The sequence below is a fragment of the Lentibacillus jeotgali genome (assembly GCF_000224785.1).
In the GTDB taxonomy this organism is placed as follows: Bacteria; Bacillota; Bacilli; order Bacillales; family Amphibacillaceae; genus Lentibacillus; species Lentibacillus jeotgali.
The window spans coordinates 173015-288357 of the sequence record NZ_AGAV01000018.1; the positions used below are offsets into that span (position 1 = coordinate 173015).

Annotated in this window: 98 protein-coding genes and 2 pseudogenes (2 of these 100 running past the window's edge); 75 read left to right on the forward strand and 25 right to left on the reverse strand. The window is 43.1% G+C overall.

Features of this window, described 5'->3' with window-relative positions; genetic code table 11:
• The 12 genes from cysI to ON01_RS15005 form a co-directional block, all read left to right on the forward strand.
• On the forward strand, window positions 1-1696 hold the 3' portion of the coding sequence (gene cysI, locus ON01_RS14950) for an assimilatory sulfite reductase (NADPH) hemoprotein subunit (RefSeq protein WP_010531882.1). Its footprint begins 32 nt before the window's first position; 1696 of the gene's 1728 nt are visible here — the last part of the coding sequence; the start codon falls outside the window, past its left edge; it ends in the stop codon at window positions 1694-1696.
• 68 nt (window positions 1697-1764) lie between these two features.
• On the forward strand, window positions 1765-2535 hold the full coding sequence (gene cobA, locus ON01_RS14955) for a uroporphyrinogen-III C-methyltransferase (protein WP_010531883.1): 771 nt from the start codon (window positions 1765-1767) through the stop codon (window positions 2533-2535).
• 258 nt (window positions 2536-2793) lie between these two features.
• A complete protein-coding gene (locus ON01_RS14960) occupies window positions 2794-3555 on the forward strand; it encodes a sirohydrochlorin chelatase (protein ID WP_010531884.1) in 762 nt (253 codons plus the stop codon).
• Between the two features lie 6 nt (window positions 3556-3561).
• Entirely contained in the window at window positions 3562-4191 is a 630-nt protein-coding gene (locus ON01_RS14965) for an NAD(P)-binding protein (RefSeq protein WP_010531885.1), read from the forward strand.
• Window positions 4188-4979 carry a uroporphyrinogen-III synthase gene (locus ON01_RS14970; protein WP_010531886.1) on the forward strand — a complete coding sequence of 264 codons (792 nt, stop codon included), beginning with the start codon at window positions 4188-4190 and terminating at the stop codon, window positions 4977-4979. The genes ON01_RS14965 and ON01_RS14970 overlap by 4 nt, the downstream gene beginning before the upstream one ends.
• A gap of 198 nt (window positions 4980-5177) precedes the next feature.
• On the forward strand, window positions 5178-6329 hold the full coding sequence (sat, locus tag ON01_RS14975) for a sulfate adenylyltransferase (RefSeq protein ID WP_010531887.1): 1152 nt from the start codon (window positions 5178-5180) through the stop codon (window positions 6327-6329).
• A 70-nt stretch (window positions 6330-6399) separates the two neighbouring features.
• Window positions 6400-8178 carry an SLC13 family permease gene (locus ON01_RS14980; RefSeq protein ID WP_010531888.1) on the forward strand — a complete coding sequence of 593 codons (1779 nt, stop codon included), beginning with the start codon at window positions 6400-6402 and terminating at the stop codon, window positions 8176-8178.
• Window positions 8179-8190: 12 nt separating this feature from the next.
• The gene (cysC, locus tag ON01_RS14985) at window positions 8191-8793 is read left to right on the forward strand and encodes an adenylyl-sulfate kinase (RefSeq protein ID WP_010531889.1); all 603 of its coding nucleotides are present in this window, start codon (window positions 8191-8193) and stop codon (window positions 8791-8793) included.
• Window positions 8793-9596 (forward strand): 3'(2'),5'-bisphosphate nucleotidase CysQ, encoded by an 804-nt coding sequence (gene cysQ, locus ON01_RS14990; protein ID WP_010531890.1) that lies wholly within the window; start codon window positions 8793-8795, stop codon window positions 9594-9596. Before cysC ends, cysQ begins: the two co-directional genes overlap by 1 nt.
• A 692-nt stretch (window positions 9597-10288) precedes the next feature.
• Window positions 10289-10525: an AbrB/MazE/SpoVT family DNA-binding domain-containing protein gene (locus ON01_RS14995; protein WP_040912575.1), complete on the forward strand. Its 237-nt coding sequence runs from the start codon at window positions 10289-10291 to the stop codon at window positions 10523-10525.
• Complete coding sequence (locus ON01_RS15000; protein WP_010531892.1) at window positions 10525-10863, forward strand: type II toxin-antitoxin system PemK/MazF family toxin; 339 nt, start codon at window positions 10525-10527, stop codon at window positions 10861-10863. Before ON01_RS14995 ends, ON01_RS15000 begins: the two co-directional genes overlap by 1 nt.
• A 688-nt stretch (window positions 10864-11551) precedes the next feature.
• Complete coding sequence (locus ON01_RS15005) at window positions 11552-14983, forward strand: hypothetical protein (protein ID WP_010531893.1); 3432 nt, start codon at window positions 11552-11554, stop codon at window positions 14981-14983.
• Between the two features lie 79 nt (window positions 14984-15062).
• Here the strand turns inward: ON01_RS15005 and ON01_RS15010 are convergent, their stop codons facing one another.
• Together ON01_RS15010 and ON01_RS15015 are read right to left on the reverse strand one after the other, a co-directional pair.
• Complete coding sequence (locus ON01_RS15010) at window positions 15063-16049, reverse strand: hypothetical protein (RefSeq protein WP_010531894.1); 987 nt, start codon at window positions 16047-16049, stop codon at window positions 15063-15065.
• Between the two features lie 18 nt (window positions 16050-16067).
• A complete protein-coding gene (locus tag ON01_RS15015) occupies window positions 16068-18095 on the reverse strand; it encodes a DEAD/DEAH box helicase (RefSeq protein WP_245545018.1) in 2028 nt (675 codons plus the stop codon).
• 210 nt (window positions 18096-18305) lie between these two features.
• On the opposite strand from ON01_RS15015, the gene ON01_RS15020 reads away from it, so the two are divergent.
• Complete coding sequence (locus tag ON01_RS15020; protein ID WP_010531896.1) at window positions 18306-19838, forward strand: BCCT family transporter; 1533 nt, start codon at window positions 18306-18308, stop codon at window positions 19836-19838.
• A gap of 147 nt (window positions 19839-19985) precedes the next feature.
• On the opposite strand, the gene ON01_RS15025 is transcribed toward ON01_RS15020, so the two are convergent.
• Window positions 19986-20822 (reverse strand): YitT family protein, encoded by an 837-nt coding sequence (locus ON01_RS15025; protein WP_010531897.1) that lies wholly within the window; start codon window positions 20820-20822, stop codon window positions 19986-19988.
• A gap of 318 nt (window positions 20823-21140) precedes the next feature.
• Here ON01_RS15025 and ON01_RS15030 point away from each other — a divergent pair, with 318 nt between their 5' ends.
• Window positions 21141-22334: a M14 family zinc carboxypeptidase gene (locus ON01_RS15030; protein WP_010531899.1), complete on the forward strand. Its 1194-nt coding sequence runs from the start codon at window positions 21141-21143 to the stop codon at window positions 22332-22334.
• 476 nt (window positions 22335-22810) lie between these two features.
• Complete coding sequence (locus ON01_RS15035) at window positions 22811-24445, forward strand: M14 family metallopeptidase (RefSeq protein WP_010531900.1); 1635 nt, start codon at window positions 22811-22813, stop codon at window positions 24443-24445.
• Window positions 24446-24524: 79 nt separating this feature from the next.
• Here the strand turns inward: ON01_RS15035 and ON01_RS15040 are convergent, their stop codons facing one another.
• The gene (locus ON01_RS15040) at window positions 24525-24932 is read right to left on the reverse strand and encodes a DUF2569 family protein (protein WP_138919816.1); all 408 of its coding nucleotides are present in this window, start codon (window positions 24930-24932) and stop codon (window positions 24525-24527) included.
• Between the two features lie 193 nt (window positions 24933-25125).
• On the opposite strand from ON01_RS15040, the gene ON01_RS15045 reads away from it, so the two are divergent.
• Together ON01_RS15045 and ON01_RS15050 are read left to right on the forward strand one after the other, a co-directional pair.
• On the forward strand, window positions 25126-25401 hold the full coding sequence (locus ON01_RS15045; RefSeq protein WP_010531902.1) for a hypothetical protein: 276 nt from the start codon (window positions 25126-25128) through the stop codon (window positions 25399-25401).
• A gap of 6 nt (window positions 25402-25407) precedes the next feature.
• Entirely contained in the window at window positions 25408-25695 is a 288-nt protein-coding gene (locus tag ON01_RS15050; protein WP_010531903.1) for a hypothetical protein, read from the forward strand.
• Between the two features lie 149 nt (window positions 25696-25844).
• Here ON01_RS15050 and ON01_RS15055 read toward each other — a convergent pair whose 3' ends face one another.
• Window positions 25845-26714 (reverse strand): LysR family transcriptional regulator, encoded by an 870-nt coding sequence (locus ON01_RS15055; RefSeq protein WP_010531904.1) that lies wholly within the window; start codon window positions 26712-26714, stop codon window positions 25845-25847.
• A 190-nt stretch (window positions 26715-26904) separates the two neighbouring features.
• Here ON01_RS15055 and mmgD point away from each other — a divergent pair, with 190 nt between their 5' ends.
• From mmgD to ON01_RS19965, 4 genes are all read left to right on the forward strand, one after another.
• Window positions 26905-28014, forward strand: a complete 1110-nt coding sequence (mmgD, locus tag ON01_RS15060; RefSeq protein WP_029329153.1) for a citrate synthase — start codon at window positions 26905-26907, stop codon at window positions 28012-28014.
• A 72-nt stretch (window positions 28015-28086) separates the two neighbouring features.
• On the forward strand, window positions 28087-29523 hold the full coding sequence (locus tag ON01_RS15065; protein WP_010531906.1) for a bifunctional 2-methylcitrate dehydratase/aconitate hydratase: 1437 nt from the start codon (window positions 28087-28089) through the stop codon (window positions 29521-29523).
• A 17-nt stretch (window positions 29524-29540) separates the two neighbouring features.
• Entirely contained in the window at window positions 29541-30446 is a 906-nt protein-coding gene (prpB, locus tag ON01_RS15070; protein ID WP_010531907.1) for a methylisocitrate lyase, read from the forward strand.
• Between the two features lie 174 nt (window positions 30447-30620).
• On the forward strand, window positions 30621-30776 hold the full coding sequence (locus ON01_RS19965) for an SDR family oxidoreductase (protein WP_280990995.1): 156 nt from the start codon (window positions 30621-30623) through the stop codon (window positions 30774-30776).
• Window positions 30777-30855: 79 nt separating this feature from the next.
• Here ON01_RS19965 and ON01_RS15075 read toward each other — a convergent pair whose 3' ends face one another.
• From ON01_RS15075 to ON01_RS15085, 3 genes are read right to left on the reverse strand one after another with little or no spacing between them, the layout of a single operon-like run.
• Entirely contained in the window at window positions 30856-32778 is a 1923-nt protein-coding gene (locus tag ON01_RS15075) for a glucose PTS transporter subunit IIA (protein ID WP_010531908.1), read from the reverse strand.
• Window positions 32771-33697 (reverse strand): N-acetylmuramic acid 6-phosphate etherase, encoded by a 927-nt coding sequence (gene murQ, locus ON01_RS15080; RefSeq protein WP_010531909.1) that lies wholly within the window; start codon window positions 33695-33697, stop codon window positions 32771-32773. The genes ON01_RS15075 and murQ overlap by 8 nt, the downstream gene beginning before the upstream one ends.
• Complete coding sequence (locus ON01_RS15085) at window positions 33672-34556, reverse strand: MurR/RpiR family transcriptional regulator (RefSeq protein ID WP_010531910.1); 885 nt, start codon at window positions 34554-34556, stop codon at window positions 33672-33674. Before ON01_RS15085 ends, murQ begins: the two co-directional genes overlap by 26 nt.
• Before the next feature lie 191 nt (window positions 34557-34747).
• On the opposite strand from ON01_RS15085, the pseudogene ON01_RS20255 reads away from it, so the two are divergent.
• Window positions 34748-34870, forward strand: a pseudogene (locus ON01_RS20255) (FadR/GntR family transcriptional regulator); the annotation flags it as partial.
• Window positions 34871-34873: 3 nt separating this feature from the next.
• On the opposite strand, the gene ON01_RS15090 reads toward ON01_RS20255, so the two are convergent.
• Together ON01_RS15090 and ON01_RS15095 are read right to left on the reverse strand one after the other, a co-directional pair.
• Entirely contained in the window at window positions 34874-35797 is a 924-nt protein-coding gene (locus tag ON01_RS15090; RefSeq protein WP_010531911.1) for an AEC family transporter, read from the reverse strand.
• Between the two features lie 308 nt (window positions 35798-36105).
• Window positions 36106-37335 (reverse strand): IS256 family transposase, encoded by a 1230-nt coding sequence (locus tag ON01_RS15095; protein WP_010531912.1) that lies wholly within the window; start codon window positions 37333-37335, stop codon window positions 36106-36108.
• A 284-nt stretch (window positions 37336-37619) separates the two neighbouring features.
• On the opposite strand from ON01_RS15095, the gene ON01_RS15100 reads away from it, so the two are divergent.
• From ON01_RS15100 to ON01_RS15165, 14 genes are all read left to right on the forward strand, one after another.
• Window positions 37620-38342 (forward strand): GntR family transcriptional regulator, encoded by a 723-nt coding sequence (locus ON01_RS15100; protein ID WP_010531913.1) that lies wholly within the window; start codon window positions 37620-37622, stop codon window positions 38340-38342.
• 211 nt (window positions 38343-38553) lie between these two features.
• The gene (gene ald, locus ON01_RS15105) at window positions 38554-39687 is read left to right on the forward strand and encodes an alanine dehydrogenase (protein WP_010531914.1); all 1134 of its coding nucleotides are present in this window, start codon (window positions 38554-38556) and stop codon (window positions 39685-39687) included.
• Window positions 39688-39711: 24 nt separating this feature from the next.
• Entirely contained in the window at window positions 39712-41067 is a 1356-nt protein-coding gene (locus ON01_RS15110; RefSeq protein ID WP_010531915.1) for an aminotransferase, read from the forward strand.
• Window positions 41068-41111: 44 nt separating this feature from the next.
• Window positions 41112-42059, forward strand: coding sequence for a selenium metabolism-associated LysR family transcriptional regulator (locus ON01_RS15115; protein WP_010531916.1), 948 nt, complete (start codon window positions 41112-41114; stop codon window positions 42057-42059).
• Between the two features lie 15 nt (window positions 42060-42074).
• Entirely contained in the window at window positions 42075-43850 is a 1776-nt protein-coding gene (gene xsc, locus ON01_RS15120) for a sulfoacetaldehyde acetyltransferase (protein ID WP_010531917.1), read from the forward strand.
• 328 nt (window positions 43851-44178) lie between these two features.
• Window positions 44179-45666, forward strand: a complete 1488-nt coding sequence (locus ON01_RS15125; RefSeq protein ID WP_010531918.1) for an APC family permease — start codon at window positions 44179-44181, stop codon at window positions 45664-45666.
• Window positions 45667-46085: 419 nt separating this feature from the next.
• A complete protein-coding gene (locus tag ON01_RS15130; protein ID WP_010531919.1) occupies window positions 46086-46808 on the forward strand; it encodes a GntR family transcriptional regulator in 723 nt (240 codons plus the stop codon).
• 282 nt (window positions 46809-47090) lie between these two features.
• The gene (locus ON01_RS15135) at window positions 47091-47414 is read left to right on the forward strand and encodes a (2Fe-2S)-binding protein (RefSeq protein WP_010531920.1); all 324 of its coding nucleotides are present in this window, start codon (window positions 47091-47093) and stop codon (window positions 47412-47414) included.
• On the forward strand, window positions 47404-48516 hold the full coding sequence (locus ON01_RS15140; protein WP_010531921.1) for an NAD(P)/FAD-dependent oxidoreductase: 1113 nt from the start codon (window positions 47404-47406) through the stop codon (window positions 48514-48516). Before ON01_RS15135 ends, ON01_RS15140 begins: the two co-directional genes overlap by 11 nt.
• Window positions 48509-48844 (forward strand): (2Fe-2S)-binding protein, encoded by a 336-nt coding sequence (locus ON01_RS15145; protein ID WP_010531922.1) that lies wholly within the window; start codon window positions 48509-48511, stop codon window positions 48842-48844. Before ON01_RS15140 ends, ON01_RS15145 begins: the two co-directional genes overlap by 8 nt.
• The gene (locus ON01_RS15150) at window positions 48828-49919 is read left to right on the forward strand and encodes an NAD(P)/FAD-dependent oxidoreductase (RefSeq protein ID WP_010531923.1); all 1092 of its coding nucleotides are present in this window, start codon (window positions 48828-48830) and stop codon (window positions 49917-49919) included. The genes ON01_RS15145 and ON01_RS15150 overlap by 17 nt, the downstream gene beginning before the upstream one ends.
• A 154-nt stretch (window positions 49920-50073) precedes the next feature.
• Window positions 50074-51501, forward strand: coding sequence for a sodium:solute symporter family protein (locus tag ON01_RS15155; RefSeq protein WP_010531924.1), 1428 nt, complete (start codon window positions 50074-50076; stop codon window positions 51499-51501).
• 50 nt (window positions 51502-51551) lie between these two features.
• Window positions 51552-52682 (forward strand): N-methyl-L-tryptophan oxidase, encoded by a 1131-nt coding sequence (gene solA / locus ON01_RS15160; RefSeq protein ID WP_010531925.1) that lies wholly within the window; start codon window positions 51552-51554, stop codon window positions 52680-52682.
• 414 nt (window positions 52683-53096) lie between these two features.
• Window positions 53097-54080: a P1 family peptidase gene (locus tag ON01_RS15165; RefSeq protein WP_010531926.1), complete on the forward strand. Its 984-nt coding sequence runs from the start codon at window positions 53097-53099 to the stop codon at window positions 54078-54080.
• A gap of 290 nt (window positions 54081-54370) precedes the next feature.
• On the opposite strand, the gene ON01_RS15170 is transcribed toward ON01_RS15165, so the two are convergent.
• A complete protein-coding gene (locus ON01_RS15170; protein ID WP_010531927.1) occupies window positions 54371-55069 on the reverse strand; it encodes a FadR/GntR family transcriptional regulator in 699 nt (232 codons plus the stop codon).
• Window positions 55070-55320: 251 nt separating this feature from the next.
• Here ON01_RS15170 and ON01_RS15175 point away from each other — a divergent pair, with 251 nt between their 5' ends.
• The 18 genes from ON01_RS15175 (at window position 55321) to ON01_RS15255 (ending at window position 76115) form a co-directional block, all read left to right on the forward strand.
• The gene (locus tag ON01_RS15175; RefSeq protein WP_010531928.1) at window positions 55321-55617 is read left to right on the forward strand and encodes a YhdT family protein; all 297 of its coding nucleotides are present in this window, start codon (window positions 55321-55323) and stop codon (window positions 55615-55617) included.
• A complete protein-coding gene (gene panF, locus ON01_RS15180) occupies window positions 55614-57083 on the forward strand; it encodes a sodium/pantothenate symporter (protein ID WP_010531929.1) in 1470 nt (489 codons plus the stop codon). The genes ON01_RS15175 and panF overlap by 4 nt, the downstream gene beginning before the upstream one ends.
• A 13-nt stretch (window positions 57084-57096) precedes the next feature.
• Entirely contained in the window at window positions 57097-58332 is a 1236-nt protein-coding gene (locus ON01_RS15185) for a M20 family metallopeptidase (protein WP_010531930.1), read from the forward strand.
• Window positions 58310-59401 carry an isocitrate/isopropylmalate dehydrogenase family protein gene (locus ON01_RS15190; RefSeq protein WP_138919810.1) on the forward strand — a complete coding sequence of 364 codons (1092 nt, stop codon included), beginning with the start codon at window positions 58310-58312 and terminating at the stop codon, window positions 59399-59401. Before ON01_RS15185 ends, ON01_RS15190 begins: the two co-directional genes overlap by 23 nt.
• A complete protein-coding gene (locus tag ON01_RS15195) occupies window positions 59398-60147 on the forward strand; it encodes an SDR family NAD(P)-dependent oxidoreductase (RefSeq protein WP_010531932.1) in 750 nt (249 codons plus the stop codon). The genes ON01_RS15190 and ON01_RS15195 overlap by 4 nt, the downstream gene beginning before the upstream one ends.
• A gap of 31 nt (window positions 60148-60178) precedes the next feature.
• Entirely contained in the window at window positions 60179-61621 is a 1443-nt protein-coding gene (locus ON01_RS15200; protein ID WP_010531933.1) for an aldehyde dehydrogenase family protein, read from the forward strand.
• A gap of 470 nt (window positions 61622-62091) precedes the next feature.
• Window positions 62092-63519, forward strand: coding sequence for a dihydropyrimidinase (gene hydA / locus ON01_RS15205; protein ID WP_010531934.1), 1428 nt, complete (start codon window positions 62092-62094; stop codon window positions 63517-63519).
• 98 nt (window positions 63520-63617) lie between these two features.
• Window positions 63618-64991 (forward strand): NAD(P)-dependent oxidoreductase, encoded by a 1374-nt coding sequence (locus ON01_RS15210; protein WP_010531935.1) that lies wholly within the window; start codon window positions 63618-63620, stop codon window positions 64989-64991.
• Between the two features lie 30 nt (window positions 64992-65021).
• Window positions 65022-66290, forward strand: a complete 1269-nt coding sequence (gene preA, locus ON01_RS15215) for an NAD-dependent dihydropyrimidine dehydrogenase subunit PreA (protein WP_010531936.1) — start codon at window positions 65022-65024, stop codon at window positions 66288-66290.
• 142 nt (window positions 66291-66432) lie between these two features.
• Window positions 66433-67905, forward strand: a complete 1473-nt coding sequence (locus tag ON01_RS15220; RefSeq protein WP_010531937.1) for an NCS1 family transporter — start codon at window positions 66433-66435, stop codon at window positions 67903-67905.
• A 19-nt stretch (window positions 67906-67924) separates the two neighbouring features.
• Window positions 67925-68146 carry a hypothetical protein gene (locus ON01_RS15225; RefSeq protein WP_010531938.1) on the forward strand — a complete coding sequence of 74 codons (222 nt, stop codon included), beginning with the start codon at window positions 67925-67927 and terminating at the stop codon, window positions 68144-68146.
• Window positions 68147-68180: 34 nt separating this feature from the next.
• Complete coding sequence (locus ON01_RS15230; RefSeq protein ID WP_010531939.1) at window positions 68181-69416, forward strand: Zn-dependent hydrolase; 1236 nt, start codon at window positions 68181-68183, stop codon at window positions 69414-69416.
• A 553-nt stretch (window positions 69417-69969) separates the two neighbouring features.
• Window positions 69970-70188: a hypothetical protein gene (locus ON01_RS15235; RefSeq protein WP_010531940.1), complete on the forward strand. Its 219-nt coding sequence runs from the start codon at window positions 69970-69972 to the stop codon at window positions 70186-70188.
• A gap of 27 nt (window positions 70189-70215) precedes the next feature.
• The gene (locus tag ON01_RS15240) at window positions 70216-71721 is read left to right on the forward strand and encodes a sodium:solute symporter family protein (RefSeq protein WP_010531941.1); all 1506 of its coding nucleotides are present in this window, start codon (window positions 70216-70218) and stop codon (window positions 71719-71721) included.
• Between the two features lie 105 nt (window positions 71722-71826).
• Window positions 71827-73431 (forward strand): amidohydrolase, encoded by a 1605-nt coding sequence (locus ON01_RS15245; RefSeq protein WP_010531942.1) that lies wholly within the window; start codon window positions 71827-71829, stop codon window positions 73429-73431.
• A gap of 364 nt (window positions 73432-73795) precedes the next feature.
• Window positions 73796-73921, forward strand: a complete 126-nt coding sequence (locus tag ON01_RS20110; protein WP_280990994.1) for a hypothetical protein — start codon at window positions 73796-73798, stop codon at window positions 73919-73921.
• 33 nt (window positions 73922-73954) lie between these two features.
• Window positions 73955-75625, forward strand: coding sequence for a sodium/proline symporter (locus ON01_RS15250; RefSeq protein ID WP_010531943.1), 1671 nt, complete (start codon window positions 73955-73957; stop codon window positions 75623-75625).
• A 4-nt stretch (window positions 75626-75629) separates the two neighbouring features.
• Window positions 75630-76115, forward strand: a complete 486-nt coding sequence (locus tag ON01_RS15255; RefSeq protein ID WP_010531944.1) for a hypothetical protein — start codon at window positions 75630-75632, stop codon at window positions 76113-76115.
• 70 nt (window positions 76116-76185) lie between these two features.
• Here the strand turns inward: ON01_RS15255 and ON01_RS15260 are convergent, their stop codons facing one another.
• A complete protein-coding gene (locus ON01_RS15260) occupies window positions 76186-77811 on the reverse strand; it encodes a PucR family transcriptional regulator (protein WP_010531945.1) in 1626 nt (541 codons plus the stop codon).
• 240 nt (window positions 77812-78051) lie between these two features.
• Between ON01_RS15260 and ON01_RS15265 the strand changes: the two genes are divergently transcribed.
• From ON01_RS15265 to ON01_RS15275, 3 genes are read left to right on the forward strand one after another with little or no spacing between them, the layout of a single operon-like run.
• Complete coding sequence (locus tag ON01_RS15265; protein ID WP_010531946.1) at window positions 78052-79413, forward strand: aspartate aminotransferase family protein; 1362 nt, start codon at window positions 78052-78054, stop codon at window positions 79411-79413.
• A 44-nt stretch (window positions 79414-79457) separates the two neighbouring features.
• Window positions 79458-80594 carry an alanine dehydrogenase gene (gene ald / locus ON01_RS15270; RefSeq protein WP_010531947.1) on the forward strand — a complete coding sequence of 379 codons (1137 nt, stop codon included), beginning with the start codon at window positions 79458-79460 and terminating at the stop codon, window positions 80592-80594.
• A 22-nt stretch (window positions 80595-80616) separates the two neighbouring features.
• Window positions 80617-82083 (forward strand): CoA-acylating methylmalonate-semialdehyde dehydrogenase, encoded by a 1467-nt coding sequence (locus tag ON01_RS15275; protein ID WP_010531948.1) that lies wholly within the window; start codon window positions 80617-80619, stop codon window positions 82081-82083.
• A 372-nt stretch (window positions 82084-82455) separates the two neighbouring features.
• Here ON01_RS15275 and ON01_RS15280 read toward each other — a convergent pair whose 3' ends face one another.
• On the reverse strand, window positions 82456-83343 hold the full coding sequence (locus tag ON01_RS15280; RefSeq protein WP_010531949.1) for a fructose bisphosphate aldolase: 888 nt from the start codon (window positions 83341-83343) through the stop codon (window positions 82456-82458).
• A gap of 209 nt (window positions 83344-83552) precedes the next feature.
• Window positions 83553-84611 (reverse strand): YeiH family protein, encoded by a 1059-nt coding sequence (locus ON01_RS15285; protein ID WP_010531950.1) that lies wholly within the window; start codon window positions 84609-84611, stop codon window positions 83553-83555.
• Between the two features lie 132 nt (window positions 84612-84743).
• Between ON01_RS15285 and ON01_RS15290 the strand changes: the two genes are divergently transcribed.
• Window positions 84744-85640 (forward strand): LysR family transcriptional regulator, encoded by an 897-nt coding sequence (locus ON01_RS15290; RefSeq protein WP_010531951.1) that lies wholly within the window; start codon window positions 84744-84746, stop codon window positions 85638-85640.
• Between the two features lie 152 nt (window positions 85641-85792).
• A complete protein-coding gene (locus ON01_RS15295; RefSeq protein WP_010531952.1) occupies window positions 85793-86683 on the forward strand; it encodes a DMT family transporter in 891 nt (296 codons plus the stop codon).
• Between the two features lie 91 nt (window positions 86684-86774).
• Here the strand turns inward: ON01_RS15295 and ON01_RS15300 are convergent, their stop codons facing one another.
• Window positions 86775-87884 carry a glycerol dehydrogenase gene (locus ON01_RS15300; protein ID WP_010531953.1) on the reverse strand — a complete coding sequence of 370 codons (1110 nt, stop codon included), beginning with the start codon at window positions 87882-87884 and terminating at the stop codon, window positions 86775-86777.
• A gap of 536 nt (window positions 87885-88420) precedes the next feature.
• Between ON01_RS15300 and ON01_RS15305 the strand changes: the two genes are divergently transcribed.
• Window positions 88421-90964, forward strand: a complete 2544-nt coding sequence (locus ON01_RS15305; RefSeq protein ID WP_010531954.1) for a glycoside hydrolase family 84 protein — start codon at window positions 88421-88423, stop codon at window positions 90962-90964.
• A 262-nt stretch (window positions 90965-91226) separates the two neighbouring features.
• Here ON01_RS15305 and ON01_RS15310 read toward each other — a convergent pair whose 3' ends face one another.
• Window positions 91227-91589, reverse strand: coding sequence for an IclR family transcriptional regulator (locus tag ON01_RS15310; RefSeq protein WP_010531955.1), 363 nt, complete (start codon window positions 91587-91589; stop codon window positions 91227-91229).
• Window positions 91590-91628: 39 nt separating this feature from the next.
• Between ON01_RS15310 and ON01_RS15315 the strand changes: the two genes are divergently transcribed.
• Together ON01_RS15315 and ON01_RS15320 are read left to right on the forward strand one after the other, a co-directional pair.
• The gene (locus tag ON01_RS15315) at window positions 91629-91937 is read left to right on the forward strand and encodes an MFS transporter (protein WP_010531956.1); all 309 of its coding nucleotides are present in this window, start codon (window positions 91629-91631) and stop codon (window positions 91935-91937) included.
• Window positions 91938-92325: 388 nt separating this feature from the next.
• On the forward strand, window positions 92326-93231 hold the full coding sequence (locus tag ON01_RS15320) for a glycine betaine ABC transporter substrate-binding protein (RefSeq protein ID WP_050901132.1): 906 nt from the start codon (window positions 92326-92328) through the stop codon (window positions 93229-93231).
• 415 nt (window positions 93232-93646) lie between these two features.
• Here the strand turns inward: ON01_RS15320 and ON01_RS15325 are convergent, their stop codons facing one another.
• Window positions 93647-94192: an NADPH-dependent FMN reductase gene (locus tag ON01_RS15325; RefSeq protein WP_010531958.1), complete on the reverse strand. Its 546-nt coding sequence runs from the start codon at window positions 94190-94192 to the stop codon at window positions 93647-93649.
• Between the two features lie 262 nt (window positions 94193-94454).
• Here ON01_RS15325 and ON01_RS15330 point away from each other — a divergent pair, with 262 nt between their 5' ends.
• Entirely contained in the window at window positions 94455-95408 is a 954-nt protein-coding gene (locus ON01_RS15330) for a hydroxyacid dehydrogenase (protein ID WP_010531959.1), read from the forward strand.
• A gap of 83 nt (window positions 95409-95491) precedes the next feature.
• Here the strand turns inward: ON01_RS15330 and rraA are convergent, their stop codons facing one another.
• The 3 genes and pseudogenes from rraA to ON01_RS15345 form a co-directional block, all read right to left on the reverse strand.
• The gene (gene rraA, locus ON01_RS15335; protein ID WP_010531960.1) at window positions 95492-95971 is read right to left on the reverse strand and encodes a ribonuclease E activity regulator RraA; all 480 of its coding nucleotides are present in this window, start codon (window positions 95969-95971) and stop codon (window positions 95492-95494) included.
• A 162-nt stretch (window positions 95972-96133) separates the two neighbouring features.
• Window positions 96134-97678, reverse strand: coding sequence for a multicopper oxidase family protein (locus ON01_RS15340; protein ID WP_010531961.1), 1545 nt, complete (start codon window positions 97676-97678; stop codon window positions 96134-96136).
• A gap of 115 nt (window positions 97679-97793) precedes the next feature.
• A pseudogene (locus ON01_RS15345) lies at window positions 97794-98660 on the reverse strand (SDR family oxidoreductase).
• 311 nt (window positions 98661-98971) lie between these two features.
• Between ON01_RS15345 and ON01_RS15350 the strand changes: the two are divergent.
• Entirely contained in the window at window positions 98972-99901 is a 930-nt protein-coding gene (locus ON01_RS15350) for an LCP family glycopolymer transferase (protein WP_010531964.1), read from the forward strand.
• A gap of 170 nt (window positions 99902-100071) precedes the next feature.
• A complete protein-coding gene (locus ON01_RS15355; RefSeq protein ID WP_010531965.1) occupies window positions 100072-100491 on the forward strand; it encodes a hypothetical protein in 420 nt (139 codons plus the stop codon).
• A gap of 81 nt (window positions 100492-100572) precedes the next feature.
• On the opposite strand, the gene ON01_RS15360 is transcribed toward ON01_RS15355, so the two are convergent.
• Window positions 100573-100767: a hypothetical protein gene (locus ON01_RS15360; RefSeq protein WP_040912579.1), complete on the reverse strand. Its 195-nt coding sequence runs from the start codon at window positions 100765-100767 to the stop codon at window positions 100573-100575.
• Window positions 100768-100888: 121 nt separating this feature from the next.
• Between ON01_RS15360 and ON01_RS19625 the strand changes: the two genes are divergently transcribed.
• Window positions 100889-101026: a hypothetical protein gene (locus ON01_RS19625; RefSeq protein ID WP_175284968.1), complete on the forward strand. Its 138-nt coding sequence runs from the start codon at window positions 100889-100891 to the stop codon at window positions 101024-101026.
• 24 nt (window positions 101027-101050) lie between these two features.
• Here the strand turns inward: ON01_RS19625 and ON01_RS15365 are convergent, their stop codons facing one another.
• From ON01_RS15365 to ON01_RS15375, 3 genes are all read right to left on the reverse strand, one after another.
• Complete coding sequence (locus ON01_RS15365) at window positions 101051-101836, reverse strand: ABC transporter ATP-binding protein (protein WP_010531967.1); 786 nt, start codon at window positions 101834-101836, stop codon at window positions 101051-101053.
• A 3-nt stretch (window positions 101837-101839) separates the two neighbouring features.
• Complete coding sequence (locus tag ON01_RS15370; protein ID WP_010531968.1) at window positions 101840-103027, reverse strand: pyridoxal phosphate-dependent aminotransferase; 1188 nt, start codon at window positions 103025-103027, stop codon at window positions 101840-101842.
• Window positions 103028-103263: 236 nt separating this feature from the next.
• On the reverse strand, window positions 103264-104262 hold the full coding sequence (locus ON01_RS15375; protein WP_010531969.1) for a LacI family DNA-binding transcriptional regulator: 999 nt from the start codon (window positions 104260-104262) through the stop codon (window positions 103264-103266).
• A 208-nt stretch (window positions 104263-104470) separates the two neighbouring features.
• Between ON01_RS15375 and ON01_RS15380 the strand changes: the two genes are divergently transcribed.
• From ON01_RS15380 to ON01_RS15405, 6 genes are all read left to right on the forward strand, one after another.
• On the forward strand, window positions 104471-105319 hold the full coding sequence (locus ON01_RS15380) for a transketolase (RefSeq protein WP_010531970.1): 849 nt from the start codon (window positions 104471-104473) through the stop codon (window positions 105317-105319).
• A 3-nt stretch (window positions 105320-105322) separates the two neighbouring features.
• Complete coding sequence (locus ON01_RS15385; RefSeq protein WP_010531971.1) at window positions 105323-106315, forward strand: transketolase family protein; 993 nt, start codon at window positions 105323-105325, stop codon at window positions 106313-106315.
• 98 nt (window positions 106316-106413) lie between these two features.
• A complete protein-coding gene (locus ON01_RS15390) occupies window positions 106414-107175 on the forward strand; it encodes an SDR family NAD(P)-dependent oxidoreductase (protein WP_010531972.1) in 762 nt (253 codons plus the stop codon).
• A 159-nt stretch (window positions 107176-107334) separates the two neighbouring features.
• The gene (locus ON01_RS15395; protein WP_010531973.1) at window positions 107335-108333 is read left to right on the forward strand and encodes a TRAP transporter substrate-binding protein; all 999 of its coding nucleotides are present in this window, start codon (window positions 107335-107337) and stop codon (window positions 108331-108333) included.
• A 27-nt stretch (window positions 108334-108360) separates the two neighbouring features.
• Window positions 108361-108873, forward strand: coding sequence for a TRAP transporter small permease (locus ON01_RS15400; protein ID WP_010531974.1), 513 nt, complete (start codon window positions 108361-108363; stop codon window positions 108871-108873).
• A gap of 2 nt (window positions 108874-108875) precedes the next feature.
• On the forward strand, window positions 108876-110144 hold the full coding sequence (locus ON01_RS15405; RefSeq protein ID WP_029329160.1) for a TRAP transporter large permease: 1269 nt from the start codon (window positions 108876-108878) through the stop codon (window positions 110142-110144).
• 88 nt (window positions 110145-110232) lie between these two features.
• Here the strand turns inward: ON01_RS15405 and ON01_RS15410 are convergent, their stop codons facing one another.
• Window positions 110233-111819 carry an amidohydrolase gene (locus ON01_RS15410; protein WP_010531976.1) on the reverse strand — a complete coding sequence of 529 codons (1587 nt, stop codon included), beginning with the start codon at window positions 111817-111819 and terminating at the stop codon, window positions 110233-110235.
• A gap of 477 nt (window positions 111820-112296) precedes the next feature.
• On the opposite strand from ON01_RS15410, the gene ON01_RS15415 reads away from it, so the two are divergent.
• The 3 genes in view from ON01_RS15415 to ON01_RS15425 are tightly spaced (at most 13 nt apart) and all read left to right on the forward strand, a layout consistent with a single transcriptional unit that may run on beyond the window.
• Window positions 112297-113046, forward strand: a complete 750-nt coding sequence (locus ON01_RS15415) for a DeoR/GlpR family DNA-binding transcription regulator (protein ID WP_010531977.1) — start codon at window positions 112297-112299, stop codon at window positions 113044-113046.
• Window positions 113043-113960: a 1-phosphofructokinase gene (gene pfkB, locus ON01_RS15420; RefSeq protein ID WP_010531978.1), complete on the forward strand. Its 918-nt coding sequence runs from the start codon at window positions 113043-113045 to the stop codon at window positions 113958-113960. Before ON01_RS15415 ends, pfkB begins: the two co-directional genes overlap by 4 nt.
• Before the next feature lie 13 nt (window positions 113961-113973).
• Window positions 113974-115343 carry the 5' portion of a PTS fructose transporter subunit IIABC gene (locus ON01_RS15425; protein WP_010531979.1) on the forward strand. Its footprint extends 508 nt past the window's final position, so the window shows 1370 of its 1878 coding nt (coding positions 1-1370); it begins with the start codon at window positions 113974-113976; the stop codon falls past the right edge of the window.

Sequence of the window (115343 nt, forward strand, 5' to 3'; positions counted from 1 at the left end):
ACCGCTGGACGTGATGGAACAGATCAAAACTGACAGCAATTATCTGCGAGGGACGATTAAGGAAGGGCTTGAAGACCGGATTACCGCAGCCATTTCTGAGGAAGATACCAAACTATTAAAATTTCACGGCAGCTATCAGCAGGACGATAGGGATGTTCGGAATGACCGGCGGCGCAAGAAATTGGAACCGGCTTACCAATTCATGATTCGTGTGCGCGCGCCCGGTGGTGTGGCAACACCTGAGCAATGGCTTACCTTGGATGATCTTGCCGGGAAGTATGCGAATGGGACGTTGAAATTGACCACCAGGCAGTCGTTTCAATTTCATGGGGTTTTAAAATGGAATCTGAAACAGACGATGCAGGAAATTAATGGCTCGTTAATGGATACGCTGGCTGCGTGCGGGGATGTGAACCGGAATGTCATGTGTAATCCAAATCCTTACCAATCCGAGGTGCATTCGGAGGTGTATGAATGGTCGAAGAAACTCAGTGAGCATCTTTCGCCAAAGACTAATGCCTACCATGAAATCTGGCTGCATGATGAAAAGGTTCTGGATAGCAAGGAGGAGACAGAGCCAATATATGGATCCGCCTATCTGCCGCGGAAGTTCAAAATAGGTATCGCTGTTCCGCCATCAAATGATGTGGATATTTATTCGCATGATCTAGGGTTTATTGCGATTATGGAGGAGGGTGAGTTAAAAGGGTTCAATGTTGCGGTTGGCGGCGGTATGGGCATGACACATGGTGATACAAACACATACCCGCAGGTTGCCCGGGTGATCGGCTTCACGCCGGCCGACAGAATCATCGAAGTAGCGGAAAAGGTGGTAACGATTCAGCGGGATTTCGGAAATCGTTCCAATCGGAAGAACGCCCGGTTTAAGTACACGATCGATGCCGGCGGAATTGACTGGTTTAAAGATGAACTCAATGAACGATTAGGATGGGATCTGGAGGAAGCGCGTACCTTTAACTTTGAACATAACGGTGACCGGTATGGTTGGGTGAAAGGCAATGGCAGATATCATTATACCATGTTCATTCAAAACGGCCGCATCAGTGATACCGAGGATTATCCACTGATGACTGGGCTTCGGGAAATTGCGAAAATCCACACAGGCGATTTTCGTCTGACGCCGAACCAGAACCTGATAATTGCCAATGTAACCGGTCAAAAGAAGAAAAAGATTGATGCACTAATCGACGAATACGGTATTACAGAAGGAAAAGAGTATTCCGCACTCAAGCGTAATTCCATGGCCTGTGTGGCTTTTCCAACATGTGGGCTGGCAATGGCTGAATCGGAACGCTATCTCCCTTCATTGCTTGAAAAAATTGAGAATATTCTCGATGAGGCTGGCCTTAATGAAGAGGAAATTACCATTCGTATGACAGGATGCCCGAATGGGTGTGCACGTCCAGGCCTTGCGGAGATTGCTTTTATCGGCAAAGCTCCTGGAAAGTATAACATGTATCTTGGTGGCGGCTTTGCTGGTCAGCGCCTGAACAAATTATACCGGGAGAATATCGGAGAAGAAGAAATCCTGAGTAACCTTCGTCCGATTTTGATTCAATATGCAAAAGAACGGCAGGAAGGTGAGCATTTTGGTGATTATGTCATACGTGCCGGTTACGTTGACGAGGTTCACTCGGGGCTTGATTTTCACACGACAAATTTAGTTGAAAAATGATATGGAGTTTTAGACCTGTTGGTGCCATGGCACAAGCAGTCAGGCTATACAAAAGAGGTGTAACAACAATGGGAAAGGTTTATTTGACAGGTGCTGGCCCCGGCGACCCGGACCTAATCACGGTGAAAGCATTAAAAGCTATTCAGCAGGCGGATGTGATTTTATTTGACCGTTTAATTAATGAGGGATTGCTGGAACATGCTAAGGCAGGCGCGGAATTGATCTATTGTGGGAAACTTCCCGACCGCCACTCACTGACACAAGATGAAATAAATGAACTGCTCTGTCAATTTGCCAACGAAGGAAAAACAGTAACACGGCTGAAAGGCGGGGATCCGTTTATATTCGGAAGAGGCGGCGAGGAAGCGGACGTGTTAAGGCAGCAGGGCATCTGTTTTGAGATTATTCCGGGAATCACTGCTGGCTCTGCTGCGCCCGCTTATGCAGGCATCCCGTTAACACACCGCGATTACAGCTCATCGGTTGCCTTTGTCTCAGGTGTCAGCAAAACAGATTCCGAACAATACTGGAAGCATCTCGCACAGGGAGTCGATACACTTTGTATTTACATGGGTGTGAAAAATCTTCCTGATATTTGCAGCCGTCTCATCCGCTATGGACGGGGGGAAGAAACGCCAATTGCGCTTGTGCATTGGGGCACAACCGACAACCAGCAAACCGTGACCGGCACACTGGGCAATATTGTTGAACGGTCATCAGCGGTAAAAAACCCATCTATGATTATTGTCGGAGAAGTCGTGCGGCTAAGAGAGAAGCTTCAGTGGTTTGAAAAAAATACAATTGATGAGCGAACGCTGGTTAAGGCAATTACAGGTTAAAGTGCCACTTAATTCGAACTAACCAAAATTAAGGTTTAAGCATATAACTCGCTTCGGAAATATACTCCGCGCACCTTAGGGCGGCTGGTGAGCCTCCTCGTGCTTCGCTCTGGGGGGTCTCACCTATGCCTTTCCTCCCGCAGGAGTCTGCGTATATTTCCTCCGCTAAGACGTGTACTGTTCGTCTTAGTTATATCCCAGCTTCATTTGTTGAACATAAGCGAACGTTACATAATGATAAACTTTGGGGGGTTTGACATGCAGGGAATACTATATGTCAGTCATGGCAGTCGTATCGGGGAAGCAACAGCTGAGGCAGTCGCATGTATCCAATCAGTCATTCAGCAGGTTGATTTTCCCCTTCAGGAAATTTCCTTTCTGGAGCTGGCAGATCCAACGGTCGAACAGGGTATTGATCGTCTCGTCAACCAGGGAGCTTCAACCATTTCCGTTGTACCTGTTCTGCTGTTAAGTGCCGGACACTATTACCAGGACATACCGGATGAAATACGCGCCGCAAAGTCCAAATACCCTGATATTCGATTGACGTATGGGGAGCCGCTCGGTGTGCAGGATCGCTTTATCAACATTTTGATCGAACGAATGAAAGAGACAAATATACCGGTCAATTCTGATGCGAAGATTCTCCTTGTTGGCCGTGGCAGTCGCAATCCCGATACCATAAGGGATATTAAGGCGATCGGAGGAAAGCTAGAACGGCAATCAGGCATCGATCAAGTCGATATATGCTTTTTAGCTGCCTGTGATCCTTCTTTTGATGACGGATTGCAGAATTCCCTGAAAGAGGAACATTCTCAGGTGTTTGTCATGCCCTATTTATGGTTCACCGGGGTACTCATGCGCTCGATTAGAGAAAAAATAAGTGCTCTGGACGTATCGGATAAGCAAATTATATGCTGCAATCAACTTGGCGGGCATGCCGTGATGAAACAGGCGTTGACGGAACGCGTTTATGAATCAATCCACCATGAAGCATTCGCTTCACCGGAAGGAGCTTGAGCGATTATGGCTGGAATTCCGCTCATGATCGACTTAACTGATAAACACGTGATTGTTGTCGGAGGCGGGGCTGTAGCTGAGCGTAGAATCCGTGCCACTCTGGAGGGGGGTGCCAATCTAACAGTGATCAGTCCTGAGATCACAGAAGGCATTCATTCCCTATGGCTTGACGGCGATTTGACCTGGAGGAAGAAGCGTGTGGCACCTGGAGATCTTGCTGATGCGTTTCTGGTTATAGCGGCAACCAATGACGTACAGGTGAATCAATCGATTGTTCAGGCATCCCCAAGCAATGCGTTAATAAACGATGCTTCGGATGCTGAAAAGGGGGATTTAGCATTTCCTTCCTTTTTCAAACGGGGGCTATTGTCTATTAGTGTATCAACCAATGGCGCTAGCCCGATGCTTGCTGCAAAAATAAAGCAAGATCTTCAAGCGGCATATGACAATAGCTATACAGATTACGTGGATTTTTTATATGAATGCCGGAAGCAGTTGAAACAATCTGCCCTTTCTAAACATGAACAGCGCTTAATTTTGCAGGCGATTCTGTCGGACAAATTCCTCAATAAGGAGCATCAACAAAAAGGGCTCGACTGGTTGGCAGGCTTGGCTGAAAGGGGATATACACGATGAGCGGCATGGATGGCAAACGGATCGGCATTGCGGCCGCCCGAAACCGTGAAGCCATTGGGAAACTGATTCAAAATAATGGCGGCACACCACTCGTTTTCTCCATTCAAGGGGAGCAACTATTAAATGAAACGATCAGCAGGCAAAATATACTAGATTTTGTCCGTGAACCGTTTGATAACGTGCTTTTAACAACAGGCATTGGAGCAGAGGCACTGGAAAAGGCGGCAAACGACTTGGATTGCCATTCTGATTTTATCGGGAAGCTCAGGAACTCGACACTGGCTGTCCGCGGGAGTAAAACAGTGAATTGGCTGAAGAAACATGCACTCGCTGCCGAACTGGTATCTGACGATGGCACCATGGAAAATTTGCTGGCCAAACTGGGTGATGGCAGGGATAAGCGTATGTTTTTACAGGCTTACAGTCAGGATGATGCGGCGGTAGAGGAGCAGCTGGAACGTCAAGGACACGCTGTTTATCTTTCCAAACTGTATCACTATAAGGAACCGGATCATACAATAGTAACTGACTTAAGGGAGCGGATCATCAGTCAGTCTCTCGATGCAGTCGTGTTTACCAGCAAGACGCAGGTCCGGAATCTTTTTAAAGAGAGCAGTGAAGCGAAGGAAATGACGGCTGTCTTTAATGATAGTATTTTGGCGGCTGGGGTGGGAAAAGTAACCGCAGCCGAACTGAAAAAGAATGGAATAACGACTGTTTTTCACCCGGAAAAGCAGAAAATGGGAGCTATGGTCGTCGAATTGGGCAACTATTTTTTAGGTTCTTAAAGAAAGGTTGTTCAAAAAGTCAGGTAACAATGGCATATCGAATTTCGTCGTTGGCGTGTTTCCCCGCGGCTCATGTATCTAATTGCATACATTCCGCTTTTCGAAACTGCGCGCGCCTCGAACTTCTCGGTCTTTGTTATTCTCCTTTTTGAACACGCACTTATAGTGTATGAAAACTAGAACACGGAGGGATTAAGTATGGTCAATCAACCACATGGCGGCAGATTAATCAGCCGTGAATTAACAGGACAGGAACGACAAGAGGCAATCAAGAATGCTGAGAAACTCCAGTCACTGACGGTTAATTCCTGGGTCGTTTCGGATATTGAACTGATTGGAATCGGGGGATTCAGCCCACTGACAGGCTTTATGGGGCAGGCTGACTATGAGAGTGTTGTTGAGAATACACGTCTGGTCGATGGCACGATCTGGAGTATTCCGATTACGTTGCCGGTAACCGAAGAACAGGCAACTAAATGTAACATTGGTGAACAGATCGCCCTTAAAGGGGAAAATGGCGTCATTTATGGAACGATTACTTTGGAAGAAAAGTATACATATGACGCGAAGAAGGAAGCGCAAAATGTTTATGGGACGACTGAAGGTGCGCATCCCGGCGTGAAGAAAGTATACGAGAAGGGCAATGTCTATTTAGGCGGAGCGATTACGCTCTTGAACCGTCCGGACCACAGCCAGTTTGCAGCATATTACATGGATCCGGCGGAAACGCGTCAAATGTTTGAAGATGCCGGGTGGAAAACAATCGTTGGCTTCCAGACACGCAATCCGGTTCACCGCGCGCATGAGCATATTCAAAAGACGGCGCTTGAAGCAGTGGATGGCTTGCTGTTGAATCCGCTTGTCGGTGAAACCAAGTCTGATGATATTCCGGCAGATGTTCGGATGGAAAGCTATGAAACAATTCTTAAAAACTATTATGTGAAGGATCGAGTACGCTTGGTCATCTATCCGGCAGCGATGCGCTATGCCGGGCCGAAAGAGGCGATTTTGCATGCGATTGTCCGCAAAAACTATGGCTGCACACACTTCATTGTCGGCCGTGATCATGCTGGTGTCGGCGATTACTACGGTACGTATGAAGCCCAGCAGCTGATTGCGCAGTATGAAGAGGAGCTCGGCATTCAGATTTTCAAATTTGAGCATGCCTTCTACTGCACGGTCTGTGAAAACATGGCATCGGCGAAAACATGCCCGCATGATAAGGAAAATCATGTGCATCTGAGCGGTACCAAAGTGCGTGAACTGTTGCGGAAGGGCGAGCGTCCGCCGAAAGAATTTTCACGTCCGGAAGTTGCTGATGTGCTGATTAAAGGTATGAAAGAAAACTAAGTGGTTCGGTTCAGTAAAGCTTGATCTTGACGCGGCTTCTGGACACATATTAAAGGGGATCTGATATCCCATGACGTTTGACATGATGTTTGTACTGATTCTGATACTGGCCATGCTTGCCGGGCTGATGTTTGAAATCGCCCGGCCTGACATGGTTATTTTTTCAGTACTGGTGTTACTGCTGCTGAGCGGTATTTTGACAGTCGATGAGGCGTTAAGCGGTTTTTCCAATGAGGGCATGCTGACCGTTGCGTTATTGTTTGTTGTTGCAGGTGCCGTGCAGAAAAGCGGTCTGATTGATCGGATGATGGAAAAGTGGCTCCAGAACAGTAAATCGCATACCGGCTCGATGGCCCGCTTCTTTGTTCCAACCTCAGCATTTTCGGCGTTTTTGAACAATACGCCGATCGTTGTGACATTTACGCCCATCGTTAAAAAGTGGTGTGAAGACCGCGGAATCGCCCCGTCCAAGTTTTTGATACCCCTGTCTTATGCGACGATTCTGGGCGGCACGATAACGTTGATGGGAACGTCCACTAATTTAGTCGTGCACGGGCTGTTGCTTGATTTTGGTCTGGAAGGGTTTTCCTTGTTTACATTGGCAGTTGTCGGGATTCCGTCTGCACTTATCGGACTTATTTATCTATTCACCATTGGCTACAAGCTTTTACCGGATAATAAGGGATTCAGCCAGCAGGTTAAGGAAGATTCCAAGAAATATATGGCCGAAATGCAGGTGACGCCGGCGTTTGAGTATCTTGATAAAAGTGTCAAAAATGCCGGGCTGCGTGACTTGAAAGGTCTCTATCTGATTGAGATTATCCGCGGTGATGAACGCATTTCACCGGTGCGGTCGACCATGGTGATTCAAAGTGGCGACCGGTTGATTTTTACCGGACTGATTTCAACGATTGCCGATTTGCAGAAGGTTAAGGGCCTGCAGCTGGAAACCGGCACGAATATTGACCTGGACGATTTGAAAAACGGGACGACCGATTTAGTCGAAGCGGTCGTGTCGGATCAGTCGTCACTTTTATTCAAGTCGATTAAACAATCGCAGTTCCGCTCGCGCTATGATGCAGGGGTTATCGCAGTACACCGGAATAATGAGCGGATTCAGAGCAAGGTCGGGGATATCGTCTTGAAGCCGGGAGATTCGTTGTTACTGTTGGCAGGGGCGGATTTTGTCGAGAAATATCAGCAGTCGAATGACTTTTTCGTTGTATCGTCCTTGGACACACCGGAAACGTTGAATCAGAGTCCGGCAAAAGGCTGGTTCTCCATTATTGTGCTCCTTGCGATGATAGCGCTGGTGACACTGGGCTGGCTGAGCATGTTCAAGGCAATGGCTTTGGCTGTGGTGATCTTTCTGGCGACGAGAGTTATCACCCCGCAGGAAGCGAAGAAATATATCCACTTCAATGTACTACTGTTAATTGCCAGTGCGCTTGGAATCGGTGTTGCCATGCGGAAGACAGGGCTTGCGGAATGGATTGCAGGCGGTTTGCTGGCGTTTGGCGAGCCACTGGGCTTGATAGCTGTGTTGTTTATGATTTATCTTCTGACCAATATATTTACCGAACTGATCACCAATAGTGCGGCAGCTGTCCTGATGCTGCCGATCGGGCTTGAAATAGCACAAACGCTTTCGGTTGATTCGATGGGAATAGCGGTTGTGGTCGCAATCGCTGCCTCAGCAAGCTTCATCACACCGATTGGCTATCAGACAAACCTGATCGTATACGGCCCCGGCGGTTATAAGTTCACGGATTATATGAAGGTTGGGCTTCCGCTCAGTCTAATCGTTATGGTTACATCCGTTTCAATTATTTATAATGTATGGTATTAGGAGGAATGGTTTATGGCTAAATCAGAAAATATTGTATGGCATGACTCGAAAGTAACAAAAGAAGACCGGTGGCAGTTGAACCATCATAAGAGTGCCGTCATTTGGTTCACCGGCTTATCCGGATCCGGCAAGTCGACGATTTCAGTGGAGCTGGAAAAGGAATTGTATAACCAGGGTGTGCGGACGTATCGTTTGGATGGTGACAATATCCGCCACGGCTTGAATAAAAACCTTGGCTTCAGCCCGGAAGACCGGAAAGAAAATATCCGCCGCATCGGTGAAGTTTCCAAGCTGATGGTTGAGGCAGGGCTGTTTACATTGTCTGCGTTCATTTCACCGTATCGCGAGGACCGTGATGACGTTCGCGAGCTGATGGAAGACGGCGAGTTCATCGAGGTATTTGTTGATGCCAGCGTGGAAACGTGCGAATCACGCGATCCAAAAGGGCTTTATAAGAAAGCGCGCGCCGGTGAGATTAAAGGCTTTACGGGTATTGATGCACCGTATGAAGCACCGGTCAATCCAGAGGTCACGGTTGATACCGATAAGCAGAGCCTTGAAGAGTCTGTTCAGACGATTGTGGCGCATTTGAAAGCGAAAGGATACCTGACATAATGGCTGATGTGAGTTTGAAGACGCTGTTGGATATTTCATTGAAAGCCGGCCGCGAGATTCTAGATGTGTATAAGCGGGATTTTTCCGTTGAGACAAAAGATGATGACTCACCGCTGACCGAGGCTGACCAGCGTGCGCATCAGACAATTAAGCGCGGGTTGCAGGAAGCCTATGAGTCAGTGCCGATATTGAGCGAAGAGGGTAGCGAAATCCCGTATGCGGAACGGAAAGACTGGAAGGCGTTTTTTCTCGTCGACCCGCTTGATGGCACGAAAGAGTTCATCAAGAAAAACGGCGAGTTCACGGTTAATATTGCATTGATTGAAGACGGCTACCCGGTGATGGGTGTCATCTATGCACCGGCACTTGATACATTCTACTTTGGCCGCACCGGTCTGGGTGCGTTTAAGCTGGAGGAGGCATCACAGGCTACGGTGGCTGATGAAGATGGACTGGTTGGTGCGAGTGTGCAGCTGCCGGAAGTTGAGTCAGGTGATGTCATCAATGTTGTTGCGAGTCGGTCGCATATGTCTGAAGAAACGGAAGCCTTTATTGACGGACTGCGCAGCGGTGAGCGTGAAGTTGATGTCGTCTCAGCCGGAAGCTCTCTGAAATTTTGCCTCGTGGCAGAAGGCAAAGCCAACTATTATCCGCGCTATGCCCCAACGATGGAATGGGATACCGGCGCCGGCCAGGCGATTGTCGAAGCTGCAGGTGAAACAGTGCTGAGGTATGAAGATAATGAGCGATTTTACTATAACCGTGAGGATTTGAAGAACGGCTGGTTTTTGGTGAAACGATAGAGTGCTTTTGCAGATGGTGGTATGGAAAGTTTTCCATGCCACACGAGCACCTGGTCGATTTCATGGTCTGCTTGATCGAAATGCCCGTATCCTCGCTCGATTTCGAAGTCCCCCCAATTGAATACTTAGCCGTGGCAAAATTGTACAGATATTTCCCGCCCCCCCCACTTCCAATATCACACATAAACTTTATAAAGAACAAAGGTGTTGTTAATTTTTTAAATTCAGGGTTTACAAACAGGCGAAAAAGCATTATTACTTACTAAATGTTCTTTATAATGAACATAACCTTGCTGGGTTTTTATCAAATGATAACGGGGAGGGGTTTGGTGAAAACAGCTATTGATATTGAGGAAAAAGTCGCTATTACTGAATAGACTGGAGCCCAGCCAACAAATAACGGATGACATAAGAAGTATCCCGAAAATCAAAAGCACTTATATGAAACCAAGAATTGCTGGTGGGAGGCGTCCATCGTCATGATACGAAAGGCAACACAAAATATATGCTGAAATCGATTTAATCAAAAGTGATATGTACGATAGTTAGCCTAGCGGATACGTTAGGCTTCTTTTTTTCGGCACAAAAATCCAGTTTATGCATAAAATTTGCAAAGAATATATATAATGATATATACAATGTAATTACGAGGTGATAGAATGGAATCAAACAGGAAAAGGGAAGGGGTTCATATGACAACTGTTCAAAAATGGGGCGGCAGTTTAGGCGTGAGAATACCTAAAAGCGTCGCAGATCAATTCAGTTTGGAAAATGGCTCGAAAGTAGAAGTCAAAGCAGATCGCAAAGGCATCTTTGTGAAGCCAGTTGATGAAGTACCAACACTTGAAGAATTGTTGGCAGGCATCACAGACGAAAACCGTCATGAAGAAATCGATTGGGGTAAGCCAGAAGGAAAGGAAGTTTGGTGATGCAGATTCCAGAGCAAGGCGATCTGGTTTTTACGAATTTCAACCCGCAAGTGGGCCGTGAGCAGGCAGGATATCGTCCTGGCATTGTGTTATCACCGAAAGCATTTAATCGGGATACACATTTTGCAGCGGTCTGCCCGATAACAAGTAAGAAAAAAGGTTATCCCTTTGAAGTAGATCTGCCAGAGGGATTGAGCATAGAAGGGGTAATCCTTACAGATCAAGTAAGGACAATTGATTGGCGTTCAAGGCTTCTATCTATCAAAGACAAAGCACCAGAGGAAGTTTTGGAGTCGTGCATCAACCGAGTTCATGCCTATATTCCGTTCCCAGAATAAATAAACGGCAGCCATGGACAAAGGTAGCCTTCTTCTTGCCGAGCAGATGATCCACATAGCGAAAGCCTTTATACGTTTCTTCATTTTCACTGATAAACCCGGTCTCAACAGACGAATACAAATGAGCACTGGAATGGGATGTTTCGTCTCAGGGGAGATTGCGATCATATTGGTTGTCCAGTCACCGTCCTCGATATTGCCAGTCGTTCTGTCCTTGACACGTCCCAGTGCTTCCATTTTTGAGGAAGCAGGTTTCACAATTTCAGAAGTACCCACAAGAATTAAATTATCCTCTTCCTCATATAAGTTTCACGATATCTTCATAGTTTTCCAGCAGATTGTCTAGCAGGCACGAAATTCGATCGCGCCTATCCCCCTTATTACTCACCCATCAATTATTGTAATGAGTGTATTTTCATATAGATACATTATGCTATCAATTGGTTTTCACTCGAAATACCGAGATGCTAACCTGAGCTTACAAATAAATAAGAAAGGGTTTCACTGGGCACCAATACATTATTTTTTCCTCTTCATCGTCACATATGTGTGATAGAATTAGAATTGAATTTTAAAGACCAAATTTTGGCATTATTTACATATACATAGAATGACTTGTGAGAAATTCCGGATCAATACCACACTCAAAAGCCGGAGTGAAAAGGGTCGACGGAGAGGAGGAAGACTCATGGACCATTCAGAGACCAGGTCACGACAGCAGCGAACCGTTAAGGAAGAACTGGAAAAGCTTGAGAATGCTCATTACATATCATCTGACGTGTCGGCACAAGTTGTGGAGGCGCATGATCGGTATTATGCAGATCTTGAACAACAGGAAAAAGAAGCGGAAAAAGCAAGGCAAGATATGGCGGTGCCAGATAAGAACGAGGTGATAGACTCTCAGAAAAAGAAGCCGGTTAAAGAAAAGAAACCGTTATCTCCAAAAGAAATACGGGATCGCAATATTACCTGGTCGTTAAATCTTGGTGTCATTCTGCTTTTGATCGGGGGTCTGGTGCTGGCGACGAGTACATGGGAGACGCTTGCCAACTGGATGAAGTCAGGCATGATTGCACTTGTATCCCTGCTATTTTTTGGTCTTGCCATATTTACGGAGCGTGTTTTAAAAATCGAAAAAACGGCATTCGCCTTTTATGTGCTTGGCGGCTTGTTTTTGCCGATTGCGATTCTTTCTGTCGGCTTTTTTGAATTACTCGGTCCCTATTTTTCATTTACTGGTGATGGACGCTACTTATTTGGGGCAGCCGGCAGTTTAGTTATACTGCCAATCTATATTACGCTTGCCGATAAACTGTCATCGCGGCTGTTTGTCTGGTTTTCCTATATTACAATAACAGTTATGGCAGGGTTTCTGCTGGCTGCGTTATATTTTCCGGTAGATGGCTTTTATCTTGGTATCATGTTGTTTAATGGACTGCTTATATTAGTCTACGCACAGTTCAAGGATAAGCAGCGCATCATGTTGTTTATGAAAGAATTTGTGCTCTATATTCAATGCAGTCTGGTTCTGTCGACATTGCTGATGCTCGTTTTTTATGATCATGAGGTGCTGTACGGCTTTAATGTGCTGCTCACCGCGGTGCTTTATTTTGCGATGATATATGTGACCGAGCATAAGGAATATAGCTTTATTTTCAGTGCGATGCTTGTTTATGGCGCTTATCAGCTGATTGAGTTTTCGGCGGTGGATGATGCCAGTGCTGTTGTTTATGCTTTGCTTGGGTTTGTCTTTTTGGCGATTCCAAAATTCATTGAAGACGATCATATATTAAAACGAATCTTTCGTTATACAAGTGCTGTTGTGTCGGCGTGTGCATTTTTGTACATCAGTCTGGAGGGGCTCGTTCTGAGAATGAATGAGCCATCGTTTGTTCTGCTGCTGGCATATGTGCTGATCGCACTGAATTTCGCGTTCCTGGCTAACCTGACAAAACGGGTGTTGTTTGCTTACTTGAGTCCTGTCTTTTTGATGAGCGCCTTATACGAAGTTGCTTTGTTTGGCCGGGAATGGTTCGGTTATGACGGGTTCATGCTGCCGCTTTTTGTCATGGGGCTACTCCTTTATGTCGTTTTTGGCTGTTTGCTGGAAATGGCCTTTTTCCAGAAGATGAAGGCAGGTTCCCGGGATGTTGGCGGCGTTGTCATGCTATTGGCCGTTTTGGGGGATTTTGTCATCCTGAACTGGTGGCAGGCAGGGACGATGCTGCTCGCCGTAAGCGTAACGGCCATGCTCATGAAACGGTGCGAATTTAGAACCGCTTTGAGGAAAAGTGCCACATGGATTCATGCGGTATCGATGGGACTTGCTCTTATGATGCTCTATACTCAAGTGTATGCTGATCGTGCTTTATATGGCCAAACCCCAATGCAAGCAGAGAGTTTTGTGGTGGCAGGTCTTGTTGTCCTGTTGGCAAGTTTTGTATGGAAGCAAGCCCATTATCACGCTTTTGCGGCGCATGCATTTTTCACTTCATATGTATTCTACGGGCTGGGCATATGGCTGACATTCAGCTTTGAATTTGATGCTGTACTGCGTGCGGTAATCATGCTGGGCGGCGTGGCAATGGCTTATTTGCTTTATCGGAAAACAAAATGGGTAGCCGTCCCGTATGTTATCAGTGGCATGTCCTTACTGTTTTACATGACTGTTCTTTATGCAGTTCATTCGGAAATGACGATTCAGTCGGATCTTTTCCAATCACTGCAGCTTGTGATTGGTGCGGTATTGCTTCTGGTTGCGGGTGTTGTGTGCGGCAGATATGACACTAATCTCATGAAAGGTTTCGGGTGGACAGGACACCTTTTCCTGCCGTTCGCGCTGCTTATCAGCTTACTGTTCTTTGAGGAAATAACGGTCTGGGCATTTTTCATAGGTGCTGCCGTTTATGGCATAAGCCTGCGCTGGGCTAGGGCGGAATGGCTGATTTTAAGCTTTTTATATGGCGGTATCACGGTGTTTTGGATCGGCGTCGTTCAAGGGTTTGTGTTGTTTGATGTGACAGAGCCCATTCAATATGCGGCACTGCTCACAAGTGTCTTGATAGCTATTGGCTGGTATGTCAGTAAAGGGGCATGGATGCGACGAGTTGCATTTTACGTAATCCCCTTTTCTGTATTTGGCATGCTTTTATTCACACTCGTACCGGATTTTGATTTGCGGCTATTTGTTGTGACACTGCTTTATGCTGTGATGACGCTGTTTATGATGCATCGGCAAAAGTGGGATGTATTTGCTGCGGTGCCGCTTGCTCTTGTCTATAGTGTACTATGGCTGTATGATGGTGTGATGCTGTTAGAGGATTACGTCATGCTGGTCAGGCTTGTGGCGCTTGCCGGAGTTCTTGTGGCGGCCGGTTTGCTTATGTATCCGGTGATCTATCAGGAGCAAAAGAACTGGGAAATCCCGCTCAGGGTTGATTGGTATTCGATTGTCAGTTTCGTTGCCCTGTGCAGTTTATACGTCGTCACGGCAGAAGCCCTCTGGTCAAAACTACTTCCCGGCATGCTGATTTCGCTTTATTTGATAATGCAGCGTAAACGCATTCCATATGTCCCGGCAAAAGGGATCGTCTTTGTTGCGTGTATCTATCTTCTCCAGCCGTATTATGTGCTGCTTGGCGATATTCAGATAGCGGAATTAATCGAACGGGAGCTGTATGTATTGCCATGGGTTGCTGCTGTTATTTTCCTGAAAAGAATCTCGGCCGGGAAGTATAATAGGCTTGTTAACTATATGCAGTGGGCGGTTCTCGTTATTGTTTCGCTCCTGCTAATCCAGGACGGGATGGCAAGCTCAACGATTTATGATGCGTTGATTGTAGGTGGGCTTTCCCTTGCCTCAATGCTTGGCGGGATGGCCTATCAGCGGAAAGCTTTCTTCTTTGTCGGTGCAGGCGTATTGCTGCTGAACGTTTTTCTGCAAACCCGACCCTACTGGGGAAACCTGCCATGGTGGGCTTACCTCCTGATTACCGGGTCCATTTTAATTGCGGTGGCCAGCTACAATGAATGGCACAAGCAGAAGACAGCGGATGGCAGAACAACACTTGCTTCCAAGTTTTATCAAAAGGTGGTACAGAAGATAAAACGGTGGGAGTGAATGACGGGGTGCATAGAAATGAACTTGTTCTTACCGACAGGTGCCCATAAAACGAACATAAGTTCATTTTATGGGCACCTCAAATCGAATGGGACAGCGACCCCGCCCTTTTGTCCCAGTATTTGAAAAAGTTTTTTGAGATGGGATTGTAATAGAGAGTGATCTGTTTCTCATTTCCTCTAAAGTGGTGGTTTATTGTATACTCCAATAGTGGAATGAAATATAGAATAGCGTTTTCGAGATTGATTTCTATTTCGCCATTTGCTTTTTTATAGATTTCGTTGAGCTGTTTGTCTCGTTCAAGTTTAATGGTGTCTTTCTTAGCAAGGATTTCCTGTTGTTTGGCTTCACTCAGACCTTTCCGTTTTGCGCGTTTGTCGTTTTCAGCAAGGAGTGCATTATAGTAATGATTGATTCGTTCGATGTCTTTTTCGATTTGGCGCTTGTCGATTTGGGCGTTCTTTTGCTGTTCATTTATTTCTCTGACGTGTGCCGTTGCATGCTGGAATGCACTGTCCATATCAAGTTTAACCGGGACCGGATAGGTATGCGGGGACTGCTGCTGGTACATAATGTAGTTTTGTTTTTGTTTCATCACAGAATCACATTCATTTGTCAGCATGTTGATCCAAACCTGTTCTGTGTTTTCCGTTTTTTCGTCTGCTATGATGGCCGTATGGTATTGAAAAACAGCCCAGACACCAAGCACAGGCTTTTCGGACTCGATTGCCAGACTGCCTTGTTCATCGTGTAAAAACGTTTCAATCTTCTGTTGCGGGTTTCCGAGAGCCAGCCGGTCCACCTCGGCATAACGTATGGTAGTTGCTGTTTTTTCGTGAATCAGGTTCAGCAATTGCTCCAGTACGTAACTTCCAAAGGTGACGAACTCGGAATCGGGGTTTTCCTGGGCAACTTCAAAATCAAAGCTAAGCCTAAGCTCTGTTTTATTCTGAAAATACGATGCATAATCTTCCGGAATAAGCACATCGCATAAAGCATACTCAAGCGGCATGACCATCCCGCCGAGATTTTCGATTGTTTCTGACACAAATTGCTGCAGATGCATAGTGGTTTGTCACCTCGATTAAAATAAAGTATCGTCCAGATGTCGCTGTTTAATCAATTTTTGCTTGTTCTTCAGCATGGCTTCGCCGATATCATCCAGTCCGCTTTCCACTTCTTCGTCGCTGTCCGCATCAACCCAAGCTTTCATCACCATTTCGGAAAAGTCTTCTTTTTCTTCCATATCCCCAAGAATGGCATCAACTTCTCCGACAACCAGCTCAAACATATTGATTTTGCGATCGAGCAAATTGAGAATGTAATATTCAATCGTATCTTCGGCAACCAGATTATAAACAAATACATCCTGCTGCTGTCCAATCCGATGAATACGGCCAATTCGCTGTTCGATTGCCATGGGATTCCAGGGCAAGTCATAGTTGATCATCCCGTTGCAAAATTGCAGATTCCGTCCCTCGCCGCCGACCTCAGTGCTGACCAGCACATCGGCTTTGTCACGGAAATAGGCAACCTGTTCTTCCTTGTCTTTGCGGCGTAGACCGCCATGAAATTCGGCAACCTTAAATCCGTGATCCAGCAGGTAATCAGATAAGTAACGCTGGGTGGTGGAGAATTTGGTGAAAACAATCATCTTTCCATTAAACTCCCACAGGATAGCTGCCACTTCTTTCGCTTTCTTATCACCTGCCGTATCTTCCTTGGCAATCTCACGTGCCTCATTCAGGAACCGCTGCATCATTTTCCTTTCAAATTCCGTTAATTTTTCATTGGCGGAAAGCGTCTCCAGGGATGGAATAATGGCGGTGATATTACTGCCAATCTGCTCCTGAAGGTTTTTTAATCGAAAACGGTTTAAGACACTATGCTGTTGCGTGTAGTTGTTCCGGATGAATGTGCTCAAATGATTGTATAGCTGTTTTTCCTGCCGGGGGAGGGTCACTGTTCTGGTATAGGCCGTTCGTTTCGTGAATGTTACGTCAACATTGTTTCGTTTATTACGCACCATCACATCATCCAGCAATCCTTTCAGTTTGTCGACATTTTTCGCCTCAATGCCTTCTTTGCCGTCAACAAAATTTTTCCGGAAATAGCTGTAGGTGCTCAGTTGACCAGGCTTCAAGAGTGTAATGAGATTGTATAGCTCCTCTAGATGGTTTTGCACCGGTGTAGCCGTCAACAGAAAGATATACTTTTTATTGATAGCATTCACGAACTGCCACTTTTGCGTTCGCCTGTTTTTTAAATGATGCGCTTCATCGGCAATGACCAGGTCATAGTACTGCTCACTAATGGCATTGCGGTGATTTTTACGTTTTGCGGTATCAATCGATGCAATGACTTTTTGATAGTGGCCCCAGGCGGCTTCACCCATTTTTTTAAACTCTGGAGCATCCGCTCGCACGAAGTCCTGATTAAATTTGCGTTTCATTTCATTTTCCCATTGCTGCACCAATGAAGGCGGCACTAGAATCAGGATGCGCCGCGCAAGCCCCCGCATGATATATTCCAGCATGGCCATACCCGCTTCAACGGTTTTACCCAGTCCAACCTCATCACTGAGCATGACACGTCCCTTGAAATGGCCCAGAACGGACTTGACCGTCTTTACCTGATAGTCAAATGTCTCCATTTCACGAATGTACGGCAGGCAAAGCAGCTCATTGTTATCAGGGGTGATCTGGAATTTCTCAGCAGACTGATAGAGCTGAAACCATGTATCGTCTTGAACGCGGAAGTTGGTCAGTTCCTGCAGTATCGCCGTTGCGTGTTCCTGGTTATGCAAATTGTTCCCTGAAGCTGCTTCTTCCTGTGCAGCAACTTGTATTTGCCCATCTTCTGTTTGCCTAATCCATAGGTATGCTGCATCATAACTAGAGAAAAAACCTTTAATGCCCCTCCCCTGAAGCAACCGTTCCTCCCAGTTGATGGTGAACTTTCGTTTCATTCCCTTGTCATTTTCCATTTCAAATTTATCTTCTGATAGATTCATATTTTGAAAGAATGCATATAACGCATCATCCATCTCCATCGCCTGCAGTTCCAAAAGTTGTTTATCCAGTTTGAATAGGTACTGTTCCAATGGATACACCAGCCTCATTTTAGAATCATCACGATAATTCTATCACACGTGAACAGAGGTTGGAATTGAAAAGGGGACATGTGAGTTATTTGACACGTCTTATTAAACCCTGTATTCTGACACATTGTGTGTTATTTAATACTTGTTCTCACAAGCGTATGCCTGCTTAGGTAAAAGCATTTATGCGTTGTGAGTTCTTAAAATAGGAGGAACTCATTTTTGACGAATTTAAGTAAGAATAAGAACGGTCAAACCATTGATAGACCTGTTCTTTTTCTGAGTGGAGGAGCACTGCTGGCATTTGTGGTTCTCGCTTTGATTAATCAGGATATGGTTACAGATAGTGTGAATTATTTATTTAATTTGTCCGCAACTTATTTTGGAGCCATTTATCAATTTCTGTTGTTGGGGACATTTTTTATTGCGTTATTTCTGGGGTATTCAAAGTATGGGAAGATTCGCTTAGGTAAATTGGACAAACCGGAAATGAGCAATTTTAAATGGATTTCCATCATTATGTGTACACTATTGGCGGCCGGCGGTGTGTTTTGGGCTGCCGCTGAACCGTTAAGTCACTTTTTAACGGTGCCGCCGCATTTTTCCGGTATAGAGGCTGGTACGGCTGAGGCGGTTTCACCTGCACTTGCTACCAGTTTCGTCGACTGGGGTTTTCTTGCATGGGCGATACTTGGTACGCTTGGCACTTTTGTACTGATGTATGCCCATTATCACCGCGGGACGCCGCTAAAGCCGAGAGCATTACTTTATCCGATTCTTGGCGATAAAATTTTGAAGAAAAGTGTGCTTGGTACCTTTGTGGATGTATTCTCGGTTATCTCGGTAGCTGCTGGCACAATAGGGCCGATCGGATTTCTTGGCTTGCAGGCCGGCTATGGGCTGAGTGCCTTGTTTGGTGTTCCTGATAATCTATTGGTGCAATCATTAATCATTATTGTTGTTGTGGTGGTGGCAGGGATTTCTGCCGCTACAGGGATTCATAAGGGGATCCAGATCATGAGCAGTTATAATGTTATTCTGTCTCTCGTTATCGTTGGGGCTATTCTTGTACTTGGTCCAGCGCTATTTATATTCGATTCTTATCTGGAGTCATTCGGCTTATATGTCCAAAATTTCATCAGTATGAGTACGTTCCGCGGTGACGGGGCTTGGCTTGGCGGATGGACCGTCTTCTTCTTTGCCTGGTTCCTTGGTTATGCGCCAATGATGGCTATGTTTGTCAGCCGTATTTCCAGAGGGCGTACGATTCGGGAAATTGTGACGGCTGTTGCGGTCATTGCACCTGTTGTCACGACGTTCTGGTTTACAATCGTTGGTGGGACAGGAATCTTTGAGGAAATACAAAATCCAGGTTCTGTTTCCGAAGCACTAGGTAACGCTGGCCCGCCAGCAGCGATGATTGCCATTGCGGAACAATTGCCACTTGGAACGATTATTGGATTTCTGCTGCTATTGACAACCATTATTTTCGTTCTGACAACAACCGATTCGATGTCATTGACGATTTCAATGGCCATTACTGGAAGTGGCGATCCGTCTAAATCATTGCGTGTTTTCTGGGCTTTCCTGATGGGTCTTGTAGCCACTGTCCTGATCGTCGTTGGCGAATCCAGTATCGATGCGTTACAATCCTTTATCGTGGTGACAGCCGTTCCTGTATCTTTACTGATGCTGACCACATTCTGGACCGCTCCAAGGGTATGTCAAAATCTCTTCAAAGAGCAGAAGCTGTAGAAAGTGCTGAATAGGCGTTCCGATTCTTTGAATTGACAGTATACTAAACAAAAACTTGGCTTTCACTGCAGATTTACTGAAAGCCAAGTTTTTTATAGTGATGAAGATATGATATTAAGCAACGTCTCAATTCAAGTGAGTCCGCCATCATTTTTTTGCCCAAGAGAAACTGCCGCCGAATACGTCGCGGACGTCGTGAATGACAACAAAAGCTCTGTCATCAACATCGTTTATGATGCGTTTGAGTTTCATGATCTGGTATTTATTAATAATGATATAGGCCATATCGGCACTGTCTTTCATGTAGCCGCCGTAGCCCTCAAATACCGTTGCGCTTGTTTTCATTTGCTGAACGACTTCATCGGTAATTTCCGGCGCATAGGCGGAGATAACGCTGACCGCCTTGCGTGTGTCAAGCCCTTCTAGAATGATGTCTGTCGCTTTCTTGCCGATAAATAATGAAACGATCGTATACATCGTATTGAGCGGTCCGATGATCAACAGTCCGGACGATACAATCATTGCGTCAAGCGCAAAGTTCGTCCGTGTCAGATCCCAGCCGAAGTTGTGGTGCAGCATGCGTGCAATAACACTCGTTCCGCCCATGGAACTGCCGGTTCGCAGGATAAGTCCGGCACCGATGCCAATGAAGAAACCGGCGAAAATAGCTGAAACAAGCGGGTCCCCCAAAGATTCAACTTGTTGTTCTGTTATAAAGATGAAAAATGAGAGGAGCGGTGCTGTTATCACGGTCAGGAATATGGTCCGCCTTGGCAGCACCCGGTAGCCAATCATTAAAATAATGGATGCCAATATAAAGTTGACGATCCCAGGCGACCACCCGAATGCATAGAACAAGATTAATGACATGCCGGGCAGCCCGCCGTCTGCAAGATTGTTCGGGATTGCCAGAAAAGTCAGTGCCAAAGCATAAAGCAATGCGCCCGCCACAATCATAGCCAAATCCTTTGCCAGTTTTATCATTTCCTCTCAACTCCCTTGTTTAGCTGTGGAAGCTATCAACCTGATTCTATATTGGACACAGTTTAGCATGTTTTATTTTGAGTCAGCAATCCAAGAAATACTAATGAGAAAAGGCATGGTTACGATGGTGGCTGTGTCTTTTCTTATTAAAGTAAAGTTCCTGCGTTTAAACGCTACTTTTGACTTATTCAAATCATCCCCAAACGACCTTACATCAGGGTACTTAGGTTCATTTTTTGGTTTTTTAAAGGGATTCAATTATTTGAAAAAGAATAGATAACAGTGGGTTATTAAATAAACACTAGGAGGGAGTTTTGGATGAAGAAAAAGAAGAAACTTACATTGGCTTGCAGCGCTGTATTGTTAAGCGCAGGGATGTTGGCTCCAACGTTTGATGCACCGGTAAAGGCAGAATCTAATCCTGTTACCATGAACAAACCACCTATATCTGGTTTTATAAGCCACAATGAACTATCCAAGAAATTAAACCAGATCGAGAAATCCAGTCAGGGTAATGTTGAGGTGGAAGTTGCCGGTCATTCCAATCAAGGCCGGGAAATCTACAAAGCAACGATTGGTTCAGGGGACAAAGTTGTGATGATTCAAAGCGAAATTCACGGTAATGAGAAAGTCGGTACAAAAGCACTATTAAAAATGATCCAAAAAATCGGGTCTAATAATTCTCCTGAAATGAGACAGCTCAGGGAAGAATTAACAATTGTTGCCATGCCTATGATCAACCCGGATGCGACCGAATTGAACCGCCGCGGGACTGACATGACTTGGGACGAAGTGACAGCTGCATTCCCGCAGCTCGAAAATGCCGAGCCTTCCTGGAACTATTACACGTATAAGAATCAATATTGGGATTATGAATTCAAACCAGGTTTTGACATGAATCGAGACTTCAATCCTGATTTGGATTACACACCGCAGCCGGAGGATTTTCCGGGCTCATCATCCGAACCGGGCTGGTATATCACGCCTGAAGCGCAAACAGTCCGGGATGTTTATAAAGATTTGCAGGATCAATTTGGCACGGTAGATGTTTTCGTTGATCTGCACCATCAGGGGGAATATGTCATCGAGGGCACGGATAAGCCGGTTACATTCTCACTTTCCGGCGTGTTCGTACCACATCCGGACACTAAAGAGGGTGAAAAATATAGCGAATATGCAGATCAGTATAATGTTGAATACTCCAAGCAATTGAATGTCGCTGCATATGATGCCCTGCAGCAAATGGGCAATTCGCCATTCGGCAACATCTCGCTATACCCGCAAGATCTGGACCTGCCGGGAACAGCTCTCGGTTCTTTTGCACTGAATGGAAGCGGCGCTGTTCTATTTGAAATCACCGGACAAACGCAAGACTTCGGACAAAAGAAAATGGGGCAGTTGCGAAAAGCAGTCGAAACCGGTGTGTTCGGAATTTTAAATGGCGTTGCTACTGGAGAGGTGAGTGAATTGGACGCTGAAAGGTATGATGATATACCGCTGACGGATAGGTAGATGAGAATTTGTTGTGGGAAATCGTAAAGAGATCAGACATTGAATAAGACATCCCGTGTCACTTGTACAGTGGTGCGGGATGTTTTGCTAAATATGAAATGATATTGCCTCGAGTTTTATTGACCGCATCGGTGAATTAACCGTTCTGCCGCTTGGAACATCACAGGGGGTTTACGATTCCCCAGAGGTTAAAGGTTCGCCGGGATGCTTTAAGGTGCTCACGGCAGTTTGCATGAGGATGAAATGATGGTACCTTGTTTGATGTGGAGGAGTTGAGCCACCTGGGCTTTCAGAGATTTAAGTTTAATATGATTACCACAGAGAACAATCATTTAGTTGATTGTCTCTTTTTGATTCCTCTTGTATAGTGCCAGAATACCTATTGATTAAAATATTCCCCCATGATAATATAAATGAAATTATTCCCATATAATTAGTGTGAATTAATTTCAACATTTTTGGAAAGGGGTTATTTTGTGAGGAATGTATTGTTAATTTTTAGCTCAATCTTACTTTCTGCTTCTTTATTGATTCCAGTGGCAGCCTCAGCTGAGCCATATTATGGAAAGGAATACTCCCAATCAAAACAAGTGTTGGATCTTTATCCTAATCCAGATGCAGATTTTGAGACACCGGCTTTTACGACAGAGGGGAAAAGTTTTACATCCCAGGAAGAAATGATGGATTATGTTCGTAATTTGGATGAAGAAAATAGTTACATAGAAATGTCTATCATCGGGGAATCGATTGAAGGAAGAAAAGTCCCGATGCTTGAGTTTGAAAAAGGGAATAACCCAAAACAAAAACCAACTGTTTGGATACACAGCCAAATTCATGGCAATGAGCCTGCAGCAGGTGAGACGGCGTTAGTTATGGCCAACAATTTGGCGGGTGCACATGGTGAAGACATTCTCGAAAAGATCAATGTTGTTATTGTGCCCAGGGTCAATGTCGATGGTTCTTATCATTTCCAGCGACAGAATGTAAACGGGTTAGACTTGAACCGCGACCACACCAAATTGGAATCATCGGTCATTCAAGCGGTCCATAAAGCTTTTAACGACAAGCAGCCTGAGGTATCAATTGTCGGACACGAATACGGTGTAAAACACAACAGTGAGGCTTTTAAAGACATTGGGAAACAAGGGTCGCTTGCGTATCATGATATTTTATTGCAATCGGGCAGAAATCTTGGCATACCGGAACAAATTCGGGACATGTCATTTGATCTCTTTATTTCAAATGCCAGAGACAAATTGACAGAACGTGGTTTTTCCAATGGCATTTATTATACAGTTGCAGGACGTAATGATGAAGGACAGCTTGTCATCAACGAACCTACCTATGGAGCGGATAGAGGTCCGAGTAATCTAGGCCTGCAGCCCGCGATTTCATTTATTACTGAAACAAGAGGGATTGGCATCGGAAGAGAGTCATTCGAAAGACGTGTTGCATCAGCTGTGACGGCACAAATGAGTATATTAGAAACAACAGCACAGAATTCAAAAATGGTAAAAAAAGTGGTTGAAAATGCACGAAAGGATACTGTGAAAAATGGAAGAAAAGCAGACGCCGATGATAAAGTTGCCATAACGATGAAAAGGAAACAGATGAGTGACCAAAATTTCACGGTCACTGACATTGCAACAGGGAAGCCTAAGAACCTGAAAGTTGAATATTTGAGCTCAACAGAAGCTATTCCAACCTTGGAAAGAGTACGTCCGACTAAGTATATTATGCCTCCCGTATATGACGATCTGGCAGAGAAGTTTGAATTAATGGGTGTCGATGTTGCAAAAACAAAGCGACCTATGAAACTCGAAGTGGAAAAATATACTGTGACAGATAAAGAAGTGGATGAATATGAATTTGAAGGCGTTCACCAAGTTCATGTTGAAACGGAAGTTACTTCACAAAATGTTGAAATACCCGAAGGAAGCTATGTTTATTCCATGGCTCAACCGACAGCTAATAAACTTCCTGTAACTCTTGAGCCGGAATCGCCAGCCAGTTTTGTAACATGGGACTATATTCAAAGTGAAGTTGGGGAAACCTTACCGATTTACCGCTTTATGAAGCAACGGGCACTGCCGGTAGATCCATTGAGATAACAAATAATAAAAAAGGCCCCCATCCATAAATAAGGTGGGGGTTTAAAATTGACTAAGAGATGCCAAAAAGTGCCTTCCATCAGTTGACGAACGTTGCCTTGACGCGTTTGGACCTGATAAAATACCCGATCCAAATGGCACTGAATAGTATATAAACCCAGTCAATTCCCGCCCCAGCAAATATCACGGGCAGGTACAGCAAAATGTCGATGGTGAAATTTGCTATCATTAGCTTTGGCAGGATTCGTTTCCGTTTGACCCATGTGTATATAATGAAACCATAAAATATAGCGAGAATGATATCCGATATGTATATAAATAGATCGTAACCGCTCAAATCAGCCGGGTTAAACGTAAAGACAACAAACATTACCGCAGCTAAATTGAAAAGGATCATCACTGCCGGGATAATGAGCCATCCAGCTACGATCGCATAACGATGGCCGGTTTCAAATTCAGGTTGATTTTTTGCTATTTCTTCGCTCATCATTACATTCCCTTCTTTTACAATTAAACTCAGTATAGCAAATCCGGATTATTCCTTCTACTTTTCAATCCTTTCAATAGCCATAGTGTTTTGCAGGATAAAGCTTCCCTGCTGATTGAAGTTTCACTTTAGTGTAGAAAGATTCGTGTGGTCTGAGATTTGCCAGACACTAACAACAAGAAGGGGAAGTAAGATGAACTACATACGAGCATTTTTATCTGTTTCACTGCTGCTTTTGCTCGTCTTGACCGCCTGCAGCGGGGAGAGACAAGAAGAAACAGCGAACGAAGGAGATTCCGGCGGGGAGGAAGAGAAAGTAGTCCATTTGAGTGCGCCTGGTGTGATTCCCGTCCTGAATCCAACAATGGCTGATAATGACTTTAGCTTTAATGTGCCGCCCGAGCAAATTGTGGATGCTAACAATCAAAATTACGAGCTGATTTTAACGGGGTGGGGCGGCGACTATTAGGGCCCGATGACTTATTTGAACCTGTTTATCACCGACAGTCCGGGCAATCATACGGAGTATTCAGACGAAGAATATGACAAACTGGTTCTTGACTCGAAATCCTCGTTGGCAGACAAGCCGATGAAGCGCTGGAATGCCCTATTAAAAGCTGAGCGATTGCTGATTGAAGAGAGCTCGGTGTTCGTCCCGCTCTATCAATCCGGGACGGCCTATTTGCAAAAAGATGATGTGACGAATCTGATTGCCTATCAGATCAGTGCGGACAACTATAAATGGGTTGATGTGGAGGAATAGCAGGAAGTGGAGGCTGTGCTATGGGAGGGAGACCCTATAGTACAGCCTTTCTTGTAGGATGATTGTATGGCCTGGAAAGGACGCTTATGAAAACAGCCAAATAACGCATTCTGTCATTTTGACGTAATGTGCGGTGATTTTAAATACCCTTAAAGCTCCTTCATGTCAAGCGTCCGGATAAAATGAACAAACGCATGGACAATGTTTATCTGCAGTGAATCCTCGTGGTAGTACATCCAGGTCTTGCGTGTGATGGCTTCACCTGAGGGGAGGTACAGCGGTTTGGTCACAAGCTCCGGGTGTGGCCGCACGACAAGGTTGGCCAATATGGCATAACCAAGTCCATTAATAATCATTTCTTTGCACGTTTCCACCTGGTTGACCTGAATATTGATATTGGGCTGTTGTTTGTAGTTGTTGTACCACCAGCTGTCGACGATTTGCCGCATTTTTTCATCCGTATTGTAATCGATGCGTGGTAAGGCGGGCAAAGTGTCCCACGTGAATTCCCATGGGGACGCAATGCATATTTCTTCCTCATAAAGCAGCTCTTTGTTGTCTTTCCAGCTGTAATCACCTTTAATAAAGCTGATGTGAACATCATGATTCAGAATACGCCGGTACATTTCACTGCTCCAGCCGGTCACAACCTGGAATTCGACATTCGGATATTGTTGTTTAAACAAGCGCAGTAACTTGGGCATTTTATTCAGTGCGAAGAAATTGGAGACCCCAACCCGCAATGTGCCGGCAACTTGCTCCTTCATGTTGTCCAGTGTTTCCTCAATTTTTAATTGTTCACTAAGCATTTTTCGTGCATGCCGGGCCAGTGTTTCTCCCTCGGGCGTAAACGTAATCCCTCTTTGTTTCCTGATGACCAATTTCACGCCGTAATAATCTTCGAGACTTCTAATTCTCGACGTTAGTGTTGGCTGTGACAGAAAAAGGCGTTTTGCCGCTTGCGTTATGTTTTCTGTGGCATATAAGGCATTCAGCATTTCCCAATCTTGAAATTTCATGATCGGCCGTCCCTTCATGGCATTATAGTTTTGTCTGGTATTGAAATTATCTATGTCTAATAATTAAAATTATATATTTTTATAATTTTTAAATCAAATTTATAATAGACTTAAAGAAAAAAATAATTCCCGGGATTTATTTTTAAAATGATATGAAAGTGGTTTCAATGAGGAATAGATGAGGAGGTTCATGATAATGGAAGAAACATTTGTACCGGGTCTTGAAGGGGTTGTTGCGTCCGAAACGGGTATTTCCCTTTTGGACACAGAACAGGAAAAAATTATTATCAGAGGTTATGATTTGATAGACTTATCGACAAGGAAAACGTATGCCGATATCGTATATCTGTTATTAGAGGGGACATTGCCCTCAGATGCTGAGCGGCAAGCTGTTGAGGTGAAACTGAAAGATAATTATCAAATTCCCGCCACTGTTATGGATATTCTCAAATTATTGCCAAAAGAAACACACCCAATGGATGGACAGCGGACAGCCATATCAGTCTCAGCAGGTTATGATCAAGCGCTTAATGACCGCTCGCTTGAGGCGAATAATCGCCGGGCATACGAAATTTTGGGGCAGCTACCGGCGATCACGGTGAACAGCTACCGGATTCTTAATAACCAGGAACCGGTCGAACCGGATCCCGAACTTCCATATAGCGCGAACTTTTTGTACATGATAACAGGTCAAGAACCAACTGAATTGGAAGCAGAAATCTTTGATCGTTCACTGCTACTATATAGTGAACATGAGATGCCGAATTCAACATTTACATCACGTGTGATTGCCTCCACACATTCAGATATGTACGGGGCGCTGACGGGTGCTGTTGCATCATTAAAAGGAAATTTGCATGGCGGTGCGAATGAAGCAGTCATGTATATGCTGAATGATGCCAGCTCAGTTGATGAATTTGAGAAAATACTTGAGAAAAAACTGCAGCGCAAAGAAAAGATTATGGGGTTCGGGCATCGCGTCTATATGAAGAAAATGGATCCGAGAGCTGCGATGATGAAAGAATCCCTGAAGCAGCTTTGTGACCTTAAAGGTGACTCACTACTGCTTGACATGTGTGAAGCTGGGGAAAAGATTATGGCACAGGAAAAAGGATTGTATCCAAATCTGGATTACTATGCGGCTCCTGTTTACTGGATGCTCGAGATTCCTATTCCGTTATACACACCAATCTTTTTCAGTTCCAGGACGGCGGGACTGTGTGCACACATTATTGAACAGCATGAAAACAATCGTCTGTTCAGGCCGAGGGTGAAATACATCGGCGAGCGAACTCAGTAAGCGCGGTCGATTACAATTCAAAGTAATAAAGTTGAAATCGAAAACTTCGGGCAAAAGGAAAGGAAGTTGATGATGGTAAAATTGGAAGAGAAAAAAACAGCCGATGCGGTTTTAGAGGAAATTGCCGATTATGTGCTGACTAAAGAGATTACAAGCGATGAAGCCTTCTCAACCGCACATTATGTGCTGATTGATACATTGGGGTGCGGGATTCTGGCACTGAACTATCCGGAATGTACAAAGCTCCTTGGGCCGGTTGTGCCCGGTACAGTTGTTCCAAACGGCACGCGTGTACCTGGGACATCTCATGTGCTTGATCCGGTAGATGGTGCGTTCAATATAGGAGCCATGATTCGCTGGCTCGACTATAATGATACATGGCTTGCCGCTGAATGGGGACACCCTTCCGATAATCTAGGCGGTATTCTTGCTGTTGCGGACTATGTCAGTCAGGAACGTCTGTCTAAAGGCCAGGAACCTGTTAAGATAGAAGAAGTTTTGGAAATGATGATTAAAGCTCATGAAATACAGGGAACCCTTGCCCTGGAAAACAGCCTGAATCGTGTCGGGCTTGATCATGTATTATACGTTAAAGTAGCTACTACGGCAGTGGTAACGAAAATGCTGGGCGGTGGACGTGACGAAATTATCAATGCATTGTCAAACGCTTGGATTGATAATTCCAGTTTACGCACTTACCGGCATGCACCGAATGCCGGTTCACGAAAATCATGGGCCGCAGGAGATGCCACCAGCAGGGGTGTTCGTCTGGCCATGATGGCAGTCAATGGCGAAATGGGTTACGCAACGGCCTTAAGTGCGCCAGGATGGGGCTTTCAGGATGTTCTGTTTAACAAGCAGGAGCTCGTGCTCAGCCAGCCGCTTGATAGTTATGTCATGGAAAATGTCTTATTCAAGGTTTCCTTTCCGGCGGAATTCCATGCACAGACAGCTGCAGAGGCTGCAGTAGAGCTGCATCCGGAAGTGAAGGACCGTCTGGACGAAATTGATCAGATCACCATTACGACACATGAGTCCGCCATTCGGATTATCGATAAAAAAGGACGGCTTTATAACCCGGCAGATCGCGATCACTGCATCCAATACATTACCGCAATCGGACTCTTAAAAGGTGGTATCATAGCAGAGGATTATGAGGATGAAGCGGCTGCTGATCCGGTAATCGATGAATTGCGTGATAAAATGGTTTTGCTGGAAAATGAAGCCTACACGAAAGATTACCTTGATCCGGACAAACGTTCCATCGCCAATGCGGTTCAGATCCATTTTAAAGACGGTACTTCAACCGAGAATGTGGATTGCGAATACCCATTGGGTCACCGATTCCGCAGGCAAGAAGCAATGCCGCAAATCCGCAAAAAATACGTGAATAATCTATCAACCAACTATGCGAAAAAGCAATTGCAGGACATAACAGACGTCAGTTTTGATTATCAAACATTAGCGGCAATGAATGTGAATGAATTTGTGGCGTTATTTGTCCAATAAGAAGGAGGACCCTATGTATGGCATGGATTGTCGATCAGTCATCAACACAGGAAGAATTAGCGAAACAGTTTAAGGAGCTTATCAGGAAGGATGATATTTTACAAATCCCTGGTGCTCATGATGCCATGGCGGCACTCGTAGCAAAAAAAGAAGGTTTTTCATCCTTGTACTTATCAGGTGGTGCTTACACAGCAAGCCTTGGACTGCCTGACCTGGGGATTGTGACATCAACCGAAATGGCGGATCGCGCGAAGGAATTAGTCCGAGCTGCCAATCTGCCGGTACTTGTTGATATCGATACTGGATTCGGCGGGGTTTTGAATGTCGCCCGCACTGCCGCCGAAATGGTTGAAGCAAAAGTGGCGGCTGTTCAAATTGAAGATCAGCAGCTCCCGAAAAAGTGCGGCCATCTGAACGGGAAGCAGCTCGTCCCAAAAGAGGAATTGGCACAAAAAATCAAGGCAATTAAAGAAGTCGCCCCATCCCTAGTTGTTGTGGCACGTACTGATGCGAAAGCAGTTGAAGGCATTGATTCAGCGGTTGAACGGGCTGAATTTTATGTGGAAGCTGGTGCAGATGCCGTTTTCCCGGAGGCACTGCAGACAGAAGAGGAGTTTCGGTTATTTTCCGCGAAGCTGGATGCCCCGCTGCTTGCTAACATGACGGAATTCGGCAAGACGCCGTATTTCAGTGCACAGGAATTTCAGGATATGGGCTTCAGTATAGTGATTTATCCGGTTACTTCCTTAAGGGTTGCTGCAAAAGCCTATGAGCGAATATTTAAGCTCATAATGGAAGAGGGCACCCAGAAAGAAGGACTTTCTGATATGCAAACACGACAAGAGTTGTATGATATTAATTCTTTAGCTGAATTTGAAGAATTGGATGGGAATATTGCCAAGACTGTTTTGGGTGACGAATGACAGGGATTGCATGATAGTAAAAAACAAATGTTGAAGAGGCGCCAGTAATTGATGCTGGTGTCTTTTTATTGCAGAAATTAATGGTTTATACATTATCTTCCATATCACGTTGATCTGAAAGGTACAGCGCTTTGCCTGAAATATGAACTGCAGCAGCTGATTGAACAATTTGGTCTGACACCTGAAGAGTATGCACCACAGCTTAGTTTGTTGGACCGGTTTGGTCAGGCTGATGAGATTGCGGAGGCAAGCCTTTGGTTAGCTTCAGATCAGTCATCCTATGTTACTGGAACAACCATTCATGCTGATGCTGGGTATACGAGCCGGTAAGTCTGCAAAACAGATACAGGAGCATTTAGATTAGAAAATTAATAAAACGGGAACAGGGCGCACCTTGTTCCCGCTTTTTCTATTTTACTGACATCAATCTATCCCCAGCCTCAATTTGTTTCCGGCTGACAGGTGTAATCGTTTCATAGGCATCAGAATTGGTAATGACAATAGGGGAGGCCAAATCAAATCCTTTATTGCTGATCGCATCCATATCAAATGAACATAAGAGCTGACCCTTTTCAACGTCTTCATCTTTTGCCACGTTTAATTCAAATACCTTTTCTTTAATATCAACGGTATCCAGTCCGATATGCAGCAGTATTTCCACACCACTGCCAGTTGTTATTCCGATGGCATGTCCAGTTGGGAAAACGGTTGTCACTTTGCCATTGGCAGGAGCGTACAATTTACCTTCACTTGGATAAATGGCAACACCTTTACCAACCGCTTTCGTTGCAAAAACTTCATCGCTTAGTTCATTTAACGGACGCAATTCTCCAGATAATGGACTAGCGATATGCGTTTTTTCCTCATGGTCTTGCCCGCCACCTTCATCTGCTTTTTTCGTTTCACCAGCTGTTTCACCATAAAGCTTGTAGACCATTTCTTCTTTGTAGCCGAATAGATAGGTCAGGACAAATCCGCCGATATACGAAATGACAAGTCCGATAATATAGAGCAAATATTGATTGTTTGCTATCAGTGGAATCATGACGATGCCGGATGGCCCGACTGTAATAGCCCCCACTTCAAACAGGGATAAGAACGCACCACCGAATCCTGCGCCGAGACACGCTGTGATAAACGGGCGCCCAAGCGGCAAGCTGACACCATAAATAAGCGGTTCACCGATACCGAGAAATCCGACAGGCAGGACACTTGCGACAGTATTTTTCAAACGTTTATTTTTGGCTTTAATATAAATGGCAATCATGGCACCAACTTGTCCACCGCCTGCCATGGCAAGGATAGGGAGCAATGTCGTTGAGCCGAATTGATTAATTAACTCCAGATGCACAGGAATTAATCCCTGGTGCATGCCAACGGTTACCAGCGGCAGGAATGTTGCTGCAAGCACATATCCGCCAATGATACCGCCTGCTTCAAGCATGATATCAACCAGGAACCACGTAATCCCGTCCATCAGCAAGCCTGCAATTGGCTGGATCACCACAATTGTCAAAATGGAACCGACCATGACGGTAATCAGTGGTGTTAGAATGAGATCGAGACTGTCGATGACACGCTTACGAATAAATTTTTCAATTTGTGTAAACAGATAGGCAGCTATAATAACACCCAACAGACCGCCAAGACCGGAGCTGAGTTTCAAATCCAGGCCAAATAGATTCAAGGAGCCTACATCACCTAAAACAGGTGCATAAATCAGTAATCCTGCGATACCGCCGAGAACCATTGTACCGCCAAATTCTCTTGCGGTATTAATACCGACAAATACACCGAGCGACCCAAACAGGAGATTCCCGATTGCCTGCAGCAGCATGTACCAGTCTGACTCAAGAACTGCCGGGTCCAATATGCCGGCGTCAGGATTGGCCAGGTTTGTAATGAGGTTGGCGATTCCCAGCATCAATCCTGAGGCGACCAGGCCTGGTACAATTGGAACAAAAATATTGCCGATATGCCTGAATAATTGCTGGAACGTTGATGTTTGCCTGGCTTTATAAGCTGCCTTTGTATCAGATGCCATATCAAATTCATCGTCGTCATCGTCGCCCTCAACATCAACGTTAATTGTTGTACTTTCGTGTATCTCGTTGGCAACCTTTGTTACTTTGCCGGGACCGAGGACAATTTGAATCGTCCCCTGATCGATGACACTCAGGACGCCTTCTAATTGTTTGATAGCTTCCAAATCTATATTATTGCGTGATTTGAGGTCAATCCGCAACCGTGTTATACAATTGGTGAGATTGGTGATGTTGTTTTCACCGCCAAGGTTCTCAACGATTGACTGTGCCAATTTTTGATTATTCATTGTTGGTTTCACCATCCTTGTCGTTTGCTATCCTGATAGCTTCACGCACAAATCCGTTTGACTGTTCAAGGAATTGTTTCGCTTTTTCATAGCTGCACTGCCGTTTGATCATAATAATCGCTGCCTTTGGATTCTGGTGGGATTTTTCCAAATAAGCTGAAGCAGTATCATAATTAACCTGGGCGGCAAGAGAAATAATATTTTTGGCCCGTTCGACGAGTTTTTTATTGGTTAATTGGACGTCCACCATCAGATTTTTATAGACTTTGCCGATGCCAATCATGGCACTTGTTGAAATCATGTTTGCGACGAGTTTTTGGGCAGTCCCTGCTTTTAATCGGGTTGACCCTGTTAAAATTTCGGGGCCTACCTCAACCTCGATCGGGATGTCCGCATAACGGCTGGACTGGGCATTTTTATTGCAGCTGACTGAAGCTGTCTTGGCACCCACACGCTTGCTGTATTCCAAACCGCCGATAACATAAGGGGTGCGTCCGCTGGCGGCAAGGCCAATGACGGTATCCTTTTCATTTAAATTCAATTCTTTCAGGTCGGCAGCAGCCAATTCAGGATCATCTTCAGCACCTTCAACAGCTTTCATGATGGCATCCTGATCGCCAGCGATAAGTCCCTGGACTTTTTCAGGATCTGTTCCAAATGTCGGCGGACACTCAACTGCATCCAGAATCCCCAGACGGCCGCTTGTACCGGCTCCAATATAAATGAGCCTGCCACCTTTAGTGAACGAATCAATGACCGCTGAAGCAGCTTGTTCAATTTGTTTAATTTCCTTATTAACTGCGTCTGGAACACTTTTATCTTCCTGGTTCATCACTTGTAAAATGTTATGGGTACTCATTTCATCCAAATTCATGGTTTTTTCATTACGTTTTTCAGTTGTTCTTGTTGTTTCGGGCATTCCTGGCATCCTCCCTCTGGCTTTGCTGTATGATGTCATACGTTTGGTTTAAATGGGCTAAGGAACTGTCATAATCCTCATATGCGCAAGCTGTATAGAGCATGTCAATCACATTTAATGAAGCAATCCGCGATGACATGGCAGCACTGCGGAATTCATCTTCCTGGGCAGCGACAAATAGTACAGCATCGGCTATCGCACGTAAATGCGAATCTGCGTATTTCGTAATCGCTATCACTTTTGCGCTTTTAGACTGGGCAATTTTGACACAATCAATGATTTGCTGCGTTTCACCAGAGTATGAAATAGCCACGACCACATCATCTTCATTTAGATTGACAGCCGATACTTTTTGCATATGAAAATCACTGTAAGCTGTACAAGCTTTATTGATGCGCATGAATTTTTGAATGGCATCATAGGCAATCAAAAAACTGGAGCCAACACCATAGAAGTCAATTTTCTTTGCGTTCATCAGATATTCATATGCTGTTTCAATTTGGTCTTTTTGGATTAGTTGCAGCGAACTATACAGTGACTGAATATTTGTGTTGGTGATGACCGCCATCATTTTATCGATTGAGTCATCGGGTAACAACGTTTCCTGTTCCAAATCGTGTAAATTGATCACCGCCAGATCGCCGGATAATTTTAATTTAAAATCCTTAAAGCCGTTATAGCCAAGCGAATGACAGTAGCGCATAACCGCAGAAGGACTGGCATAACTGGCATCGGCAAGCTGGCTGACGGTCATTGAGACTGCCTTTTCCGGATTCTTTAAAATATATTCCGCTACAGCACCCTCTGATGGTTTAACATAGCTAAGTGATTCCCTTACTTTGTAAAGAACACCTTCCAATTATGAACACCCCCAACCCATTAACGTTAACGCTTTCACGTTTATAGTATCCTTTGTGGTATAAAAAATCAATTAGATGATTTGTTTTGGTACAGAGTTTCAGATTTTGGAATATTGAGGGTGGACGGATGATGACATAAGAGGATCAGTTTCCTGAATTTGTTAGCTTTCAGGTAGGTAAGGCAGTAGGGGAGCATAAGGAGATCCTGCAAGCTATCGTGGAACAGGATCCCAAAGCCGCTCGGAAACATATGGAACATCATGTTAACCGCTCAAAAAATGACTTTTTAGATCACGTTCTTCTGAACGAGTAAAGACTAAAACAGTATTCTCGAAAGATAAATAACGCCTGTAACGGTCACGGCACTGAATAATGTTGAAAACAAAACAATCTGTGCAGCAAATTGCGGGTAGTTATTATATTCTTGGGCGATGACCGAACTGTTTACGGACGTGGGCATGGATGAAGCGATTAAGAGTGCCTGTGCCGCTACACCATTAATTCCGAATATGTAAATGATAATCAATGAAAGAACAGGACCAATCAAAAGCCGGAGCATCAAACTGAAATAAACAGAAGTAAGAGCCGATGAGATTTTGATTTGCGCAACTTGAGCCCCCAATAGAATAAGTGCAATGGCAATCATCGCCTCGGAAATATAGTTGGCCGGTGTCCATATAAATTGTGGAACCGATATATTTGATATATTTAAGACAATACCAGCCACCATGGCGTACAGAACGGGCATTTTAAAATAACCGAGCAATGCTTTTAGTTTACCAATTTTGACTGATTGCATCGCAAAAATGCCGTATGTAAATGTCAGGATATTTTGCATCGTCAGGATGATGACCTGGATTGACATGGCAAACGGATCGCCTTTGAACACGAGATCGTTGACCGGAACCCCGTAATTTCCCGAGTTAAAAAAGATGACACTGTTGGAGAATGTTGTGCCTTTTGCTCTATCAAACCCTTGCAGTTTAACCATTATTTTGGATAGTATGAATAACATTAGGACAAGTAACACGAAAAATAAAACAACAAGGGAAAAGACCCTTGGCGAGAATTCCGTGCTGTAGAGCTTAACAAAAATGAAACCCGGAACAAGAAAATAGATGTTTAATTTCGCCAGTGTTTGCAAATTTAGTTCAAATTTCTTCTGCATGAAATAGCCAATGCCCATGATGATGAATATGGGCAAAAGGATATCAACTAAAATTGTGAATAATTCAGCCACGTTAATTCTTCCTTTCTAGCGTTTCTATGCTGTACAATTTACGAAATAATACTAATATATTACAAAATAACAGAAATAGAAAGAAAAAGAAAAGGGATACTTTGGGGATGGGATTAGGAAAGACTCTATTAATTTTAGGTAATAAAAGAACATTGATTAAGTGAGGGTAGTATTTATTAGCCGAACAGGGAGAGGAACATTCATGCATTAATCCAATAATTTCACGATCTTATGAGAGCGCCTTGGTACCGTCAAGAAGTTTGTGTAAATAAATAGGATACTCCTCAGAATAGGTGGTGTTGGTATTTTCAGATATTATCCCGGGTACCCGGGATAATATCTGAAAATTCGATCGTTTGTGATCCGCTGTGCTTGCCGTATCTCGTTTCAAACATTTCCTGTAACGCTTGATAAGCACTTGCGAAGCCTCTGAGCTTCCGCTCTGACCATCTTTGGTTATATTCGGTTGATTGAAGGTATACCACCTTTTCTGCTGCCTTTTCACTGGGAAGGCTGTTCATCGTTTTTGTACGCTTCTTGATTTCCTTCATCGTCCGCTCAATGATATTCGTGGTATAAATCATGCGCTGGATTGATGAGGGATATTTCAAGAATGTCAGAAGCACATTTAAGTCCTCTTCCCATGATTTGACGACTTTTGGATGCTTGCCTTGCCAGTTCTCTTGAAAAGTTTTAAATTGACTCATGGCTTCTTCACTCGTGCTGGCCTCATAAATAGCCTTTAAATCCTCGGCTACAGCTGTTTGATCCTTTTTACGAACGGCGTTGATGGCATTACGAACTTTATGTACCACACAGCGCTGGACGTCAGCCTTTGGATAAATTTCTTTCATCGCTGCTTCAAGTCCGGGCAGGCCATCAAAAACACCAAGCAACACTTCCTCAACACCCCGATTGTAAAGATCGCGGAGAATTTCTTTCCAGCCGAGTGAGCTTTCCTGGCCACCGACATAGAAACCGAGAATCTCGCGGTAACCGTCTTCAGACACACCGATGACCAAGTACACGACTTCATTGGCGACATCATCGCGGCGCAGCTTCAGGTAAGTCCCGTCAAGATAAAGGATTGAATAACGTTTCTTTAGTGGGCGCTGCTGCCATGTTTCGATATTTTCGAGTGTAACGTCTGTGATGTTACTAACCGTTGTTGCCGAATAAGCAGAGCCCAGCATGTGCTCAATCATTTGCCCGATTTCACGCGTGCTGACACCTTTCTGATACATTCTCGTTACCGTTTCGCCAACCCATTGATCACGGCGTTGGTAAGGTGAGAACAATTCCGTTTGAAATTCACCATGGCGGTCGCGGGGCACAGCAAGATCATCAATATGGCCGTGCTTGGTATCAAGCGTTCGTTTGTAGTAACCATTTTTTACTTGCTTCAATTCAGGATGTTCTTCGTTGAAAAACTGTTCCCTTTCCTCTACCAAAATCGTTTCGAGCTGGTCTTTGACAAAATCACGTACAAGACTATCCAGTTGATTCATAAAGCCATCATTCGTTATACTTTGAGTCATGGTAGGGTTTCTCCTCTCTCTATTTATAGCCAATTCCGAGGGTACCCTACCTCTTTTTTTGTCTCAAAGAATTTACACAAACTATTTTACGTCATCAGCGCCTTATAAGGCTTTGGTGGTTGACACCAACTCTTCTTGTTTGCAATAAGTGTTATAATATAATTCAATAAAAGCATTGAAACATTTGGAATTTTAAGGTATCGTTTTATTAACTATAAGATTGGTACGGATGAATAATAAATCAGGTACGTAAACCATTGACTACATTAAGAGGGGAATAATTTGTGCAATTAAACTATGACAGTTCAATTCCATTACATGTCCAATTAAAAGTAATAGTCGAAAAACAAATTGCAGAAGGCGAACTTACCGGCCAAATTCCGACTGAACGAAATTTTATGGAATACTATCATGTCAGCCGAAGCACAGTGCGTGAGGCAATAAACCTTCTTGTCCGGGAAGGGGTTTTGGAGAAACGTCACGGCAGCGGAACCTTTGTCTCGCTGAAACCAATCCATCAATGGCTGGGCAACCTTACCAGTACGACGGAACTGATCAGGCAGATTGGGATGAAACCGGGTGCAAAATTAATTAACCACTATAAAATGACGCCGGAAGCTTATATTCAGGAAAAAACTGGATTCAGTGATGCCTTTTTTATTAAACGGGTCCGTTATGCGGACGAAACCCCGATCGGTGTTGAACGTCATTATTATCCTATTGAGATTGGTGAAGCGATTGCCAAGTATGACCTAAACGATACGACACTTTATGAAATTGAAGAGAATGAGCTGGGGATATTGTTTGCGGAGGCAAGCCAGATGATCGGTATCGGCATTATACCTGATGAAGAAGCTGCGCACCTGAATATTCCGCAAATGTCTCACGTGTTGACTGCTGAACGGATCATAAAAGATCAGGAAGGCAGTATCGTTGAGTTTGAAAAGGCTTATTACCGCAGTGATATGTTTAACTTTCAAATTAATCTATCCCGAAAATTCGGATGAACGTGTTCCTCGCCCCGAAGCCCTTCTTGTCCCCAATCCACCATTCATAGTCATGTGTAATAAGATTTATTATTATTTAAAATAACAGAATTCACTAAAAATATTGAAATTAACATGCGCAATCCCATATACTGTATTTAAGCAAATCAAAATTGGTACGGACGTCCTTATGTATTTGCTCTAGTTATTATAGAGGATTGGAGGTTTTTAGATGATTGTTGGCGTACCCAGAGAAATTAAAAATAAAGAAAAACGTGTGGCACTAACCCCCTCCGGCGTGACCATGTTTACTGATGCGGGTCATGAAGTATTGATTGAAGCGGCTGCTGGGAATGGAAGCGGTTTCGATGATGTTGAATATGAAGCTGCGGGGGCTAAGATTGTTCAGACAGCAAACGAAGCATGGGGAGCTGAGTTGGTTATGAAAGTGAAGGAACCTCAGCCGGAAGAATACGAGTTCCTGCGTGAGGGATTAATTTTATTCACCTTCCTGCACTTGGCGGCAGAACCGGAGTTAACACGTCAGCTTGCTGAAAAGAAAGTAACGTCGATTGCATATGAAACGATCCAGGAAGATAGTGGTGCGCTGCCACTGCTTGCTCCGATGAGCGAAGTAGCAGGTCGCATGTCAGTACAGATTGGCGCTCAATACTTGGAAAATAATAAAGGTGGAAAAGGAGTCCTGCTCAGTGGAGTCCCGGGTGTGAAACCAGCCAATATCGTCATTGTTGGTGGCGGTTCGGTTGGTACAAATGCGGCAAAGATGGCACTTGGCTTCCGGGCTAATGTAACGATCCTTGATATTAACACGAAGCGGCTGCGTGAACTGGATGACATGTTCGATGGCAGTGTCAATACATTGATGTCCAATCCGCTTAATATTAGAGAAGCAGTTAAAGAGGCCGATTTATTAATCGGTGCAGTGCTAATACCGGGAGCTAAAGCCCCCCAGCTTGTCTCTGAAGACATGGTCAGAGATATGACGCCAGGTTCAGTCATTATTGATGTCGCGGTTGATCAAGGCGGTTCAATCGAAACAATTGATCATGTTACAACACATGATACGCCGACTTATAAAAAACACGGTGTTCTGCATTACGCTGTGGCCAATATACCTGGTGCTGTCGCACGGACATCAACCACGTCACTGACTAATAACACGAGTCAGTATGGGGTGTTCTTGGCCAATAAAGGATTGGAAATGGCCGTGAAAACCAGTACAGCTTTTGCAAAAGGTGTCAACACACATGAAGGTGCTGTAACAAATCAGCCGGTTGCTGAAACACATGATATGAGGTATGAACCGCTCGAATCCGCTTTGAAAGGTAAGCCGGTATCATCATAAATTAACAAAAAGGAGGAGGAAAAAATGAAGGCAGAAGCCGAAGTGAATCAAGCAGCAGCTGAAAAGGAATCGAAGTTGTGGAATGCCATGCATAAATACAATCCGGATGCAAAATCGACGGTGGCTGTTTCCGGGGAGGGGTCATGGTTTACAGACGAAGAAGGCAATGAATATCTTGATGGCGTGTCTGGTTTGTGGTGTCTGAATCTTGGCTACGGAAGACAGGAGATTGTTGATGCGGCATCTAAGCAGATGAAACAGCTATCGTATTTTCCATTAACGATGAATCATCAGCCGGCGATTCAATTAGCCGATAAACTGAGTGAACTGCTGGGAGCTGACTATCAGACTTTTTTCTCCAACAGCGGTTCTGAGGCTAACGAAACAGCCTTCAAAATTGCCCGGCAGTATCACATGCAAACAGGCAATCCAGGCAAGTATAAATTCATTTCACGCTACCGTGCCTATCACGGTTCGACCATGGGTGCCATGAGTGCAACTGCCCAGGCAAACCGCCGGGTGAAATACGATCCGTCAGCTCCGGGATTCTTGCATGTAGCACCGCCATACAGCTATCGTTCCCTATTTTCAGGCAGTGCGGAAGAAAAAGATTTGCGTGCAGCCGATGAAATGGAGGAAATGATTAAGTGGGAAGGTGAGGAAACGGTAGCGGCAGTTATTATGGAGCCGTTCATTTCAGGCGGCGGTGTCATTATCCCGTCCATGAAATATATCCAACGTGTTGCTGATATTTGCGAACAATACAATGTGCTCCTGATTATGGATGAGGTCGTGGCCGGCTTTGGCCGGACCGGCAAGATGTTCGGGTTCAAGCATGCAGCCGGAATACAGCCTGATATTGTGACGATGGCAAAAGGGCTAACGAGTGGTTATTTACCCCTGGGTGCCACATCGGTCAAAGCAGAAATATATGAGGCGTTCAAACAGGAAGGCAAAGACAATCATTTGCGTCATGTCTCAACGTATGGCGGTCACCCGGCAGCTTGTGCGGTCGGATTGAAGAATATTGAAATCATTGAGAATGAAAACATTGTAGACCGGGTGAACAGTCTTGGTAATTCCAAACTGATTGAATTGCATGACCTTATGAATCACAAGAATGTTGGAGAAGTCCGGCAGGCAGGTTTTTTGCTGGGTTTGGAAATGGTTGAGAATAAGACCACAAAAGAACCACTATCAGAAGCTAAAATGGGTGAAATTGTCGGAGCGTGCAAACAAAAAGGGCTCGTGATCGGTAAAAATGGCGATACCGTGCCGGGCGGAAACAACATTTTGATTATTGCTCCGCCGCTAACGAGCACTGAAGAGGACCTGGATTTTATCATCGAAACAGTCAGCTCAGTCATTCACAGCATGTAATTTTTACGACTATGACAAACTCGCTGGATGGGAAGGTTATATACGTGAATTATGAACGCTTAAAAACCTTTATTGCTGTGGCTGAAAAGAACAGTTTTTCAGAAGCTGCCAAAATGCTCTATGTGACGCAGCCTACAATCACATCGCAAATAAAATCATTGGAAGAGGAACTGGGGACAAAACTTTTCGAACGAACCACGAAAAAAGTGGAGATGACCCAATCGGCGAAAATTTTGCTAAAATATGCACGAGAAATTGTGCAGATGAATGATTCTGCCCGTAAAGAGATTACACAGATGGAAAGCATGACGTACGGCGAATTAGGTATGGGGTGCAGCTTAACGATTGGTGAGTATATCTTGCCGGAGTTTCTCAAGCAATTTAAAGAGGAATATCCACTGATTCAAATCCAGGTGAAAATTGCAAACTCTCACCAGGTGATTAACTCGCTTAAAAACCAATTTATTGATGTGGGGTTAATTGAAACACCGGTAGAGGATAAGCAGATTAATCTGGAACCATTTCTGGAAGACGAAATTGTCTTAATTGCTGCCCCCGATTATTTCTCAGGTCACGATGCGTATATCAGTATGGAACAAGTCAGGCAGTCGCCGCTGGTTTTCCGGGAGGAGGGTTCGGGGACACGCTCAGTTGTCAATCATTATTTGGAAAATGCCGGGCTGATAAAAGACGATTTACAGATTGTTATGGAACTGGGAAGTACAGAGGCGATCAAGGCAGTTGTGGAATCCGGTCTGGGCGTGTCGTTTATTTCGAAAAATGCCATAAAAAAAGAACAAGAATTAGGGCTATTAAAAGCCTTCTCGATCACAGACATGGAATTGAAGCGGTATTTTTACATCGCTCACCGGAAAGAGCATGTGCTGAAATCGTCAACTGAGCTATTTTTGGAAACATTACAGTCGATTGTAGAGAAAAAAGAGGCGTTTGTGGCTGATGAACCAGCAAATAATTATCATATTAACGTTTAAGGAGGATTTCAAATTATGGTCAACCAAACAGAAGAAAGGAAGCAGGCAGTTAATCAGAAACAGAAAATGACACCAAGTGAAGCTATCGTGGAAACTTTGGTGGCGGAAAACATTAAGGAAGTCTACGGCATTGTGGGCTCGGCTTTTATGGATATGCTTGATTTATTCCCAGCAGCGGGCATCCGGTTTATCCCGGTGCGGCATGAACAAAGCGCTGGTCACATGGCAGATGCCTACGAGCGTGTTTCCGGCACGGCAGGTGTTATTGTTGGGCAAAATGGACCGGGGATCACCAACATGGTTACGTCCGTTGCGGCAGCGAACCAGGCTCACAGCCCGCTGGTTGTGATTTCACCGTCTGCTGGCACAAACGCAATTGGTATGGATGGTTTCCAGGAAGCTAATCAGGTATCGATTTTTAAAGACATTACCAAAGAAACGGTGCAGGTAACCAATAAAAACCGGGTTGCCGATAAACTTCGGACGGCATTCCGGATTGCTTATGCCGAGCGTGGGCCGGTTTTGTTCGATATTCCGCGTGATCTGTTTTACGGTGAAGTGGAAGATGTGATTCTGGAACCGCATCAGTACCGTGCCGATAAACGAGGGATTGGTGATCCTGCGTCGCTTGAAAGAGCGGTAGACCTATTGAAGAACGCCAAGAATCCGGCGATCATTTCCGGCCGGGGCTCAGTAGATGCGGAGGGTGTTGATTCCGTCGTGAAAATTGCCGAGCATTTGACAGCACCCGGAGCAACGGCTTATATGCATAATGACGCCTTCCCGGCCGATCATCCATTGGCGGTAGGGCCGATCGGTTATATGGGCGCCAAATCAGCCATGTATTCACTGCAGGAAGCCGATGTTGTTCTGGCTGTCGGAACACGCCTGTCACAGTTCGGAACGCTGCCGTGCTATGATATTGACTATTTCCCGACGCATGCCAAAATCATTCAAATCGATATCAATCCGCGCCAGATCGGACGGACGCATCCGGTTGAAGTGGGCATCATTGGCGATGCGAAAGCAGCAAGTGATGAGATCTATCGTCAGCTGAAACTGGCTATGCCGTCACCTGAAAAGGATAACGAACGGATCCAGGCTGTCACTAAGCGGAAGGAAGAGTGGGAGCAGGAGCTGGTGGATTCGGCTATGGAAGATGGCGACCCAATCAACCCAAGACGCGCCTTGCTTGAGATGACGAAAGCAATGCCAGAGAACGCGATTGTATCGTCGGATATCGGCAACGTATCGTCAACGGCGAATGCTTATTTGAAATTTAACCAGACCCGCCGTCATATTGCGGCCCTGACATTCGGCAACACCGGCTTTGCCTATCCGGCTGCCCTCGGTGCGCAGCTTGCCGAACCGGATGCACCTGTATTTGCGATCGTCGGTGACGGGGCATGGGGCATGAGCCTGCATGAAGTGAGTACAGCCGTTGAACAGAATATCCCGGTTATTGCCTGCGTGTTTAATAATAAGGCATGGGCCGCTGAGAAAAAGAACCAGGTTGATTATTATGATGACCGCTATGTGGGTTCCGATATTAAAGCGCCTGAATTCGCTGAGGTAGCAAAGTCTATGGGCGCATTGGGCTACACCATCGATAAACCGGAAGACATTGGTCCGGCAATTGAAGACGTTCTAAAACAGCGCAAGCCTGCCGTTTTGAACATTTATGTTGATGGCACACAGCTGGCGCCGCCGTTCCGTAAAGATGCTTTGAAGATGCCGACTCGTCATTTGGATAAGTATAAGCATCTTGATTATAGTGAGTGGGGTCAATAGAATTGTATGGAAGCTCTCTGCTCGGGTGTCCGGGCAGGGAGTTTTTTTAATCTGAGAATCTCAGTCTGGCTAAGATAGATATTAAAGTTATTAATAAACATTATTCTGATTTTTGATTATATAAAATTCTCATAATTAATTGTTAAATTGTTTGGTTCCAGTTACCATGTAAGAAAGCAATATTGACATTACTGATAATGTAAGCGTTGACATTGGGGGTGAAAGGTTAAATGGAAAACAACAGATGTTGACTATTCTATTAGGATTCATCCAGGAAGTACGTTAATCATAATATTTCCGAGTTATACTTATAGGAGGCTTACTGAATATGAAACAACGACAACAGCTGGAAAAAACGCTGAAGCCACATTGGGTTTGGGCAATCGCCCTTGGTTCGGCTATTGGGTGGGGTGCGTTCGTTCAGCCTTCAGTCTGGATGAGTGGTTCTGGACCATTGGGAGCGATTATCGGGTTCGGGATTGGTGCTGCACTGATGATGGTCATTGCGGTCAGCTATGGTTTTCTGATTGAAAAATACCCGGTTTCTGGTGGTGAGTTTGCTTACGCCTTCCTAGGGTTCAATCGTAACCATGCTTATGTGGCCGGTTGGTTTTTGGTTTTAGGTTATATGTGTATTGTAGCATTGAATGCATCAGCGTTAGCGCTAATGGTCAGATATGTTTTTCCCTCGGTGGCGGAACAAGGATTTATGTATAGTCTGGCAGGATGGGATGTTTACTTTGTGGAAGTGTTGATTGCCAGTGCTGCTTTAATTTTGTTTGCCTATATGAATATACGCGGGGCGACATTATCGGGAAGATTACAATTTATATTCGTGATTTTTATGATCTGTGGAGTTTTATTTATGGGAGCAGGCGCCATTCTAAGTCCTGTTACCTCTTTTGAGAATCTGCAGCCGGTTTTTAATCCGGAAGTATCTGCTATTTCAAGTATTATTCTTATTGTTGCAATAGCACCATGGGCATTCGTTGGATTTGATAACATTCCCCAGGCGGCAGAGGAATTTAATTTCTCACCAAAAAAAGCGTTTATGCTGATTATTTTTTCACTGATATGTGCGGGGATACTGTACATGGTTATGATTACTGCAACCGCGCTGTACATGCCATGGCAGCAGCTGACCAGTTCACAGCCGCAATGGGGAACAGGCGATGCTATGTCCGGCTTGTTCGGAAACATCGGCATATTAATATTGGCACTCGCTTTATCGATGGGTGTATTCACCGGATTAAATGGTTTTTTTGTATCGAGCAGCCGGCTGTTATTTGCAATGGCGCGTGCCCAAATCATACCACAGGTTTTTACAAAGCTGCATCCGAAATATAATACACCTTATGCAGGCATTATCTTCACTTGTGTGGTTTGTTTAATTTCACCGTGGTTTGGAAGGCAAGTACTGACATGGATTGTTGATATGTCATCAGTTGGGGTAACAATCGCTTATATTTATACCTGTGTTGTTGCGTTTAAGTTGTTTAAATGGTCGGATAAGTCACTGGCCATTCATAAGAACAAACATATGCCTTCCGTAACAGCTCCTTTCAAGAAAAGCTTAAGTATAGCCGGTGCGCTGATTGGATTTGTGTTTTTATGCTTATTGCTGATTCCAAACTCACCTGCATTTATGGGAGCAGCTTCTTTAATAGCTTTATTAATTTGGATTGGCTTGGGTATTACATTTTATCTCGTTAAAGGACCAGAATTCAGAAAAATACCGAGAGAACGGCTTGAATATCTTATTCTTGGAAAAGAGCCGGGAGATGATATAGAGAATAGTGATGAAATTCCTGGTTGAAAAGCAAGGTACGCTTCATAGGGCTTATTTAGTGCTTTATTAAAGCTTTAAATCTATTAAAAAGCATATCGAATTATAGATGAAGAATGTGAAGTCAACAACTGTTGCTGGCAGGTTAATTAAAAGGGCCTTCTATGCGGATCAAGTGATCATGCCGTGGGCCCCCTGCTAATCAACACCGAAACTTCCAATCCAGTCTGTTCGAAGGATCTTGGGATGGTAACTCATGTAGAACGGTATGAACCAACAGAGTAAATCTACTTCACTAAAAATGTAAAAGTTTAGCTGATTATTCGAAAAAGTCCATAATTTTTTTGGAATTATATTGACTTCAGCCAGCAAACACCCTATAATTTCAAGAAATTACAGATAATTTGAATTTTAATTAATAACAATTGAATTAACAAAAGGAGAAGAAGATGAAAATTGACAAAAGCTTAACGACACCCTTGTATAATCAGATTAAGGCATATTTACAGGAAAAAATTGATTCGGGTAAATGGGAGGCAGGCTATCGATTAGCTGCGGAGAGAGAATTAGCTGAGCAATTCAATGTTAGTACCATTACCATAAAAAGAGCGATACATGAGCTTGTCCATGATGGCTATTTACATCGGCAAAGTGGCAAAGGGACGTTTGTCATTAAAAAAGAAGAGCAGGATATTTCAAAAATGGTATCACTCCATAATGAAAGGGAAGAATCAGCTAAACATCCTCACAAATTACTGAGCTTTAAAAAAGTAAGCGCGGGGTCCAAGCTTGCTAAGCATCTCGATATAAAACCTTCAGATCAGGTTTATAAAATCATCCGTTTAAAAATTGAAGATGGCAGCCCTGCAGTCATCGAATATTCGTTTGTACCGAGCATTACTTTTCCTGAATTATCGGTTGAGGATATTGATGATAACCTGCTTTATAATATTTTTACTAAGAAGTATGGAGTCGAACTGGACAAAGCAAAAATCTATTTTTCAACCGCATTGGCTTACGAGTACGAAAAAGAATTGTTGAACGTTCCAAAAGGTGAGCAGTTATTTGTACTCGAACGTTATACCAATTCCAAACAGCAAGATATCATTGAGTATTCAAAATTTATATTAAAAGAAAACCAGGCAAAGTATTATCTCGAAGTACAGCTTTAACATTATGAAGAAGTCTTAGCTAAATAATAAAGTTAATATTATAATCTTATAACATTATAATATTGAGAAAATGATGCTTATTTGTCAGACGTGATGATGTTAAACCAGGGGATGTCCATCTCAACGGGCAGTCTGGCGGAGCGAAAGTCGCTTGCGAAGGCGACACCGTATACTGTGAAGAGGGATCGATTCCTTGGCAAATCGATTAGTAGCAAATGAGCGGGACATACCATCGTTATTTCAAAAAAGTTATAACATTATATTTTATGAAGGGGCGATTCGATGCACATAACCCATCATCCAGTTTTAAAAAAGGATGAAAGGAAGGAAATAAAGTTCTTTTTTAACGATGAACCTTTAAAAGCAAAAGTTGGGCAGTCGATTGCAGCGGCTTTGATGGCCAATGGAATTAAAAAGTTCGGGGTAAGCCGGAAATTGCATCAATCCAGAGGGCTGTTCTGTGCTAGTGGAAGATGTTACAGCTGCTTTTTGACGGTCGATGGACTTGATCATGTTCTTAGCTGTTCCACGCTTGTGGAAGAAGGAATGGAAGTCTATTCGAATCTATCGGATCCAGACGTCAGGAGGGGAAAGAATGAGAACTGATTTATTAATCGTTGGCGGTGGACCTGCCGGATTGAATGCTGCCTATAAAGCTGCATCGTACGGGTTGAAAACAATCATTGTCGACAAGTGGTTTTCACTTGGCGGGCAATTGAGGCAGCAAACGCAATCTTATGATCATTTGCCACAACATTTTGCCAAGCTAAGAGGCTACAAGCTTGCAGATTTTTTAATAGACCGATTGAAACCGTTGGATGTCACCATATTGGAAAAGCATACGTTGATTGGTGCTTATAGTGATGGGAGTGTGGGTGTCACGAATGAAAAGGATATCCTCCCAATTGATGCTAAAAACGTTTTAATCACAACAGGGGCTATGGAAGAGCCTGATATATTTCCGGGATGGACTTTACCAGGGGTTATGACAGCTGGCGCCGCACAAATATTAATCAATCGTGAGCGTGTACTGCCCGGGAAACAGGCGCTTATTTTAGGATCCAATGAATTTGCATTAGAGGTTGCCGCTCAATTACATGATTGCGGTATTGCGATTAAAGGGATTGTCGAAAACAGAAGTGAATTGCTTTGCCAAAATGAAAAACTCATTGCAAGGATAAGCAATGCAGAGATCCCAATCGTATTAAATGGTGTAATAGAAAGTGCAATAGGTAAGGGCAAAGTGGAAGAGGCTTATGTTAATCATAATGGCAATAACGCCCTTTATGATGTTGATTTGATTTGTGTTGCGAAAGGTATAACCCCCATTCTTGAGCCCTTTGAAGTCATGAACTGTGATCTAATTTATCGGGAACGGCTAGGAGGGTGGCTACCCGAATATTACGGTAATTTTGAGACGACAAACCCTTCAATTTATGTTGCGGGCAATGCAGCTGGTATCACAAATATGGGTGGTATATTACTCACTGGGGAGATTGCAGCAATAAGTGCAGTGGAATCATTAAATGCTGCAAGTACTGTACAAATTAAAGAGGAAAAAGAATACTTATGGAACGAGCTTTACCGTATAGAATACAATTCCGTATTGGAAGCCCGTCTAGATGTTATCAATGAGCTTCATAATGAAAAGGATGCTCAATTGCCACCCTTAGTAGATTCTTTAAATGGGAGGTTAATCAATGGATAAGTCAACAATTGTTTGTCGTTGCGAAGAAATTAATATAGATGAGATCGAATCAGCCATTAATATGGGAGCTCATACGTTTAATGATATTAAACGACTGACCAGATGTGGTATGGGTCCTTGTCAGGCCAAGTTTTGTATGAATCTTGTACGTAAAATTATCAGTGAGAAGACTGGCCAGTCATTAAAGGACATCAAGCCTCCCCGGATGCGTGTACCTTTAGGCGTTACCCGAATGAGTGCTTTGGCCAGCAATAAGGCATCATCCGTCGCATCAGTTTTTGGGGAATCAGCAGAGGAAGGTGAAACTGATCATGAAGAAGAGCTATGATGTGATTGTAATTGGAAGCGGAGTAGTGGGAAGTAGTATTGCCTATCACCTTTCGGAAAGTAAAAGCAAGGAAATACTGACAATTGATAAGGACTTCCCATTATCAGGCACTTCTGGATCGACGCAGGCATGGGTGTGGGTCCATAATAAAACGCCAGCTTGGTATGGTGAATTAAACATGTACAGTGCGGAGCTTTATCCTTTTTTAGAAAGAAAAATAGGTGATGTTGAATATAAACGAACGGGTGGCATTGCGCCGTTCTTTTCCGAATCCGACAGGGAGAATGCGTTAAGACTTGCTGAAAAGCAGGCAGAAGTCGGTATCAAAGTCGAAGTCTTAAGCCGGGATGAAGTACTTGAAAAAGAGCCGGCACTTTCGCACAACATTGCTGGGGCAACGTATAGCAACATAGACGGCAATGTTAACCCTTTTCGCCTGATTGAATTATATGTCAGAGCAGCCCGAAAAAACGGGGCAGAATTCTCTTTTTATAATCAGGTTATTGATATCTCTAAAGAGAATGGGATGTTTAAAGTAACCACCCAGGATGGCGAGTATTTTTCAAATCAGCTGGTTTTGGCTGGCGGGCCATGGTCTAAAAGCATGGGTAAGCTTTTAGGGGTAGACGTACCGATTAAACAAGTACGCGGACAAATTATTGTAACGGAACCTTTGAGCCCTTTGTTGACACATACAATTGGCGGTATGCGTCAGGCAGACAATGGTGAGGTTTTGGTTGGATATTCTAAGGAAGAAGTCGGGTATGATCGCCGATCGACGCTGGATATTATTCAGGATACAGCCAGGATGGCGATTGATTTTGTCCCCGCTTTGGAAAAGGCAAACGTTGTGAGGTGCTTCTCGGGGATCCGCGTGATGCCAGAAGACGGATTTCCAATCTTAGGGGAAATTCCGGGTATTGAAAATGGCTATATCGCTGCTATGCATAGTGGCATTACGTTATCCCCGTTAGTTGGGACATTAATGACTGAATTATTGGTGGATGGTGAAACCTCTATTGATTTGGAAAGATACAGTTTAAAACGCTTTAATACCATTCAGTCAATAGGGTAGCTATATAACATTTTCAGTAATAAAGGATGTGATTGATGGTATAAACGTCATTTTCCTGTGAGTTGGTGGTTCGTTTTCTCAATTCCAACTATCAGCATAGAATTGACGCAAAAGCGGGGTTGAGGTGAAAAAATTTAAAAATTGGAGGGGTAGAATGGATCCTACGTTAACAATTGTTATTTGTTCAATTATTGTATTATCAGCCGCTTCTGCGTTTGCCTTCTGGGTGGGCAGAAGACGAAATGACAGTGAAAACTGGATAGTTGGCGGTCGTTCTTTGCCGGTATATGTTGTGGCAGGAAGTCAGTTTGCAACTGGCATGGGTGGCGGAGTCCTGGTGGCTCATATCGGAATTGGTTATAGTGCGGGCTGGTCCGCCATCACGTATAACTTACTTTATTCGACTGGTATTGTGATGTTGGTTTTGTTAGCGGGATGGCTTAAAAAGCAAAAATTCTCAACGATGCCAGATATCTTTAGGAAATTGTATGGTGAGCACAAAATATTAATCAGTACGGTAACCATTATGGCGATTGTCGTGCCTTTTGGCTGGTTATGTACCCAGTTAGTGGCTTTTGGGAACCTTTTTTCTGAGATTTCCGGCATCCCATTTGCAGTACTGCTTATAGTATTTGCTGTCGTAAGCTTATTCTTTGTTCTGCCCGGAGGCTTAACTTCAGTTGCCTGGACCGATTTTTTGTTTGGTTGTATGATGCTGATTATGTCTATAGTTAGCGGATTTTATGCTTTAAATCTTAGTGGAGGATGGGGCGAAATCACAAGGAAAGTGCCCGAATCCATGACGGGTTTCCCTGAAGGTTTGGGAGCTGTAGGTGGTCTTACAATACTGCTATGGGTATTATCGATTTTCCCGGGTGCATTGACCAATCAAATGTCCTACCAACGCATATATGCTGCCAAAAGTGCCAGTATTGCCAAAAGAGGTTTTATCATCGCAGCTGTCGTAGGGGTTATTAGTGGTATTTGGGCTTCATTTATGGGGATATCCATATTCTCCATGAATCCTGGGCTGGAAAATGAAGAATTAGCCTCAGGCTGGTTTTTAACTCAAATACCAATCTGGTTTTTAGGGCTCTATTCGGCATTTATCATTGCAACTATCATGTCAACGGTAAGTAGTGCGATTCAATCAGTGGTTGTTAATATTACCAAGGATATTTATCAATCGTATATTAATCCAGACGTATCAGATGGAAAGTTATTAAGACTTTCAAGAATGATGTCAGTGGTTGTTGTAACACTTGCTGTTTTATTAGCTCTGGTCTATCCGAGAGCCTTGGATTGGTTAGTTGCCACATATGCCTATTCCGCATCCGGATTATTGGTACCGATTTTTGCTGGTTTTCTTCTGAGAAAATCAAAGAAACTTACTAACAAAGGTGCAATCGGAAGTATTGTTCTAGGTATTGCGAGTGCTGCCATAGCTCAAATAATCGATACGGCGATTCCGTATGCAGCCTTTGGCATATTAGGGTCGCTCATTGGTTTTGTGTTATTTAACTTTGTGTTTAATAATCAAAGCGGTGTAGGTGGCTCCGGAGAGGGAGAAGTAGGCGCATAATTTTCGGAATATATCAAATGTTTATAAAACGATATTGTGAGGTGGAATATATGAATGCTGATGTGGCAGTTATAGGTGTTGGTACGATGGGAAGCATGGCAACGTGGCAGTTAGCAAAAAGAGGTATATCTGTTTTGGGTTTTGAACAATATGGAATCGGTAACGATAGAACCGCTGCTGGAGGGGAATCACGCTTATTTCGAACAGCCTACATGGAGGGAAAGGAATATGTACCGTTGTTGCTTGAAGCTAGAAAACTTTGGGAACAGCTCGAGTATGAAACAAATAGAAAACTTTTAACACTGAATGGTGGTCTCACAATAGGGGATCCAAATACTGATGTTATGAAAAGCTTATTAAACAGTATAGATGAATTTGAATTGGACCATGAAATACTTCAGGGAAAAGAAGCATCGGAACGTTTTCCGCAACATCGGCTGTTTCCTGAAGATATTATGGTTTTAGATAAAAATGCAGGATTTCTGCGACCTGAATTAGCAGTAGTTTCAGCTGTCGAGAAAGCGGAATCTCTGGGAGCAAAAATTAAACGTTATACAACAGTAGAAGGTATTTATCCTGACAAAAATGGAGTTAAAATTATTGCAAACGGTTTAGCGTATCAAGTGGGCAAGGTTTTAATAACAACGGGTGCCTGGACTGGGAAATTATTACCGCAATTAAGGAAGCAATTAATTGCCAGACGTCTAGTGCTTACATGGTTTGCTCCAAAGAATGTCGAAGAATTTGAGCCTGATAAGTTTCCAATCTTTGCTCGCATGCGAAAGGGTTACCGGCTGACAGGGACACCTACCCTTGATGGAACAATGGTAAAGGCGTCAAATACCAAAAATCCAGAAGCAGTTTTAAAACCTGATAATCTTAACCGTGATGTGAGCAGTGAGGAACTTATAGAGGTTGGCGAGGCAGTAGAACAGCTTCTCCCGGGGCTAGTGCCGAATCCGGTTCGAGCCAGCGTTTATATGGATGCCTATACGGAAGATGACCATTCCATGGTAGGTCGATTACCTGAAATGGATAACACATTTCTCATAAGCGGTTTTTCTGGCCATGGTTTTAAAATGTCTCCTGTAATCGGAAAAGTTGCAGCAGATCTTATTGTGGAAGGGGAGACTAGGCATTCGATTGGACATCTTGATCCGCATAGATATGCGAAAGCTTAGAACAGAAACGCTATGATGATAGACTTAATCAGCTATAAATGTTTTTAATGGGGTAATACGTTATCCCTCCCTTGTGGCTGACTCTAGTATCCTTTGAACTTGAGACGGTTAAAGCCGGCGTAGAGATGTGGCAGGTTGAACTTCGATATATGCTTTGTTGACAGAGATGATAAAACCACTTTCCATTAACGTATGGAAAGTGGTTTTTTACGTGTGTCTGTGAATGACCAAGGAGGGATGCACATTCGGGAGCTATATGTCATTATAGTCGCCCGCTGTCTGCTGTTCAGTCCGGTGATACGCCGCCTCCTTCTAGCTAATAAATCCTAATCATAAACTTTTTTATAGAGCATACTCCTTTAAATGTTAGTCACATTTTTTCATTGACTATAAATTAAATAATGGAGGGATTTTTTGTTACAAAGGAAGCTTACTGATATTGAAGGCATAAAAGTGGGACATGAACAAGATTATAATGGAGCTACGGGCAGTACTGTTATTTTATGTGAAGAGGGAGCAGTAGCTGGCGTCGATGTAGAAGGGGGTTCGCCAGGAACTCGTGAAACAGCGCTTCTCTCTCCTGTAAATAGAGTTGATAAGGCACACGGAATCCTACTGTCCGGAGGAAGCGCTTTTGGGCTAGATGCTGCGGCAGGCATTATGGAATATTTGGAAGACCATAACTCAGGATTTGATGTCGGTGTAACTAAAGTTCCAATCGTACCAGGGGCAATACTGTTCGATTTAGGTTTAGGGGATTACAAAGCAAGGCCGGATAAAAAAATGGGGCTACAAGCGTGTAAAAATGCTGCTGAAGATTATTGTAAAGAAGGTACTATTGGTGCAGGTACGGGAGCAACAGTTGGAAAAGTCTTAGGAATGGAAAGAGCTATGAAAGGTGGTTTAGGTACCTATTGTATTCAAGTGGGGGAATTAATGGTCGGTGCTATGGTTGCTGTGAATTGCTTTGGAGATGTCATTAACCCGCAGACCGGCGAAATCATCGCTGGTGCATTCACGAAAGACGGACACTTTGTAAACACTGAGGAATTTATGATTAAAGAATTTGAAAATCAGCAAATTAAAAATCAGGAAAATACGACGATTGGAGTAGTTGTTTCCAATGCAAAATTCAATAAAGCCGAGGCTAATAAACTTGCCTCCATGGCTCATGATGGCTTTGCGAGAACAATGCGTCCGTCTCATACTATGGTAGATGGGGACACAATTTTTGCACTAGCAACAGGAGAAGTTGAATGTGACCTTGATTTAGTCGGACTCTTAGCTGCAAATGTAATGGGAGAGGCTGTTGTAAGAGCAATAAAGAAGGCAACCTCGTTACATGGGGTGACCAGTTATTCTGATTTAAGCAGGAACAGTTATAATAGATGTTGGTAAAATAGTTTATTATATGGCGTACATTGCGGAGCCTTAAATGCTCAAATTGAATAAGTAACCAACTGCACATAATAATTTTAGTAGTACCCCATGTACTTTTTGTTTTTATATTTGTATTCCGTGACTTTTTGAAGGGTTAGATATCAATAGAGACGGATTCGAAATTCGCCTTAAGGACAACCTCCAATGACTCGTCAGACATTTCCCATCTGAGGCTGTCCTGCGTCTTGTAGTTATTTATTCTGAGAAATTTGATAAGTAGAGAGGGAACAGGGACTATTCCTTCTCTTCTATTCATTCACCATTTCTTCATTATTTTTGATCATGTCTTGAACGATATCACTTGAATTAAATTCAAGGTTTCCCTTTATTAAGTCCAGATAGAATTTATGTGTGGTTAATGTACGTTTAATGTTTTTAGAGTTTTTAAAGTGTATCATTTTTGGCTTTATTATTTCATAAATTGTTTTTCCGATTTCAATAACAAAAGGATTATTAGTTGCTTCCAGTACTGCATAATGGAATTCCAAATCAATTTCGGCAAGTTCTTCAGGACTTAATTCCGGTTTCATTCTTTCAACTTGTGATTGATAGACTTTCTCTATGTAACTAATATCTCTGTCTTCCTTGGTGATAATCATATTCATGAGCAGTACCTCGAAATGTTGCCTGAATTTAATCAATTCTTCCATGTTATTTCTGTGCATTATCAAACTGAAGATCAAAGGATTTAAGGTGAAATGCGATAAGTTATTTGTTATAAACATCCCCTCACCTCGTTTTATTTGTATAACACCAATAGCTTCTAATATCTTTATTGCTTCTCTAACGGGTGTTCTACTGACTCCTATTTGTTCCATTAATTCTTTTTCTGTAGGTAATTTATCACCGGGTTTTAATTTTCCATTGAGAAGGTTATCTTTAATCATATTTACAATTTCAGATGAAATAGTGCGGCTTAAATTAATATTTCCAATTGATAATTCCATAACACCAACCCCTCGAGTTTTTATTTAATTTTCTGTAATCTATTGTTTACAAAGCATTCAGAATTTGCTAAAGTAAATAAACATAATACTATTACATCATACGTATGATGTAATACATTCTAAATTCAATATACTATGAATTATTGAAATTTGCAAATTTTATAGGTAACTAGGTATGTTTAATTCACTAAATTTTATGTAAGCGTTAACGCGGTTCGTATGAAATAACCTATATAAGGAAGGTGAGAAACATGAAGGACAACCATTTTAATGATTATTGGCGGTTGAAGGTAGCAAACCGTGAAGCTGTAGTAGGCTGTGTTCTTGCTGCCATCAATATTCTATGGTGGTTCGGTTTTGCTTATGGTTTGGGTTCTAAGCCTCCTGAAGAATACACATATGTATTAGGTTTCCCGGCTTGGTTCTTCTGGAGTTGTATAGTCGGATACCTTGTTATGGTGGCCTTAGTATTCATTGTTGTTAAATTTGTATTGAAAGAGGTTCCATTAGACGATGAAGTCGATGATGAAGAGGAGGAGTCGGCATGAATTGGGGCGTTGTTACACCATTATTAATATTTCTCTTAATCATTTTTATGATAGGGATCTGGTCCAACCGGAAGATGAATTCATCAAAATCCTTCCTGGGTGACTATTTTTTAGGAAGCCGTGAATTCGGCGGGATGGTTCTTGCTATGACAATGGTTGCTACATACGGCAGTGCATCAAGTTTTCTGGGTGGTCCTGGAGCTGCGTACTCAATTGGTTTCGGCTGGGTACTCTTGGCAATGACCCAGGTGGCTACTGGCTATTTTGTACTGCTTGTTCTCGGCAAGAAGTTTGCAATTGTGACACGACGCTATAATGCAGTTACCCTTATTGATTTTTTGAAGGAAAGATATAAAAGTACGCCTGTCGTTTTATTGTCGGCACTAAGTATCATTATCTTTTTGTTCTCCGCAATGGCTGCACAGTGGGTTGGCGGTGCATACTTAATTCAATCGTTAACTGGCTTGTCATATACAGCAGCCCTGTTTATCTTTACGCTGTCCGTTTTAATCTATGTCACCATTGGCGGTTTCAGGGCTGTTGCGATTACTGATACAGTACAGGGGATTGTGATGTTTTTGGGAACATTCGTGCTGTTGATCGCCGTTATTATGGCGGGTGGCGGTTTGTCCAATATCTTCTCTGAATTGGTTGCCGAAAATCCTAATTTTGTCACACCATATGGCCAGGACGGGCAGCTGTCGGCCGCTTACATTTCGTCTTACTGGATACTTGTTGGCGTCGGCGTCATCGCTTTGCCACAGGTTACAGTCCGGGCAATGTCATACAGAAATGCTAAATCAATGCACCGTGCCATTATGATAGGCACAGTGGTAGTTGGTTTCATTATGCTCAATATGCACTTGATTGGTGTCTTTGCCAGACCCGTACTGCCGGGGATCGAGGTTGCAGATCAGGTCATACCATTAATCGCTTTGGATGTTCTACCTTCATGGCTGGCAGGGATTGTACTGGCAGCACCATTGGCCGCGATGATGTCAACGGTTGACTCGCTATTACTGCTTGTTAGTTCATCCATCGTTAAAGATGTTTATATTAATTATTTTAAACCTGAAGCGTCTTTTAAACACGTCAAAAAGGTCAGTATGGGCGTCACAGCTGTTATCGGAGTTATTGCCTTTCTGTTATCCATCGACCCGCCTGAACTGCTCATATTCTTGAATCTATTTGCGTTTGGCGGATTGGAAGCAGCGTTCATATGGCCGATTGTACTGGGACTATATTGGAAGCGTGCAAATAAATCTGGCGCCATCGCATCGATGATAACTGGTATTGTTTCTTATGTCGGCATCCATTTCTATAATGAAGCCTATGGTGATTTGTTTGGTGTTCACACAGTAACAGTGCCTGTTTTCCTGTCACTGCTAGCCTTTGTTGTATTTAGCCTTATTTTGAGAGAAACGGCATATGAATTCCCTGAATCTAAATTGAATAAAGAAGCATAAGGAGTGGTAATGCATGAATTTGACTAAAACAGACAGACTTAAAAGGGATTACGAGAGGGCTGTCTCACTGACGCAGCAGCTAGTTCAAATACCGAGTGTCTATCGCCCGGAAGAATCGGATGGCAATGAAGAAAAAGTAGCCAAGTTTGTAGCCGATTATTTGCGTGACTTAGGCATTGATGTATATGTTGAAGAAGTTGAACCAGGAAGACCGAACGTTATTGGTGTTATTGATTCCGGCAAACCAGGGAAAACGCTTTTGTTTGAGGGTCATACTGACGTTGTGACAGAAGGCGATCGGGAAAGCTGGCAATATGATCCGTTTGGAGCGGAGATAGTGGACGGTCTGATGTACGGTAGAGGCACAAATGATACGAAGGGTAATTTGGCCTGTATGATTACAGCTGTCCGTTCAATTCTGGAAGATAAAGAAGCATTCAGCGGTAAAATTATCTTGTGTATTCCGGTCGATGAAGAAAGCATGATGATCGGCATCAAACATTTCATCGAGCAGGGCTGGGCGGATGATGTTGACGGTGCAATCATTTGTGAACCGGAAGAAAATCAGATTTGTGTCGCACAGCGCGGGGCACTGAGAATTCAAATCACTGTTAATGGAAAGATGGCTCATGGCGCCATTTCCTGGAGCGGCATCAATCCGAATTGGCGTATGGCTAAAATAATCACTGCGCTTGAAGCATTGGAGAAGGAAGAACAAGAGACACATGGCGAACATCCTTATTTAAAATGGCCAAGCATAACGCCAACGATTGTAAAAGCACCTGTAAAAGGTGATGCACAGATTAATGTCATTCCGGAAAAGGCCATGACAACATTAGATATCAGAACGATCCCTTCTCAGGACCATGATAGATTAATCCAAAAAATTGAAGCTATTTTCAAGAAGTTGGAAAAAGAAGATGAAGATTTTAATGTTACGTATAAGATTATTGAAAACCGCCCTGCCACAGAAACGGATCAGGCAAACCCGGTTGTGGAGGCTGTTCATGATGCAGTGAAGACCACGTTGGATAAAGAACCGGAATATAATGGGGTTCCCGGTGCGACAGACGGCACCTTCCTGCATATTCATGGCGTGTCGATTGTCACAATAGGGGCGGGTGACAGAGAAGTACCGCATCACATTAACGAATATGTCGACATTAATGAACTGGGCGAGACGACGGAAATCTATCGTCAAGCCGCTTTAAACTTTTTAAATGAGGATGGTAAGAACCGTGGTAAGTAAAATTGCGATCATTCCAGGGGATGGAATCGGAAAAGAAGTTATGAAAGAAGCTATTAAAGTATTAAACGTGCTGGAATCTGACTACTATTTAAATGTTGCGTATGATGTATTCGATTGGGGCAGTGATTACTATATCGAGAATAATCGCATGCTGCCGGACAATGGTCTTGAAAAACTGAAAAACTATGATGCTATTTTACTCGGGGCAGTTGGTGATAATCGGGTCCCGGACGATATTCCGGTATGGGAATTAATCATGCCTATTCGAAAAACATTTCAGCAATATGTTAATTTCCGTCCAGTTAAGCAGTTAAAAGGCGTAGAAAGTCCGCTGAGCAGTTCACAAAGCGAGAAGATTGATTTTGTCATTATGCGTGAGAACTCGGAGGGCGAGTATTCTGATTCGGGCGGTTTGATGTTTCAGGGGCAGGACAAGGAGATGGCGATTCAAAATTCAATCTTCACGAAGCAGGGGATAAAAAATATTGCTGAGTTCGCCTTTGACTATGCCCGTAGACATGATTACAGAAAGGTGACCAGCGCGACAAAATCCAATGCGATTACTCATACGATGAAGTTTTGGGATAAAGAAGTCGGGGAAATAGCTGAATCTCATAGCGATATAGAATATGAAAAAGTTTATGTTGATGCGTTAGCGGCAAAGTTTGTGCAACAGCCCGAGGAATTCCAAGTGGTATTGGCTTCAAATTTATTCGGAGATATTTTGTCAGACCTAGGTTCCTCAGTGGCAGGGGGACTCGGAATTTCCCCTTCTGCAAACATCAATCCGAGTGGCGAATTTCCGTCGATGTTTGAACCTGTTCATGGCTCAGCCCCTGATATAGCTGGAAAAGGATTAGCGAATCCAATTGCCCAAGTGTGGTCGCTTGCACTGCTGCTCGAACATATTGGAAGGAAAGATTTACATGATCATATTTTAAAGGCCATTGAAAAACTATTATCCGACAAATCCAAAGTAACAAAGGATATTGGTGGATCAGCCAGCACCGAAGAAACTGGAGATGAATTAATGAAAATTTTACGTGATAACAAGGTGGGAATAACATGACTTTTAAAGATAAAACCATTGTCGTTGCCGGGGCTGGCGGTGGAATGGGAAAAGCAGTCGTTGAAACACTCCTCAAGGAAAACGCAAATGTCGTGGGCTGTGACTTGAATATCGCATCGCTTGAGGAACTCGAGGGCGTTGACCGGTTCCTTGGAATAGAAGGTAATCTGCTTGAGGAAGAAAAAGTGAAATCAGTTTTCAGCAATGCAAAAGAAACATTTGGAGGAATTCACGGGCTTGTCAATGCAGCTGGCATCGCTCAAAGTTCAACACCGATTGAGCAAGTGGACTTGAAAGAATGGTACAAACTTATTGACATTAATTTAACGATGACATTTTTAACCTGTCGAGAAGCTGCCAGTTATATGAAAGAACAAGGTGGCGGTGCGATCGTCAACATCGGCTCTGTTTCAGTGACCAGGCCTAGGCCCGGCCTGCAGTCATATGTTGCTTCAAAAGGAGCAGTTGAATCGTTTACTAAGGCGTTGGCATTAGAGCTGTCAGACAACCAGATTAACGTGAATCTTCTTCACCCCGGTCCAAGTGATACAAACATGCTTGGTCAATTTGCTCAGAAGGGTGCAGACATTGAGAAAATGAAAGACACGGTATTCAAGGACAGCGTGCCGATGGGAAGACTTTTGGAGCCTCAGGATATCGCAAATTCAGTTAAATTTTTATTATCTGATGAGGCCAGCATGGTAACCGGAAGTGTATTTCACGTTGATGGCGGCAGAAACATTTGACAGCAGTTAAGTAACTTGAGGTGGTGGTTTGATGGAAGCATTAAACATGTATATCAACGGCAAATGGGAAGACAGTCACGACAAAGAAACCATAAATGTCAATAATCCGTCCACGGGAGAGGTCATGACAACGATTCCTCGTGGCAAGAATGATGATGTTGATAAAGCGGTAAGAGCTGCTAAAGATTCATTCGTCAGTGAAGAATGGCGACGCGTCAAACCGTTTGAGCGAGGGAGAATCCTGTGCGAGGTAGTGGCGCAGCTTAAAGAAAATCGGGATGAGCTGGCAAGGCTGGAAACAATGGACGTCGGCAAACCCTTAACACAGGGCTATGCTGATATCGATGCTGCCATAAGATATTTTGAATTTTATGGAGGTGCAGCAGATAAAGTAATGGGCGACACAATCCCGATTGAGGACGGTCTCATCGATTATGTGATCCGTGAACCAATTGGTGTGACAGCCCATATTGTACCATGGAATTATCCCATTCAAATATTATCGCGTAGCGTGGCTGCAGCGATAGCGATGGGCAATACGGTCGTCGTAAAAAGTGCAGAAGATACGCCCCTGACAGCCGCAAAAATAGCGGAATACTTTGATCAGACAGATTTGCCTGAAGGTGTCTTTAATCATGTGACGGGTTACGGGTATGAAGCAGGCGCTGCTTTATCGTCTCATCCGCTGATTAATCATTTAACATTTACAGGCTCGGTTGGAACAGGGACAGCTGTTGCGAATGCTGCCACGTCGAATGTCGTGCCTGTGACACTTGAATTAGGCGGCAAATCGCCTAACATCGTTTTCTCGGATTGTGATGTTGATAAGGCGGTCGAAGGTGTTGTAAAAGCGATTATTCAGAATGCCGGGCAAACATGTTCTGCCGGATCAAGATTATTGATTGAAGAATCGTTTAAGCAAACATTCTTGGATAAGTTGGTTAATAAATTTAAAACATTATCGGTCGGTCCAGCTATAGATGATCACAACCTTGGCCCGATATTAAACCAAAAACAATTTGACCGGATTCTGGAATTTATTTCGTTGGCTGAGCAGGAAGGAACTGTACTGACTGGCGGCAAACGCGTGAAGTATGAACAATACGAGAATGCGTGCTATCTGGAGCCAACCATCATCGATAATCTCTCACTCAACAGCAAGGCTGCACAAGAAGAAATCTTTGGCCCGGTCCTGTCGGTGTTTACTTTTAAGAATGAGCAGGAAGCGATTGACATTGCCAACAGCACTGACTATGGTCTTGTGACAGGCATTTGGACAAAGGACATTAATAAAGCGCATTTATTAATGAGCCGAATCGATTCAGGCCAGGTTTTCATTAATAATTACGGTGCCGGCGGTGGGATACAAATGCCATTCGGCGGTTACAAGAAAAGCGGCTTTGGACGTGAAAAAGGCTGGATAGCTTTATACAATTATACGCAAGTGAAGAATGTGGCGATTAAGTTTGATTAGAATAAGTCGGTCCTGGAAGTCATAAATTGTGATTTCCGGGATATTTTTTAGCAGTTAAGAAAAAGTATAAATATTTTCTTACTGCATAAGGGCAACTAAGGCTTTCGCCATAAAAGCTTGGCGATAAGCCAAGTTTTCTAATGAATTGAAGCAACTTTAGATTTAACAACATGTCTAAAATAATAACAATATTTTTTACAGTATGATAAGTGTAATTTAGTTTTATACCACGTATTATTAATGATATATAATATTCCCAATAATTATAAAAGTTTAACAAAGGAATAACAATCCATTTTGGAGTGATAAGATGATTTCGGAGAAATGAAAGCGTATTCAATGAGGCGAATCTAATAGTGAAATGGGGTGGGTATAAATATGGAAATTAATTTTTAGCTAGCAAGAACGATGAAAATTAAATAATTGTCGTACTTTAGTGTGCCAAATTCACAATTCAGAGGAGGAAACGTATGCGTACATTAATTAGAAACGGGATGATTGTAACAGCTGTTGACGAATTTGTTGGGGATGTACTTATAGATGGCGAGAAAATAATTGCTGTCGGTGAAAATTTAGATTCGATGGCTGACCAAATAGTAGATGCGAAAGGGAAATATGTTCTTCCTGGCGGGGTAGATCAGCATGTCCATTATTCCTTTGAGTTTAAAGGCGAGCGCGTAAGAGGATTTGAAACCTCAAATGCTGCTGTTGCTGGGGGAACCACAACGGTTGTTGAATTTGTGAATCAAGAACAGGGCAAGGGGATGGCAGATACCATTTTTGATATGGATAAGAACGAAGTTGCGCATCAGGCCATGGCAGATTATTCGTACCATGCTGTCGTATGTGACCCAGTGGATACAACATTTGAGGAAATTGCGGATTTGCCTAATAGGGGAATTTCGACTGTAAAATTGTTCATGGCTTATAAGGGAATGCCGTTTCACAGTGATGATGAGGCCCTTTACAAAGCATTAAAGGCAGCAAAGGAAGCCGGCGTCACGGTCATGGTTCATTGTGAGAATGCCGATGTTATCGATCTTCTTCAAAAGAAACTGATCTCCGAAGGTAAGACTGATCCATATTACCATGCAGTATCAAGACCAGCAAGAGTGGAACTGGAGGCGACTCAGCGTGTAATTAATCTTGCAGCTATGGCTGAAGCCCCAGTTTACATTGTTCATGTCACAGCCGAAAATGTGATGAAAGCCATTCGGAACGCCAAAAATGAAGGGCTCCCGGTTTATGGCGAAACATGTGTCCAATATCTGATGCTTGATGAAGATAATTTAGCTGAGCCTAATTTTGAAGGGGCTAAATATGTGATGTCGCCTGCACTCCGTACTAAAACGGACCAGGAGGCCTTGTGGCAAGCAGTTGATAATGGCTGGCTGAACGCTATCAGTACCGACCATTGCGGATTTGACTGGGCCTCACAAAAACATATGGGCGTTGATGACTTTACCAATATCCCAAATGGTGCACCTGGTGTAGAAAATCGCCTAGGCATTCTTTGGACATATGGAGTAAACACTGGAAAGCTCTCCAGACAGCAGTTTGTTGACCTATTTGCAACGACACCTGCAAAGAATATGGGATTAGATCATTGCAAGGGACATATTGGTGTTGGTATGGATGCGGATATTGTTTTATATGACCCTAATGAATCGTCGATTATATCGAATGAGAACAGTCTGCACGGTGTCGACTATAGTACGTTTGAGGGGTATAAACAGGAAGGGAAAGTGGATAAAGTATTCCTTCGCGGCAAACTCATGGTTAATGATGGAGAATTCATTGGTGAAAAAGGTGATGGAAGGTTTATCCACGGAGAACCGTTTGCCCTGTGCTTTGATGATACGAAAGAAACCACAGAGTTGGATAAATCGCGGAGTTAATAACCTGGATAATGTTTTTTCCTATACGCTATTAATTATTCGATACGAAGGAAATGATAATTTAAATTTCTATCATAAAGAAAAGGAGGGGCTTATTATTGGGAAATCTACTACAAAATTTACTGTCGGATGAAGATCTGGCCCAAAATTTTGCGGAGTCGAAGCCAAGTTATAATGCGCAAGAAGCACTTGATGAGGCAAACCGCTGCCTATATTGTTACGATGCACCTTGTATAAAGGCCTGTCCAACTGGGATTGATATCCCTAGTTTTATTAAAAAGATTGCGTCCGGAAATTTAAAAGGCTCGGCAAAAACCATTATGGAAGAGAATCCCATCGGCGCAAGCTGTGCGCGTGTTTGTCCAACAGAGGAATTATGTGAAGGGGCATGTGTCCTTAATGATTCTACTAAGCCGATTATGATTGGTGACTTACAACGCTTTGCAACAGATTGGTCAATTAAGAATGAACAAGTCATGTTTAAAGTTGGAAAGAAGAACGGAAAGCGAATTGCGATTGTTGGCAGTGGTCCAGCAGGTTTATCGGCGGCTCGCGAGCTAGGACGACTGGGTTATGAGGTGACGGTTTTTGAATCTAAGGGTGAAGCCGGTGGATTAGACACCCATGGTATTGTTCCATTTCGGCTTCCAAAGGACATTTCGTTATGGGAGGTGGAACAGGTTGAGAGCTTAGGTGTTGAGATTCGTACAAATGCCGAAGTTGGTAAAGATATTTTTGCAGCGGACCTTGTGAGTGATTATGATTCCGTCATACTTACTGCAGGAATGTCAAAGGTGCCGATGTTAGGTATTGATGGGGAAGATTTAGAAGGCGTTTACGACGCGATTGATTTGGTTGAAGAAACAAAGAATGAAAACTATTCGACTGAATTTATTGGGAAGCGAGCTGCTGTCATTGGGGCAGGAAATACAGCGATCGATGGTGCGACGACATCGGTAAGGCTTGGTGCCGATAATGTTAAAATTCTCTATCGGCGGACAGAAGCGGAAATGTCAGCGTACGATTTTGAATACGAATTTGCCAAACAGGACGGGGTTGAGTTCAGGTGGTTAATTGCACCTAAGCGTTTGATTGGTGACCGTAATGACCATGTAAAACAGATAGAATGTGTTCGCATGGAATTAAAAGAAGCAGGATCTGATGGACGCATGCGACCGGTAGAAATAGAAGGATCCGAATTTTTAATGGATGTGGATATTGTCATCAAGGCGATTGGTCAAACGCGACATCATCAATTAATCGATGAGTTTGGCTTGGAACATCATAATGGTGTTGTAAAGGTAGACAATGAAACATACTTGACTTCCCAACCGAAAGTCTATGCTGCAGGCGATGTGGTCTTTGAAAAAGGTGTTGGCGAAGCAATGGCGGTATCTGCTGCACAGCAGGGAAAAGAGACAGCCTATGCCATACATCAGCAATTTAAAGCTTCGGAATTAGGTAATGTGTAAAAAGGGACTACGAATGATTGGAGGATGAATATGGCTGATATTAGTATCAACTTTGCAGGGATTGAGTCCCCTAACCCCTATTGGCTCGCATCTGCACCACCAACAAATACAGGTTATCAAGTGCAACGTGCATTTGAAGCTGGATGGGGTGGAGCTGTATGGAAAACTCTTTGTGAACCGGTGTTGAATGTTACCTCGCGTTTTGGTGCGCATCACTTTAATGGCCAGCGGGTAGCAGGCTTTAACAACATTGAGTTAGTCTCCGATCGTCCCATTGAGGACAACTTAAAAGAGATCTATGAAACAAAGAAGCGTTTTCCGGATCATCCCATTATTGCTTCATTAATGGTGGAACCACAGCGGGATAAATGGCATGAAATTGTCAAGCGGGTTCAAGATGTAGGGGTAGATGGGTTTGAATTAAATCTAGGTTGTCCGCATGGCATGTCAGAACGAGGAATGGGATCAGCGGTAGGCCAGCATCCAGACTTAGTAGAAAAGTCAACACTGTATGCGAAGGAAGTCGCTGAGGTGCCAGTCATTACTAAACTAACACCGAACATTACAGATATAACCGCCACGGCAAGAGCTGCAGAACGCGGTGGAGCTGATGCCGTAAGTATGATCAATACTATCAATAGTTTAATAGGCGTGGACCTCGATACATGGAACCCAACACCTAATGTGAATGGAAAGGGCGCCCATGGCGGATACTGCGGGCCGGCTGTTAAACCGATTGCCTTAAATATGATTGGAGAATGTGCGCGGCAGCCGGACATTAATATTCCGATTTCGGGAATAGGTGGTATTTCAACTTGGCAGGATACCGTTGAATTTATGCTGATGGGGTCCGGGGGTGTACAGGTATGTACAGCCGCCATGCATCATGGATTCAGTATTATTGATGATTTGACCGAGGGTTTAAGTAATTACTTGGATGATAAAGGGATTGCTTCTGTAAGTGAACTCGTTGGCAAATCAGTTGAAAAATATACTGACTGGAGCAACCTGGATTTAAATCATCGAATGGTTGCCCGTATTAATAATGATATTTGTATTAATTGTAATAAGTGTCATATTGCTTGTGAGGATACAGCCCATCAGTGTATCGATATGCTGATAGATGAAAATGGAAATGATTATTTAGAGGTCAGGGAAGACGAATGTGTCGGATGTAACCTTTGCTCAATCGTTTGTCCGGTTGAGGGGGCAATCGATATGGTAGATTTGGAGCCGACCGAACCGCCAATGTCCTGGAACAATCGAGAGTCCGCTTTAGAAATGCTGAATAATAAATAGTGGCCGGGGAATTTAATAGGGAAGAAAACAGAAAAGGTGGAGGATTTTGTTGAGTTAAGGTCATTAATCGAGGATGAAGCTGTTTGATGGATTGAGAATCAAACAGCTTCATAATCCTTAATAAACTAAAAGGGGACGAACGATGGGAAAGCCCAATAAAAACAACTCGTATCTAAAGTCACCAGATTTACTTCCAATTGGTTATAATCAGCGGAAGATAGGAATCATGGGATTTTTTGCAATGTGGGTTGGGATGGCCATACTTTTAGCAACCTTTGATATTGGAGCTTCTGGAGTACAGAGTATTTCCTTACCCTGGGTAGTACTGGCAACCTTGATAGGTTGTGTTGCTGTTGGTATATTTATTTCCCTGGTTGGAGATATCGGGGTTGAGCATGGATTATCATTTCCAGTCTATATGAGGGCTCCGTTTGGCATAGTTGGTACACATATACCCTCGGTAGCACGAGCAGTAACAGCTTCATTTTGGTTTGGGATAAATACGTATTTTGGTTCTACTGCGATCAATTCAATCATCCATACGATCAACTCGGGGTTTGATAACTGGCTATTATGTTATATCGTGTTTGCCCTTGTACAGCTAATCAATACCGCTTCTGGTATTAAATGGGTAGAACGATTTGCGGACTTTGCCGCTCCAATCATTATTATTCTATCTTTAGTCATCTATCATACCTTGACGACAGATATCGTTGAACAAGGGGGCGATGTCTGGGCTTGGGCAGCGAGTCCGGTTACGGGTGGCGCGGCAGTTACAGCGTTTATGGTTGTGATTTTTGCCAATATGGGCTTTTGGGCAACATTAGGTTGCGATATCCCGACAATATCACGCTTTTTTAAAGCACCCAAATATGAAAGAAATTGGTTTAAACGTAACAGAACGAATTTGATTGGCAGCCTGATCGCTATGCCATTGACGGAAACATTTATGATTATGATTGGTGCTGCAGCCTTTATGGTAGCAGGTAGCTCCAACCCGGTTATTGCCTTGCAGGAGACAGCTTCCGGATGGATGTTGGCTATACTGCTCCTAATGATCGTACTGACTCAGTGGTCTACTAATACTGCGGCAAATATTGTACCAGCTGCAGCTATTTTTTCAAACACGCTAGGACCTAAAGCATCCAATGCAATTGCGGTATTTGTTGTAGGCATTGTTGGGACGATTATTCAGCCTTGGAGTGTCTATGAAATATTGACTCAGGCGCTGTTATTTTTCGGGGCCGTGTTGTCAGCAATAAGCGGGATTCTCGTTGTCGATTATTATGTGTTGCGGAAGCGAAGGGTGAATGTACAGGAACTGTACCAGCATGGGGGACAGTTTAAGTTTCACGGCGGTGTAAATATTGCTGGTTTTATTGCCTGGGTGATTGGCGGAATTGTAGCCATTCTTCTCATGGATTATTCGTTTATCGTAGGTTTTGTTATAGCGGGAGCCATTTACTATGTGCTGGCTAAGTATTGGTACTTCAAAAGATTTCCACAGGCGGAAATAGAAGATCCAAATGACGAGAGATATCTGGGAATTACTGTAGGACGCGATTGGGTGATTGATGAAGATAGTGAAAATAATCAGGATGAAGTGATAGGGTAACGGAAGGAGGAATATATCATTGTCAAACTATGACGATTTTTTATCGGAAAAACTTCAAATTGATGAATTGGTGCAAAATGGATATACCATGACAGGTTCAAGAGGGACACTTGATGGAGATGTGGTTGAATTTCAGAATAAAACAACGTCTGATAAAAAAACAATACTCTTAACCAACCCGGATAGCCGCAAGTATTTTACAACATTGTACATCAAGCAGCAAAAACAAATGGTAGAGTAACCATTAGAGAAAGATTGGATAGGAGGCAATAATAATGGAAAAACAAAAGGTACTTATCAATGGTGAGCGGTTAAAAAATACCGTTGAAGAGTTCGCCGATTTTGGCAGAACCGAAAACAATGGCGTTAACCGTTTAGCATTATCTGAAATGGACCTAAAAGTCAGAAAGCATTTCCAATCCGAGTGTGAAAAGCTGGGGATGATGGTCGTGTGGGATGATATGGCCAATATGTACGCAACATTGTCAGGAACGAATAATGATCAGCCTCCATTAGTTGTCGGGTCGCATTTGGATTCTGTAAAAAAGGGAGGACGTTTTGACGGTGTGCTCGGTGTACTGACGGGACTGGAAGTAGTCCGAACGATTGTTGAAAATGGGATCAAGCCACAAGTACCGATCGTTGTTGCTAATATTACCAATGAAGAAGGTGCACGATTTGAACCCGCAATGATGTCTTCCGGTGTGCTTTCCGGACATTTTGATAAAACGGCCATGCTGCGGTCAACGGATTCGGAAGGTGTTACATTTGGAGAAGCGCTTAAAAACAGTGGTTTTGAAGGAAAAGAAGAGAATCGCTTAAAAGATGCAGCTGCTTTTTTAGAGTTACACATTGAACAGGGGCCTGTATTAGAAAGTGAATCACTGCAGATTGGTGTCGTTGAAGGCGTCGTTGGCATGGTCAACTATGAGATCGAGGTAAACGGTGATTCCGACCATGCAGGTACAACGCCAATGCCAATACGACAAGATGCATTGTTTGCTGCCAATAACTTGATCACTGAAATACGTGAGAAAATGAATAAATTGGATGATAAATTGGTATATACGATAGGCAGAATGAATGTAAGTCCAAACATTCATACCGTCATACCCAATAAAGTTGTGTTTACCTTGGAGGCAAGACATCAAGATGCCAACACTATCAGGCAAGTAGAGGAAATTATTCAAGGGCTCCCGGAATCTTCGGGTAAGGAAAAATGTAACGTGAAAACAACTAAACAATGGGACCGGAATACAGTATGGTTTGATGAGCATATCGTCAATTCACTGGAACAATCGGCTAAAAATATCGGATATTCCTATAAGCGTATGGTAAGTGGTGCTGGACATGATGCACAGTTTATTTCAACCTATAATCCAACTGCCATGATATTTGTACCGAGTGTAAATGGTAAAAGCCATGCGGAAGATGAACTGACACCATGGGAAGACTGTGAAAACGGGGTTAATGTTATGCTGCAAACAGTTTTGGGCCTAGCCACAAAGTAAAGTTTTACATTGTGACTAGATGTCAAATGGTTGAAAGAAATCGATCACTTAAATTTCTTTCAACCATTTGTAAAAGATAACTATGCACTATCTCCAAACTAAGGGGAATTCTGTCCTCCTTTAGTACAGGTACCATACCGGAACCCAAGTGTCTACTCCTTTATTCTACCTTCCTAAATATAATATGCCTTAATAGCAATCTCCAAGGCAATTGCACGGTCGCTTCTTTTGTCGCTATTTCAATATAATAGTACCAGCGTAAATCTACCATTTCCTTGTTTGCTGCCTGTAAAGCAGCAAAAGAAGTGTTGGCAAGCAACGAAGGAAATACTGTAGTTACGGCCAAATCAATTGATATTAACATGTTGTTTAATAATAAGATGATATTCTGAACAATGTGTCTAATGATAAGGTGGATCAAAATGTTCATAATTAGCTAATAGAGAAAGCAAATTTGAAAGCGCTTAATAATGGATTTTTAGCTTACAAATTTTCAGACGAGTTATTAGTTCCATTACATATTAATAATGAATTTTTCGAAAGGAGATAATCTATGAAAAATAAAAGAAGTACAGTTTTTTTCCATGCAGCAGTTATCTTTGGCTTGATTATGTTAGAGACACCAATTGTATTACTAGCCAACAATATTGAACCAATGATTTTTGGACTGCCTTTTTTAATTTTTTGGGTACTATTTTGGTGGCTATTTTGTACAATTATTTTCCTGATCGCTTATATAAAAAAATGGGGAAAGAAAAAATCTATTCGATAGTTTAATCTTTTAATGGGAGGTACACTTATGTCAGCCGGAGTATTTATTATTTTTCTATTTTTATTTATTCCATTGGTAGTGGGCTTTATAGCAGCTGCCAGATCAAATAATTCGAGCAGTGACTTTTTTATCCAAGGCAGAAATATGGGTTCTGTTGCTGCTTTTTTTACTGTTGCAGCTACATGGTGGAGTTCATTTGCTTTTTTAGGTTCGAATGCCTCTTTTTATACGGAAGGTCCAGTATATTTAACAGCCTTTGCATGGAACGTTCTTTTTGGGTATCTGTATTACATAGTTGGAAAAAGAGTATGGTATCTGGGGAAGAAATTTGATTATGTTACGCCTTCTGATTTTATGGGTGACTTTTACGATAGTGAAAAAGTTCGAATTATTGTCGGAGCAGTTGTCACTATTTTCACAATCCCTTATTTACAAATTCAATTAACTGGGGGTGCCTATCTGATAGAAGTTACTTCAGGAGGCGTTATTCCTTTTTGGTTGGCAGCATTTCTATTTTACGCAGTTATAATTGTATATGTTTGGGTTGGAGGTATTAGAGCGATAGCCTGGACCGATATAATATATGGTGCTATTTTGTTCTTTGGTTTACTTTTAAGCGGCATCTATATATCTAACTTAGTTGGAGGCCCGATTTCTATGTTTAGTGAAATGCAGCGTATGCATCCGGAGTTCCTCACCCTGCCTGGCCCAGATGGAGCAGCTGGATTTTCATCGTGGATTTCTTTATGTATTGTTACTGCACTTGGTGCTCTTATGGGACCTCAACTTTGGTTGCGTATGTACGCAGTCAAGGATGGCCAACTATTTAATTTAATGCCATTTTTAATAGCGCTCGTAGCTGTTACTTATTTAGGCTCTGTTTTAATAAGCTGGACAGGTGTTCTGGAAATGCCTGGAATTGAAAATGCGGACCAAGTTTTACCTATTATGGTTACGGAATTTATGCCATTGGCTTTGGGAGCATTGATTTTAGCTGGAGGAGCAGCGGCGGCAATGTCTACATCCAATAGTCAAATTCATGCAGTTTCAACCGTTATTACAAAGGATTTTTATCAGAGATATAAAAACCCTAAAGCTTCAGATAAAAGGTTGACAAAAGTTTCGAGGTACGCCATCCTCATTTTCTCTATCGTTGCTTACTTCATGGCACTATTTGTTCCAGGAGTTCTTGTTGCGATAGGTTTAGTCGCTTTTGGTGGGACAGCACAGCTCATTGTACCAACATTAGGAGCTCTTTTCTGGAAAAGGTCCAATGCCAGTGGAGCAATCTCCGGATTAATTGGTGGCGTTGGTATAATGGTGATCTTAACTTTCATTCCTGGTCTGAACAGCCCATTGGGTCTTGATCCTGCAATGTGGGGACTTGCACTTAATACCATACTGTTTATAGCGGTCAGTTTAGCAACTGCCCCAAGAAATGAGAAAGTAGTTGAAAGATTTGATAAAGCACTTGAAATGTTTAAAAATAATGAAGAAGAAACACAGGAAGTGAACGATGAGAAAGCCTTGTGAAATACTCAAAATAACGTTTTTGTATGATATATAAAGATATCTTCCAATGGAGGAAGGATGAAATTAATATAAAATGCCTGATAGGTAAGATATGGAGGGATAATGTTGGGAAGGAAATTACTGTTCATCAATGGCGAAGTTATATCTGTGAATAATAACAATGAAATTAAAGAAGCGGTTGCTGTATTAGATAATAAAATTATTAAGACGGGCAGAACAGAGGATATTTTACAACTGAAGGATGCGGACAGTGAAGTTTTTGATTTGAATGGATGTACCTTAATGCCTGGTTTTATTGATCCTCATCTTCATATCACGATGTTCGGAACAAATCAGCTCTCTGTATCATGTAAAGATGATAATATAACGTCTATCGATGATTTGTTACAAAAATTAAGAGAAAGAGCAGAAAATACGCCAAAGGGTGAGTGGGTCAGAGCATCGGGATTTAATGAACAACAAATGCAGGATAAACGTTTTCCAACCAAGGAAGAACTTGATAATATCTCTTCCGAACATCCCATATTTATTGGTAGGACTTGCAATCATATGTCAGTGGTAAATAGTTTTGCATATGAACTGGCTAATGTAGACAAAGACACACCGGATCCGGATGGAGGGGAGTATGAACGCGGGGAAAATGGTGAACTTACTGGTCTATTAATTGAAAATGCACATATGAACATGTTCTCTGTCGCCTCTTTTACAGAGGAAGAAATGGAACAAGCCCATAGAATTTCCTCTCAGAAGTTTATAGAAAAGGGTATTACGTCTATTCATGAGGCTACAGGATATGGTTTTGAAAATCTGCATGCGCTTCAGGATCATAGTAATAGAGGCATTATTCACCAACGGGTTTATGCAATGATTGGTGCATTAAATGGCTCGGAGAAAATTGTAAGGCACATGGTTGGATCAGGTATATTTACTGGGTTAGGGGATAATAAATTCAAGATTGGCCCGGTTAAATTATTTCTTGATGGCAGCAGCAGCGGTCCGACTATATGGACAAGGGAACCTTATACAAGTGATTCCAATAATTTTGGCGTTCACTATTTTGAGCAAGATGAAGTTGATGAATTACTTATACCTGCCCATCAAAAAGGTTGGCAAATTACGGCTCATGCACAAGGCGATGCAGCAATTGATATGTTACTTAATACAATTGAAAAAGCAAATCAATTGTATCCAAGACCTGATGTGCGTCATCGCATAGAGCATGCGGGGATAGCGACCCCTGATTTAATTGAACGAATGAAAGAACAAAAGGTTGTTCCTATCCCAAACCCTGCATTTCATTATGAATTTGGTGATGGTTATATTGAAAATTATGGAGAACGTACAGCACATATGTATCCTTTAAAAGAGTATTTGGATAAAGATATTCCAGCGGCCATTGCATCAGATACGCCAATAACGGATTTCTCACCAATGCGCGGAATACACACAGCGATTAAAAGGAAATCACAATCAGGACAGCCGGTAGGCAAAAATCAAAGAATATCTTTGCTTGAAGCTATCCGCATGTATACCATCAACGGTGCATATGCATCATTCGAAGAACAATTAAAAGGAAGTATTGAATCTGGAAAGTTAGCTGATATGGTACTTTTTGATCGTTCTTTAATTAATGGAGATACAAATGACCTGTTTGAAGCACAAGTGGAATGGACAATGGTCGATGGAGAATTTGTTTATAAGAAAAAATAGCTGGAGATATATACTAAGCACTGACCCAAAGCACAGCTGAAAGGCTTCTTTTGGAGTCAATGCTTTTTTTCTAGAAGAGCTTTAACAAACTATTATTCACATATTTTTAGTTGCTTTTGGATCAGCTCTTAAATGAAATGTGTCTTACGTAAGCAGTCTGCCGTACACATTCCTTACACACTGTCTAACAATCTCCATAAGAAATTAACATTATGTCTAGTATCATCAAATCTTTAACACAATAAAAATAACTAGTAGCAAAATAGTTGAAAAGCACTCTGAAAGCGCTTAATAAGAAATATATAACTAATTGACAATTTAGAGTCTTTGATTGTTTTTAATTTTAGATCAAGGGGGTGAAACGATGTTTAATTTACCTTGGGAGACCGCACTATTAATGCTGCCTTGGCCAGTTATTTGGGTAACCTTGGCTCTCGTCATGTATTTCAAAATGCGGCGGGATGAAAGAATTGGAGATACAGAAGAATAACACAACCAATCACTGGAAAGGAAGAAATCGTCAATGAACTTAGACATTATCGTGTTTTTCATTTATCTGCTAGCAATGCTGGGAATAGGATTATATTTTACCAGAAAAGCGTCAGCATCAGCGGACCACTATTTACTGGGCAATCGAAAGATCGGTGCGCCGGTTACAGCCATCAGTATGCAAAGTTCTTCTATGAGCGGTTTCATGTTTATGGGCGGTCCGGCCCAAGCATTCCAAGAGGGCTGGCATGCACTGTGGTATGCAATAGGTGATGCTGGCGGATCGATTGTGAACTTGTCGGTATTGGGAAAAAGAATGAGAAGAATGTCGCAGCTGTTAGGTGCTCTGTCACCAGTGGAATATTTGGAAAAGAGGTTTGAAAGTACAGCAGTCCGTGTATATGGAGCAGTTGTAGCGATCATATTTCTGTTTGCATATGCATTTGCACAGTTTATTGCTGCTGGAAAGGCATTGGAAGCGATGTCAGGTTTTTCTTATGAATTGGCTCTGGTTATAGGTATAGGCGTTATAGTTGTTTATACTGTGCTCGGAGGATTTCTGGCCGTTGCTTTCAGTGGCTTTGTGCAAGGGATTATCATGTTGATTGGTGTAAGTGTTATCGGGGTAATGGTATTGCCTCAAGTAGGCGGATTATCAGGATTGAATGCACAGCTTGCCGAGATTGATCCTACATATCTCAGCATTTGGGGCAAGGATTTAATCTATTATGGCCAATGGGGTGTCATCTTGGGTGCGGTGCTTATTTATGCTATCGGGTATATGGGCCTCCCGCACGTTTCCGTTAAACATATGTCGATGGAAGGCGGCGACACCACAAAAAATGCCGTTCTTTGGTCAGCTGGATTCAATCAATTATTTACATTCACGCCTTATATATTAGGGTTGTCTGCTATTATAATTATGCCAACTGTTTCCGATCCGGAAATGGTTATCCCGGAGATGGTTTATATGGTATTTCCGGGTATATTAGCAGCGATTCTGCTTTCAGCTATTATGGCGGCCATTATGTCTACATGTGATGCTTTGCTGATGCAAGCAGGGACGACACTTTCACGTGATGTTTACAGCCGGTTTATTAATAAAAATGCTAGCCATAAACAACAGTTATTGGTATCCAGATTGTGTATTTTAGTTGGGGGCATTGTTGGCATCGTTGTGGCTGTATACGAGCCGCCAACCGTCTTTGCACTTGTCATATTTGCATTTGGTGTATTGGGGAACACTTTTATGGTTCCTTACATTGCTTCAGTTTATTCAAAAAATGCGAATAAAATCGGTGTGTTGTGTGCCATGGTTGGTGGCTCAGTAACTAACATTGTGTGGGAAATGTTCACCTTCCAAAACGCGACAGGGATACACCCGTTCCTGGCCGGCGTGCTGGTTTCTTTGATTGCTATGCTGATTGGAAATAAATTTGGAACACCGCCTTCAGACCCAATTTTAAATGCATTTGACTTAGCGAAACAGAATAAAAGAATCCCAAAAAAATTGGAAAAAGGGATTTTTGATGATTTAGCACCTGAAGCGCAGAATATTTCCCGTTTCCTTGAAACACAAGAAGCCCAGAAGGACTTAGTAGAAAGACCATCGGAATCAAGGGAAAGTCAACAGAAAACGTCGCTTGATAAAGCACATAGACGTACAGTTGGACAGCCAGAAGTTAGACTGAATTTAGAGGGGTAATGACATGGGAGAAAAGGTCTTAACACAATCAATTAAATTTGGAAAGAAACAAATAGAAACAAGTCTCATGAAATTACAGCCTGGTGTAAAGTATCTGGCAGATAGAATTATCTATTATCCTTATTACTTTTTCGTCTATAATGTAAAAGCTAAGAGACTTTTTTTACCGATGAACGAGAAAGTTGGTTGTGCGGTGGACGCTATAAGTGGAAGTGGCTCACTAGTGGATTATAACCCGAATTTTGAAGTAGTCGAAATATCGGAAAAGCAGCGGTTACACCAATATCAGGAGCTTGAAGATTGTTTGCCTATTTCCGAAAGTTTTATATTCCAATCGTTATCATTAAAAATGAGGATGTTTTCTTTTTCTCATGTACAGGTCGAAAAACGGCAATTGTTCTACAGGCCTTATTGGGTTGTTTACAATACAAAGGGGAATGGACAGGATTTTATTGTGGATGGTGTAACTGGTCAGTATCATCCCTTATAGATTTAAAACGTATAAATTTAACCAAACTCCGTGCTGACTTTGAGACGTGGAGTTTGGTTATTCTACTCCCTTAGAAAAGGGTAAGGTCCCTGGATTTGGAATCCTTTAATAAATGATAGGCCTTGATAGCTGTTTCAATCGCCAAACGGTTGGTTGGTTCCAGGTAATCTTTCCCCAGGAGTTCTTCTATTTTTTCAAGGCGATGATAAAGCGTCTGACGTACAATGAATAAACGTTCTGCTGTTTCTTTCTTTGATTCGTTAAATTTCAAATACGTTTCAAGTGTCGTCAGCAGTTCTGCGTTCATTTCCTTATCATGATTAAACAATGGACCAATATAATCGTCAATATATGATTCGAATAATTGGTTGTCCTGCAGTTGGAAAAGAAGCCGGTATATTCCGATGTTTTCGTAAAGAGCAATGTCTGAATCGTGATATTTGCTCAGATGAAGCACCTCATTGGCCTCCTTATAGGCACGCATGAACTTGGAGATATCCCGATGGCTGCCGCTGATTCCGGTGTTGTGGGATTGAATGTTCAGCATCTGCGGGCATTCCGAAATTAATTCAGTGAATTGATTTGCAGCGAATTTGTCATGTTTGTCGGTATCAAAAAAACTAATAACGGCTATTTCAGTTTTCTTTACAGAAACTGCTGGATAAAAACCATAACGTTCAAATAATGATCGGATAGTCATCGATCGATGCACTTTTATTTCATCCCATTCATCATGATTAATGGCTGAAGATGCGGTATCCGCCTGACAAATAAATACTCTGAAGTGTAAATGTTTCTTCGATGACGGCATTATCATTTTGAGTTCATCAGGATTATATGGTTTTCCAAGCAATAGATTTTGCACCAAATCATCTTCTACATTTAATTTTCGTTCTTCAATGGTCCTGTTTCTTAATAAAATTTGTGCTATTGATATGGCTGCTCTGTCCAGTACAGTAAATAAAAACTCGTTTGGAGATTCTTCAGTTACGTGAAGACATAAATACCCCCAAATCTGGCCGACAACATTGACAGGGGTCAGCGCAAACTTTTTATCGTCAATGGTAATTATTTTTTCAAAAAGTTTTTCGGTACAATGATTTTGCACATATGAAGCGAGTAATTTATTAAAAGCCTTCCCTTCAGGAGGATAATAATACGCTTTGGCTTCATCAGTAATAAACAATGCGTACGATTGAAATTGATCATGTAATTTTTGCAGGATTTTTAGTATCCCATTTGGTGAGAGGGATAGTTCTGTGAACGCTTGGGTCAACTCACTAATTTCATACAGCATTTTATGATGCTGGTTAATAATATGTGTATGTAATTGTTGTGTGATCTCAACAAATTTAACAACTTCTTCAAACACAATGATGGGAAAATTATGCTCATCTGCAAACTGCTTAATTTTAGTTGGGAGAATGCTAAAATGAGGCCCAATTTCAATACAGATGCCAGCAACATTTTTGTTAATTAACCTTTCATAAGTATTAAATGAAGACTCGAGGTCGAGTCGCGTCCCTGTTGTGAGAACCAGTTCGCCTCCGTTGAGTAAGGCATCAAAATCGTCTGTTTCAATAATATGCGTCCATTTTATGTTTTTGCTTAATCCTTTTTCGCCTGCTAAAACGTGCGCACTTTTAAACAGATCACTGTTCAGCGCATCATTGATTGTCAAGTTAAAGCTGCTCATTATTCCGCCCTCCAGACCGTTAAAACAAAACGGGATTAATTTGACACATTGTAAAATGAAAATTTTAGGAATAATAGTTATAGTATGATTATGAAATTAATTGTAATCGCTGTCAATTGATTAAATCTTAATTTGGGAGTGATTGGGAGAATTCAGTATATGGAATAGACTCCTGGACAGTTTGTAAAATGTTCTGTCACTATCAGCCGTCTATAAATTATTCCGGAAAGGAGTTTTTAAATGAAAACCTCAAAGGAAACATCACAGGCACTGGTGGAAAAGGACCAGCGAAATATCTGGCATCATATGTCCAAATATGACTCTAAGAGAGAACCAATGATTACAACAAAGGCAAAAGGTTCCTGGATTACAGACCATAATGGGAACAAGTATCTTGATGGTATGTCTGGGTTATGGTGTGTGAATGTTGGTTATGGGCGTGAAGAACTTGCACAAGCAGCATATGACCAATTGAAAGAGATGTCTTATACATCAATGTCACAAAGTCATTTACCGGCCATAAAACTCGCTGAAAAATTGAATGAAATGCTGAATGATGAGTATATGATTTTTTACTCCAATAGTGGTTCGGATGCTAATGAAGTGGCTTTTAAGGTAGCCAGACAATATCACCAGCAAAATGGCGAGTCATTACGATATAAATTTATATCACGTTATCGGGCTTATCATGGCGGTTCCCTAGGTGCATTAGCTGCTACGGGTCAATCAATTCGTAAATATAAATACGAACCTCTCACTTCCGGTTTTTTACATGTTGCTCCTCCAGATAATTATCGGAGACCTGAAGGCCAATCGATTGAAGAATATAATTTGCAAAGAGCTCATGAGATTGAGGAAAAAATTGTATGGGAACAGAAAGAGACCATTGCTGCTGTGATTATGGAACCAGTCATCACTGGAGGGGGTGTATTGATACCGCATCCAGTATATGTAGAGAAAGTCCAGGAAATTTGTAATCGTCATGGTGTATTATTAATTATCGATGAAGTGATTTGCGGATTTGGCAGAACAGGAAGAACGTTTGGGCACATGCACTACGATATAAAGCCAGATATAATTACGATGGCAAAGGGGTTAACGAGTGCTTATTTGCCCTTATCTGTTACGGCTGTTCGTAAGGATATATACGAATCCTTCAATAATACCGAAGAAAATAGTCACTTTCGCCATGTAAATACATTTGGCGGTAACCCAGCGGCATGTGCTGTTGCTTTAAAAAATATTGAAATAATGGAACGGGAGAATTTAACCAATAGGGCTGCTGTTTTAGGTGAAAAACTAAGAGATGGACTAAAGGAACTGGAAAGTCATCCATATGTTGGGGATATCCGTAATCAAGGGTTTGTCATGGGAATAGAAATGGTAGAGGATAAAACAACGAAGGAACCGGCAACCGAACAACGTGTAGGAAAAATTATAGCAGATTGTAAAGCAAATGGTTTGATTATTGGAAAAAACGGCGATACCGTAGCTGGATATAATAATATACTGGCACTTTGTCCGCCTCTTTCCAGTACAGATGAAGACTTAGATTTCATTGTATCCATTATCAAAAAGGTATTTAAGGAGAATGGTTCATAAACCTTATTTCTATTGGAATATTTCTGGATTATGGAGGGCTTGGAATGAAGATAGGAATACCACGAGAAATAAAAAATAATGAGAATCGGGTGGCGGTTTCACCCTCAGGAGTCGATGCTTTAGTCAAAGCTGGACATGAAGTAGTTATTGAAAGCCAGGCAGGGGTTGGATCAGGCTTTTCAGATGAGGAATATAAACAAATGGGTGCCATCCTTGAACAAGGTCCTGAGGAAGTCTGGTCTCAGGGGATGGTCATAAAAGTTAAAGAACCACTTCCACAGGAATATCCTTATTTTTATGAAGGTCTTATTTTACTCACATATCTACATTTAGCTGCAGAACCAGATCTGGCTAAGAAATTAACAGATTCAAAGGTTATTAGTATTGCATATGAAACAATTCAAGAAAAAGATGGATCGCTACCGTTACTTGCACCAATGAGTCAAGTGGCTGGTCGAATAGCAGCTCAAATTGGCGCCCAATTATTGGAGAAACCCAAGGGTGGCAAAGGGGTTCTGTTAAGTGGTATTCCAGGAGTGATGCCAGGTAGGGTAACGATTATTGGAGGAGGTGTTGTAGGAGAAAATGCTGCTCGAATTGCAGTTGGCTTAGGTGCTAATGTGACTGTTCTTGATCTCGACCCTAATAGATTGCGAGAATTAGAAAATTTGTTTGGGGATCAAGTAAACACACTTATGTCAAATCCTCTTAATATAGCGGAATCTGTGGCACAATCTGACCTTGTTATTGGTGCAGTATTAATTCCTGGTACAAAAGCACCAAAACTTGTACGGGAAGAAACCGTTAAGAAAATGCAAGAGAATTCGGTTATTGTTGACGTGGCTATTGATCAAGGGGGGATATTTGAAACTAGTGATAAAGTAACGACTCATGACGATTCTACTTTTACAAAACATGGAGTCGTTCATTATGCTGTAGCCAATATGCCAGGTGCGGTACCAAGAACAGCATCTTCAGGTTTAACAAACGTAACACTGCCATATGCATTAGAAATTGCTAATAAAGGATATGTTAAATCAAGTTTAGAAAATGAGTCAATCAAAAAGGGAATCAATACAATGCAAGGATTTATAACCTATAAGGCAGTTGCAGAAGCACATAAGATCCCATATAAGGATCCAAGTTTATTATTAAATGATATGGAATTGACAACTCATTAATATAGTTAAGGAGGTTTCAAAAATGACACAACCACAAACAAAATCAGAGCAATTAAAAAACTATATAGGCGGCAAATGGATTGAAGCAAAAAGCGATAAGACGGAATCGGTCATTAATCCGGCGACAGGCGAGGTTATTGCTGAAGTTCCGATTTCATCCAATGAAGATGTGGACCATGCTGTAGAGGTGGCACATGAGGCATTTCAGGACTGGAAAGAACTCGCTGTACCGAAGCGTGCACGCATTTTATTCAAATACCAACAGCTGTTGGTTGACCACTGGGATGAATTGGCTGAACTTATTACGATTGAAAACGGTAAAAACTTAAAGGAAGCCAAAGGGGAAGTACAGCGCGGGATTGAAAATGTTGAATTCGCTGCCGGTGCGCCGAATTTAATGATGGGCGATCAACTATCTTCCATCGCATCGGGACTTGAATCTGGTGTATATCGTTATCCTATCGGTGTTGTCGGTGGTATTACCCCGTTCAATTTTCCAATGATGGTACCTTGTTGGATGTTTCCAATGGCAATCGCGACAGGTAATACGTTTATTATGAAGCCATCTGAGCGTACTCCGTTGCTAGCAAATCGTTTGGCAGAACTTTTGGAAGAGGCAGGCCTTCCTGAAGGTGTCTTTAACATTGTACATGGCGCCCATGATGTTGTGAATGGCCTTCTGGACCACGATAAAGTTGCCGCGATTTCATTTGTTGGATCGCAGCCCGTAGCTGAGCATGTCTATAAACGCGGGACAGACAATCTGAAACGAGTTCAGGCACTGTCCGGTGCCAAAAACCATACAATTGTTTTGAACGACGCCAATATGGATAATGCTTCTACTCAAATTTTGAATGCGGCTTTCGGCTCGGCGGGTGAACGCTGCATGGCGGCATCAGTAGTGGCAGTGGAAGAATCTGTAGCGGATGAATTTATTGATCAGCTCATCAAAAAAGCAAATGAGATTAATATTGGAAATGGACTTGATGAAGACGTCTTTTTGGGACCGGTCATACGTGAACAGCATAAAGAACGTACCCTGGGTTATATTGAAACTGGTGAAAACGAGGGTGCTAAGTTAATCCGTGATGGCCGTGAAGATGGAAACGCACAAGAGAAAGGCTATTTCGTAGGGCCGACCATTTTTGATAACGTAACGACAGAAATGAAAATTTGGCAGGAAGAAATCTTTGCACCGGTGCTGTCGATTGTTCGTGTCAAGGATCTTGACGAAGCTATCGATGTTACCAACCAATCACCGTTTGCGAATGGATCTTGCTTATTTACACGTGATGGCGGTAGTGTAAGACAATTTCGGGAAAACATCGACGCGGGCATGCTGGGGATTAATATTGGTGTACCAGCGCCAATGGCATTTTTCCCTTTCTCGGGATGGAAGGATTCCTTCTATGGTGATTTGCATGCAAACGGAAAGGACAGTGTTGAATTTTATACACGTAAAAAAGTTATGACAACAAGATGGGTATAACATCCATTTAAGAGTGCAGTGTTGCAAACACTGTACTCTTTTTAGTGTGCCAGGCATGCACACATTCTATAGGGTTCAAGTGCCGAGTTATTAAGTAATAGTAGTGGTTATCCAAAGACAGGAGAGTCTAGGGTAATACGGAAGCTAAAGGAACTAGGGAGGTAATCTTTGCCCAAAGAATAGGGAACTTAGATGACAGTAGTTCTGTTCTTAACTGATTCATCTAGCAACCAGAGAATGAAGAGTCGATTTAGTCGAAATTAGACGAATTCGTTGGACTTAAATGAAACCACCGCATACGAAACCGTAACGCGGTGGCTTGAGAGGTTGGGGGGAGTAGTCACCCCTGCTACTCGAATTTAACTATTTGACTCACGTAATAGAAGCCTGATAAATACCTTCAACGGCTTTCTTCAGCTCGTTATTGAACTCTTCATCTGACTGATTAACGTTCAAATCCTGAGTCAATGCCCGGGAGAAGCTGGCGATCAGTTCGTTATTTTCTTTCAGTTTCTCGTTCGCTTCCTCTGTTGCGTAACCGCCTGAAAGTGCCACAACACGGACGACTTGAGGATGCTCAATCAGTTCTTTGTAGATGTTTGGAACGGTCGGGATGGTCAGCTTCAGCATGACATGTTCGTCTTGTCCCAATTTATCGAGGTGGCTTTGAATTTCTGCCTTTAACAGTTCCTCGCATTTTTCTTTTTCAGAACTATTGATGTCGACTTCCGGCTCAATAATCGGCACGAGCCCTGCATCAATGATCTTCTTGCCGATTTCGAATTGCTGATCGACAACTTCCTTGATGCCTTCAGGGTTGGCTTCTTTGATAACGGAACGCATTTTAGTTCCAAAAATGTGGCGTTCATTCGCACGTTTGAGCTTATCGTCGAGGTCATCAATCGGCTTCATCAGTTGTACGCCGTTCGATTCTTCAGCAAGTCCTTTATCCACTTTCAGGAATGGCACAACGCCTTTCTTTTCAGCCAAATAATCGCCTGTGTACATGCCCTCGATTTCACGATCCATTGTTTGTTCAAACAGGATGGCACCGATTATGTGACTATTGTCGAAAGCAGGCGCCGTGATGATACGCGTGCGCATATCGTGCACCAGATCAAACATTTCGTCTTCGTTGGAATATTGATCTTCTGTAACACCATACAGTGCCAGTGCTTTAGGTGTACTGCCGCCGCTCTGGTCAAGTGCAGCGATAAAACCTTTTCCGTTTCCCATTTGTTCCAAGTGTTTCTGGTTCATCATTTCCACTCCTTTATCATGATAAAATTACCTTTATCTGTTTAGGGTAATTTATTTATCTGGAGAAAAGCAATCTTCTGCTATATTATATCATGAAAAAAGGATTGATTATAGTCATGGGCGTGTTTTTGTATAGCAGAAGATTTAAGATTATATAAGGGAAATGAATTTTACAGTGTTTTGTTACTTTCTATTGAACAGGTATTCCTTCAAACAATAATAAATGCAAAAACAGATAAAAGAACAGATGTTATGATCATTGCAATCAATGGCCTTACTGCTTTCGTGCGCAAATCATTGAAACTTACGCTGAGACCAAGGCCAACCATTGCAGCTGTCAACAGCCATGTTGTCAGTGAATAGACACCGTTCATTGTTCCTTCAGATACTGGGATATAATTTCCAAGTACATACGTACCAAAGATACTAAGCACAATAAATCCGAGCAAGAACCATGGGAAAGCGACTTTGGTTTTTGACTGATCTGTTCCTTTGTTTTTAACTTTCATAATGTAGATGAAGATAAAGCATAATGGAATGAGTAAAAATACACGCCCTAGTTTTGCCAGCAGGGCCATCGCCAGTGCGTCTCCTCCTGCAGGGTCAGCTGCGAGTGCAACATGCGCGAGTTCATGCAGACTTATTCCTGACCATATACCATAATCGATAGCCGAAAGGGGGAGGATTGGGCGTAATAATATATAAACAATCGAAAAAATCGTCCCCATTAAAGCGATGATGCCAACACCGATTGCTGTATCTTCATCCTTTGCCTTGACGATTGGTGCAACGGCAGCGATGGCAGCTGCTCCGCACACGCCGGTTCCCACACCCAACAACAACGAAATTGATGTGTCCGCTTTAAACACTTTCGCAAGCCAAACCATTAAAAGAATCGCAAATAATATCACTGCTGCATCCCGCAGAAGCAATCCCAGCCCGTCACTGAGCACAGTATTAATATTTAATCTGAGTCCATATAGAATAATGGCTAATCGGAGCAGTTTTTTGGCTGAAAATGTCACGCCGGCCCTTATAGCTTCCGGATAGCCGAAAATTTGCCGGTAAGCAATCGCAATTATAATAGCACAGGCGAGCTGGCCGACATATGCAAAGCCAGGGACAAGAGCAAGCAGATAGCCCAAGAGTGCGATAAAAAATGTAAAAGCAACACCGCCAATCCAGTATTTTTTTTGATTAGAGGGTTTTGGTTCCTCAGGCTCTTGAGTCGGCAGCTCCGTCTGAGTGGTTGCATTTTCTAAAGTCATAACAGCAGCACCTCCTATCTCCAGAATAAAGGAGGTTCTATGATAAGAGAAATAAATTATTATAATGATGATGATAAAAAATCGTGATAATATGATCATAGAGTAAATGACGATAGTCGGGGTGATAGAAAAATGGATCAATATCTGAAAGTGTTCGTTGTTACAGTCGAAAGAAAAAACTTTTCTCGTGCAGCTGAAGAGCTTCATATGACACAGCCTTCCGTCAGCCAGTACATTCGCACGCTTGAGGAAAAATTCGGTACCAAGTTGCTGGAAAGAACAAACAAATACGTTCGCTTAAATAAAGCCGGGGAAATTGTCTATCATCACGCCAAGGAAATTCTGGGGCTCTACGATAAAACGCAAAATCTGATCGATGACTTAATGAATCAGGCAAAAGGGCCACTTTCGATTGGGGCCAGTTACACGTTTGGTGAATATGTATTGCCGCGCATACTGGCGACTCTACAAAAAGCTTACCCTGAACTTCAGCCGGATTTGACGATCGGTAATACAGCCAAAATTGCCAGTTTAGTTACAAGCCATCAGCTTGATATCGGCATTGTAGAAGGTAATTTTAAAGATAAGCACTTGCTAATTGAAGATTTTGCAGAGGACTATATGGTTGTCGTTGCTTCACCGGCACTTGAAATGGCCCAGCGTGAAGGTTATGTGGCTATAAGTGAGCTGGAGCAGGAAACATGGGTTGTCCGTGAACCGGGTTCGGGCACCCGTGAAGCAACTGAAAAAATGTTTAAGCAAATCGGCATTGTGCCATCAAAGAAAATCAATTTTGGCAGCACGCAATCCATTAAGGAAGTCGTAGAAGCCGGGCTGGGCATCAGTCTGTTATCCCAATGGGCCATTCAGAAGGAACTGAAGAACGGGGATCTAAAAATTATAAAGGTGAATGGTCTTCCGTTTTCAAGGCAATTTTCAATCATAACCCAAACACCGTTTCGGACAAAGTCATTGGAAGTATTTATAGACTTATTGTATAGGGAAAAAAGCGCTGACGGCTGGATTTGATTAATTCAAGCAGCGATCGGCTAAGCAAGTTCCTTTCAAATCTTGTGATTTTGTATTAGGATTGTTATCTGGTGCCGATATCGCCCCGGGTTACGGGAGTATGGGCATGAACGCCTTAATGAATTACGTTTCACTAATTGGAGGAACAGCAGATGTCTGATCGCAATAAAGGTATTCTATTATTATTGGTTTCTGCACTTGGTTTTTCCCTTATGGGGGCTCTCGTTAAGCTATCCGGTGATTTACCGACCGTGCAGAAAGCTTTTTTTCGTAATATAGTAGCAGCTATCATAACATTAGGCTTTGTTTTGCGTCATAATGAAAGGATATTCGGGAAAAAAGAGAACCAGAAGCTGCTGCTGTCCCGCTCAGCACTTGGGGCAGTTGGTATTGTGGCTAATTTCTATGCCATCGATCGTCTTGTTTTATCCGACGCTGAGATGCTGAATAAGCTTAGCCCGTTCATCCTGATTATTTTTTGTGCGATATTCCTGAAGGAGAAGGCGCGTAAATTTCAGGTTGTCGCTATCTTTGTAGCGTTTATCGGTGCACTGTTTATCATACAGCCGCAATTTTCCGTGGAAATTCTCCCTTATATCGTCGGGGTGATCGGAGCGATTTTCGCAGCTGGTGCCTACACGCTTCTCCGTGTTCTGGGCAATAAGGAAAAGTATTACACAGTCGTCTTTTATTTCTCGTTTTTCACAACAATTGTGCTTCTGCCGTTCACAGTTTTCCTTTATGAACCGATGAGCTGGCAGCAATGGGTATTGCTGCTATTGGCAGGAGCGTGTGCGACGGTGGGGCAATTTGGTATAACGCTTGCCTATAAGTTTGCGCCGGCCAATGAAATCTCGATTTTCTTTTATTCAACGGTCGTTTATTCGGCGCTATTAAGCATTGTACTGTTCGGGCAAATTCCGACACTGCTCAGTGTGATTGGCTATGTCATCATATTCGGCGCATCGTTCTACATGTTCTTGAAAAACAACCGGATGGATAAACAGGAAGCGCAAGAGGAAAAGCGATTGAAAACGTCATAGGAATGAGAAGGCCCCGAACGTCAGCGAGTGTAGTGTTCGGGGCAAGTTTTTTGGACGACGTGTTGAACTCTCGTCTCAATTACAACAAGCCTTATTCGGCATGTTTGTCTCTATAGGCCTTTGCATATTGATCGGCTGCATAGATAGCATCGGCCACGTCGTCTGCTGTGACGTCGAAGGCCTGGTGGATGGTTTCGCCTTCTGATGTTGCTGCTTCAGCCACTTTCATAATGTCATCGTGTGAAGCATCCTTTAACTTGATGTCTTCCAGGGTGATCGGCAGTCCAAGGCTGACGTACAATTCGATATAACGCTCAATTTCGTCAATACTGTGTTTTTCCAGAGTGAGCTGGACAAGTGTGCCGAATGCGACTTTCTCACCGTGTGTCAAGTGGTGAATATCACCTTTTAGTGCTGTGAAGCCATTGTGGATGGCGTGCGCAGCTCCGAGGCCGCCGCTTTCAAAGCCTAAACCGCTGAGTAGGGTGTTGGCTTCTACAATTGATTCCAGTGCTGGTGTAACCGATTTTGCCTGGACCGATTCATAGGCAAGATGTGCATACTGGAATAGCGTTTCCTCACATCTTTCGGCAATCGCCTGTGCGGCAATTGATGTGCTTCCGCCTGCCATTGTATTGCCGTCTGCGTTGATGACACTGCGGGCTTCGACCCATGTGGCAAGGGCATCGGCTATCCCTGATGCAAGGAAACGAGGCGGGGCACCTGCAATAACTTTTGTATCAACAACGACCAAGTCCGGATTCTTGTTATAGAAGCGATACCCTTCAAAGACGCCGTCATCAGAATAGACTACGGAAAGCGCGCTCGTTGGTGCATCTGTTGAGGCGGTTGTCGGAACGATCACGGCATATCCGTTCACTTCATCCGATACGGCTTTGGCGGTATCGAGCGTTTTACCGCCCCCGACACCGATCACGACAGACGCACTCGCTTTATCTGCTAACTCCGTAATCCGATTAATTTCCTGTTTGGAAGCTTCGCCGTTAAAAACAACTTCTTCGGCTTTTATGTTTTCCTGTTTAAGCTGTTCGACAACATCGTTCCCGGCGATATCCCAAACCGTTTCATCCGATATGACGACGGTCTGTTCACCGATATCTTTCACGTATTGTCCGATATTTTGTATGGCGTTTTTCCCCTGAACATACTTGGCAGGGCTTATAAATATTCTTTCACTCATGATGCAACACTCCTTTTTAGCTATGTCCCAGTTATTTATTCCCAAGTTGGCTGGTAAAAACACTTAATTATTTTATAAAATGTTGATGAGATTGCTGCTGGAATAGGCGTGTGTTTTCCATTAATAGATCAGTCAGTCTCCCAGTAAATAGATTTCCTTACCCTTATAATCGAAGAAAATCTGAAAAAGGGGGGATCAGAGAGGAAATTTACATAAATATTTTTTAATCCTAAGCCCCCAAATGCATATTTAGTTCGATAATAGGTATAAGGAGATGGTCTGCTTAATACAGGACAAGATATTTGTCCTGCTGCTCATCGAAAATAGTCCCTTTTTCATATTCATTTTCAATTATATGAATGTTATCATTTATTAATAAATTCAAATAGAGTATACGTGACTGACGCAGTAAGGCATCGTGATAAATTGAAAGGGCTTTCTATCAATCCTTTGGCTGTATCACTATGTTTTTTATAGTTGATAGCGAACGTATTAAATAGAGTTATCAGCAAATAATAATCAGAGGAGGCGTCATTTTGAATAATTGGAGTAAGTATTTGGTGCTGATACCCATTTTGTTGCTGTGTCTGTCAGCGTTAAATGGCATCAGCAATGTATCAGCAGCAGATGAAGAAGAACTTACGGTTAACCCTAAACCACAGGAAGTGAATAGAACGGGTAAAGGCTTTCCTTTGACACCCAAAGTTGGCGTTGTAGTAGGGGAAGGGACGGATGAACAGGCAGTCAATGAAGTCATTAGCGCTCTGGAAAACGCAGATGTGAAATCGATCATCCAAAAAAATCCAGGTGAAAAAGTAAATACGCCTGTAACTATTTTTATAGGCGGCCCTTCCGAAAATCAAGGTTCTGTAAATGCTCTGGAACGGCATGGTGTACAAGGACCGGAAGAACTGGCGGACGAAGGCTACGTTCTGTATGCACATAAGAAAAATAAGCAAATCGTTCTTGCCGGGAAAGATAAGACCGGAACCTATTATGCTGCTAAAACATTCAGCCAAATAATCAAGGAACGAACCGGCAGGGATTGGATACCTCAGGTGGAAATCCGTGACTGGCCGGAGATGCCGATTCGCGGGTCGATTGAAGGTTTTTACGGTCCGCCATGGACACATGAGGACAGATTGAGCCAGCTGGAATTTTACGGTGAGAATAAGATGAACACATATATTTACGCACCTAAAGATGACCCATATCACCGGGAAAACTGGCGCGAGCCTTATCCTGAGGGAGAATTGACACGTATAAAGGAACTGGTAGATACGGCAAACGAAAATCATGTAAATTTCACTTTCTCTTTGTCACCCGGTCAATCAATCTGCTACTCAGGCGACGAGGATTTTGGATTGCTGAAGCAGAAAATGGAGCAAATGTGGGATCTGGGTGTCCGGTCTTATGCCATTTTCTTGGATGATATCAGTAAAAATCTGCACTGTGACAAGGATCAGGAGAAATTCGGTGACGAAGAGGCTCCGGTTGCTGCAGCCCATGCCTATCTGCTGAACCGGTTTTCCGAGGAATTTATCCAGACGCATGAAGGAGCGGAGCGATTGATCATGGTTCCGACAGATTACTCCGGTAATGGCACAACCGATTACCGTGAGCAATTTGCTGACATGCTTAATGATGACACCATAGTTATGTGGACTGGCCCGAAAGTGGTTTCCGAACAAATCACTTCAGAAGGAACGGAAAAGGTCTGGGATATTTTTCAGCATGACTTGTTGCTGTGGGATAATTATCCGGTAAACGATTTTGACCGCAACAGTCTGTTCTTTGGCCCGCTCGTTAAACGGGATGCTGATATAGTGGAACACGGCGTTGTTGGTTTAACATCAAACCCAATGAATGAGGCAGAAGCTTCAAAAATACCACTGTATACAATTGCGGACTATACATGGAATCCTGCTGACTATGAACCTAAGCAATCATGGGAGCGCAGCATTCAGTCGTTTGGCGGTGATGCAGCAGACGTACTCAGAAAGTTTGCCGAGAATTCCTATTCCTCACCGCTTAATGAAAAAGAATCCCTGACATTGACACCATTAATCGAGGATTTCTGGCGGGCTTATGTATCTGATAATGCTGAAGAAGAAGCGGACGCACTTAGGGATGAATTCAGGAATCTGCAGAGTGTTCCGGGAAAACTTCGGCAGCAGATGGATAATGACAAATTCATTGAGGAAATAGACCCTTACTTGGATAAATTGGAACTTTACGGTGAAGCCGGCGAGGCTGCAGTTAACTATCTTACGGAACAAAAAGAAGGTCAATCGGATAAGAGATACAGGGAAAAACTTATGACGTTATTTAACCAATTCGAAAAAATCCCGCAAAAAATGGGACAAGGCGTTATAAAGCCATTTTTGATTAAAAGCGTGCTGACATTGCCATCATTGGAAATGACATTGCAACCGCAAATTGATGCATTCTGGGAGCAATATAATGGTAATGATGCCGACCAGGCTTCAGAGGAACTGATTGCTACGTTTGAAAATCTGCAGCAAGTCGCTGTAAATGCTCGCAAAAGTATTGATCATGAAGGTTTTCTTGAAGCGGCTAACCCATATTTAAATAATCTTGATGTCTATGGGAATGCAGGTGAAGTTGCTGTTAAGTATCTAATGGCAAAGAAAAACGGACAGGCAGATCAAGCAAATGAATATCAGGCTCAACTGAGAGATTTAATGATCCAGGTTAATAAAATGCCGCAAAAGATTGGTGAGCAAGTGATTAAACCATTCCTGATCGATAGTATGTGGGGTGAGCTCAATGTTGTCGAGTACCGCGAGCTGGATGGTGTTAACACGTCCCGCGGGGGTGGAGAATTGATTCAATATACGCCTGAACATGGTGAATCCACCGGAACAAATCAGTGGGGCTACGAAGTAACGGTTGTTGATGGTACCGTTACAAAGCGTGGCGGCAACGATTCCGAAATCCCCGACAACGGCTATGTGCTGAGTATCCATGCGAATGACTGGCTTCGTGATTATGCAATGCCTGGAGCAACTATCCAAATAGAAGACGGTACTGTACTGATTACGAAGTCAGAGGAGTAGACAAAACCTCATCTGCCTGTGGTAAGGCAGATGGGGTTTTGTGGTGTTATTCAAAAACAGAGCAGTATACTGGTGGGCTGCTCTGTTAGCTTTGAAAGATACTAGGAGTTCTGGACTTGTGCGACGACAGCCTAAACTCGTGCGGCGGAAGCCTAAAACTCGTGCGAGAGCAGACCCAAATCGCGCATGAAACCTGTATTTAAGTGAGCGCGCAAACACCTATCCTTAAGCAAGTCTCTGATATCAAATCAATGTGATTTCGTTAACGGTGCAATCTTCCCAGCTGTTTAAAATATCGCTCATCATACCCCATTCGTTCGGATGCTTCTTTTCCAGCTGCCATGACTTTTTTTTTGATGTGGGGGGTTTTGTTGTTTGTCATCCGCTGAAGCGGTCCGACCACTGTGATCGCACTGATAACTTTTCCGGTATGGTCACGGATTGTTGCGGCAACTGATTTAATGCCTTCCCGAAATTCTTCTGTACTGATAGCGTAGCCGTCTTCGCGGACAGCTGCCAGACGGCTGCGCAATTCATCCGGGTTGGTAATGCTGTTTTCAGTGTGAGCTTCCAATCCTTTATTAATCACTTCCTCTACGGCACCGCCTTCATCATAAGCAAGCATTACTTTCCCTTAACTTGTGGCATATGGGCATCTTTCTTATTGAGCGGTACCGGCCTGCTCCTCACGTATTATGAGGCATCACCGCTGGTCTGGCTGATGATCATCATGTCGATTCTTGGCATGAGCCAGGGGTTTAATAATATCACGACACAAACGGCACTTTTTGAGAATGTGCGTCCGGAAGAAACCGGATCGGCATCCGGGCTGTACCAGACAAGCCGTTATATTGGAGCCATACTATCTTCCAGTCTACTGGGTCTTACGTTTAACGAGCATATGGATACTGGCCACTTGCATCTGGTTGCGCTGATCTGTTTTGCTTTCTGTATCGGAGTGGTTTGCTGGTGATGAAACTACCGGCGAGGAAGGAAGCGAAACGTATTGGCTCAAATTAATAGCAACAGCATCGATGAGAAACGACTATTTTCATAGATAATGATAAAATTTCATAATCAGGCGGATTGCTGTATATCTAGGAGAAATTATTGAATAAAGCCATTTAGATTCTGTTATCGTGTGAATGATTTTTTATACTTGCAATATCTTTAAAATACTAATTAGGTCAAATGTACTATCTTTGATATGATAACAAGAGTTGTCTTTTTCCAGGGGTGATTTACTCACGATTCTGAATTCCCTGGAGATGTACAAGTATAAAATCATTTAAGGGGGTATTATTATTTTTGGAGATCGTAAATTTAAATTTGGTTTGGCGGTCTTTGGCCTTGTCCTCATCATGTTTCTAGCTGCATGCGGTGGAGGTAGCGGGGAAGCAGAAAACTCCGGTTCTTCAAATGATGAAGGCTCAGAAGAAACAAGTGAAGGACCAGAAGTGGGGCAGAAAGAATTGACCCAGCCTTACGTGGCATGGGCAAGGGAGACGGTTAGTACACATATGCTTGGAGCACTGCTTGAAATGGTCGGCTACAATGTTGAGTTGAAACAGGTAGAGGCAGGGGCGATGTGGTCCAGTGTTGCCGATGGCTCAGCTGATTTCCATACATCCGCATGGCTGCCAGCAACACATGCTCCGTACTGGGAAAAATACAGCGAAGATATTGTTAAAGTCAAGCAAGTTCTTGATAAGGCACCATTGGCTCTGGGTGTCCCGAGCTACATGGAAGATATCAATTCAATTGAAGATTTGAAGGGTAATGAGGAACTTGGTAAGTCGGTCGACTGGACTGTTACTGGAATTGATCCAGGAGCCGGGATTATGCAAAATACCCAAGAGGCATTTGAGGCGTATGGTCTCGACAATTGGGAACTGACATCAAGCTCAGAAGCGGCAATGCTTACGACACTGCAGTCAGCCGCTGAGAATAAAGAGCCGATTATTGTACCGCTTTGGAAGCCGCATTGGATTTTCGGAACAATGGATTTGAAAATGCTTGAGGATCCAAAGGAAGTCTATGGCGGAGAAGGTGACCAGATCTATACGGTAGCACGCAAAGGTTTGAAAGAAGACGCTCCAAGAGCCTACAAAGTGCTCGAGCAATATAATGAAAACTATGATATGATTAACGAAATGATGCCGAAAGTTCATGCGGAAGATCAGGATCCTGCAAAAGTCGTTCAGGACTATATTGAGAATAACCCTGATCAAGTTGATAAATGGCTTGAAGGCATACCAAGAGAATAATTAAGAAAAGGAACAGGGAGGTTGAAGCATTCCTGTTCCTTTATTGTTGTGATGAATTTAAGGCTGCGCGCCGGAATTTCCCCGCACAAGTTGTTACAGTCGTCGCACAAGTTTGGAAGACTGTCGCACAAGTTCTTGAGTTTCCTGCTCAAGTTAAGGCCATTCCCGCACAAGTTGATGGGGTTTTCGCATAAGTTTACGACGATTCCGCACAAGTTAGTTCCCGTCTCGCACATCTCTAAAGACGTCCCGCTCAACTCCACACGTTTTCTGCACAAGCCGGAGCTATCCTCCATTTAATTTGACGATTTTCCCGCACAAATTGGCGTATTTGCTTTCTCCGGACGCATTTAGATCGGTCTTCTCCGCGTTCTAAAGCTCCTGCATGAGTTGAAGCAACACCCGTGCGCTTAAATCATCCTTTATTCAGCATCTCGCTGAAATTTTTCACAGCTTTTTCTACAACGGCTAAAGTTACTTCGTCCGTCAGCTTGCCGTCTTCATCAAATTTATCATGAGCCTGTGTGATGAGAACTTCACTTTGAGAAGGTGGCAGGACACTTGCAGATAAGCCTGGAGCGCTCAATATGCGCCGTAAGTCCATTTGGGCGCGGATTGTTCCCATCAGACTGATTGATGCGCCAACAACCATGACTGGTTTGCCGATCATCGGGCGTTCGCCGCGTGATAGCCAGTCCAGACTGTTCTTTAGGACACCTGGAACAGACCAGTTATATTCAGGTGTGGAAATAAGGACACCGTCACATTCGGCAATTTGATTTTTAAACGTTTTGACCACCTCGGGCGGATCGAGTTCTTCTACCTGATTAAACAGTGGCAGCTTGCCGATTTTGACAATTTCCAAATCAAAGTCATTTGCGTAACGTTCCTTGATGTTTTCCAGCAGCAAATTGTTGTACGAATCCTCACGAATACTGCCGGAGATACCTGCAATTCGCATTTATCCAGCCTCACTTTATACAAAAGTAATAATTATTATAATTTTTATCTTATCATATCCGTTTTAGGACTAAAATACAAAGGGTTCAGGAGAAGTGAGTCTTAACATTGCAAAAGCTGAATTTTGTCATAAGAATCCTCCTCCCACCCCTCGCATATATTCAATAAGGGGCAGGTCAAATCGTTGCAATAATGTTTGAATTATGGAAAAATCAGAAATAGATACATAGACAAGTTGACCACTATTCAAGGAGTGAATGCTTATGAAAATACTCGTGACTGAACTGATGTGGCAAGACGGCATTGAAGAACTCAGAAGGCTTGGTTATTCTGTTGATTACGATAGGGAGCTTAGCCGGAAAAGAGAAGAGTTGCTGAGACTGTTGCCGGATTATGATGCTCTGATTGTACGGAATGAAACGAGGGTCGATCCTGAATTTCTTGATGCTGCGAAAAACGCCAGAGTTATCGGACGGCTTGGTGTTGGTTTGGATAACATTGATCTGGAAGCGGCAAAAGAACGAAACATCCCGGTGATAGCTGCTAAAAATGCGAATGCCACTTCTGTTGCGGAATATGTGATGGCAGCAATGCTCGATGCATCCCGACCACTCTCTGATGCCGATGCTGATGTGCGCCGTGGAAACTGGGATCGCAAGTTTTTCACGGGCTATGAGTTGAATAAGCGGACACTTGGACTTGTCGGAATGGGCGAAATTGCAAACCGTGTAGCCAGGAGGGCAAAAGCGTTTGGCATGGATGTCATTGGCTATGACCCGTTCGTTGCGCCTTTTGATCATGTCCTGGCGGAGACGGGAGTCCGTCCGGCGGAGACACTTGATGAACTGCTCAGCGAATCGGATTTTGTCTCAGTCCATGTTCCGTTGACCAAAGCAACTAAACATATGATCAACAAAGACAATTTTCCACTGATGAAATCGCATGCCTACGTGATCAATTCAGCCAGAGGCGGTATTGTCCATGAACAGGATCTGATTGAGGCGGTTCAGTCGGAACAGATTGCCGGTGCGTACCTTGACGTGCTTGAAAAGGAACCGGTTGAGAAGGATTCACCGCTTGCTCGTGAAGAATCCATCCGGTTATCCCCGCACATTGCCGGTTTGACCGATGAAGCGCAGTCCCGGACAGCCATGCTGATCGCACAGGAAGTTGACAGAGTGCTGAACGGCGGTAAATCGATTTGTGCCGTGGTGTGAAGTTAAAACAGTTGTAAAGCAGGAAATCCATCTGCCTTTCTAAGGGCGGATGGATTTATAAATTTCGTGAATCAAACTACCGCTTAAATCAGCTTTCTCTCTGAAATAACAATTCCGTCTTCATCAGCATATGCAAAATTCCCAGGTTCCCACTCTACTTCTCCAAATGTCAGGGTGATATCCTTTTCACCTTCTCCATTTTTGTTGCTTTTTAGGGGGTTTGTTCCAAGCGCAAGGAGACCGACGTCCATTTGGGCAATATCTGCGGAGTCGCGGATGCATCCATAAATAATAACCCCCGCAAGATTGCGGTCTTTTATGATGCTGGCAAGGCGATCACCTAGTAATGCACAATTCCTGGATGCTCCACCATCCACAATAAGGATATGACCTTCTGGAATTGTCTCAAGTGATTCTCTTACAAGTACATTATCCTCCCGCACTTTAACAGTGGAAATCGGGCCGGCGAATGCTTTTTTCATTCCATAGGAAATAAACGGTTGATTGCAGATAGCTAATTCTTTTGAATAGTCATCACATAAATCTGTCGTTTTAAAACGCATATTCTGCCATCCTTTTAACGAATTATAATAGTGGATTACTTTTTTCAAACTTATCCGATATTTATACATCTGTCAAGACGGCTTGCTTATTCCTTTGAATAGACTCAATACTGGTGTAAGCGATTCGTTTCATCGGAAGGAAAAAGCCTAACGGCAGACTTTCTATCCCCGCCTATCCCTGTCAATCACACTCATTGGACGCATCATGTCATAATCCTCATGCTCGAGTATATGGCAATGCCACACGTAGTCACCTGGAAATGGCCCGAATTTAGCGATAACGCGTGTGAATTGCCCTGCTGGTGCTGCCACGGTGTCTTTCCAGCCTTTTTCATTTGCTTTTGGTGGTTCTTGCGGGCCTGTGAACATAATATTCCCATCTTTGTTATAACGGTCAAGGTCGAATGGCTGCCGGTCCAGAACTTGGAATTGAATCAGATGAATATGAATGGGGTGGGTAAAGTTTGTGACATTGATGAATGACCAGACTTCGGTTGAGCCCAGTTTAGGCGTTTCTGTAACAGGGTCCACCCATTTTTTATTATTCAGCAGTAATAATGGCCGGCCGAGGCTGTCAGTCGAACCGACAAGTTTCAAGTTTCGAATACGCTGGATATTATTTTGCCTGAGTGAAGGGATACGTGTTAAATTCCGGGGGATTCTGCTTCTGTCTTCAGATGATAAAGGCAGACTGACGTTAAATTGCATGACATCATCTGTTTCGTCTTCAGGGTCGGCATCTGGTCCAAGGTTATTTTTCAATGGAATGGTTTCCCCTTCATGATCGGAAAAATCGATGATCACATCAAACCGCTCGGCCGATTCAATGGCTAAATTATCTAGTTTGGCAGTTTTCTGTATTAAACCGCCATCTGACCCGATTTGATAAAATGACTGGCCTGAATCAAGGTAAAGTTGATAAGCACGTGTGTTGGCGGCATTCAAGATACGGAAGCGGTATTTTCGCGGCTCCACCTCCAAATACGGCCATATCTTCCCATTTACGACGTTTGTTTCACCATTAAAGAATGGTCTAATGGACGGATTTGGCCAGTTTTCCTGAGGGTCATCCGGCTGTGACGGGTAGAACAGGTCGCCATTATCATGAAATGATCTATCCATGATAATAAGCGGGATTTCATAGTCGCCTGAAGGGAGCTTCATAAATCTTTCCTGTTCATCCCGGATAATATACATACCTGCCAGGCCGGCATAAACGTTCAGTCTGGTAATGCCCATCGCATGGTCGTGATACCATAGTGTGGCGCCGCGCTGGCTGTTGGGATAATGATAGACCCCGGTTTTAAATTCAGGCCCTGTTTTCCGGAAGTCTCTCGTATACCATGCTTCAGGATATCCGTCACTTTCCGGTTTTGTCTCACTGCCATGCAAATGTGTAACGGTGCGGACTTCTGGGAGTTTATCAAGATGATGAAACGATTTGTCAATCGGCAAAATATGTTTGTCTGGAAGCTTGTTTTCCCACTTTAACTGAATCGGTTCACCGTGATTGACATCGATGACAGGGCCGGGAAATTGACCATTGTAGCCCCACAGCCGTGTCGGTCTTAAATCACGGTGCATCTTGTGGCGGAATTCCCTCATCTGCACTTCATAATACGCCTCATTTTTGTCCTTGTGAACTGGTTTTAATGTTTTTGGTATCGGCAAGGCATCCACAAATTTTTTAAGCTTTTTGTTCAACATGTTCAACCCCTTCAAATGTGCATTTATAATAGTAAATGTTTGAAAGGGGAAAATTGCAATGGGCGAAAGAAGCAAAAAAAGAGAGAAGGCAACAGACACCTTGTCTCATGATTCACTACGACGAAGTCCACGACCCGCCATTAATATGAATCGCCTGTCCGGTCATGTAGGAAGACTCATCTGCTGCAAGCATAACGTAGGCCCAGGCATGTTCGGAGGGCTGGCCGGGTCTTTCCATTAAACTGTCCTGTCCAAACGTTTCAACCCCATCCTCATTGAATGAAGACGGAATCAGCGGTGTCCATACCGGACCGGGAGCTACCGCGTTTGCTCGGATGCCTTTTTTGGCCAGGCTTTGCGCAATGCTTCGTGTGAACGCTGTGACGGCACCTTTTGTTGCGGAATAATCCATAAAAATCGGGTTGCCGCGGTACGCATTAATGGATGATGTGCTGATGATCGCATCACCTTTTTGCATGTGACGGACTGCTGCTTTTGTTGTATAAAAATGGGAAAAGAAGTTGGTTCGGAAAACTTCCTCAAATTGCTCGGAAGAAATGTCCAGTAAATCTTCGCGTACTTATTGAATGGCGGCGTTATTCACCAATATATTCAGCTTGCCGAATGCTTCCACAGTCTTTTCCACGATATCGATGCAATGTTGATCATCTTTAACATCACCGGGCAGCAAGAGACATTGCGCACCTTCTGCTTCAACCATCTCCTTTGTTTCTTCGGCATCGTTATGTTCATCCAAATAGGAAATTGCCACATTGGCGCCTTCTTTGGCGTATAGTATGGAAACGGCACGTCCGATGCCACTGTCACCGCCTGTTATTAAGGCACTTTTTCCTTGCAGTTTTCCCGTGCCCTGGTATTCTGTCGGCTGGGCGGGACGCGGAGTCATATCCGATTCAATCCCGGGCTGCTTGATCTGTTTTTGTCTCGGGGTGCTTCCATTCTGCATATTTCTTGGATCCATAAATGACAGCCTCCTTAATCTCGGTACTATATTATCCTGCCTTAACGGTCAGTAACCCGCCAAACAACGGCGGGTTACTGCTCGTAAATATCTGAAGGGAAAATCATCCCACTGAATGAAGTTTTACTCTATATAAAGGATAACCGTTTTGTTTCATAAAAAAACATGAAGTTAGGACAGAGAGTTTGACACTGTCTTCAATTTGCCCTTAAAAAATTAGTGATATTGTGAGATAATATGACAATGTACGACTAGATTTAAAGATTCGTTTAAAAAGATGCTAAACAGATAATCTATCGGGGGACGAGAAAGTGAATGAAAAGAGAATAGATCGAAAAAGACCAAAAAGACGCTGGCTGAAAATAACAATAGCTGCTATGGCTGTACTGGTTGCCGGCATTGGAGTTTACGCTGTTTCCATCTATGGCAATGCCAAGGACACGGTGAATGAGGAGATGCATGAACCGGTTGATTCGATTGACCGTAAGACCACACAGAAAAAAATGGAAGCATCCAAGCCGTTGAATATACTGTTGCTTGGTGTGGATGAGCGTGAACATGACAGTGGACGGTCGGATGCCATGATGGTGCTGTCATTGAATCCAAAAGATGACTCGATGCAACTTGTCAGCATTCCGCGTGACACACGAACGACGATCGTAGGCAAGGGGTTCAAGGATAAAATCAATCATGCGTACGCATTCGGCGGCAGTGATATGTCCGTTGCGACAGTCGAAAATTTCCTGGATATCGAGCTGGATCACTATGTCCGCATGAATATGGAAGGACTTAAGGAACTGGTCGATAAGCTTGGTACGATCACTGTCGATAACGAAATTGCCTGGAATGATGGAGAGTATAATTTTAGTCCGGGTTCTGTTGAGATGGACGGAGAGAAGACGATGGCTTATGTCCGTATGCGTAAACAGGATCCAAATGGTGACTTTGGGCGGAACGAACGCCAGAGGAAAGTTATTCAGGGGATTATTGAGCGCGGTGCCTCAATTGGTTCGGTCACGAAAATTAATGATTACATCGATGTTCTCGGGAACAATATGAAAACCAATATGGATTTTGACGATATGAAAAAATTGTTTAACGGTTACCGTAATACCCGGAAAAATATTGCGAGCTATCAGATGAAAGGCAGCGGAACGAATATAGAGGGTATTTATTATCTGATGGTATCCGATGATGAAGTTGAAAAAGTCCATGGCATGATCAGTAAGGAGAAGTCATGATATCTATGAAAAGACGTATGTCGCAATTTTAGCGGCGTGCGTTTTTTTATTTTTCTCGTCAGAATTAATGGAGAAAATCACCCTTCCCGATACAATTTTAAGCCGTTTAACATCATGCGCCACGGGAATAAATTAAAACACAGTTCTTATCGTGAAGTAGGTGGATTATAATGAAGCGGGTATTGAAGTTGAGTATAATTGGAATTGTGGCCGGCATTATTCTTCTCGTTTTATTAAAAATTGTCCAGGTTGTTACAGGCAGTCAGGCTTATGTATTGTTGTTTAATACGGATTATATTCCTATGATGCCGGACTGGGGACCGGCGAATTTCGGTGGGGTTGCATTTCATTTTGTGTTTTGCATCGTCAGTGTTGTCGCGCTATTTTATATACTCAAACTATTTCGGCTTGAACGGTCGATGTTAGTTTATTTTGCTATTTACACGGGTGGCAGCGCGATTTTATATGCATTAACGGGGTTAACCGATCGCCCGCCAGTGGTAATGGATCTGATGGCTTGGACGTACTGGACAGTCGCACATGCTGTTTATGCTCTTACAGTTGGTTCGTTCATTAAGCATTGGGTTTAACACTTAGGGGGGAACATATTAAAACCCTCAGACCCCAGAGCGAACGGCTGAGGCAGGAGGGTTATCAACTGTTGCGTTGAACTATTTTGAATCGTTTTGGTCGTTTTTATGCTTTCGCTTATTCTTTGGCGGTTGCTTGGATTTGAATTTTTTCTTCTCATCTTTTAATTCCTCTTTTAAATCTTCGTCAGGCGGCTCGTCCATGAACTTTTTCTGCTCTTCAAACTCTTCACGAGCAGTTTTAGTCCTAGTCGAATCATCTGATTTCTTGTTCACATTTTCACCCCGCACAAAGGTTTTATTTGTGTTTTGCCTGCTTTGAGCTTTTATAAACATGATGCGACTTTTGTGTAAATCGGAAACACTTTGAGAAAATACAAGCAGAAGAAGGTGAACATTGTCAGAAGGGCGAAAACATCGGCAGAAGAACGAAAACATCAGCAGAAGAGCGAGAACATCGACAGAAGAACAAAGACATCAGCAGAAGAACCAAAACATCATCGACAAAAGCAAACAGCTGTCCCAGCAAGGCTAGGAGCAGCTGTTATTTTTCAAAACATCATTCATCCAGCGACACCCATGGCCGCTGATGGCGCCATTCAACGTTAACCGGCATTCCGAAAAACTGTGAAAGGCTGTCGCCGGTCAGAATGTCCTTGCTTGTCCCTTTTGCAAAAACTGCCCCATCACGAAGCAGCAGGGTACGAGAAAATTCAGGCAGCACTTCTTCAATATGATGGGTGACAAAAATAATCGTCGGTGAATCGGCCTGTTTGATCAGCTCCTGAATGGCAGAAAGGAGTTCCTCGCGTGCGATGAAGTCAAGGCCGCTCGTTGATTCGTCCAATAGCAGCAGGTCAGGTGATGCCATCAGCCCTCTGGCGATGAGAAGTTTTTGCCGTTCGCCCTGTGAGCACGTCTTGTAAGTCCGGCCGATCAAATGATTGCACCGCATCTGATCCATTATCTGGAATGCTTTTTCAAAATCCGCTTCGGCTGGTTCCTCATATGCCAGCCCAATCGATGCGTATTTGCCGCTGACGACTATATCTTCAGCACGTTCAGTCTCCTTGATTCGCTCTTGAAGCGATGAGCTAACCCAGCCAATTGATTTGCGAAGTTCGCGGATGTCAATTTTTCCAAAAGGCTGGTCTAAAACACGGACGTGACCGGCTGTTGGCCAGGAATAGCCGGTCACGATATTTAACAATGATGTTTTTCCGGAACCGTTTAACCCTAAAACGGCCCAGTGCTCGCCTTTTTCAACACACCAATTGATATCGGATAAAATATTTTCCTGTTCTCGTCTCCAGGAAACATCCTGCAAATCAATAACATTTGTCAATTCCTATTCCCCCTTTCTAAAAATCCCCAGTCGTCCGATTCGGGCTGCCGCTTCTTCAAGACGCTCTGCTGATTCGAGTAACCCGACCCGCACGTAGCCGTCTCCATACTTGCCAAAACCCCGTCCCGGTGCGACAACGACATGTGCGTTTTCCAATAATAGGTTGGAGAATTCCTCGGATGTATAGTTTGACGGGACGGGGAGCCATGCGAAAAATGATCCCTCCGGTGTGTCCACGTCCCATCCGATTTCACGGATTGCACGGATGAACCGATCACGACGCTCAGTATATGTATCGATCAGCCGCTGAACCGCGCTTTGGTCACTGTTCAGTGCTTTGGCAGCAGCGCTCTGTATAGCACCAAACAAACTGACATACATATGATCCTGAATTTTATTAAGCGCTTCTATGACAGAAGGATTTCCAGCAGCAAAAGCCACGCGCCATCCGGCCATGTTGTACGTTTTGGATAATGTATAGATTTCGATGCCGATATCTTTTGCCCCCTCAGACTGGAGGAAGCTTTGCGGTTTTTGACCATCAAAACCCAACGCACCGTATGCAAAATCTTGCACGACACAAATGTGATGATCTTTGGCGAGTTTAACCGTTTCATCGTAGAAATCTTTATTGGCGGTGACAGCGGTCGGGTTGTTCGGGTAATTTAAAAACATCAGTTTCGCCTGGTTCAGCGTCTCTCCAGGAATCGTGCTGTAATCCGGCAGAAAGTGATTGTCCTTTTGCAATGGCATGAAATATGGGTCGGCATCCGCCATAGCAATACCTGACATATAATCCGGGTATCCCGGATCTGGTAAAAGTGCTGTGTCATTCGGGTTCAAGAGGCATTGGCTTATCTCCACCAAACCGGCTTTGCCCCCGAACAAAACAGCAATTTCCGTTTCCGGATCGAGGGAGACGCCATATTCGCGCTTATAATAATTGGCTGCGGCTTCTTTAAAGTAGTGGAATCCCCGAAAAGGCGCATATTTATGATTAGCTGGATTTTTGGCAGCTTCCTGCACCTCTTGAATGATGTGATCCGGTGTCGGCAAATCGGGGTTGCCCTGACCAAGGTTAATGACATCATGTCCCTGCTGTTTGAATTCCTGTGTTCTGCCAACAAGCTTGGCAAAAAATTGCTCGGGTAATCGTTTCAGCATGTCAGATTGTTCGAAATTCTGTGTCATGTACACTCCCCCCTTAGGACTGAATGGCAGGTTACTGACGCCTATCACTCTAATAAGCGACAGGACACCTGAAACTCTACGAAATGAATTGAGTTTATGATAGCTTTGTTTGAGGCGATTGTAAAGAAAAGCGTATTTGGGTATGCAGAGGAGGGGGGAGGGGGCCTTCTGCATACTTGTAGAGAAATTGAAGAACAGGTTTAGTACTTTCTTTTAAACTATTAAGCTGTTTCTTTCTAACATCCGCACGATTTTCTTAAAATCATGGATGGCGGGAGTTCAATATGCTTCATGTATTCAGAGTTATTGATTTTATTCAGTAGTGCGTCAAAAGCAGTTTTTCCAATGGTATCCGCCGGGAGTGCAATATTTGTTACCGGCGGGGCGATAATGCCTGCTGATGCAAAGTCTCCAAATCCTATGATCGCCACGTCTTCCGGTATTTTTATCATCAATTCTTTCAGTTTAGAAATGGCACCTATTGTCATAAGGTCATTAAGTATAAAAACAGCTGTAATATCTTCTTCGCGTTCCAGCAGCGAGTTGACAGCAATTTCTCCTCCATCTACCGTGGCGTAACCGAGTTCCAAATAATGCTCGTTGAACGGTAAATGATACTTTTTTAAGGCGTCTTTATATCCTCTGATTCGTTCGTTCGTTGTTGAAACATTTGGAACGGCATAGATAACACCAATTTTTTGATGACCGTGATCCAGCAAATGGAGTGTTGCATCGAACCCTGTCTGATAGTCGTCACCGGTCACTTTAGGCGTATTCTCAGCAACAGGATCATAGCGATTCACAAGTACAGTGGGAAAATCATTTTTTGTATATTTGTTCAGGTAACCAATATCACTCGAAGTTGGTGAAAGAATGACCCCATCAACCATTCTGGCATGCAGTGAACTGATGACTTCTTCCTCATAATTCCTATCTTCATTTGTATTTACAAGCAGAATCTGATAGCCATGCTCTCTTGCCCGCTCCTCAACGCCATAGACCATTTGGGATATGAAAGAATCCCGGAAACTGGATACGACCAGACCAGCAGTTATGGTCTTATTTTTCCTGAGATTTTTGGCTGTGGAATTCGGCACATAATTGTATTTGTTTATGATAGCTTTAATTTTTCTGTGTTTTTCTTCCGATATTTGCTTTGTACCGTTAATGACGTGCGAGACAGTGGCTGTCGATACATTTGCTTCTTTTGCGATATCTTTCATTGTAACTTTCATAGGTTCCTCCCAAAAGTTAAACCTTTTACCGGATGGTAGCATAACCCCATTTTAGCTCAGTTGAACTCATTTATCAATAAGATCGAGAAAGGGCTATTAATCTCGAATTAAATAAAAGTTTTAGAATTTTTGTTGACAAAAAATCGCTTTCATACTAACATAAGCTTTAAGTAAGTTAATCGATTAACCAAACTTCAGGAGGGATAAGATGGTTAAGAAAACCTCAGTTTCCAAGGAAAAGATAGATTTAATCAAAGAAAAAGCAAAAATGTCCAGACTTGAAACCATTAACTTGATTGCTAAGGCAAAAAGTGGTCATTATGGATCGTCTTTTTCAAGCTCTGAAATATTTGCCACGTTATATTATCACGTTATGAATTATGATCCGAAAAACCCGCAGTGGGCAGATCGAGACCGCTTCGTTATGGGAAAAGGTCATTCGGCCGTCGGTATGTATCCGATTTTGGCTGATGTTGGATTCTTCCCAAAAGAGGAATTAGAGACTTATACAGATGTGGGAAGTCCATTCGGCGATCATCCTGACATGAACAAAATTAAAGGTATCGACTTCAGCTCAGGTTCTATCGGGCACGGGTTATCTGTAGGTGTCGGAATGTCACTTGGCGCCCGGGTAGATGGCAAAAATTATAGATCCTATATCCTGATGGGGGATGGCGAACTGCAGGAAGGACAAGTCTGGGAAGCGGCAATGAGTGCACCTAATCACAAGTTAGGTAACCTTATTGCGATTATCGACAATAATAAAGTGACCGTTGACGGCGTGACAGAAGAATTAATGAATGTTAATCCGATTAAAGAAAAATGGCAGAGTTTTGGCTGGAATGTAGTGGAAGTTGACGGTCATGATGTTGAGGCTTTAATTGAGACATTTGACAATTTGCCTTCTCCGGATTCCGAGATTCCAACCGTCATCATTTGTGATACTGTAGCCGGTAAAGGGGTTTCATTTATGGAACACGGTTATGAATGGCACGTTGCGAATCTAGGTGAAGATGATATGAAAAAAGCTATCAAAGAAATAAAAGGAGGCTTCTAAAGTATGGCTGCAACAACTTTTCATAAAGATACCTGGGAATTATATAAGAGTATGGAATCATCCAAGCAATTGACGGTCGGTGAAAAACTGGCAAAATTGGGTGACGATCATCCTGAGGTTGTCGCGCTTTGTGCCGATCTCGGAAAACCGACTAGACTCTGGGATTTCGGCAAGGAATTTCCGGACCGCTTTTTTAACTTCGGTCTTGCTGAAAAAAACATGGTTACAGCAGCAGCAGGTTTGGCCAGTACTGGAAAAACACCTTTTGTTGCGACCTACGCCTCTTTTTTAGGGGTGCTTGCAGCTGAAAATATCCGTACAGCTGTCGCTTATACCAATCAGAATGTGCGCTTGGTTGGTACACATACAGGTATTGCAATGGGCTTTTACGGCTCATCTCACCATGCGACAGAGGATATTTCCATCACACGTGCTATGGCAAATATGACTGTCATATCCCCAGCTGATGGAGCAGCTTTGGCGGAGATGGTAGAAGAGTCGGTTAAATCATACCAAGGTCCGATTTACTTCAGGGTCAGCCGCGGACGTGAAGAGCCGGTTTATCAAAAAGAAGCAAGTGATGTGCAAAATAAAATTGGAAAAGCAAACATTCTCAGAGATGGAACAGATTTAACCATCATTGCTTGCGGAATTGAAGTTAATGAAGCGTTAAAAGCTGCTGAAGAGCTTTCTGAAGAGAACATTTCAGTTCGGGTTATTGATATGCACACGATAAAACCAATGGATACGGAAGCTGTTTACAATGCAGCCAGAGAAACAGGTGCCATATTGACAGTGGAAGAACACAATATTCAAGGAGGACTGGGCAGCGCCGTATCTGAAGTGCTTATGGAATCAGGAATCAACTGTAAATTCAAACGCCATGGTTTCTACGATGAATATTCTTTGATAGGAAAACCTTATTATTTATATAAACATTATAAGCTGAATGGTGAAGGAATTGGGTCAGTTGCACAGGAATTTCTGAATCAATAATTCAAAATAATAGCGGAAGGTGCTGTTTTTAAAAGCAGCCGCTTTCCTCTTAAGCTAAATATTGAAGTTAGACAACAGGAAATAGGAGATGGATGAAAATGAACTTTGAAGGTCGTGTTGCAATCATAACCGGTGCTGGTTCTGAAACTGGTATCGGAAGAGAGATTGCCAGACAACTAAGTAAGAGAGGCGCTAAAGTTGTATTGGCAGATATAAATGAGAGCGGTTTAGAATCAGGTGTCCGTGAAATTGAAAGGAACGGAGGAACAGCATCCTCTATTACAGTGGATGTCACAAGCAGAGACAATGTTCAACAAAGTATTAAAGAAGTGACTGAACGGTTTGGAAGAATAGATATACTTGTAAATAATGCTGGCGTCTCACGTCCAACCGGTGTTACAGAGATTCCAGAAGACGAATGGGATCTTGTTTTCAATGTTAATATGAAAGGTGTATTTTTCCTTACTCAGGCTGTCTTGCCCTATATGAAGGAAAACAATTACGGCCGAATTGTAAGCATGAGCTCAGTTTCCGGTAAACGCGGCGGCGGCATATTCGGCGGTTCACATTATTCAGCGGCTAAAGCCGGGGTAACAGGCTTTTCGAAAGCGGTAGCAAGAGAAGTTGCCAAATATGAGATAACTTGCAATACTGTGGCTCCCGGAATGATAGGTGGCACTGATATTACCAGTGGCTTGCTGACAGAAGAAAAGAAGGCCGAAATTCAAAATGGCATTCCGCTTGGCAGAGTTGGTAAAGTTGAAGATGTCGCTTACTCAATTGCCTTTTTGGTATCAGAAGGTGCGGGTTATATAACTGGTGAAGAACTGGATATTAATGGTGGTTCTCATATAGATTAATAGACACATTCCTTAAAACGGTTGTTGGTGTCCAGTCTTTTCTCTGTACCATCCAGAGAAAAGACTCCCTTAGGAAAAGTAACTCAGAATGAAAACTGGATACATTTGTAAACGCTAACACCCAAAATTACTTTGTCATCATCAGGAGGGAGGGTAACTTTGAAAAAACTGCGTAACTTTATAATTCTATTGATAGTCGCTATGGCAGGCAGTTTAATGTTTGCATTTGTTTCATCTGCAAATGTTGTCGAATCCAAAAATGTCATAACACTGCGAATCGGGCATGGTTCTCCTGAAACAAATGAAAGGCATGCAGCCGTCATGCGTTTCAAGGAACTTGTAGAAGAAAAATCAGATGGAAAAATAGAAGTATTGGTTTATCCTAACGAACAGTTGGGCTCTGAGGCTGAAATGATTGAGAGTGTGACGTTAAATGATCTTCAAATGGTTGCTGCAAGTGCCTTCAGTCAATATGACCAAAGGATAAGTGTTTTTCATTTACCATACTTGTTTGATTCCTACGATGAAGCATGGAATGTATTGGATGGCGAAATTGGTCAGGAAGTGTCCAACTTTTTCTTAGAAGATAACTTAAGGATCCTCGCTTATTTTGAGAACGGGTTTAGGCATGTGACTTCCAATGTTCCAATTAAAACACCTGAAGATTTGCAGGGGCTGAATATAAGAACGCCGGAATTTCCGTTGTCCCTCAGCACGTTTAATGCTTTAGGTGCAAACCCTACTCCAATGGCATTCGGAGAATTATATATGGCATTGCAGCAGGGTACAGTGGACGCACAGGAAAATCCTGTCGCAAATATATACGCAAATAAATTTCAGGAAGTGCAAAAGTATTTAAGCATGACGTCGCATCAATACATGCCTTTGCCAGTAGCAATCAGTGAAGAATTTTGGCAGTCACTATCAGCGGATCACCAGCAAATTATTAAGAGGAGTGCTCAAGAGGCGGCACAATTTCACAGGGATACACTCAGGGCGAAAGAAGAAGAGATGCTTGAAGAATTAAAAAATGGTGGAATGAAGATTGTCGAGCCGGAATTAGAGTCATTCAAAGAAAAAGTGGCCCCTGTTTATGAAGCGTTCAAACAAAAGTATGGTGAGGATTTTGTTAATCGTGTCATTAAAGCTGCGGAATAGAATGTCAGTTAGGCTGGGAGGATTTCTATGAAAATATTGAGATGGCTCGATGAGCATTTGGAAGAATATATATTAATAGCACTCAGCTGTTTTACAGTTGCAGTGATATTTTTGCAGGTTTTTATGAGATTTATCCTTAGTGATTCCCTTTCCTGGTCAGAAGAGATAGCCCGATATGCATTTATCTGGATGATTTATATCGGCGTCAGTTACGGTGTCAAGAAACAAAAGCATCTTGGTGTTGATGCTTTTGCGATGTTATTTGAGAAAACAGGCAAAATCGTCATTGGCATCATTGCTAATATCTGTTTTCTTATATTTGCAGTCGTCATTACAGTGTACGGCGTTGAAATCGTGACAAAGATTACCAGAGAATCTGCAGCACTGCAGCTGCCTATGGGATGGGTTTATGCTGCTCCGGCAGTTGGCATGTTTTTAACGGTTATTCGTCTTGTGCAAAATTTGATTAAACAGTTTCAAGCTATCGGAAATACGAAAGCCAATTCTGATGACTATCAAGAACAGGGGGGAATCATATGACAATGACATCTTTTGTATTGTTTGGCAGTTTCTTTCTGTTTTTGGTCTTAACAGTCCCTATTGGAATTGCACTTGGATTGGCAGGGGTAATCACTGCATTGTATTCGGAAAATATATCGCTCATGTTCTTAACGCAAGGTTTGGTTACGTCGACTGATAACTTTGCCTTAATGGCAATTCCTTTTTTCATCTTGGCCGGTGAAATCATGGGCAGAGGTGGTATTTCAACACGTTTATTTGATCTTGCAAATGTATTTGTAGGCAGGTTTACTGGTGGCTTTGCGATGGCAGCCGTCATCACGTGTATGTTTTTTGCTGCCATATCCGGTTCAGGTCCGGCTACAGTAGCTGCTATCGGAGGAATAATGATACCTGCTATGGTAGATTATGGCTACGACAAAAAATTCGCAACAGCAGTCATTGTCTCATCGGGTTCATTAGGGATTATTATTCCACCCAGCATACCGCTGATTTTGTATGGCGTTTCCGGCAGTCAGTCAATTGGGGATCTGTTTATTGGGGGTATTCTGCCTGGTATACTAATTGGGGCGTTTCTGATTGGCTGGGTGTATATATATTCCAAAAAGAAAAATTATAGAGGTACAAATGAACCCTTTTCAGTTAAGAAAATGTTTCATGCGATTTATAAAGCGAAATGGTCACTGCTTGTTCCAGTTATAATTTTAGGTGGAATATACGGAGGTATATTTACACCTACAGAGGCAGCTGTTATTGCTGTTGTATATTCTGGACTTGTTGCTTACTTTCTTCATAAGGAAGTGAAAATAAAGGATTTCAAGGACATTATTTCAAATGCAGCGTTAAATTCGGTTGTAATCTTAATTATTATCGGAACAGCTAATACATTTGGAACACTTCTATCAGTTGAGAGAATACCGCAAGCGATTGCAAACGGTTTTGTATCGATATCGGAAAATCCTTTTGTAATTATTCTGCTCATAACGCTCTTATTGCTGATTATAGGATGCTTTATTGACACGTCAGCAGCAGTTATCATTTTTACACCAATTTTGCTGCCAATAGCTTCCGAAATAGGTTTGGATCCAATTCATTTTGGTGTATTAATGATTGCAACATTAGCTATCGGATTTATCACACCGCCACTTGGTGTTAACCTATTCGTCGGCTCTGGCATTTCAGGTCTGGGCATGCCCACTTTGGCGAGGGCGGTAGTTCCATTCTTTTTCGTAATGTTGTTAAGTCTGATAGTAATAATTTCTGTTCCCGCGCTGACATTACTGTTTTTATAGAGATTTGGCAGGAAACAAACACGGGCTCTTCACGCTGGTATGGTGTTTGTTTCCTTTTTTTATCCCGCATGCAACGGCAGTAGCCCCCCTACCTCACGTCACCGCCAATAATGGTCATTTCAACGTTGGTCCCCAGCAGCTCATCCGGGTGTTCCATCTTGAAAGGGTCATGGGAATAAACCGTCATATCGGCCAGTTTACCGCGTGAGATGGTTCCTTTTTTATTTTCCTCATTCGTCGGATAGGCGCCCATTTCCGTAAATAACCGGAAGGCTTCACCCATTGATAATTTTTCATGCGGGTTCCACCCCTCATGATTTTCTCCGGGTGTCTTTCTCGTGATGGCAGCATGAATGCCCATGAGTGGATCAACCGGTTCAACCGGCGCGTCAGAACCGCCAGCACAAATAACCCCTGCTTGTTGCAATGTTTTCCAGGCATAGGAAAGTGCAGCGCGCTTTTCTCCCAGCCGCTCCTTTACCCATGGAAAATCGCTCGGAACGAACCGCGGCTGGATGTCGGCAATCCGGCTCGGGTTTGCCAGCCGTTTGATCAGGTCTTCTCTAAGTATTTGCACGTGAATGATTCGATCTCGATATGAAACAGCAGGAAATTGGTCCAGAATGTCGAGGACGTTCTCAAGTGCCTGATCCCCGATTGTGTGTACGGCCACCGGCATAGAAAGCCTACGTGCATCCTGAACCATTTTATAGAGTGTCTCCTGATTGTACATGGCCTCACCATACGTTCCCGGTGCATCGCTATACGGCTCCGACAATAACGCAGTCCGTCTTCCAAGCGCCCCGTCGGCAAACAGTTTAATGGCGCCAATTTGCAATGTGTCATTGCCGAAGCCTGCATACATACCATTCGTTCTGAGTCCGCCAAGAAAATCATAATCTATTAACAGATTGGTTCGCAGGCCAAGCTGCTCCTGGTTCAGCAATTCATCATAAAGTTGATATGTCTGGTTAAACCCGCCTAAAAATTGCGGATCGTTCGTATGGACACTGGTGAGCCCTTTTAAGATGGCGAATTGCATCGTTTTGCGCAGGGCACTTTTAAGCTGGTCATATGATTTCTCCGGTATATGTTCCGTAATGAGCTGTGACGCCGATTCCAAGAGGAGGCCACTTGGTTTTTTGGTTTGTTCATCAAGTACAATGGTTCCGCCTTCCGGAACAGACATTGATGGATGATAGTGGCTAGCTTCCAGTGCTTTGCTGTTGACGAGAAACGCATGGCTGCAAACCCGCGGAATATATAATGGATTAGCCGGTGAGACGTTGTCCAATTCGTCAATGGTCGGGATGCCGCCATCGGTAAACAAGTTTTCATCCCAGCCCCTTCCCAGCAACCATTCCCCTTGCTGCAAAGTTTTGGCGTATGATTGTATTTTGTTAAGCATTTCGTATTTGGAAGTAACATCGGTCAAATCAAGATTAAGGAAATGTTCAGCTGTGATTGACAGATGCATGTGACTGTCAATCAGTCCGGGTGTGACAGCCTTTCCGTATAAATTAATTGTTTCACTGCCGTGATTTTCCCAGCGCAGTAGCATATCATCCGTTGATCCCATATCAATGAACCGGCCGTTTTCAACAACGACAGCCTGCGTAATCGGCCTCATTTTGTCAAATGTATAAAAATTTCCGTTTATGTAGAGTTTCCGCATGGTTATAACACACCTTCCTGGTGACAGAGATTCGCCTGTTAGAGTTGTTTTAATCATAACAAAAATTCAGTTATTCGGGTAGAATGGCGTGAATTAATCATATTTTTTTAATGATAGGAAAGTATCAAATGTAGCGGTATATTTTGTTGGCGAAATAAGCGTGTTCGAGCTGAAGCAACAGCTGCAGCGAGACTTTCCTCATCGCCTGCGCGAATTTGTGCTAACCTCGCGCGAAATTCAGAACACCGCACGCTCGTTTCAGCCCTACGCAATCGAACAACCCTTCGATCGGAATTGGACGGCAGCAAAAACGTAATACGGTACTGTACAATGACAGAAAAACCAGGCTATAATTGGCCTGGCTTTTTTTAAACAGCAGGAGCATTTTCAGCTGCCGGTCTAAATAGGATTGGCAGTTATTTTTGATTGTTTTTGAATGGTTTTGATGGTATTATAATGGTTAAGGAGGATTGTGCGATGTTAACGGAAGAGCGGCATCAGGTTATATTGGATCTCCTGAATCAGGATGGCATTGTGAAATCGCAGTATCTGATGGATGTTATCGGCTGTTCGGAATCCACTGTCAGACGGGATTTAGACCATCTTGAAGATGCGGGGCGGCTGACACGCATCCATGGCGGGGCAAAACGGGCTTACCAATTGGACGAAGAACTGACAGCTTCCGAAAAATCATTCAAAAACATTCAATCCAAAGAATCGATTGGAAAATTGGCGGCAGCACTGGTTGAACCCAATGATGTCATTTTCATTGATGCCGGCACCACAACTTACGCTATGCTGCCGTATTTACAAACAAAAACTATTACCGTTGTGACAAATGGTATTCAGCATGCTTCACTTCTTGCCGATCAGGGGATTGAAACCTACTTGCCGGGCGGAAAGATCAAGCCTTCAACTAAAGCCATTATCGGATCTCAAAGTTTGGCCGCACTGAAAAACTATCGTTTCGATAAAGTATTTTTAGGCATGAATGGTATTGATCTGGCTTTTGGCTGTACAACACCGGATCCTGAGGAAGCAGCTTTAAAACAAATGGCACATCAGCAGGCGGCTTCCAGCTTCCTGTTAGCAGACCAGACCAAATGGAATAAGGTTAACTTCTCCAAAGTATGCGAACTAGAGGATGTCACCATTGTTACCGACACATTAACCGATAATCTCCAGCACTACCAAGATAAAACAACCATTATGGAGGCAGCAAAATGATTTATACGATAACGCTTAATCCTTCAATTGATTATGTTGTCCAGGTCAATCAGTTGAACCTTGGCGAATTAAATAAAATGGAAAATGCGATGATGTTTCCGGGCGGCAAGGGAATCAATGTTTCCCGCGTTTTGCATGAACTGGTATATGACACGACAGCCCTTGGGTTATTAGGTGGTTTTACCGGTGATTTTATTACCGATACATTGAACAATTATGGTATTCGAACCAATTTTACACCAATTAAGGGTGATACCCGTATCAACATTAAACTGAAGTCAGGAATTGAAACGGAAATTAATGGCCAGGGACCGGAAATTCTGCCGCATGAAGCTAGTGAACTGCTGTATCAGCTTGAAGATATCACAAATCAAGATACGGTGGTTTTATCGGGAAGCACACCGCCATCGTTAACCAATGATCTTCAGCGGCAAATGCTTGAACGCATTGTGGAAGCGGGTGCTGGATTTGTCATTGACACGACTGGTGCGGCCTTGAAATCGGCACTGCCCTATAGACCGCTATTGGTCAAGCCGAATAAGGACGAACTGGCTGAACTGTTTGGCGTGACGCTCAGCAATCAAGAGGACGTTATTAACTACGGGAAACAATTGCTGGATCTGGGCGCAAAGAATGCGATTGTTTCCATGGCCGGCGACGGGGCACTGCTTTTCACGGAAGAAGACATTTATCACGGTCAGGCACCGAAAGGACATGTCAGAAATTCTGTCGGAGCCGGGGATTCGATGATTGCCGGGTTCGCAGGAAAGTACACCGAAACAGCAGATGTGATGGAAGCATTCCGCATGAGTCTGGCAGCAGGCAGTGCGACAGCTTTTGCAGATGATTTAGCCATGGCTGGGGATGTTTTTTCATTACGGGAAAAAATCGATATCACCCACATCTCGAAATAGGGGGAGGAGAAACATGAACATTAATGACTTGCTGCGCAAAGATATCATGATCATGGATATGAAGGCATCAGACAAATCGGCTGCCATTGATGAAATGGTAGCGTCCCTTGAGGCGAACAAAGTCGTCAATGATGCCGAATCATTTAAAGATGCGATTTTAAAACGGGAAGAGCAGACATCGACCGGACTTGGTGACGGAATTGCCATGCCACATGCCAAAACGGATGCAGTCAATGAGGCGACTGTTCTGTTTGCCAAAAGTGAAAACGGGCTAGATTATGAGGCCCTGGATGGTCAGCCGACGTATTTATTTTTCATGATTGCTGTTCCGGATGGCGCCAACGATACCCATCTGGAAACGTTGGCAGCGTTATCGCGCATGCTGATTGATCAGGATTTTGTGGCTAAGTTAAAACAGGCCTCGACACCGCAAGAGATTCAGGCACTTTTCCATCATGAAGAAGAGGAACCATCAGAAGACCTCTCTGAGGGAAAAGTAGAAGAGGAGAAACCAGCAGAGGAGCGGGCGTTCGTTGTTGCTGTGACAGCTTGTCCAACCGGGATCGCCCACACGTATATGGCGGAAGATGCGCTGAAGAAACAGGCAGCTGAAATGGGTGTTGATATCCGGGTGGAAACAAACGGCTCGGATGGTGCCTCGAACGCGTTGACCCAAGCAGAAATTGAGCGGGCAAATGGTGTAATTGTGGCCGCTGATAAAAATGTCCCGATGGCCCGTTTCAATGAGAAGCCGGTGCTCGAACGCCCAGTCAGCGAGGGCATCAACAACGCGGAAGAACTGGTTAAAATGGCAATGCATCGTGATGCTCCAATTTATCATGCTGACGAAGCTGCTGAAGCGGATGATGAGGCAGAGTCCTCAACATCTGTCTGGCGGAAAATTTATAAAGATTTGATGAATGGTGTATCACACATGCTGCCATTCGTTGTCGGCGGCGGTATTTTGATGGCTGTTTCATTTCTTCTGGAAGGATTTTTGGGGGATGATCATGAGCTTTTCAACTTCTTCAATACAATCGGAAGTAATGCCTTCAGCTTTCTGATTCCGATTCTTGCCGGTTATATTGCCATGAGTATAGCCGATCGTCCCGGCTTGATGCCAGGACTTGTCGGCGGTTTTATGGCAGTGGAAAGCAATGCGGGCTTTCTTGGCGGATTGGTTGCCGGTTTTCTGGCTGGTTATCTCATGCTCCTCGTAAAAAGATGGTTCCGTGGCTTGCCAAAATCATTGGACGGGTTAAAATCAGTCCTGCTTTATCCGGTGACAGGTTTGTTCCTGATTGGACTCCTGATGTATTTTCTGATCGGACCGGTATTTTCAACAATTAATACCGGCATGATCAGTTTTCTGGAAAACCTCGG

Bases quoted from the DNA above. Each gene is read 5' to 3' on its own strand.
- cobA (WP_010531883.1), top strand. From the start codon at position 1,765: ATGGGAAAGGTTTATTTGACAGGTGCTGGCCCCGGCGACCCGGACCTA.
- ON01_RS14960 (WP_010531884.1), top strand. From the start codon at position 2,794: ATGCAGGGAATACTATATGTCAGTCATGGCAGTCGTATCGGGGAAGCA.
- ON01_RS14965 (WP_010531885.1), top strand. From the start codon at position 3,562: ATGGCTGGAATTCCGCTCATGATCGACTTAACTGATAAACACGTGATT.
- ON01_RS14970 (WP_010531886.1), top strand. From the start codon at position 4,188: ATGAGCGGCATGGATGGCAAACGGATCGGCATTGCGGCCGCCCGAAAC.
- sat (WP_010531887.1), top strand. From the start codon at position 5,178: ATGGTCAATCAACCACATGGCGGCAGATTAATCAGCCGTGAATTAACA.
- ON01_RS14980 (WP_010531888.1), top strand. From the start codon at position 6,400: ATGACGTTTGACATGATGTTTGTACTGATTCTGATACTGGCCATGCTT.
- cysC (WP_010531889.1), top strand. From the start codon at position 8,191: ATGGCTAAATCAGAAAATATTGTATGGCATGACTCGAAAGTAACAAAA.
- cysQ (WP_010531890.1), top strand. From the start codon at position 8,793: ATGGCTGATGTGAGTTTGAAGACGCTGTTGGATATTTCATTGAAAGCC.
- ON01_RS14995 (WP_040912575.1), top strand. From the start codon at position 10,289: ATGACAACTGTTCAAAAATGGGGCGGCAGTTTAGGCGTGAGAATACCT.
- ON01_RS15000 (WP_010531892.1), top strand. From the start codon at position 10,525: ATGCAGATTCCAGAGCAAGGCGATCTGGTTTTTACGAATTTCAACCCG.
- ON01_RS15005 (WP_010531893.1), top strand. From the start codon at position 11,552: ATGGACCATTCAGAGACCAGGTCACGACAGCAGCGAACCGTTAAGGAA.
- ON01_RS15010 (WP_010531894.1), bottom strand. From the start codon at position 16,049: ATGCATCTGCAGCAATTTGTGTCAGAAACAATCGAAAATCTCGGCGGG.
- ON01_RS15025 (WP_010531897.1), bottom strand. From the start codon at position 20,822: ATGATAAAACTGGCAAAGGATTTGGCTATGATTGTGGCGGGCGCATTG.
- ON01_RS15030 (WP_010531899.1), top strand. From the start codon at position 21,141: ATGAAGAAAAAGAAGAAACTTACATTGGCTTGCAGCGCTGTATTGTTA.
- ON01_RS15040 (WP_138919816.1), bottom strand. From the start codon at position 24,932: ATGAGCGAAGAAATAGCAAAAAATCAACCTGAATTTGAAACCGGCCAT.
- ON01_RS15045 (WP_010531902.1), top strand. From the start codon at position 25,126: ATGAACTACATACGAGCATTTTTATCTGTTTCACTGCTGCTTTTGCTC.
- ON01_RS15050 (WP_010531903.1), top strand. From the start codon at position 25,408: ATGACTTATTTGAACCTGTTTATCACCGACAGTCCGGGCAATCATACG.
- ON01_RS15055 (WP_010531904.1), bottom strand. From the start codon at position 26,714: ATGAAATTTCAAGATTGGGAAATGCTGAATGCCTTATATGCCACAGAA.
- mmgD (WP_029329153.1), top strand. From the start codon at position 26,905: ATGATAATGGAAGAAACATTTGTACCGGGTCTTGAAGGGGTTGTTGCG.
- ON01_RS15065 (WP_010531906.1), top strand. From the start codon at position 28,087: ATGGTAAAATTGGAAGAGAAAAAAACAGCCGATGCGGTTTTAGAGGAA.
- prpB (WP_010531907.1), top strand. From the start codon at position 29,541: ATGGCATGGATTGTCGATCAGTCATCAACACAGGAAGAATTAGCGAAA.
- ON01_RS15075 (WP_010531908.1), bottom strand. From the start codon at position 32,778: ATGAATAATCAAAAATTGGCACAGTCAATCGTTGAGAACCTTGGCGGT.
- murQ (WP_010531909.1), bottom strand. From the start codon at position 33,697: ATGCCCGAAACAACAAGAACAACTGAAAAACGTAATGAAAAAACCATG.
- ON01_RS15095 (WP_010531912.1), bottom strand. From the start codon at position 37,335: ATGACTCAAAGTATAACGAATGATGGCTTTATGAATCAACTGGATAGT.
- ald (WP_010531914.1), top strand. From the start codon at position 38,554: ATGATTGTTGGCGTACCCAGAGAAATTAAAAATAAAGAAAAACGTGTG.
- ON01_RS15110 (WP_010531915.1), top strand. From the start codon at position 39,712: ATGAAGGCAGAAGCCGAAGTGAATCAAGCAGCAGCTGAAAAGGAATCG.
- xsc (WP_010531917.1), top strand. From the start codon at position 42,075: ATGGTCAACCAAACAGAAGAAAGGAAGCAGGCAGTTAATCAGAAACAG.
- ON01_RS15125 (WP_010531918.1), top strand. From the start codon at position 44,179: ATGAAACAACGACAACAGCTGGAAAAAACGCTGAAGCCACATTGGGTT.
- ON01_RS15130 (WP_010531919.1), top strand. From the start codon at position 46,086: ATGAAAATTGACAAAAGCTTAACGACACCCTTGTATAATCAGATTAAG.
- ON01_RS15135 (WP_010531920.1), top strand. From the start codon at position 47,091: ATGCACATAACCCATCATCCAGTTTTAAAAAAGGATGAAAGGAAGGAA.
- ON01_RS15140 (WP_010531921.1), top strand. From the start codon at position 47,404: ATGAGAACTGATTTATTAATCGTTGGCGGTGGACCTGCCGGATTGAAT.
- ON01_RS15145 (WP_010531922.1), top strand. From the start codon at position 48,509: ATGGATAAGTCAACAATTGTTTGTCGTTGCGAAGAAATTAATATAGAT.
- ON01_RS15150 (WP_010531923.1), top strand. From the start codon at position 48,828: ATGAAGAAGAGCTATGATGTGATTGTAATTGGAAGCGGAGTAGTGGGA.
- ON01_RS15155 (WP_010531924.1), top strand. From the start codon at position 50,074: ATGGATCCTACGTTAACAATTGTTATTTGTTCAATTATTGTATTATCA.
- solA (WP_010531925.1), top strand. From the start codon at position 51,552: ATGAATGCTGATGTGGCAGTTATAGGTGTTGGTACGATGGGAAGCATG.
- ON01_RS15170 (WP_010531927.1), bottom strand. From the start codon at position 55,069: ATGGAATTATCAATTGGAAATATTAATTTAAGCCGCACTATTTCATCT.
- ON01_RS15175 (WP_010531928.1), top strand. From the start codon at position 55,321: ATGAAGGACAACCATTTTAATGATTATTGGCGGTTGAAGGTAGCAAAC.
- panF (WP_010531929.1), top strand. From the start codon at position 55,614: ATGAATTGGGGCGTTGTTACACCATTATTAATATTTCTCTTAATCATT.
- ON01_RS15185 (WP_010531930.1), top strand. From the start codon at position 57,097: ATGAATTTGACTAAAACAGACAGACTTAAAAGGGATTACGAGAGGGCT.
- ON01_RS15190 (WP_138919810.1), top strand. From the start codon at position 58,310: ATGGTAAGAACCGTGGTAAGTAAAATTGCGATCATTCCAGGGGATGGA.
- ON01_RS15195 (WP_010531932.1), top strand. From the start codon at position 59,398: ATGACTTTTAAAGATAAAACCATTGTCGTTGCCGGGGCTGGCGGTGGA.
- ON01_RS15200 (WP_010531933.1), top strand. From the start codon at position 60,179: ATGGAAGCATTAAACATGTATATCAACGGCAAATGGGAAGACAGTCAC.
- hydA (WP_010531934.1), top strand. From the start codon at position 62,092: ATGCGTACATTAATTAGAAACGGGATGATTGTAACAGCTGTTGACGAA.
- preA (WP_010531936.1), top strand. From the start codon at position 65,022: ATGGCTGATATTAGTATCAACTTTGCAGGGATTGAGTCCCCTAACCCC.
- ON01_RS15220 (WP_010531937.1), top strand. From the start codon at position 66,433: ATGGGAAAGCCCAATAAAAACAACTCGTATCTAAAGTCACCAGATTTA.
- ON01_RS15230 (WP_010531939.1), top strand. From the start codon at position 68,181: ATGGAAAAACAAAAGGTACTTATCAATGGTGAGCGGTTAAAAAATACC.
- ON01_RS15235 (WP_010531940.1), top strand. From the start codon at position 69,970: ATGAAAAATAAAAGAAGTACAGTTTTTTTCCATGCAGCAGTTATCTTT.
- ON01_RS15240 (WP_010531941.1), top strand. From the start codon at position 70,216: ATGTCAGCCGGAGTATTTATTATTTTTCTATTTTTATTTATTCCATTG.
- ON01_RS20110 (WP_280990994.1), top strand. From the start codon at position 73,796: ATGTTTAATTTACCTTGGGAGACCGCACTATTAATGCTGCCTTGGCCA.
- ON01_RS15250 (WP_010531943.1), top strand. From the start codon at position 73,955: ATGAACTTAGACATTATCGTGTTTTTCATTTATCTGCTAGCAATGCTG.
- ON01_RS15255 (WP_010531944.1), top strand. From the start codon at position 75,630: ATGGGAGAAAAGGTCTTAACACAATCAATTAAATTTGGAAAGAAACAA.
- ON01_RS15260 (WP_010531945.1), bottom strand. From the start codon at position 77,811: ATGAGCAGCTTTAACTTGACAATCAATGATGCGCTGAACAGTGATCTG.
- ON01_RS15265 (WP_010531946.1), top strand. From the start codon at position 78,052: ATGAAAACCTCAAAGGAAACATCACAGGCACTGGTGGAAAAGGACCAG.
- ald (WP_010531947.1), top strand. From the start codon at position 79,458: ATGAAGATAGGAATACCACGAGAAATAAAAAATAATGAGAATCGGGTG.
- ON01_RS15275 (WP_010531948.1), top strand. From the start codon at position 80,617: ATGACACAACCACAAACAAAATCAGAGCAATTAAAAAACTATATAGGC.
- ON01_RS15280 (WP_010531949.1), bottom strand. From the start codon at position 83,343: ATGAACCAGAAACACTTGGAACAAATGGGAAACGGAAAAGGTTTTATC.
- ON01_RS15285 (WP_010531950.1), bottom strand. From the start codon at position 84,611: ATGACTTTAGAAAATGCAACCACTCAGACGGAGCTGCCGACTCAAGAG.
- ON01_RS15290 (WP_010531951.1), top strand. From the start codon at position 84,744: ATGGATCAATATCTGAAAGTGTTCGTTGTTACAGTCGAAAGAAAAAAC.
- ON01_RS15295 (WP_010531952.1), top strand. From the start codon at position 85,793: ATGTCTGATCGCAATAAAGGTATTCTATTATTATTGGTTTCTGCACTT.
- ON01_RS15300 (WP_010531953.1), bottom strand. From the start codon at position 87,884: ATGAGTGAAAGAATATTTATAAGCCCTGCCAAGTATGTTCAGGGGAAA.
- ON01_RS15310 (WP_010531955.1), bottom strand. From the start codon at position 91,589: ATGCTTGCTTATGATGAAGGCGGTGCCGTAGAGGAAGTGATTAATAAA.
- ON01_RS15320 (WP_050901132.1), top strand. From the start codon at position 92,326: ATGTTTCTAGCTGCATGCGGTGGAGGTAGCGGGGAAGCAGAAAACTCC.
- ON01_RS15325 (WP_010531958.1), bottom strand. From the start codon at position 94,192: ATGCGAATTGCAGGTATCTCCGGCAGTATTCGTGAGGATTCGTACAAC.
- ON01_RS15330 (WP_010531959.1), top strand. From the start codon at position 94,455: ATGAAAATACTCGTGACTGAACTGATGTGGCAAGACGGCATTGAAGAA.
- rraA (WP_010531960.1), bottom strand. From the start codon at position 95,971: ATGCGTTTTAAAACGACAGATTTATGTGATGACTATTCAAAAGAATTA.
- ON01_RS15340 (WP_010531961.1), bottom strand. From the start codon at position 97,678: ATGTTGAACAAAAAGCTTAAAAAATTTGTGGATGCCTTGCCGATACCA.
- ON01_RS15355 (WP_010531965.1), top strand. From the start codon at position 100,072: ATGAAGCGGGTATTGAAGTTGAGTATAATTGGAATTGTGGCCGGCATT.
- ON01_RS15370 (WP_010531968.1), bottom strand. From the start codon at position 103,027: ATGACACAGAATTTCGAACAATCTGACATGCTGAAACGATTACCCGAG.
- ON01_RS15375 (WP_010531969.1), bottom strand. From the start codon at position 104,262: ATGAAAGTTACAATGAAAGATATCGCAAAAGAAGCAAATGTATCGACA.
- ON01_RS15380 (WP_010531970.1), top strand. From the start codon at position 104,471: ATGGTTAAGAAAACCTCAGTTTCCAAGGAAAAGATAGATTTAATCAAA.
- ON01_RS15385 (WP_010531971.1), top strand. From the start codon at position 105,323: ATGGCTGCAACAACTTTTCATAAAGATACCTGGGAATTATATAAGAGT.
- ON01_RS15390 (WP_010531972.1), top strand. From the start codon at position 106,414: ATGAACTTTGAAGGTCGTGTTGCAATCATAACCGGTGCTGGTTCTGAA.
- ON01_RS15400 (WP_010531974.1), top strand. From the start codon at position 108,361: ATGAAAATATTGAGATGGCTCGATGAGCATTTGGAAGAATATATATTA.
- ON01_RS15405 (WP_029329160.1), top strand. From the start codon at position 108,876: ATGACATCTTTTGTATTGTTTGGCAGTTTCTTTCTGTTTTTGGTCTTA.
- ON01_RS15410 (WP_010531976.1), bottom strand. From the start codon at position 111,819: ATGCGGAAACTCTACATAAACGGAAATTTTTATACATTTGACAAAATG.
- ON01_RS15415 (WP_010531977.1), top strand. From the start codon at position 112,297: ATGTTAACGGAAGAGCGGCATCAGGTTATATTGGATCTCCTGAATCAG.
- pfkB (WP_010531978.1), top strand. From the start codon at position 113,043: ATGATTTATACGATAACGCTTAATCCTTCAATTGATTATGTTGTCCAG.